Here is an 89477-nt window from a genome sequence, read left to right on the forward strand (position 1 = left end):
TCGCGGGGGCCGAACCCGCTTTAGGCGGGCCTTTACGGTGTTTACTCGGTTTGCTCGACGGTTTTTCCGCCCCCTGGGACTTTCCCCCAGACGCCGCTTTACCACCGCTTTTGGCTTCGTTGAGCAACTGCTGCTTCAACTCGCGGCTCTTGCGCAGCTCGGCGTTTTTCGCCGCGGCATCGCTTGGACGGTAGGCTTCAGGGGCCTTGTCCTTGGCCGAAGAACGACGACCGGTCTTGGCAGGTGCTGGCTCGGCAGCTGTCTTCACGCTGGAAGCCTTGCCTTTGGAAGCCGGCGCTGCGGTTTCGCTGCCACGCTTTTTGCGGCCAGTCGGCTCTGCAGGTTTGTCAGGCATGCCGAAGTCGATCTTGCGCTCGTCCAGATCGACACGCATGACCTGCACTTCCACGGTATCGCCCAAGCGGAAGCTGCGACCGGTGCGCTCGCCCGCCAGGCGGTGGTGCACTGGATCGAAATGGTAGTAGTCACCCGGCAAGGCGGTGACGTGCACCAGACCCTCGACGTAGATGTCGGTCAGCTCGACGAACAGGCCGAAACCGGTCACGGCGGTGATCACACCCGGGAACGACTCGCCCACGCGATCTTTCATGAACTCGCACTTGAGCCAGTTCACCACGTCACGGGTAGCTTCGTCGGCGCGGCGCTCGCTCATGGAGCACTGCTCGCCCAACTGCTCAAGCGCCGCCTCGTCGTACGGATAGATCCGTGCCTTCGGAATGGTCATGGCACCGGCGCGCTTGACGTGCGGGGTGTTCTGCTTGGAATGGATCACGCTGCGGATCGCGCGGTGCGTGAGCAAGTCCGGGTAACGGCGGATCGGCGAGGTGAAGTGGGTGTACGCCTCGTAATTCAGGCCGAAGTGACCCTGGTTATCGGCGCTGTACACCGCCTGGCTCAACGAACGCAGCATCACGGTCTGGATCACGTGGTAATCCGGACGGTCCTTGATGCTGGCCAGCAGGGCCTGGTAATCCTTCGGCGTCGGGCCGTCCTTGCCTTTGTGCAGGGACAGGCCGAGTTCACCAAGGAACGCACGCAGTTTTTCCAGGCGCTCCGGCGGCGGACCGTCGTGGACGCGGTACAACGCAGGAATCTCGTGCTTCTTCAGGAATTCCGCGGTGGCCACGTTGGCCGCCAGCATGCATTCCTCGATCAGCTTGTGCGCGTCGTTACGGGTGGTCGGAGTGATGGCGGCGATCTTGCGCTCGGAACCGAAGACAATCCGGGTTTCCTGGGTTTCAAAATCGATCGCGCCACGGGTGTGACGGGCGCCCAGCAACACCTTGTACAGCGAATACAGCTGCTTGAGGTGCGGCACCACGTCGGCGTATTCGCTGCGCAGGGCCTTGGCTTCGCCGGTCTTCGGCGTTTCCAGGATGGTGCTGACCTTGTTGTAGGTCAGGCGCGCCTGGGAGTGGATCACCGCTTCATAGAACTGGTAGTCGGTCATTTCGCCGGTTTTGGAGATGGTCATCTCGCACACCATGGCCAAACGGTCGACTTTCGGGTTCAGCGAGCACAGGCCGTTGGACAGCTGCTCCGGCAGCATCGGAATCACGCGCTCAGGGAAGTACACGGAGTTGCCGCGCACCTGGGCTTCGTTATCCAGGGCCGAACCGATCTTCACGTAGCTGGACACGTCGGCAATCGCGACATACAACTTCCAGCCGCCGGAAAACAGGCGCAGCTTGCCCGGCTTGGCTTCACAGTAGACCGCGTCATCGAAGTCGCGAGCATCTTCGCCGTCGATGGTGACGAACGGCAGATGGCGCAGGTCGATGCGTTTTTCTTTGTCTTTATCTTCGACTTCCGGCTTGAGCTTGGCGGCTTCCTTGAGCACGGCATCAGGCCAGACGTGAGGAATATCGTAGGTGCGCAGCGCCACGTCGATTTCCATGCCCGGCGCCATGTAGTTGCCGACCACTTCAACGATATCGCCCTGGGGCTGGAAGCGCGCAGTTGGCCAGTGGGTGATTTTCACCTCGACAAACTGGCCGACCTTGGCGGCGCCATTGCGGCCCGGGGTGATCAGCACTTCCTGCTGGACCTTCGGGTTATCCGGCACCACAAAGCCGATGCCGCCTTCTTCGAAGTAACGACCGACGATGGACTCGTGGGCACGGGACACCACTTCGACGATCACGCCTTCACGACGACCACGACGGTCCAGGCCGGAAACACGCGCCAGGGCACGGTCGCCGTCGAACACCAGGCGCATCTGCGCCGGGCTCATGAACAGGTCGTCACTGCCGTCATCCGGAATCAGGAAGCCGAAGCCGTCCCGATGGCCGGCGATGCGGCCCAGGATCAGGTCGAGCTTGTCGACCGGCGCGTAAGTGCCACGGCGGGTGTAGATCAACTGAGCATCGCGCTCCATCGCACGCAAACGGCGGCGCAGGGCTTCGAGCTGGTCTTCGGTGGTCAGACCGAATTCTTCAACCAGCTGCTCGCGGCTAGCAGGCGAACCACGATCGGCGAGGTGCGCCAGGATCAGTTCGCGGCTAGGAATAGGGTTTTCATATTTTTCCGCTTCACGAGCGGCCTCGGGATCGAGGGACTGCCAATCGGCCATTAGAGAGTTTTCACCTTGTCTATATGCGGGTTAGTTTGGCATACGCGTATTGAAACGGGAAATTTCAGACGTCATCAAGCCTTTTAAAAGGCCTTTGCAGCCCCCGGTGCGCACCTTGCACGACCATTGGCGAAATTTTCCAGGCTTTTTTCATGGCAGGGGTTTACAGCGTAAATATCGCTCCGTATAGTGCGCGCCATCGACGACGGCAACGTTGTCAGATAATGCCCAGGTGGTGAAATTGGTAGACACGCCAGCTTCAGGTGCTGGTGATCGCAAGGTCGTGGAAGTTCGAGTCTTCTCCTGGGCACCAAATTCAGATCAAACCCGCGAAAGCGGGTTTTTTCGTTTCAGACCTTTGATTTTTAACGGAAAAATTGATTTATATTTTTCGAATCAGGGGTTTACAGATCAAAAAGCCCGCCGTATAGTTCGCCCCATCAACAGCGGCAACGTTGTCAGATAATGCCCAGGTGGTGAAATTGGTAGACACGCCAGCTTCAGGTGCTGGTGATCGCAAGGTCGTGGAAGTTCGAGTCTTCTCCTGGGCACCAAATTCAGATCAAACCCGCGAAAGCGGGTTTTTTCGTTTCCGGGGTTTGGAAATTTTGGCTGGAAAACTTTACCCACCGTCAGCCTCAAGCCCGCACTTGAGAAGCTTTATCGTTTATCCTTGTAGTGATTTGTTGCACATAAGCGAGGAACACTTCGGATGATGATCCGCGATAACCGACTCAAGACATCCCTTCTGCGTGGCCTGACTCTCACTCTGCTCGGCCTGACTCTGCTCTCACCCAACGCCTATTCCGCTGACAAGATCTCTCTGACCCTTTACAACGGCCAGCACAAGGAAGTCGGCGATGAGCTCGCCAAAGCCTTTGAAGCCAAGACCGGCATTCACGTCAACGTGCGCAAAGGCAGCAGTAACCAACTGGCCAGCCAGGTCGTCGAAGAAGGCGACCGCTCCCCTGCCGACGTGATCTATACCGAAGAATCGCCGCCGCTGAACAAACTCGGCGAGCAAGGCTTGTTGGCGAAAATCGATGCCAGCACCCTCGACGTGCTGCCCAAGGACTACGTCGGCAGCAATGGCGACTGGATGGGCGTGACTGCACGAACCCGCGTTGTCGCCTTCAACCCCAAGCTGATTGCCGAAAAAGACCTGCCCAAATCGGTGCTGGATTTCGCCGGTCCCGAGTGGCAAGGCAAGGTCGGCTTCGTGCCCACCAGTGGTGCCTTCCAGGAACAGGCGGTGGCGATCATCAAGCTGCACGGGCGTGAAGCCGCTGAAGAGTGGCTGACCGGCCTGCGCGCCTTCGGCAAGGTGTACAGCAACAATATGGTGGCCCTCAAGGCCGTTGAAAATGGTGAAGTGGCCACTGTTTTGGTGAACAACTATTACTGGTTCGCCCTGAAGAAAGAAAAAACCAACCTCGACTCCCAACTGCACTATTTCACCGACGGCGATGCCGGCGGCCTGATTACCGTGTCTTCGGCGGCCGCGCTGAAATCCAGCAAACACCCCAAGGAAGCCCAGCAACTGCTGGCCTTCATGGCCAGTGAAGAAGGCCAGCGCGTGATCACCAACACCTCGGCGGAATACCCGTTGCGCAAGGGCATGCAATCCAATCGCGGCCTGAAGCCCTTCAACGAACTGCAACCGCCGAAAGTCACCCCTGCCGACCTGGGCAATGCGGAAGAAGCCCTGGAACTGGAACGTGACGTTGGCTTGAACTGATGACCCCAACGCTTCGCGCTGCAGGCTTTCGCCCCCGGCGCAAACGCCCTTCAATCTGGCTGCTGTTGCCGGTGCTGTTGCTGGTTGGCCTGAGCCTGCTGCCACTGGTGTATGTCGGGCTCAAGGCCTGGCAGGCCGGCTGGGCACAGGCGGTGCATCTGCTGTGGCGGCCTTATGTCTTCGGGCTGCTGCGCAATACCTTGTCGCTGATGGTCGGCGTGACGGTTGTGTGCGGCGTGGTCGGCCTGTCCCTGGCCTGGTTGCTGGAACGCAGCAATCTGCCGGGGCGACGCATTTGGGGCGTGATCCTGTGCCTGCCGTTTGCGGTACCGGCGTTTGTCAGCAGCTTCACCTGGGTGTCGCTGAGCGCCAACTTCGAAGGCCTCGGCGGCGCGATCCTGGTGATGAGCCTGTCCAAGTATCCGCTGGTATTTCTGCCGGTGGCCGCCACGCTGCGCAATCTTGACCCCGCCCTGGAAGAGTCGGCGCGCACCCTGGGGTTGAATCGCTGGGGCGTGTTCCGGCGCATTACCCTGCCGCTGCTGTGGCCCTCGCTGGTCGCGGGAGCGCTGCTGATTGCATTGCACATGCTGGTGGAGTTCGGCGCCCTGTCGATCATCGGCTTGCAGACCTTTACCACCGCGATCTACCAACAGTTCGAACTGGAGTTCAGCAACGCCAACGCCGCAATGCTCTCGGCGGTGCTGCTGGTGATGTGCCTGAGTTTGTTGTGGCTGGAGCTGCGCGTGCGCGGCAAGGGCCGCCATGTGCGGATCGGCCAGGGTGCGGCGCGACATGCCGAGCAGGTGAAACTGGGCAAGTGGGCGTTTTTTGGCCAGCTCTATTGCCTGGCGCTGGCGATCATTGGCAGCGGCATTCCGCTGGGGATGCTTGGCTATTGGCTGGCCGTGGGTTCATCGGCGGCGTTTCCGGTCGCTGCAATCAGTGAGGCGCTGTTATCGTCCCTGGCGCTTTCCCTGGGTGGCGCAGCGTTGTGCCTGGCACTGGCGGTGCCGGTGGGCCTGCTGGTGGTGCGCTACAAAGGCCAACTGGCGATCTGGGCTGAACGCCTGCCGTACCTGCTGCACGCCCTGCCCGGCCTGGTGATTGCATTGACCCTGGTGTATTTCGCACTGCATTACGTGCCGGCGCTGTATCAGACGTCGGCACTGTTGCTGATCGCCTATGCGCTGTTGTTCTTGCCCCTGGCCCAGGCGCCGATTCGCACGGCTCTGAACAAGGCCGCGCCACAGTTGGAGGAGGCAGCGCGCACGCTCGGCGCATCGTCGTTCAGTGCGTTCTGCCGGGTGACGCTGCCGATCATTTTCCCGGCATTGGGTGCCGCGTTTGCGCTGGTGTTTCTGGATGCGATGAAGGAGCTGACGGCCACCTTGTTGTTGAGCCCCACGGGGTTGAATACTTTGGCGACTGCCGTGTGGGCGCATACCTCGAATGTGGAGTTTGCGGCAGCGGCGCCGTATGCGGCGTTGTTGATTCTGGTGTCGGGGTTGCCGGTGTATCTGCTTACGACGCGGATGTATCTGAGTCGCTGAAATGGCTATCGGGGGCAAGCCCCCTCCCACACTTGAGTTGTGAACACATTCAAATGAGGGAGGGGGCTTGCCCCCGATGAGGCCGGCACAGACAACACTAAGCCCGAAACTGCCCCAGACTCGCCTTCAACTGCGCCGCCAACCCATCCAGCACCTTGCCACTGGCAGTAGTCTCCACCACCGCTTGCGCGGCCCGCTCAGCCTGGGCATGAATCACCTCGACCCGGCCACGCACCGCATGCGCACCCTGGGCCTGATGCTCGGCCGCGCGTGTCGCCAGGCCGATTGCCGCATGCACCTGCTCCACCGACGCCTGCACCGTCTGCTGCAAGCGCACGCTGTCGCGCAGCACCAGCAAACCTTCATTGGCCTGGCGCCCCGCCTTGCCGATGGTTTCCACTGCCTCACGCGCGCCCTGCTGCAACGCCACGATATGCGCCTGGATATCGCCGGTGGAGCTTTGGGTCTTGCTGGCCAGCGCACGCACTTCGTCCGCCACCACCGCAAAGCCGCGCCCGGTCTCGCCGGCCCGTGCCGCTTCAATAGCCGCGTTGAGGGCCAACAGGTTGGTTTGCTCGGCGATGCCATGAATCACCGTCAGCACTACCTCGATCTGCTCGCTTTGCTGCGCCAACCGCTCGATCACCTGGGACCCGGCCTGCACCTGCCCGGCCAACGCCTCGATCAAGCTGCCGACTTCAGCCGACGTGCGCGAGTTCTCATCCGTGGCCTGGCGAATCTCCACCACCTGCTGCAAGGCCGCCTGCATGGCATGGCTTTCGGCCTGGGCCTCGTCGGCCATTTGCGACAGTGCGCGCAGGCTTTCTGCAACCTCGTCGCGCTGCAGGCCAGCCGCTGCATCGGCGCCGGCATTGCGCAAGGTCATCGCGCCGATCTCCATGCCGGTGCGCTGGGCCACATCGCCCGCCTCGCGCACGATGGGCTGTAACTTATCCACAAAGCGATTGACCGCCGAAGCCATGTCACCAATTTCATCCTTGCTGCTGATCTGTACACGCTTGGTGAGGTCGCCCTCGCCTGCCGCCAGGTCATCCATGGCGGCGATCAACAGCTTCAGGCGGTTGACGACGCGGCGGCCGAGCACAATGGCGATCAGCAGCAATACGCCAAGACCGACCAGCGCCAGGCCCATGCCGATACGCCAGCGCAAGGTGCCGGCAGCCTCTTGCACCGCACTGGTGGTATTGGCCGCCATCTGGGTGGCCGTGACTTGCGCCGATTGCAGGCGCGCGCCCATGGCGGCAGCGCTATCGGCCGCGGCGCCTTTGAGGCTGTCGCCGACCAGTTGATCACCGCTGGCAATCAGCGCGGCGAAACGGGTGTCCAGTGCTTGCAGATCGGCCTCGACCGATGCGGTCGACACCCCCATGCGGACTTTGCCGATCTCAACGCCGTTGGGGCTGATCGAGGCTTCGACGTAATACACCGAAGGATCAGCCTTGGCCGCGTCCAGTACTTTATCCAGGGCACGGTCCCCCGCGCCTTTGGCCAACAAGGCCTGGTTGATCGGATTTTCACGGTTCAGGTAGCGGGTCAAATGCTCGCCGGCCGCGTCGTCATACACCACGAACAACACGTTGGGATTACGCTGCGCACGCCGGGCAAACTCCGATAATGTCGGCACGTCGCTGTCCCACATGGCACGCGGCGCCACCGAAGCCAGCAACTGCGCCATGTCATTGGCGGAGTCCTGCAGGTCTTTTTCCAGGGTCGCACGCAATTGCTTCTGCTCTTGCTGAAGACGCGTGGAAAGCCCTGCGGTCAGACGCTGGCGGGTGCTGGTGGAAAGGCTATCCAGGCTGGAGGTGACTTCCTTGCCGGCCTGGGCCAATTCGCCGGACAGCTTCTGACTGTCGATGCCCAGGCGGTGACCCAAATCGGCCTCCAGGGCCGTGACCGTGCTCCGCGTCAGCGCGACGGCCACCAGCACTTGCACCAAAAGAGCGATACCTAGGGTAACGAACACCGGCCGCAGCAGACGGCTTTGTAACAACGAGAGAACGGCAGACACTGGAAATCCCTCCACCACGGGTGCCATTAAATTGATAGCACCGCGAAAAAGAGAAACACAGCAAGGGTCGTGCCGCTTGCCAGGCAGAAACGACAAAGGGCTCCCGAGGGAGCCCTTTACTTTTTACATCAACAGCTTATTAAGCGAACGGGTGACGCAGAACGATGGTCTCGTTGCGGTCCGGGCCCGTCGAAATAATGTCGATCGGTGCGCCGATCAGCTCTTCGACGCGCTTGATGTAGGCGCGGGCGTTGGCTGGCAGCTCTTCCAGGGTCTTGGCGCCCACGGTCGATTCGGTCCAGCCCGGCACTTCTTCGTACACAGGCTGCAGGCCCACGTAGCTGTCAGCGTCGGTCGGCGCAACATCGTTGCCTTGCGCGTCTTTGTAGCCGACACAGATGTTGATGGCTTCCAGGCCGTCGAGCACGTCCAGCTTGGTCAGGCAGATGCCCGAGATGCTGTTCACGTCGATAGCGCGACGCAGGATAACGGCGTCGAACCAGCCACAACGACGAGCACGGCCGGTGGTCGCGCCGAATTCGTGACCTTGTTTGGCCAGGTGAGCGCCGACGTCGTCGAACAGCTCAGTCGGGAACGGACCGGAACCTACACGGGTGGTGTACGCCTTGGTGATGCCCAGGATGTAGTCCAGGAACATCGGGCCCACGCCCGAACCGGTGGCCACGCCGCCGGCGGTGGTGTTGGAGCTGGTCACATACGGGTAGGTACCGTGGTCGATGTCCAGCAACGAGCCCTGGGCGCCTTCGAACATGATGTCTTTGCCAGCGCGACGCAGGTCGTGCAGCTCGGCCGTCACGTCGAGCATCAGCGGCTTGAGCAGCTCAGCGTATTCCTTGCACTCGGCCAGGGTCTTTTCGAACTCGATGGCGGGCTCTTTGTAGTAACCCACCAGCATGAAGTTGTGGTAATCCACCAGTTCACGCAGCTTGTCTTCAAAGCGCGGCATGTTGAGCAGGTCGCCCACACGCAGGCCACGACGTGCAACCTTGTCTTCGTAGGCCGGGCCAATGCCGCGACCGGTGGTGCCGATCTTCAGCTCGCCACGGGCCTTTTCACGGGCCTGGTCCAGCGCCACGTGGAAGGACAGGATCAGCGGGCAGGATGGGCTGATACGCAGGCGCTCGCGCACCGGTACGCCTTTCTCTTCCAGCTTGATGATCTCGCGCAGCAGGGCGTCCGGCGCAACCACCACGCCGTTGCCGATCAGGCACTGTACGCCTTCGCGCAGTACACCCGAAGGGATCAGGTGCAAGACGGTTTTTTCGCCATCGATGACCAGGGTGTGGCCCGCGTTGTGGCCACCCTGGTAGCGCACTACGGCGGCAGCATGTTCGGTCAGCAGATCAACGATCTTGCCTTTGCCCTCATCACCCCATTGGGTGCCCAGGACTACGACATTCTTACCCATAACACTTGTCCTCATTCGCGCAAACTTGGTGCCGGCGATGGCCGGCAGGAAAACTCAAGAAGCCAGTGGCGATACTTGCCAAAGCCCGTTCTGCTGAATCAATTGCCGGTCGCAGTCCGCTTCACGGGCGGCGGCCAATGGCTGCCCAGGCAAGGCCTGGACGACACGCTGACCCTCACTGCGCAACTGGCAGACCTGCTGCCAGAGTGCCGCGTCCGTACTGTCGGGCATCCAGATGCCACCAGACGGCAGCTCGACCTCAGCACGCCCCAGGGTCACCAGGGTTTTCAAATCGGTGGAAAAGCCGGTGGCCGGACGGGCGCGACCGAAGTCGGCGCCGATATCGTCATAACGACCACCCTGGGCGATGGCCTGGCCAACACCCGGAACAAACACCGCGAACACCACACCGGTGTGGTAGTGGTAGCCGCGCAACTCGCCCAGATCAAAATACAGCGGCAACTGCGGGAAGCGCGCCGACAATTGCTCGGCAATCGCCAGCACATCGTTCAGGGCGGCCAACACCGGCGCCGGTGCGTTGGCCAGGCGCTCACGTGCAGTGACCAGCACTTCACGGCCGCCGCACAGGTTGACCAGCGCACGCAGCATGTCGGCCAGTTCAGCCGGCACGCCAGCGGTCAGGGCAATGACTTCATCGATGGCCTTGCGTTGCAGCGCATCGAACAACTGTTGCTCAACCTCACCGGACAAGCCGGCCGCACGGGCCAGGCCGCGGTAGATACCCACGTGGCCCAGGTCCATGTGCACGTCCGGCACATCAGCCAGTTGCAGCATGGCCAGCATCAGGCTGATCACTTCAACGTCGCTGCTAGGGCTCGCATCGCCATACAACTCGGCGCCCAGCTGGATCGGGCTGCGCGACGATGACAAGGCACGCGGCTGGGCATGCAGCACGCTGCCGGCGTAGCACAGGCGGCTGGGGCCTTCGCGGCGCAGGGTATGCGCATCGATACGCGCCACCTGCGGCGTGATGTCGGCACGAAACCCCATTTGCCGGCCCGATTGCGGGTCGATGACCTTGAAGGTGCGCAGATCCAGGTCCTGGCCCGCGCCAGTCAGCAGGGATTCCAGGTACTCGATATGAGGGGTCACGACAAACTCGTAGCCCCAGCTCTGGAACAGATCCAACACCTGGCGACGCGCTATTTCAATACGCGCAGCTTCTGGTGGCAGTACTTCTTCGATGCCATCTGGCAGCAGCCAGCGGTCTACCGTTGCCATTACGCCATTCCCCTTTGATCCGGGCGGCCAGCCCTCGGCCGAGCCTTGAGTGAAGCAGAAAATACCCGCTGCCTGCATAAACCACGCGCAAGAGCGACGTGACGAACGACCTGTCACCGGCCTCGTCGGGCACTTTCCTCGAAAAACCTGTCACGCCTGCCGAATCGAACACGCAGACGCAAAAAAGCCGGGAATTTCCCGGCTGCCGCATCATACACCCGTTTTCTGAAAGGATCACCCCGCCAGGCATTTTAGCCGCCCGACGGAGTGGTCCCTACAGAATCACAGGCCTGTTACTTGGACTTTTCCAGGTAGCGGAAGAAATCGCTGCTTGGGTCCAGCACCAGCACATCGGTCTTGTTCGCGAAGCTTTCACGGTAGGCGCGCAGGCTACGGTAGAACGCGTAGAACTCCTGGTCCTGGCCATACGCCTTGGCGTAGATCGCCGCGGCTTGAGCATCACCATCACCACGAGCCTCTTCAGACTCGCGATAGGCCTCCGCCAACAGTACACGGCGCTGACGATCGGCATCCGCACGGATACCCTCGGCCAGCTCGTTACCCTTGGCGCGGTGCTCACGGGCTTCACGCTCACGCTCGGTGCTCATGCGCTCGAACACGCTGCGGTTCACTTCCTTGGGCAGGTCGATAGCCTTGACGCGAACGTCGACCACTTCGATACCCAGTTCTTTCTCCGCCATGGTGTTCAGCGAACGAGTGATGTCAGCCATCAGCGCATCGCGTTCACCGGATACCACCTCGTGCAGGGTGCGCTTACCAAACTGGTCACGCAGGCCCGACTCCAGACGGCGCGACAAACGCTCGTCTGCAATCTGCTTGAGGCCCGAGGTCGCAGTGTAGAAGCGCTCGGCATCCTTGACGCGCCACTTGGCGTAGGCGTCAACCATCACGGCTTTCTTTTCCAGGGTCAGGAAGCGCTGTGTCGGTGCATCCAGAGTCATCAGGCGCGCGTCGAACTTGCGCACCTGGTTGACGTAGGGGACTTTCACATGCAGGCCCGGCTGGACATCCGCCTGGACCACGCGACCGAATTGCAGCAGCACCGCGCGCTCGGTCTGAGCGACGATGTAGAAGCAGTTCCAGGCAGCGATGACCACGACGACGCCCACAATCAGGGCGGTCAGCGATTTATTGCTCATCAACGGCTCTCCCTGGTACGTGTTTGCTGTTGCAGCAAGTCAGCGGCCGCACGGGCGCTCGCTTCGTTGGCAGCGGCATTCGAACCGGTGGACGGCGCGCTGGCGCCGCTACGCCCACCTTCGATCATCTTGTCCAGCGGCAGGTACAGCAGGTTGTTCTGCCCACCCTTGCTGCCGGTCACGAGAACCTTGCTGGTGTTGCTGAAGACTTCCTGCATGGTGTCCAGGTACAGACGCTCACGAGTAACCTCGGGCGCCTTGCGGTACTCGGCAACCAGCTTGGTGAAGCGGTCCGCCTCACCCTTGGCGCGGGAGACTACTTCGTCGCGGTAACCGTTGGCATCCTCGAGGATACGCTGGGCCTGACCACGGGCTTCCGGCACCACGCCGTTGGCGTAGGTTTCAGCCTGGTTGCGCGAACGCTGCTCGTCTTCACGGGCGCGGATCACGTCGTCAAAGGCTTCCTGCACTTCACGCGGTGCGGCTGCGCTCTGTACGTTGACCTGGGTGACGGTGATACCGGTGCGATAGGTATCGAGGAAGCGTTGCAGGCGCTCCTTGATTTCGCTGGCCATCAATTCACGCCCTTCGGTCAGTACCTGGTCCATGGCGGTGGAACCGACCACGTGGCGCAGGGCACTTTCGGTTGCGTGTTGCAGGCTGATTTCCGGCTGATCGACGTTCAGCACGAAGTCCTGCAGGTTGCTGATCTTGTACTGCACGGTCAGCGGCACTTCGACGATGTTCTCGTCTTCAGTCAGCATCTGGCCCTGCTTGGTGTAGGCACGCTCACGCGTGACGTTCTCCATGTACTTCTTGTCGATCGGCGGGAAATAGATGTTCAGGCCTGGCCCGACAGTCTCGTAATACTTGCCGAAGCGCAGCACAACGGCTTGCTCCTGCTCATCCACCACGTAGACCGCGCTGTACAGCCAGACGGCTGCGAGCACGACAAGACCCAGGCCCAGCAGGCCATAGCCGCCGCCCTTGCTTGTGCGACCGCCATCGTCACCACCGCGTTTTTTCCCACCACCGAACAACCCATTCAGGCTTTCCTGCAGCTTTCGGAAGGCCTCGTCGAGATCCGGTGGCCCCTTGCGGTCGCCATTATTGCGGCGCTTACCACCCCAAGGATCCTGATTATTCGAGTTGCCACCCGGCTCATTCCAAGCCATAGCGCTCTCCATCTGATAAAGCAAAGACGCACCCACGGCGCGCCGACCAATGCTACAGAATGCCTGCTACCGCGGCACAACCGCTTTCTCAGGCTTTTATTGCAAAGTGTGTTGTTCGATGAACTCCGCCGGTACAACACCCTCGCGACTGACCAGTCGATTGAGCTCCGCGCGTGGCAATCGAACGGCCAGCAAGCTGACACCTTCTTCGTCGTGTTCTTCTTTCTGTACCGCGCCCAGCTCGAAAAACTGTGCACGCAGTCGAGCAAAACGCTGCGGCAAGCGCAAGGTGCCAACGAACAAATCGCCGCCGAGCAACTCGGCGATGGCTTGCTCAAGCAACTCAAGACCACTGCCATCACGCGCCGACAGCCAGACCCGCTGGGGCCTGCCATTCTCATCGCGCTGGATTTGTGGCTCGACGCCTTCAAGCAAATCGAGTTTGTTATAGACCTCGAGGATCGGCAAGTCCTGGGCACCAATCTCGCCCAGCACCAGCATCACCTGCTCAATCTGCAGCATGCGATCCGGCTCGGCCGCATCGATCACGTGCAACAGCAGGTCGGAATTGCTCGACTCTTCGAGCGTAGACCGAAATGCCTCGACCAGCTTGTGCGGCAAGTGACGAATGAACCCCACCGTATCGGCCAGGACAATCGGCCCAAGGTCGTCCAGATCCAGGCGGCGCAGGGTCGGGTCGAGCGTCGCGAACAGTTGGTCGGCCGCGTACACGTCCGACTTTGTGACGTTATTGAACAGCGTGGACTTGCCCGCGTTGGTATAGCCCACCAGGGACACGGTGGGAATATCCGCACGGGAACGGCCACGGCGCGATTGCTCGCGCTGGCTGCGGACTTTCTCCAGGCGGCCCTTGATCTGGCGCAGGCGAACCCGCAACAGACGCCGGTCGGTTTCCAGCTGGGTTTCACCTGGGCCACGCATGCCGATGCCGCCGCCCTGGCGCTCAAGGTGCGTCCAGCCGCGGACCAGCCGGGTGCTCATGTGGTCAAGCTGGGCCAGTTCGACCTGGAGCTTGCCTTCATGGGTACGCGCGCGCTGGGCGAAAATATCGAGAATCAGGCCGGTGCGGTCAATCACGCGACACTCGAAGACACGTTCGAGGTTACGTTCCTGACTGGGCGTGAGGGTGTGATTGAAGATCACCAGATCGGCTTCTTCGGCATGGACCAGGTCGCGCAATTCTTCGACCTTGCCGCTGCCAATCAGGTATTTGGCGGTTGGCCGATGACGCGGCACGTTAAAAAACGCAACGGTCTCGGCGCCGGCCGAATTTGCCAACTCCTGAAACTCCTGCGGATCTTCGCGCGCCTCAGGGTCCTGTCCATCCAAGTGAACGAGGATTACTCGCTCACCACCACCGTGGCGCTCAAAGAACAAAGGAGACTCCTATCAGGCGTTACCTGGCTCAGCGTCAGCTGCTTCATCACCTGCTGCGCTAGGCAGACGGATTGGACGAACAGGAACGACTGTCGAGATAGCGTGTTTGTAAACCATCTGGCTGACGGTGTTTTTCAGCAGGATCACGAACTGGTCGAACGACTCGATCGTACCTTGCAACTTGATACCGTTGACCAGATAAATGGAAACCCCCACTTTCTCTTTACGTAAGGTATTCAAGTAAGGGTCTTGTAGCGAATGCCCTTTTGACATGTGCCGCACTCCTTTAAGGATCAATAATAAAAAATCGGAAAAATAAATAGCTCATGGCCGCCACACCCCCAAGGATAGACGGCAATTGCAAGGACTCAGCTCAATATGGAGACCGTTCCCAGGTATTTCAAGGCGCGTGACAGATTGTCGCTGTCCAGGCTGTCCAGCCAGTGCAAATCGCTCCAGCTGCGCAGCCAGGTGAACTGGCGCTTCGCCAATTGGCGCGTGGCAATGATGCCGCGCTCCTGCATTTCGGCTGACGTCAGCTTGCCATCCAGATGATCCCAGACTTGGCGGTAGCCTACAGCACGTATCGAAGGCAAACCTGCATGCAGATTACCTCTGGAACGCAGTGCTACGACCTCCTCCACAAACCCCTGTTCCAACATATTTGTGAATCTTTGTGCAATTCGTTCATGCAGCACCTGGCGGTTTGCCGGAGCGATGGCCAGGTTCGCCACAGTATAGGGCAATTGTGACCGGCCAGATGCGCCTGCATCAGCACTTTGCGCAGTTTGTTTCAGCCTGTGTTCAGTCATGGTCTGGCCACTGACGCGCCAGACTTCCAGCGCGCGGGTCAGACGCTGGGGATCATTGGGGTGAATGCGCGCCGCCGACACCGGATCCACCGCCGCCAACTGGTCGTGCAGGGCTTGCCAGCCAAGGCGTGCAGCCTCTTCTTCGAGTTCGGCACGCACCTGGGCATCGGCGGGCGGCATATCCGCCAGGCCTTCCTGCAAAGCCTTGTAGTAGAGCATCGTGCCGCCGACCAGCAACGGGATATTACCCCGCGCGGTGATCTCAGCCATGGCGGCCAGGGCGTCGGTACGGAAATCCGCAGCCGAATAGCTCTCGGCCGGGTCGATAATGTCGATCAAACGATGCGGATGCCGGGCCAACACGTCTTTCGAAGGCTTGGCCGTGCCGATGTCCATGTCCCGGTAAACCAGGGCAGAGTCCACACTGATCAGTTCGCACGGCAAGACCTTGGTCAGCTCGATGGCCAGGTCGGTCTTGCCGGCGGCCGTTGGGCCCATGAGGAAGATCGCGGGGGGCAAGGCACTCATCAGCGACCGCGCAGGAACAGTTTGTCCAGATCATCCAGGCCCATCTGGGTCCAGGTCGGGCGCCCATGGTTGCATTGGCCGCTGCGCTCGGTGTTTTCCATGTCGCGCAGCAGGCCGTTCATTTCCGGCAGGGCCAGGCGACGGTTGGCGCGGATGGCGCCGTGGCAGGCCATGGTGCCGAGCAGCTCGTTGATATGCGCCTGGATACGGTCGCTGGTGCCGTACTCCATCAGGTCGGCCAATACATCGGCTACCAGGCGGTTGGCCTCGGCTTGCTTGAGCAGCGCGGGAATCTGGCGGATCGCCAGGGTTTCCGGGCCCAGGCGTTGCAGTTCGAAGCCCAGCTTCTGGAACACGCCGTGGTGCTCTTCGGCGCAATCGGCTTCACGCTGGCTCACCGCCAGGGATTCCGGTACCAGTAATGGCTGGCCACTGAGCCCTTCACTGGCCATGGCGATCTTCAAGCGCTCGTACATGATGCGCTCGTGAGCCGCATGCATGTCCACCAGCACCAGGCCGTGGGCATTTTCCGCAAGGATGTAGATGCCCTTGAGCTGTGCCAGCGCGTAGCCCAACGGTGGAATATCACCGCCACCCTCGGGCAAGGCAACGGTGCCTGGCTCGGCACCCGGCAGCGGCGCGAAGAACTCACGATAAGCCGCCTGGGCCTCGGCCACCGGCACGGTCGATTGCGGGCGCGGTGTGTATTGATATTGATAACCGGCGCCGGCTCCCGCGTTGGGCGCCGTGTAATTGGGCTGCGGCTGCGGTGACTGCAGCAGATTAGCGGCGAGGCTCATTTCGCCCTGGGGGCCGAACTCACCGGCCTCAGGGCCGCTTGGGCGAACTACCGCCGTCACGATGGGCGCCGACAACTGATCATCCGGGCGCACATCGCCCAAGGCACGGTGCAAGGTGCCATACAGGAAATCATGCACCATGCGCCCATCACGGAAGCGCACTTCGTGCTTGGTCGGGTGCACGTTGACGTCGACCACCGAGGGATCGACCTCAAAAAACAGCACAAACGTCGGATGCCGCCCGTTGAACAACACGTCGCGGTACGCCTGGCGCACCGCATGGGCCACGAGCTTGTCGCGCACCGCCCGGCCATTCACGAAGAAATACTGCAAATCCGCCTGGCTGCGGGAGAAGGTCGGCAAACCGACCCACCCCCACAGGCGCAAGCCATTGCGTTCAATCTCTATCGGCAGCGCCTGCTCCAGGAAGCCACCACCGCACACCGCCGCCACCCGCCGAGCGCGCGCGGCGTCGTCATTGGCTTCGTGCAGGCTGAGGATGGTCTTGCCGTTGTGGCGCAGATGGAACGCCACGTCGAAACGCGCCAGGGCCAGACGCTTGATCACTTCCTGCAGGTGATCGAATTCGGTTTTTTCGGCCTTGAGGAACTTGCGCCGCGCCGGGGTGTTGAAGAACAGGTCGCGCACTTCCACCGAGGTGCCCACCGGATGGGCTGCCGGCTGGACCCGGGGCGCCATGTCGCGGCCCTCGGTTTCCACTTGCCAGGCCTGCTCGGCACCGCGTGTACGCGAGGTCAGGGTCAAGCGGGCCACGGAGCTGATGGAGGCCAGGGCCTCACCGCGAAAGCCCAGGCTCATCACCCGTTCAAGGTCCTCCAGATCGCGGATCTTGCTGGTGGCGTGACGGGCCAGGGCCAGCGGCAGGTCATCCGAAGAAATGCCGCTGCCATCGTCCCGCACCCGCAGCAGCTTGACGCCGCCCTGTTCCACGTCAACGTCGATGCGTTTGGCGCCGGAGTCGATGCTGTTTTCCAGCAGTTCCTTGATCACCGAGGCCGGGCGCTCGACCACCTCGCCCGCAGCGATCTGGTTAGCCAGGCGCGGGCTGAGCAATTCGATACGCGAGCCACTATTCAAAACAGATTCGCTCATTACTGCGCCGCCAATTCGGTGCCCGGGATGGTCAACACCTGGCCGATCTTCAGCTCATCGGTCTTCAGGTTGTTGGCGCTGCGCAAGGCGGCGGGCGTGACCTGGAAACGTACGGCCAACATGGCCACGGTGTCGCCGGGCTGCACGCGGTGGTCACGCGGGCCCTGGGCAATTTTGCCGGAATCACGCAACCAGGCGATGTAAGTGCCCGGTGGCGGGTTCTGTTGGAAGAACTGGCGCACGCCGGCACTGATCGAGCGCGCCAATGCTTGCTGGTGGCCGGCGCTGGCGAGCTTGGATGCCTCGTTGGCGTTGGAAATGAATCCGGTCTCGACCAGGATCGACGGGATATCCGGCGACTTCAGCACCATGAACCCGGCTTGCTCAACGCGCTGTTTGTGCAGCGACGTGACGCGACCGATGTTGCTCAGGACTTTCTGGCCGACGTTCAGGCTGGAGGTCAGCGAGGCGGTCATCGACAGGTCGAGCAGTACGCCGGCGAGCATTTTGTCCTTGTCGTCGAGAGACACGTTACCGGCCCCGCCGATCAGGTCGGAACGGTTTTCACTGTCGGCCAGCCAACGGGCGGTCTCGGACGTCGCACCGCGATCCGACAGGGCAAACACCGACGCACCGAAAGCGGCGGTGGAAGGTGCAGCGTCGGCGTGGATCGAGACGAACAGGTCTGCGCCTTTCTTACGTGCGATTTCAGTACGTCCACGCAACGGAATGAAGTAGTCGCCGGTACGGGTCAGTTCGGCGCGATACCCTTTCATGCCGTTGACCTGGCGTTGCAGTTCGCGGGCGATGGCCAGCACCACGTCTTTTTCATGTTGGCCGCGCGAACCGGAGGCGCCCGGGTCTTCGCCACCGTGGCCGGCGTCGATCACCACAATAATGTCGCGCTTGCCTGCCGGAGCGGGCGGCGGCGGTGGCAACTTGACCTGAGGTTGCGAGGGGTTGACCGGCACCGCAGGCACCGTCGCGACGCTGGGCGTCGGCACAGGCGGCGGCGCGGCATCGGCGGGGTTGTCGAACAGATCGACCACCAGGCGGTTGCCATATTGGGCGTTGGGGGCCAGGGAAAAGCTTTTTGGGGTGACCGCCTTTTTCAGGTCGATGACCACGCGCAGGTCGGTCGGCGTGCGCTGGGCCGAACGCATGGCGGTAATGGGTGTATTGGCGGTGGAGACTTTCAGCGGCGCGGCCAGGCTCGCACCGTTGATGTCGATCACCAGGCGATCGGGCGCCGTGAGGGTAAAGACGCTGTGCTGGACCGGGCCAGACAGGTCGAACACCAGTCGCGTGTTATCCGGCGCTCGCCACAGGCGCACACTTTTCACCTGTGAAGCAGCCAGAGCATTGACAGTCATTGCCGCAAGCAACACCCCCACGACAGCAACCAACGCGCGAAAGCGCATACCTAACCCCACCAATTATTTGAATTCCAGTGCCAAAGCGGCGCACCACGACTGGCCGCGCGCGCTCTGGGGCAACAACTTCAACTGACGTCCGTGCTCATGCGGCGTAATGGTAATGGTCATGTCCGGCTTTGGCAAAAAGCCTGTGCCTTTATTTGGCCACTCGATCAGGCATAACGCGTCTTCGTCGAAATAATCACGGATGCCCATGAATTCCAGCTCTTCAGGGTCCACCAAGCGATAGAGGTCGAAGTGGAAGGCGCGAATGTTACCGATCTCATAGGGTTCGACCAGTGTGAACGTCGGACTTTTTACCGCACCGGCATGCCCCAAACCGCGAATGATGCCTCGGGACAGTGTGGTCTTGCCCGCTCCCAGGTCGCCCTCGAGGAAGATCAGCCCTGCCCCGGCCGTGACCTGGGCAATGCGCTGGCCGAGGCCGACCATGGCCTCTTCATCCGCCAGGAAAAGAATTACTTCAGGCACGGCGACTGCTCCTCCAACAATTGACGAATGGCCGGTATCAGGTCACTGGCGGCGAGGCCGCGACCGAACGTGCCCTGGCGGTCCCCTGCCGTGGCGTGCAACCACACGGCCAGGCAGCTTGCCTCATAGCCGTGCATGCCCTGGGCCAGCAATGCACCGACGAGGCCGGCCAATACGTCACCCAGCCCCGCCGTCGCCATGGCGGGATGGCCCTGGTCACAGCGTGAAACACGACCGTCCGGACTTGCAATCAAGCTGCCGGCGCCCTTGAGGATAGTCACCGCATTGAATGTCTGGCTCAACGCGCGCGCCACCTTGAGGCGATCGGCCTGAACCTCGGCTGTCGAGATGCCCAACAGCCGTGCGGCTTCGCCTGGATGCGGGGTAATCACGCAGTTGGCCGGCAGGCTGACGCTGCCCGTCGCCAGTTGATTCAAGGCGTCGGCGTCCCAGACTTGCGGCTGGGGCGCGTTGGCGGCGACGGACAGCAGGCTTTTACCCCAGGATGCGTCACCCAGACCGGGCCCGATCACAATGACCGAGATCTTTTCCAGCAGGCCCATCAGCTGGTTGGCCGAATTCACACCCTTTGTCATCACTTCGGGCAGACGAGCCAGCGCGGCGGGAACATGCTCAACGCGTGTCGCCAGCGACACCATCCCCGCACCACTGCGCAAGGCACTTTCGGTACTGAGCAACGCTGCCCCGCCAAAGCCTCGGTCGCCGCCGATCACCAGCAGGTGGCCGAACTGGCCCTTATGAGCGTCCAGCGAACGCGCAGCCAGTTGCGGCAAGTGGCCCGGCAACAACAGCTGAACGTCGGTTATTTCGTGTTTTGTCTGAGGCATGCGTCTTCAAGCTCCGATGTCTGGCAGAATTATACGCATCTAACCTGTGGTTTCCCGTGTCTCATGCCCGCTATTACCTCCGATCTGCCTGCCCTTGCCCAATCGATCAAAGACTGGGGCCGCGAGCTGGGCTTCCAGCAAGTCGGCATCAGCGGCCTCGACCTGGCCGAGCATGAACAGCACCTGCAACGCTGGCTCGACGCGGGCTACCACGGCGAGATGGACTACATGGGCGCCCACGGCAGCAAACGCTCCCACCCCGAGGAGCTGGTGCCGGGCACCTTGCGCGTGGTGTCGCTGCGCATGGACTACCTGCCCGGCGACACCCAGATGGCGCAACTGCTGGCCCAGCCGGAAAAAGCCTATATCTCGCGCTACGCCCTGGGCCGCGATTATCACAAGCTGATCCGCAAGCGCGTGCAGCAACTGGCCGACCGTATCCAGGCGCAGATCGGGCCGTTCGGCTTTCGCGCTTTCGTCGACAGCGCACCGGTCCTGGAAAAAGCCATCGCCGAACAGGCCGGCCTCGGCTGGATCGGCAAAAACACCCTGGTACTCAATCGCAAGGCCGGCAGCTATTTCTTCCTGAGCGAACTGTTTGTCGATTTGCCATTGCCGGTGGACCCACCCCACGCCACCGAACATTGCGGCCGCTGTACCGCGTGCCTGGACATCTGCCCTACCAACGCCTTCGTCGGTCCCTACGTGCTGGATGCCCGGCGCTGCATTTCCTACCTGACCATCGAACTCAAGAGCGCAATCCCCGAGGACCTGCGCCCGCTGATCGGCAACCGCGTATTCGGCTGCGATGACTGTCAGATCGTTTGTCCGTGGAATCGTTTCGCCCGGCCCACCGCCGAAAGCGATTTCAAGCCACGGCACAATCTGGATAACGCGGAACTTGCCCAATTGTTTATGTGGGACGAGGATAAATTCCTCAGCAGCACCGAAGGCTCACCCTTGCGCCGCGCCGGTTACGAGCGCTGGCTGCGCAATTTGGCGGTGGGCCTGGGCAACGCGCCGTCGAGCATTGCGGTACTGGAAGCCTTGAAGGCGCGGCGCGATTACCCGTCGGAACTGGTGCGCGAACATGTGGAGTGGGCGCTCAAGCAACACGCCGCACGCTAGTGGACATCGTCGTTGTAGACGAACTTGGGCATTTCCCAGTGAAACCGGATCGCCAGCAGGCGCAGTAGAAAGCCGCTGAACAGGGTCAGCAGAATCGCCTGTTCGCTGGGCAATTGCAGATACAGGCACAGCAAGTAGAACCAGGCGGCCAGGAACGACACGCTGGCGTACAGCTCACGGCGGAAGATCAGCGGGATGTCGTTGCAGAAGATGTCTCGCAGGATGCCGCCAAATACGCCGGTAATCACGCCGCTGACCGACGCCACCAGCATGCCATGCCCCATTTCCAGGGCGGTCATGCAGCCGATCAGGGTGAATGCCACCAGGCCCAAAGCGTCCAGCGCCAGAAACAGCGAGCGCAGGCGGCGCATCAGCGGTGCGATAAAGATGGTCACCAGCGCGGCCACCGAGGTCAGCACCAGGTATTCCGGGTGTTTGACCCAAGTCAGTGGGTAGTGGCCCAACAGCACATCGCGCACCGACCCGCCACCCAGCGCCGTCACGCAGGCAATCAACACCACGCCGAACCAGTCCATGCCGCGTCGACCGGCGGACAAGGCGCCAGTCATGGCTTCGGCGGTGATGGCGATGAGGTAGAGCATCAGCAGCATGATGGCGATCCTTGCAGGGAGGCCGGCAGTCTAATCATTTGCAGATGGCACCAAAAGGGGGCAAGGATAATCGCCGTCCCGCCTCCCCTCCCGCACTTGGGTTTGCAAAACCATTCAAATGTGGGAGAGGGCTTGCCCCCGACAAGGGAGTGTCAGTCCATGCATCCGGGCCTGACACACGGCCATCGGGGGCAAGCCCACTCCCACATGTCCAGCGGTCGCGCCGATTTCAAGCCTTGATGAAGTGCTTGCGGTAATGCTGCAACTCGGCGATCGACTCGCGGATATCGTCCAGCGCCAGGTGGGTGCTGCCTTTGTGGAAGCTGTCTTTGACCTCCGGTGCCCAGCGCGCAGCCAGTTCCTTCAACGTGGACACATCCAGGTTGCGATAGTGGAAGTAGCTTTCCAGCCCTTTCATGTGCGTATAAAGGAAGCGACGGTCCTGGCAGATGCTGTTGCCACAGATCGGCGACTTGCCCCTGGGCACCCATTTCTCCAGGAAGGCGATGGTTTCGGCTTCGGCTTCGGCCATGCTGATGCGGCTGTCGCGTACCCGCTGGGTCAGGCCCGAGTTGCCATGGGTGCGGGTATTCCACTCATCCATGGTGGCGAGCACGGCATCGCTGTGGTGAATGGCGATCACCGGACCTTCGGCCAAGGTGTTGAGGTTGCTGTCGGTGACAATGGTCGCCATCTCGATGATGACGTCGGTGTCGGGGTTCAGACCGGTCATTTCCAGATCGATCCAAATCAGGTTCTGTGGGTTTTGCATGGCTTGATTCTCTTGGCACCTTGGCGTAGCTGCGCAGTTTAGCAGGCGGGGCCGTGCTAGACTCGCGACCGTTTTACCCAACTTTTGCATTATCGACACGGAACACCAATGGCCAAACGCCAGCTCAATCGTCGCCAAAACTGGCGCATCGAAAAGATTCAAGGTGAACGCGCAGCGCGCGCCGCCAAACGTGAATCCTCCGCCGTGGAAGCGCTCGAGGGCGGCGACCTGGGGCCCGAACAAACGGGCCTGGTGATCGCGCACTTCGGCGTGCAGGTCGAAGTCGAGGCGCTGGAAGGCGAACTCGCCGGCTCTGTGTCCCGCTGCCACCTGCGCGCCAACCTGCCTGCGCTGGTGACCGGCGACAAAGTCGTGTGGCGCGCCGGTAACCAGGGCATTGGCGTGATCGTCGCCCAGTTGCCACGCAGCACCGAACTGCGCCGCCCCGACAGCCGTGGCCAGCTCAAACCGGTGGCGGCCAACGTCGACATGATCGTGATTGTGTTCGCGCCGCTGCCCGAGCCCCACGCCAACCTGATCGACCGCTACCTCGTCGCCGCCGAGCATGCCGGTATTCGCCCGCTGCTGCTGCTGAACAAATTCGACTTGATCGACGAGCAGAACGCTCCGGCGCTCAATGCATTGCTGGCGGTCTACCGCACCCTGGGCTACCCGGTGCTGGAAGTGTCGGCCCATCACGGCAACGGCATGGAACAACTGCAACAGCAGTTGGACGGGCGTATCAGCGTGTTTGTCGGCCAGTCGGGTGTGGGCAAGTCGTCGCTGGTCAACAGCCTGCTGCCGGAAGTCGACACCCGCGTCGGTCCGCTGTCGGAGCTGTCCGGCCAGGGCACGCACACCACCACAACCGCACGGCTGTTCCACTTCCCAGGTGGCGGTGAGTTGATCGACTCCCCGGGTATCCGTGAATTCGGCCTCGGCCATGTCAGCCGCAGCGACGTGGAAGCGGGCTTCATCGAATTCAACGACCTGATCGGCACTTGCCGCTTCCGCGACTGCAAACACGACCGCGAGCCAGGCTGTGCATTGCTCAAGGCGCTGGAGGATGGCCGCGTGCAGCAACAGCGGATGAACAGCTATCGGTCGATTATTGCGAGCTTGCCTGAGAGCAGTTACTAAGTTGCCTCCACCTCTGTAGGAGCGGGCTTGCTCGCGAAGGCCCCAAGAGCAACGCGGGCATCCTGGATACCGGCGTTTTCGTTGACGTTTTTCGCGAGCAAGCTCGCTCCTACAACGAGACGGGCAGATACCACAAGGCCGCGATAATCGCGGCCTTGTGGTATTTAGAGCTTACGACCCCGGCACAGGCGCCGTCGGATCCTTCACCCCACCGTCATCAAACAGGTTCAGCTTTTGACGCAGCTCATGGGCCGGCAGCGGCTCCTGACCTGGCGGCAGCGCATTCGGGTCCGCAGGCACTTCACCGGGGGCGCCCTCGCCCTGTGCAGGCGGTGGCGGCGGCTGATCGCCCTCAATCGCTCGCTGGGCTTTTTTGGTCAGCACGACGATATCGATGCGCCGGTTGATCGGGTTGAACGGATCTTTCGGATCAAACAGCTGCGATGACGCAAAGCCCACCACCCGCGCCACTTGCGGGTCCGGATAGCTGCCGGCCACCAGCGCGCGGCGCGCGGCGTTGGCGCGGTTGGCCGAGAGTTCCCAGTTGCCGAAGTCGCCCTGCCCCGCATAGGGCTTGGCATCGGTATGGCCGCTGATGCTGATCTTGTTCGGCACCGCCTTGATGGTGTCGGCCATGGCCAGCAGGATATCTTCGAAGTACGGCTTCAAGCGCGCGCTGCCGGAATCGAACATCGGCCGGTTGGCGGCGTCGGTGATCTGGATACGCAAGCCTTCCGGGGTAATTTCGAAGGAAATCTGATCCTTGAATTTCAGCAGTTGCGGGTTTTCCTCGACCTTGTTCTGCAGCTCTTGCAGCAACAGCTCCAGGCGCTCTTTCTCGACCTGTTCGGCCATGCTTTCGACCCTATCGCGCTCGATCGGGATTTTTTCCTGGGGCGATTCAGTCTGCACTTCCGGATTGATGGTGCGCTCCGGCGCCAGTTGCGGCGAGCCGCCCAGGTCGATCACGAAGGGCGTACCACTTTCCGAAAAACCAATCGGGTCCTTGAAGTAACCCGCAATGGCGATCTTCTGTTCAGGGGTGGCGGTGGACATCAGCCACAGCACCAGGAAGAACGCCATCATTGCCGTGGCGAAGTCGGCAAAGGCGATTTTCCAGGCACCACCATGGTGCCCCGCAGCGAAGCGCTTGACGCGCTTGATGATGATCGGCTGGTTGTTTTCCATGGCTTAGCGACCGCGAACCGCTTGTTCCAGCTCGGAGAAACTTGGGCGATGTTTCGGGTACAGCACCTTGCGCCCGAACTCCACGGCCAACGACGGCGGCATGCCCGACGCGGACGCCACCAGGCACGCCTTGATCGCTTCGTAGAGGTTGATTTCTTCCTTGGCGTCATGCGCCAGGGAGGTGGCGAGCGGGCCGAAGAAACCGTAGGCCGCGAGAATACCGAAGAAGGTACCCACCAGCGCCGCACCGACGTGCATGCCGATGGCCGCCTGATCGCCCTCACCCAGGGAGGCCATGGTCACCACGATACCCAGTACCGCCGCGACGATACCGAAACCAGGCATGCCGTCGGCGATGCCGGTCACGGCGTGGGAAGGATGTTCCAGTTCTTCCTTGAGGCTGAACAGCTCCATGTCGAACAGGCCTTCGAGCTCATGGGGCGCCATGTTGCCGGAGGACATGATGCGCAGGTAATCGCAGATATAGGCAGTCATGCGCTCGTCCTTGAGCACGGCCGGGTACTTGGCGAAGATCGGGCTGGCGGCGGCGTCTTCGATATCCCCTTCAATGGCCATCATGCCTTCGCGGCGGCTCTTGTTGAGGATTTCGTAGACCAGCCCCAGCACTTCCAGATAAAACGTGTGGGAGAAGCGCGAACTGAACATGCCCAGCGACTTCTTGATCACGTGCATGGTCATGTAGCCGGGGTTGGCCTGCAAGAAAGCGCCAAAGGCGGCGCCGCCAATAATCAACACTTCGAAAGGCTGAATCAGCGCGGCAATCTTACCGTGGGACAGGACGTACCCACCGAGCACACTTGCGATGACGACAATGATGCCGATAATTTTAGCCATAGGGGATCTGTACTTGCGCCGTCGGGTTCATGGACATAGTGGGTGCAGCTGAAAAACTCTTGTTCTACTTATCGGCAAAACTGCGCCAGACTATAGCCCGTTAAGGCGAAAAGCCAATTCAGCCCGTTACGGGTGTGTTGAACACATATGATGATCGCGCCCCAATCATGGCTAATGAAACGACAGTCCCAACTGCAAAACCCGCCACCCTCGCCGCCTGGATCAAGTGCCTGGACGACGTGCTGCTGCCCGTTCCCCAGGCCAGCCACGAGCGGGTGTGCAAAGCCATCCGCGACAGTCGCAGCTCATTGAGGGACATCGCCGAGCTGATGCAAGACAGCCCGGCCCTGGTGCTCAGCGTGATGCGCGAGGCCAACAGCCACACCCACGGCAGCCTGGCGGAACCGGCGGAAAACCTCGAAGTGGCGCTCAATCGCCTCGGCCTTAAACGCGCCGAAGAACTGCTGGTGCGCCTGCCGTCGGTGCCGGCCCGTGAGATTCCCGTCGCGCTGCGTCAACTGCTGCTGGTCAGCCAGCACGCTTCCCAGCAAGCCAACGGCCTGTTCGGCAGCCGCCTGGCGCGCCTGTGGCAGGACATCCATTGGGGCAGCCTGCTGTTTCTGTCACCGTTGTGGCCGATGGCCGTGGCCTACCCCAAGCTGCTTGAGGAATGGGAGCTGCGGGTGATCCACAAGGGTGAGTCGGCGCGCCAGGTCGAGCAGCACGTGTTCGGCGTGCGCCTGCTGGACCTGTGCCTTGGCCTGACTGCGGCGTGGCACCTGCCGATCTGGGTATCCCAGGGCTATAACCTGCTGCTGGGCGAGCGGCGTCTGCTGGTCAAGGCATTGCGTATCGCCCGCGAAGACGACCCGCTGCGCCACCAGCAATTACTCGACGCCGAACCCAACCTGCGCCGCTGGCTGAATCAGCCGGCCAACACGGTGCTGTTGGCCAACGGCCTGGCGCTGTCGGCGCAGGAGTCCTGGACCTGCCCGCACACCGAGCGCTGGCAATACCTCACTGCGCTGTACCTGCAGGAGCCACTGGGCGATGTGCAGCAGCAGGTTCACCAGCAAGCGGTCACCAGCGCCCGCAGCACTTTGATGCCTGATCTCTGGCACCCGGCCCTGTCGCTGATCTGGCCGTGGCACGTGCAAAAGGTCCATCGTGGCCTGCTGCCCGCGCCGCCGCCCACGGCCGAAGCACTGGCACTGTGGCGCAACCGTTGCACGGAGCTGCTGGTCGAACCGAGCCGCTTTGCCAATGCGATGCACCTGACCACGTGCGCCAAGGAAGCCCTGGTCGCCAGCGGCATGCAGCGCGTATTGCTGTTCATGGCGGATCGCGCCTTGAGCACCTTGCGCGTGCATCAGGCCGATGGCTTGCCGAAGGACGCTGCCAACCTGAGCCTGGATGTGGTCAACAGTACATTGCTGCAACGCTTGCTGGAAAAGTCCGCCCAGGTGCGTCTCGGTCCTGACAACCATGCGCAGTTCGCCGCCCTGCTGCCACCGATCCTGCGCCGCCTGTTTACCGGCGAGCACCTGCTGTTGCGCTCGCTGAGCTGTAATGGCCGCGTAGTCATGCTGATGGTGGCTGACCAGGGTGGCGGGCCGTTCTCGGAAACCACCGTGCAAGCCTTTGGCAAAACCGCGCAATGCGTCGAGAAAGCCCTGCATAGCTTTACCAACCGCAGCGCCTGATGCTTGCGCTACAATCGCCCTCCTTTATCGCCAACATTTGTGCCCAGGAGACCTCACATGCCTGACTTCTCTGGCTTGCCGCTGGTGATCGAATCCAGCGACCTGCAAGGTCGCCTTGATGCCGAACACCTGATTCTGGTGGACCTCACCAGTGCCGCCCTCTACGCCGAAGGGCATATCCCCGGCGCGCATTTCGTTGACCCCAAGCGCACCCAGTTGGGCCAACCGCCCGCACCGGGCCTGCTGCCGCACAAGGCTGACCTGGAAAAGCTGTTCGGCGAGCTGGGCCACACACCCGATGCCACCTATGTGGTGTATGACGACGAAGGCGGCGGTTGGGCCGGGCGTTTTATCTGGATGCTCGACGTGATCGGCCATCAGAAATACCACTACCTCGACGGCGGCCTGCTGGCGTGGCTGGACGAGAAACACCCGGTGTCCACCGAGGTGCCCACCCCCGCTGGCGGTCCGGTCAGCCTCACCTTGCACGACGGCCCCACCGCCACCCGCGAATACCTGCAAAGCCGGCTCGGCGCGGCCGACCTGGGTATCTGGGACGCACGCGGCCCGCTGGAGTACTCCGGCGAAAAAGTCCTCGCGGCCAAAGCCGGGCACATCCCCGGCGCCGTGAACTTCGAGTGGACCGCCGGGATGGACAAAGCGCGCAGCCTGCGCATCCGCCGCGACATGCCGCAAATCCTCGAAGACCTCGGGCTGACCCGCGATAAAGAAATCATCACCCACTGCCAGACTCACCACCGCTCTGGCTTCACCTACCTGGTGGCCAAGGCGCTCGGTTACCCACGAGTCAAAGGTTATGCCGGTTCCTGGGGCGAATGGGGCAACCACCCCGACACCCCCGTTGAGATTTAAGGTTTAAGGACAGTTATGAAAAAGCAGTTGTTTATCCTCAGCCAGTACTTGCTGCCACACCACTTGCTCTCGCGCCTGGCCGGCTGCATTGCCGAGTGCCGCGTGCGCTGGTTCAAGAATGCCTTCACCCGTTGGTTCGCCAAGCGTTACCAGGTGGACATGTCCCAGGCGCTGGTTGAAGACCTGACCGCCTATGAGCACTTCAATGCCTTCTTCACCCGCGCACTGAAAGACGGCGCGCGCCCACTGGATCAAACGCCGGGCGCCGTACTGAGCCCGGCCGACGGTGCCGTCAGCCAGCTCGGCCCGATCGAGCATGGCCGTGTATTCCAGGCCAAGGGCCACAGCTTCAGCGTGCTGGAATTGCTGGGCGGCGACGCTGCGCTGGCTGCGCCGTTCATGGGCGGCGACTTCGCCACCATCTATCTGTCGCCCAAGGACTACCACCGGGTGCACATGCCACTGGCCGGTACCTTGCGCGAGATGGTCTATGTGCCAGGGCGGATTTTCTCGGTGAACCAGACCACCGCCGAGAACGTACCGGAACTGTTTGCGCGTAACGAGCGGGTTGTCTGCCTGTTCGACACCGAACGCGGCCCGATGGCCGTGGTGTTGGTGGGCGCGATGATCGTGGCATCGATTGAGACAGTGTGGGCCGGGCTGGTAACGCCGCCCAAGCGTGAACTGAAAACCTTCCGTTACGACGAAGCTGCCCGTGCGCCGATCCATCTGGAAAAAGGCGCTGAACTGGGTCGCTTCAAGCTGGGTTCGACCGCTATCGTGCTGTTCGGGCCGGATCAGGTGAAATGGACCGAAGCGTTGCTGGCGGGCTCACCCGTACAGATGGGCCAGGGCATCGCAACACCCAAGGCCTGACGCTGAACCAAATGTGGGAGGGGGCTTGCCCCCGATAGCAGTAGTCCAGTCAGAGCTGTATTGACTGACCCACCGCCATCGGGAGCAAGCCCCCTCCCACATTTTTGCCCGTATTTCTTCAGCTAGAGCTGGCCGTCACGGTCGCGCAAGCCCAGCAGATACAGCACCCCATCCAACCCCAAGGTCGAAATCGCCTGCTTGGCCGATTGCTTGACCAACGGCTTGGCGCGGAATGCCACACCCAGCCCGGCAATCGCCAGCATCGGCAAGTCGTTCGCGCCGTCGCCGACCGCAATGGTCTGTTCCAGGCGCAAGCCTTCTTTATGCGCCAGTTCCTTGAGCAGGTCCGCCTTGCGTTGTGCGTCGACAATTGGCTCCACCGCCACGCCGGTCACTTTGCCATCCACCACTTCCAGCTCGTTGGCAAACACGTAGTCAATGCCCAGCTTGGCCTGCAGTTGCTTGGCAAAATAGGTGAAGCCGCCGGACAAGATGGCCGTTTTGTAGCCCAGGCGCTTGAGTTCGGCGAACAGGGTTTCGGCGCCTTCGGTCAGGCGCAGGGAAGCGCCGATGGAGTCGAGCACGCTCACGTCCAGGCCCTTGAGCAGCGCCAGGCGTTCCTTGAAACTGGCGCGAAAATCCAGTTCGCCGGCCATCGCCCGCTCGGTAATCTCGCTGACCTGCTCGCCCACACCCGCCGCTTTGGCGAGTTCGTCGATGACTTCGGCTTCGATCAGGGTCGAGTCCATGTCGAACACCGCCAAACGACGGTTGCGCCGGAACAGCGAATCCTCCTGGAAGGCGATGTCGACATTCAGCTCCTGGGCCACGCTCAGGAATTCGGCGCGCAGCGCTTGCGCATCGGCCGGCTCCCCGCGCACCGAAAACTCGATGCAGCCCTTGCCCTTGTCCGCCGGCGTGTCCAGCGGCATACGCCCCGACAGGCGGTCGATATGGTCGATGTTCAAACCGTAATGCGCCGTGATCGAGCTGACGCGCTGCAATTGTTCGGCCGTGACCTTGCGGGTGAGCAACGTCACGATATGGCGTTTTTTGCCCTGGCCTTCGACCCAATGCTGGTAATCGGCTTCGGACACCGGCGTGAAGCGCACCTGCTGATCGAGTTTGTAGGCCGTAAACAGGATGTCTTTGAGCACCGAGGATGCCTGTTCGGTGCTGGGAATTTCCACCAGGATGCCGAACGACAGGGTGTCGTGGATCACCGCCTGGCCGATGTCGAGAATGTTCACACCACCCTGGGCCAGAACACCGGTAATGGCAGCGGTGAGACCCGGTCGGTCAAGACCTGTGATGTTGATCAGGACAATTTCGCGCAAAGCGCACCCCCAGGCTGGAAAAAAACCGCATTCTACCCACTTTCAGTGACCATCGGGCACAGCCAGCGCTTTGCCGGTCATGGGCCTGTCGCTATACTGCGCGTCAACTTCACGGACCAAGAGCCGAGCGCAAGTGAACCGGCCCACGCCAGTAAAAACCGATAACTTCTTCCTGCTGATCTTCCGGGCACTGCGCCACCGCCGTGTACCGATCGCATTACGCATCGCCAGCCATAACGTGATCCTGGTCGCTCTGGCCCTGGTGATCTACGCCTGCGTGATGGGTTTGCAATTCAAGCAGGCCATGCATGAGCAAGCCGACGCCCTGGGCGAGAGCCTGACCACCCAGACTGCCACCTCGGCGACTGAGTTGCTGGTGTCCAACGACATTCTCAGCCTCAACGTGCTGCTCAACAACCTGACCAAGAACCCGTTGGTGGCCCACGCCGCTATCTATAGCGTGGACAACCGGATCATGGCCGAAGCCGGGCAGCGCCCGAAAAACGGCCTGCTGGGCGAAGCCGAGGGCCTGTACCAGAGCAATATCACTTTTCAGGATGTGAAAGCCGGCCAGTTGCGCATCAGCCTGGACATGCAACAGTTCCAGCAACCGATGACCATCAGCCTGCAGAGCATGGGCATCCTGAGCGCGATCCTGTTGGCCCTGGCCCTGGCCTTGAGCCTGCGCCTGGGGCGGCATATCTCCACGCCGTTGATGCAACTGCGCATCTGGCTGCGCGATATCGACGAACATACCCCGGCCACCGACCGCCAGGACGAAATCGGCGACCTCGCGCGCCAGCTGCATGCCAGCTTCGCCCCGGAGCCGACTGTACCTGAGGTTGAACCTGAGCCTGAGTACGACGACGCCGACTACAACGATGAGCCTGAGTTTGAAGTGCGTGACCTGCGTGACCCAGGCTTCGACGAAAGCGCTCCGGTGGCGGGTTTGAAGCCTGCGCCGCGACATGTAGTCAAGGCCGAAGAAGACGAGCTGGACGACGAAGACCCGTTCGCCGACCTGCGCGATACCGCCGATACCGCGCCCGCAGTAGCGCCGAAACCGCTTGCGGCCAACAGCACCGAGCCCCAGTACAGCGCCGTACTCGCCGTGCAGCTGGGCGCCCAGGACCAACTGCGCCGCCTGCCCCGCGCCCGCTTGACGGAATTGCTGGAACGCTACCGCGACTGTCTCGACCAAGCCGCCTCGCTCTACCAGAGCGAACTGCACACCCTGAACGATGGCAGCACGTTGATGCTGTTCCACAGCGAAGACAGCGGCGAAGACTACCTGACCAACGCCATCTGCTGCGGCGAGTTGCTGCGCGCCCTGGGCCATGCCTTGCAGATCGAAGTGGCGGACAGCGGCATTACGTTGCAATTGCAGTTGGGCCTGACGGTGGGCGATGGCCTGTTCGGCATCAGCCAGATCGACCTCTTGCTGACCGAGATTGCCCAGGACGCCCTGGCCTTGTCGCAGCACAGCCGCAACCTGCTGCTGGTGGAGCGCAAGATCAGTGAAGACACGCTCATCCGCCAGCGCGCACGCATCCGCCCGATTGCCAGCCCTGAGGGCGCCAGCTGTGTGGAGCGCCTGATGGAGCCGTATCCGTCGATGCTGGAGCGCCAACTTGCGCGCATGCATGAGACCCGCAACAAGAATTGAAGAACACCGCTAAACCCAATGTGGGAGGGGGCTTGCCCCCGATAGCGGTAGTCCAGTCAGAGATGCATTAACTGACCCACCGTCATCGGGGGCAAGCCCCCTCCCACATTTGATGTGGGGTGCAGCTTAAATTGCAGCGCAAACAAAAGGCCCGCTTACTCAGCGGGCCTTTTGTTTGTCTGGCATTCAGATCAAAACCTGAACACTTCCAGATCCGTACGAATCGGGGTTGCCATCGGCATCTTCGGCTTTTCCGGCGTTGCGGGCTTGGCCTGCGCCGGCGCCTGCTTGCGCGGTGCCTCGGCAATCGGCGGCTGGTTGGCCAGCGGCTTGAGCGCCACCGACAACTGCTGCGCCAAGTGCTGCAACAGTACGCCCTGGGCCTGGACCTGGGACGCCGTGGTGCCGGCATGTTCTTCCTGCAGGTGCACGATACGGTTGTCCCGTACTTGCCCGCGACGGTCGATCAAGCGCCACTGTGCATCCAGGATCGCCGGTTGCGACTTCCCGGAGTCAAGCCGCGTGATAGTCAGCAACACCTGCACATCCGGGGAGAACCCGGATGGGCCTGGCGCCAGGACCACGCGCTGGCTGTCCAACTGACCGGCCACCTGACGCAACATCAATTGATTGATATCGGAAGAAAGGCTGCCCGCCCAACGACCATCCGTGGAACCTTGCAGGCTTCCGTCGTTCTGACGTTGGAGCAGGGTTTCGCGTTGCAGGTAATCAGCAACGATAACCGGACCCAGCAGGACCGCCATGCCGGCGGTTTGTGCCGGCTGAGCCGGACTTCCGCTGTCCAGCTGGTACAGCGACACCGGCTGGTGCGTGCTGCAACCCGCCAGCCCCAACAGGCCAGCGAGCATCAAAAATAAAGGAAGGCGTGGAGCAGTCATCATCCCATCCAGGTGGCTGCCACAAGGCGAACCACAATGTAATACTAAAAATAACCTAAACACGCTCGGCCACGCCGGCGCTGGAAAGGCCATATCATCCGTGAATATGCGCCATGACTCCAGCGCCAAAGCGTCGATCTACGCGTTAAATCGTAGATCGAGGCCTCTAGTTCGCCTTAAGCAGGCGTTTCCACCAACAAAGCATCCACTCGCTGGAAGCCCCGAGGCAGTTTGTTGCCGCGTCGACCGCGTTCGCCCTTGTAGTGCTCAAGGTCGTCAGGGCGCAGCGACAGCGTGCGCTTGCCGGCTTGAAGCACCAGCGTAGCGCCTTCGGGGATGACGGCGATGTCGGTCACGTACTCTTCGCGACTGGCCACCCGCTCTCCCGGGATACCAATGATCTTGTTGCCCTTGCCCTTGCCCAGCTGCGGCAGGTCGCTGATCTTGAACACCAGCAAACGCCCTTCGGTGGTCACCGAGGCCAGCCAGTTGTGCTCACGATCCTCCACCGGGCGCGGCAGGATCACCTTGGCATTGTTCGGCAGGCTCAGCAGCGCCTTGCCCGCTTTGTTCTTGGCCTGCAGGTCTTCACCCTTGACCACGAATCCGTAACCGGCGTCGGAAGCGATGACATACAACGAATCATCGTCCGGCAGCAGCACGCACTCGAAATTCGCCCCCGGTGGCGGCGTGAGGCGCCCGGTCAGCGGCTCGCCCTGCCCTCGTGCGGAAGGCAGCGTGTGGGCCGGCACCGAATAACTGCGCCCCGTAGAATCAATAAACACTGCAAATTGGTTGGAGCGCCCAGCCGCCGCAGTCTTGAAGCCATCACCGGCCTTGTACGAAAGACCGGTGGCGTCAATATCATGCCCTTTGGCGGAGCGAACCCAACCCTTTTCCGACAGAACGACGGTAATTTTCTCGTTGGGCAACAGCTCGGTTTCTGTCAGAGCTTTCGCTTCAGCACGCTCGACAATTGGCGACCTGCGGTCATCGCCGTAGGTTTCGGCGTCCTTGATCAGTTCGCTGCGCACCAGCTTCTTGAGCTTGGCTTCACTGCCCAGCAGCGCTTGCAGCTTGGCTTGTTCCTTGAGCAATGCGTCCTGCTCGTCGCGCAGCTTCATTTCTTCCAGTCGCGCCAACTGGCGCAAGCGGGTGTCGAGGATGTAGTCAGCCTGGATTTCGCTCAGTTCGAAACGCGCGATCAACTCGGCCTTCGGGTGCTCGGCGGTGCGGATGATATGGATCACTTCATCCAGGTTGAGGTAAGCGATCAACAAGCCGTCCAACAGGTGCAGGCGGCGCTCGACCTTATCCAGGCGGAATTGCAGGCGGCGGCGCACGGTCTGCACGCGGAACTCCAGCCATTCCACCAGCAGATTGCGCAGGTTCTTGAGCTGCGGCTTGCCGTCCAGGCCGATGATGTTGACGTTGACCCGGTAGCTGGACTCCAGGTCGGTGCTGGCAAACAGATGCTGCATCAGCACTTCATGATCCACCCGGCTGTTGGTCGGGATGATTACGATGCGGCACGGGTTCTCGTGGTCGGACTCATCGCGCAAGTCGGCGACCTGCGGCAGTTTCGACGGCTTGGCCTGCATCAACGCGGCGATCTGCTCCAGCACTTTGGCGCCGGACACCTGATGCGGCAACGCGGTCACGATAATGTCGCCGTCTTCGACGTGATACACCGCGCGCATACGCACCGAGCCCTTGCCGGTTTGGTACATTTTCAGCAGGTCGGCGCGCGGCGTGATGATTTCCGCTTCGGTCGGGTAGTCCGGGCCCTGGATATGCTCACACAGCTGCTCGACCGTGGCTTTGGGCTCATCCAGCAGACGAACGCAGGCGGAGGCGACTTCGCGCAGGTTGTGCGGCGGCACGTCGGTGGCCATGCCGACCGCAATGCCAGTGGTGCCATTGAGCAGGATGTTCGGCAAACGTGCCGGCAATACCAGGGGTTCGTCGAGGGTGCCGTCAAAGTTGGGCCCCCAGTTCGCGGTGCCCTGGCCCAGCTCGCTGAGCAGAACTTCGGAGTAGCGCGACAGACGCGCCTCGGTGTAACGCATGGCGGCGAAGGACTTGGGATCATCCGGCGCACCCCAGTTACCCTGGCCGTCGACCAGGGTGTAACGGTAGCTGAACGGCTGGGCCATCAGCACCATGGCTTCATAGCACGCCGAATCGCCGTGGGGGTGGAACTTGCCGAGCACGTCACCGACGGTACGCGCCGACTTCTTGTGCTTGGAGTCGGCGTCCAGGCCCAACTCACTCATGGCGTAGATAATGCGCCGTTGTACTGGCTTCAGGCCGTCGCCGATATGCGGCAGGGCACGGTCCATGATCACGTACATGGAGTAGTTGAGGTAGGCATTTTCGGTGAAGTCAGCCAGCGATCGGCGTTCTACGCCATCTAAGCTGTCTGCGAGGATGTCACTCATGCGGGCCTCATCATTGGGTAAGGCGCAGCGGAACTGCCGCTGCGCTGATTCAATTCAAAAAAGTCGCGGCTCATGGCTGGGCACTCCAGCCACCGGCCGGCGCGGCGAAACGATAGACCACCGGGCGCTTTTCACCGTCGGCACGTGCGCCAAAATTATTGTCGATGCCAATCCAGGCGCCGTCGGCGTCCACCACCAGGGCTTCGGCCAGGCCATAGGGCTGGGGGTAACGCCGTTCGGGCGTCAGCGTGTCGTCGGCAAACGACCAGCACAGCTCAACCTTGGCCGTCACCGTATCGCGTCGGCAAATCTGGAACGCATTGCGCTCCAGGGTAAACAGCTTGCCGTCGAACAGCGCCAGGTCGGCAAAATCCTTGGACACGGCTTTGGCGTTGGTGAACTGCGCCGGCTGCACTTCCAGCCCGGCCTCGCTCAACAATACGCAAGCGCCCTCGCAATCCCACACGCTCTGCCCGCGCTTGATCGAGATCAGGCCACGGCGCTCACGCTCGGCGGCCAGCCAGATCTGATTGCCTTGCGGGTTCACCGTCAGGCCCTCGAACAACGCATTGAAGTGCAGCAACATGCCGCTGGCCCGCGCCTCGCGCACCATGCCCGGGGCGATTTTCAACCACTCGGGCGCACCGGCTGCCGGTACCTGCAACACCGCCGCATGGGCTTCGCTGACGATGTAACGGTTGCCTGCGGCATCACAGCTGATCCCTTCGAAATCCAGGTCCCCACCGCGAATGAACGAAGCCGCCGTGGTGCGCGAGCGCAGCCCCCACGGCAGGCCGGATTCGGGCACGGGGGGGACATCGATCTTCAATACCTCGGCGTTCCAGGTCGGCTCGCGGGTGTCCAGACGATAAATCTGCTCATCATCACGGTCCGATACCGTCCACAGGTCCTTGCCGCACAGCGCCAGGCCCGACAGGTTGCCGCCGCGCATGCCGTCTACCGGATGTTCCGACACCCGCTTGAGCTCAGCCACGGGCGCGGCAGCCACATCGGTGGTCGCCAACCCGCACACCATCAGGATCGCCAGGGCGACGCCTGTGCGCATCAGCCCAGCACCTCGGCCAGGTTGCCCTTGGATTCGAGCCAGGCTTTGCGATCCGGCGCACGCTTTTTCGCCAGCAGCATGTCCATCATTTCCGAGGTACCGGCGAAGTCTTCCAGGGTCAACTGCACCAGACGCCGGGTGTTCGGGTCCATGGTGGTTTCGCGCAATTGCGGCGGGTTCATTTCACCCAGGCCCTTGAATCGCGTGACCTGCGGCTTGCCGCGCTTCTTCTCGGCCACCAGGCGGTCGAGGATGCCATCGCGTTCGGCTTCGTCCAGGGCGTAGAAAATCTCCTTGCCCAGGTCGATGCGGTACAGCGGCGGCATGGCGACGTAGACGTGACCGGCATCCACCAGCGGGCGGAAGTGCTGCACGAACAACGCGCACAGCAAGGTGGCAATGTGCAGACCATCGGAGTCGGCGTCGGCCAGGATGCAGATCTTGCCGTAGCGCAACTGGCTCATGTCCGCCGCGCCAGGGTCGACCCCAATGGCCACGGCGATGTTATGTACTTCCTGGCTCGCGAGGACTTCGCTGCCATCGACTTCCCAGGTGTTGAGGATCTTGCCGCGCAACGGCAGGATCGCCTGGAACTCCTTGTCCCGCGCTTGCTTGGCGGAGCCGCCAGCGGAATCCCCTTCCACCAGGAACAGCTCGGAGCGCATCGGGTCCTGCCCGGCGCAGTCGGCCAGCTTGCCGGGCAATGCCGGGCCCTGGGTGATGCGTTTGCGCTCGACCTTCTTGCTGGCCTTGAGGCGACGACCGGCGTTGTTGATCGCCAGCTCCGCCAGGGCCAGGCCCAACTCCGGGTGCTCGTTGAGCCACAGGCTGAAAGCGTCCTTGACCACACCGGAAACAAACGCCGCTGCTTCGCGGGAGGACAGGCGCTCCTTGGTCTGACCGGAGAACTGCGGCTCCTGCATTTTCATCGACAGCACGAACGCGATGCGCTCCCACACGTCTTCCGGCGCCAGCTTCACGCCGCGCGGCAGCAGGCTGCGGTATTCGCAGAATTCGCGCATGGCGTCCAGCAAGCCCTGGCGCAAGCCGTTGACGTGGGTGCCGCCCTGGGCGGTGGGAATCAGGTTGACGTAGCTTTCCTGCACGCTGTCGCCGCCCTCGGGCAACCACAACAGCGCCCAGTCGACGGCTTCCTTGTTACCGGCCAGGCTGCCGCAGAACGGCGCGTTGGGCAGGCGCTCGAAGTCGCTGACCGAATCTTCCAGGTAAGAGCGCAGGCCGTCTTCGTAGTGCCACTCGACCTTTTCGCCAGTGCCTTTGTCTTCAAAGCTCACCAACAGGCCCGGGCACAGCACGGCCTTGGCCTTGAGCACATGTTTGAGACGGCTGATGGAGAATTTCGGCGAATCGAAGTATTTCGGGTCCGGCGCGAAGTACACGCTGGTACCGGTATTGCGCTTGCCGACGCTGCCGATTACTTCGAGGTCGGTGGCTTTGTAGCCATCGGCGAAGGTCATCTGATATTCGTTGCCGTCGCGCTTGACCTTGACCCTGACCTGCGTGGACAAGGCATTGACCACGGAAATACCCACGCCGTGCAAACCGCCGGAGAACTGGTAGTTCTTGTTGGAGAACTTGCCGCCGGCGTGCAGTTTGGTGAGGATCAGCTCGACGCCCGACACACCCTCTTCGGGGTGAATGTCCACCGGCATGCCGCGACCGTCGTCGGACACTTCCAGGGAGTGGTCGGCGTGGAGAATGACCTGCACCGACTTGGCGTGCCCGGCCAAGGCTTCGTCGACGCTGTTGTCGATGACTTCCTGGGCAAGGTGGTTCGGCCGACTGGTGTCGGTGTACATGCCGGGGCGTTTGCGCACCGGGTCGAGGCCCGAGAGGACTTCGATGGCGTCGGCGTTATAAGAGCTAGCGCTGGGAGTGGCCATGGGGTCTCGTCGTGAGTCGTTCGATTAAAAAGTGACCTGCGATTTTTACAGTGACGAAAAATCGAAGGATTGATACTGATCAGCGCCAATGCCGGCAAAGCACAGCAGTGCCGGCAATTGCTGGGCGAACCCTTGGTAACCGTGGTCGCCACCGGCCTGGATGCGCAAGGCACAGGCACGGTAATACTGCTGGGCCAGGCGATAATCCAGGGTTTCGTCCCCGGTCTGCAACCACACCTGATAACGCGCGGCGTCCTGAGGGGCCGGTACTTCCAGCTCGGCCAACGCCGTGACGTGGTCGAGGGTCAACTCCCAGCTTTCATCGGTGTAGAGGTTCTTCTGGGTCCCCAGGTAGCCGTCAAACATCCGATGGGGGCTGACCGCCGGGTTGACCAGCAGCGCCTTGAGGCCATGGCGTTCGGCAAGATGGGTTGCATAGTAGCCGCCCAATGAACTGCCGACCAGCAGCGGCCTGCCCAGTTCTGCGATGGCCTCCTCCAATTGAGGAATCGCCTGACGCGGATGGTGATGCAGCGCCGGAACACGTAACTGCTCGGACAGGCCAAGCTTGCCCATCACGGTGATCAACTGGCTGGCCTTGTTGGAGGCCGGCGCACTGTTGAAACCGTGGATATAAAGGATCGAAGCAGACATGCCGGGCTCTCCGTGACTCAGGCCAAAGAGGCGCAGTTTACAGGGATCGGGGGCCTGTGTGAGAACCCATGTGGGAGGGGGCTTGCCGCCGATGGCTGAGTGTCAGTCAGCACATGTGGCAGCTGACACACCGCAATCGGGGGCAAGCCCCCTCCCACATTTTTGCTCAGTGTTTACAGCTATTAATAGCCGTTGCTGCCGTAGTCGACGGTAAAGGCGAAATCCTTGACCCGCTCCACCCCGGTCTCCAACCGCCCGTCGGCATGCAAGCGCAGCCAGCGATAGCCTGGGGCCTGGTCGCTGACCTGGAAGTCCTCACTGCCCGGCGCGAACTGGATGCAGGTGGACGGCGACGCCAGCAGGCGCACGCCGTTGCGCTCGCTGTCGATTTCCTGGTGCACATGCCCCCACAAAACGGCTTTCACTTGGGGGAACCGGTCAAGCACGGCAAACAGCGCGTCCGGATTGCGCAGGCCGATAGGCTCCATCCAGGCGCAGCCGATCGACACCGGGTGATGATGCAGGCACACCAGATGATGCCGGTTCGGTGCTTCACTCAAGGCCTGGACCAGCAGTTGCAGCTGCTGGTCCTGCAAATAGCCGGGCACGGAACCGGGTACGGCGGAGTCCAGCAGGGTGATGCGCCAGTTGCCCACGTCAACCACCGGCTCCAGCAGGTCGCTGTGCACGGCAGCGCTCGCCATGATCTGCGGCTCATCGTGGTTGCCGGGAAGCCAGCGCGCGGGAGCGCCTATAGGCGCAGTCATGTCGCGAAATTGCCGGTATGACGCCAGTGTGCCGTCCTGGGACAGATCCCCCGTGGCCAGCACCAGATCGACAGACGGCTGCTGTTCGCGCACAAGATCAATCACCCGCTGCAGGCTGTCACGGGTATTCATGCCCAGCAACGTGACGTCTGCCTCGGCAAACAAATGGCTGTCGGACAGTTGCACCAACAGCGCAGCGTCGGGGTTCATGGCGGATACGCTCGGCAAGGCGCTCTCCCTAGCGGTCACAGGAATACACAGGTGAGGCGATTATGCTGGGGCAGGACACAAAGAGGAAACCCAGGGAAACAAACGCAGTTCACATCTAGCGCACGACTTCGAACTCATGGCCAAGGGCCAGGCAGTGGCTCAACCATTCGCCGAGGAACACATTGAGCTGTGCTTTCTCATCGGGCTGGTGCATGAACACATTCGGGTAAGGATAGATGCTGCGAAAGCGTCGCGCGTGTTCGGCGCTGATCACTTCGGCCATGCGTGCATCGTGGTACACCTGCACTTCCAGCTGCGGCACCGGCAGCCAGGGCAGGCTGTGCTCCTGGCGCACGCGCAGGGTGGTGGTGTACGGGCAATTGACGATGACTTCCAGGGTCAGCACGCCCAGCATCTGGTCGCCGTGGGTCACGGCAATGCGCCGCGCCTCGGGCGTGTGGCGCATGTCGGGGAGCAGGCGCATCAGCCGCGCATAGTTGGCCTCGCACGCGGCTTGCAGCCCGATCAGGTCAACCCGGTAACGTTCCCGTGCCTTTACTGCCATAGCCCCCTCACTTCCGCGCGATTAAGCGCAAGCCATTGCAGGGCGATGATGCTGGCTGCATTGGAAATCCTGCCGTCGCGCACAGCCTGAAAGGCATCTTCGAATGCCCAGGTGGTCACGCGGATATCTTCGGCCTCTTCTTCCAATCCATGGATACCACCGGCCTGTGAGCTGTCGCAACGGCCCAGGTACAGGTGGACGAATTCGGTACTGCCGCCAGGCGACGGGAAATATTTGGTGATCGGCCACAGTGCGGAGAATGTCAGCCCAGCTTCCTCCTCGGCTTCGCGGTGTGCAACCTCCTCGGGTTGCTCGTCCTTGTCGATCAGGCCGGCGACCATTTCCACCAGCCACGGGTTGTCGGTTCGGCCCATGGCGCCGACGCGGAACTGCTCGATCAGCACCACTTCATCGCGCTGCGGATCGTAGGGCAGTACGCACACCGCATCATGGCGCACAAAGACTTCACGATTGATCACGCGGCTCATGCCGCCGTCGAACTTCTCGTGGCGCAGTTGCACGCGATCAAGCTGATAGAAGCCCTTGTAGGCAGAGTCGCGCTGGACAATTTCGATGTTCTTCGGCGTCGCCTTCGTAACGTCCGTCATATTCTTCCTCGTCATAAGCCGTGCAATGGGCGCCATCCTAACGCGCCCAAGCGACTCGGCGCAGCCCCTTTCCGGTTGCCGGGATAGACGGCGGGCGTCAAACTCACGCTAATCAGTCTAGTGGCGAACTGGCGGCCCTGTTGGCAGTCCAAGCGCTACTCTTTTCGCTTTCCATCGATTTACGAAGGACACACATGTCGCTTTTAAAAATCGCCTCCATGGCTTGTATTGCCTTGACCCTGGGTGCCTGCCAGAGCCTGTTCCAGCCCGGCCAACTCAAACCGCTGGACGTCACCACCGACAAGTCGGAGCAGATCAAGCCCGGCTGCGGCAGCCCTGATTGTCCGCTGGTGAACATCGACACCGTGCATTTCCCCGCCGATCCGCAACTCGACAACCTGGTCGAGCAGCGCCTGCTGCAGATGACCCGCACCACGCCCGGCGCCAGCGTCCCTGCGACCCTGAATGCCTACCGGGACAAGTTCCTGCGCGAATCCCCCGACCGCCACAGCATGTACTTGCAGGCCAAGGTACGTGAGCAGCATGACGGACTGGTGATCGTTGAAGTGTCCAGCTACCTGGACACCGGCGTGGCCCACGGTGAACCTGGCCGCGGTTTCATCAATTATTCACGGGTGCTGCATAAGGAGTTGAGCCTGGCCGACATGCTGTTGCCCGGCCAGGAGCAGGCCTTCTGGAATACGGCAAAAGTTGCCCACAACAGCTGGTTGATCAACACCAAGATGGACCGCGATCCGGAGTTCGTGAAGAACTGGCCGTTCCAGAAGACCCCGAACGTGGCCTTGACCAGCGGCGGCGTGGTGCTCAAGTACAACGTCACCACCATTGCTCCCTACGCCCAGGGGCTGATCGAAATCACCATCCCCTATGCGCGCCTGACCGGGGTGATCAAGCCCGAGTTGATGCCCGCGCGCCACTGACCGCCCGCCCCAGGATGAACTGCAGCAACCCTGCCAGCAGCAATGCCGGCAGGGTTGCACCGAGATCCGGATAGAGGTGCGCCAGCAGGTGGTAGGTGCCGATGCCGCCCAGCCACGCCAGCAGCGCCGGCCAATGCAGCAGGGTCACTGCGCCCTGGCGCCGACGGCGCAGGATGAAGTGATCCACCAGTACCACGCCGAACAGTGGCGCAAACACTGAACCGATCAGCAACAGGAAGTTCTGGTATTGCGCCAGGGGCGCCAGGCAGGCGATCACGGTGCAGATCACACCAATGGCCAACGCCAGGTGCTCGACCTTCAAACGCAGCAGCATCCCGCTCGACACTGCCGCCGAGTGAATATCGGCAAACGCGTTTTCCGACTCGTCCAGCAGGATCAGCAACAGCGGAATACCCAGGCCGGCTCCGGCCAGAGCCAACAGCAGTGCATTCACTTCACCGCTGGGCGCAAATGCCAGGGTGTAGGCCACCCCCAGGCTCATCAGCCAGAAATTACCGATAAAGAACCCCAGCGCGGTGCCGCCGAACACGCTTTTTGCGCGTTTGCCAAAGCGTGAGTAGTCGGCGATCAGCGCCAGCCACGACAGCGGCATGGCGATGGCAATGTCAAAGCCCACCGCAAACGGCATCGAACCGTCACCGGCCTGGGCCCACAGCGCGACGAGGTCGGCCTTGGCGAACAGGTTCCAGGTCAGCCACAGACAGGCCGCGAGCAGCAGCCAAATGCCCCATTTGCGCAGGATTTGCCGCACGAACGTCAACGGGCCACTCACCGCCAGCATGGTGGCAAGGCCACCAAAAAACACGGTCCACAACAAGGGGTTCGCCAACAGGCTGCCTTCACTGAACGCGCGCGCGCCCAACAAACTGGCAGCATCGCGCATCACGATAATCTCGAACGCGCCCCAGCCAACCAATTGCAGCAGGTTCAACAGCGCCGGCAGGCTCGCGCCTCGGGTACCGAGGCTGAGCTTGAGCGCGGCCATGGCGGACAGCCCCGTGTCGCTGCCGATCACGCCGACGGCGCCCAGCAACAGCACGCCGACCAGGGTGCCGAGGAAGATGGCCAACAATGAGCCGGACAGCCCCAGACCCGGCGCCAGTAAAGCGCCGGTTTGCAACACCATCAGGCCGATGCCGAGAGAGAACCACAGGGAAAACAGGTCGCGGGCGCCGAAGACGCGCTTGTCAGAAGGCACCGCGATGTCAGGCGAGTAAGTGCTGGGTTGAATGCTCAAGGATGAAATCTCTGAGGGACATTTGTTGTTTGAAAGAATGCTATCGGGGGCAAGCCCCCCCCCCACACTTGAATTGTGAATACAGTCAAATGTGGCAGGGGGCTTGCCCCCGATGAGGCCGGTACAGGCGCCTGCAATCCCGGATCAGACCTTTTTGTAGAGCTGACTGCCTTCCTGCCTGAAGCGCTCCGCCTGCTCGGCCAAGCCCTTGGCCACGTCCACATCCACCGCGTCAATGCGCTGGTTGGCCGCGTATTCACGCACTTCCTGGGTGATTTTCATCGAGCAGAATTTCGGTCCGCACATCGAGCAGAAGTGCGCAACCTTGGCCGAATCCTTCGGCAGGGTTTCGTCGTGATAGGCACGCGCGGTGTCCGGGTCCAGGCCCAGGTTGAACTGGTCTTCCCAGCGGAATTCGAAGCGCGCCTTGCTCAACGCGTTGTCGCGAATCTGCGCGCCCGGGTGGCCCTTGGCAAGGTCGGCGGCGTGCGCGGCGATCTTGTAGGTGATGATCCCGGTCTTCACGTCATCTTTGTTCGGCAAGCCCAAGTGCTCCTTGGGCGTGACGTAGCAGAGCATGGCGCAGCCGAACCAGCCGATCATCGCCGCGCCGATGCCGGAGGTGATGTGGTCGTAGCCCGGCGCAATGTCGGTGGTCAGCGGGCCGAGGGTGTAGAACGGCGCCTCATCGCAGCATTCGAGCTGCTTGTCCATGTTCTCCTTGATCAATTGCATCGGCACGTGACCAGGACCTTCGATCATGGTTTGCACGTCGTGCTTCCAGGCGATCTTGGTCAGCTCGCCGAGGGTTTCCAGTTCACCGAATTGCGCGGCGTCGTTGGCGTCGGCGATCGACCCCGGACGCAGGCCATCGCCGAGGGAGAAGCTGACGTCGTAGGCCTTCATGATTTCGCAGATTTCATCGAAATGCGTGTAGGTGAAGTTCTCCTTGTGGTGGGCCAGGCACCACTTGGCCATGATCGAACCGCCACGGGAAACGATGCCGGTGACGCGCTTGGCGGTCAGCGGTACGTAGCGCAGCAACACGCCGGCGTGGATGGTGAAGTAGTCGACACCCTGCTCGGCCTGTTCGATCAGGGTGTCGCGAAACAGCTCCCAGGTCAGGTCTTCGGCGGCGCCGCCGACTTTTTCCAGGGCCTGGTAGATCGGCACGGTCCCGATCGGCACGGGTGAGTTGCGGATGATCCACTCGCGCGTTTCGTGGATGTGCTTGCCGGTGGACAGGTCCATCACCGTGTCCGAACCCCAGCGGATGCCCCAGGTGAGTTTCGCCACTTCTTCTTCGATGGAAGAACCCAGGGCGCTGTTGCCGATATTGCCGTTGATCTTCACCAGGAAGTTACGGCCGATGATCATCGGCTCCAGTTCGGTATGGTTGATGTTCGCCGGGATGATCGCGCGACCACGGGCGATTTCTTCACGCACGAACTCTGGGGTAATGATCTTCGGTACGCTGGCGCCAAAGCTGTGGCCGGCGTGTTGCTGGTCGAGCAGGCCGCTGGCGCGGGCCTCTTCGAGCTTCATGTTTTCGCGGATGGCGACGTATTCCATCTCGGCGGTGATGATGCCTTTGCGCGCGTAGTGCATCTGCGTGACGTTGGCCCCGGCCTTGGCGCGGCGCGGGTTCTTCACATGGGCGAAGCGCAGCGCGGTCAACTCGGCATCGCTGAGGCGCTGTTGGCCGAAGTGCGAGCTGAGACCCGACAGACGCTCGGTGTCGCCACGGGACTCGATCCAGGGTGAACGCACATCGCCCAGGCCTTTGCGCACGTCGATGATCACGTTGGGGTCGGTGTACGGGCCGGAAGTGTCATAGACCACCACGGGCGCGTTGATTTCACCGCCGAAATCGGTGGGGGTCACGTCCAGGCTGACCTCGCGCATCGGTACACGGATGTCCGGGCGAGTGCCTTGTACGTAGATTTTCTGCGAGCGGGTAAACGGCTGCACCGAGCCTGCGTCGACCTTTGCCGATTCACTCAGGTGCACGGTATCTTTGAGTTTTGTACTTTTTATTTCTGTGCTCATCACGGGCTCTCCAACTTATCCAGGCGGTGGATTTTTGTCGGAGCGAACCTGTGGCGGACGGACGCACTGGAATCAGTGCTGTGCTTGGCGCACGAGGGCTGTTCGATGGTCGAACAACTTCCCGGACGAAGCACAAGAGGACTCGCCGGGTGACGAGAAATCTTGTTCCCTACGCAGGCGTTAACCTGATCAGGTTCAACGGGATCCGGTATTTACCGATCTCAGCCTTCCAACAAGGCACCCCGACAAGAACCTGCCCAGTCTAGACCAGGGCGTGGGCAAATTGCCAATGACGCTGTAGTCAGGATGATAAATGGCGTGATTACAGGATTGTTGTGCCGAGGCCCGGCCACTACACTCCTGAGCTGCCTCAAGGCTTGACGCTCCTGTTTCGTCACCGTAGCCTTGAGCGATAAATTATCATCGTAATATTTACTCAGGGATCGCCTCATGCTGCGCAAACTTTCACTGGCAGTTGCCGTGTCTTGTGCGACCAATGGAATGGTCTGGGCAGCTGAAGCGCCCTTGTCCGCCAGAACCGACCTGGTCAGCGTCTACCAGGAAGCGGTGGACAACAACGCCGATCTAGCAGCGGCCCGCGCTCAATACGGCGCGCAAAAAGAAGTGGTGCCCCAGGCCCGCGCCGGGCTGCTGCCGAACCTGACCGGTGGTGCCGACATCAATAACGTGCGCACCCAGATCGACACGCCGGCCGCCACCGCCAATCGCGATGCGCACTCCTGGCGTGCAACATTGAGCCAGCCGCTGTTTCGTGCCGACCGCTGGTTCCAGCTGCAAGCCGCCGAAGCCACCAACGAGCAGGCCGCACTGCAGCTCTCGGCGACCGAACAGAACCTGATCCTGCAGAGCGCCGAAAGCTACTTTGCCGTACTGCGCGCGCAAGACAACTTGGCCTCGACCAAGGCCGAAGAAAATGCCTTCAGACGTCAGTTGGACCAATCCAATGAACGCTTCGATGTGGGCCTGTCGGACAAGACCGACGTGCTGCAATCCCAGGCCAGCTACGACACGGCACGGGCCAACCGCATCCTCGCGCAGCGCCAGGTGGAAGACGCGTTCGAGGCACTGATCACCCTGACCAATCGCCAATACAATTCGATCCAGGGCATTGTCCACACACTGCCGGTGTTGCCGCCGCTGCCGAACGACGCCAAGGCCTGGGTCGAAACCGCCGGCCGCCAGAACCTGAACCTGCTGGCCAGCAACTACGCCGTCACCGCTGCCGAAGAAACCCTCAAGCAGCGCAAGGCCGGCCACGCGCCCACCCTCGACGCGGTGGCGCAGTACGAAAAAGGCGATAACGATGCTCTGGGTTTCAGCAACCCGAATGCGTTCGGCACGCCCTATCGCGGCGACGTCGAACAGCGCACCATCGGCCTGCGCCTGAACATCCCGATCTACAGCGGCGGGCTGACCAGCTCCCAGGTACGTGAATCCTACTCGCGCCTGGGCCAGACCGAGCAGCAACGCGAAGGCCTGCGCCGCCAGGTTGTGGAAAATACCCGCAACCTGCACCGCGCCGTAAATACCGACGTGGAACAGGTGCAAGCACGCCGCCAGTCGATCATCTCCAACCAGAGCGCGGTGGAAGCCACGGAAATCGGCTATCAGGTGGGCACGCGCAATATCGTCGACGTGCTGGACGCCCAGCGCCAGCTCTACTCATCGGTGCGCAACTACAACAACAGCCGCTACGACTACATCCTCGACAACCTGCGCTTGAAGCAGGCAGCGGGCACGCTGAATCCGGGGGACCTGCAGGACCTGACGCGCTATTTGAAAGCCGACTACAACCCGGATAAAGACTTCCTGCCACCGGACCTGGCCAAAGCCGCCGCCGAGCAGCTCAAGGCCCGCCCGGGTTCTTGAAAACACCATAAACCAATGTGGGAGGGGGCTTGCCCCCGATGGCAGTGGGTCAGCCAACCTATTGGGTGACTGACACACCGCTATCGGGGGCAAGCCCCCTCCCACATTCGGATGTATGTTGAATCAGTCCGCGATCAGCCTGTCCAGGCCGTCCAGCAAACGCTCAAGCGCTCCCTGATTGGCCTGCATCACTTTCAATCCCGCCTCTGCCATCCTGCGCGCATCCCGCGGCAGTTCGAACAATTGGCGCACCGCTTCGGCCAAACCTTCTGCGTCATCCACCTCGCGCAACGCCCCGGCCTCGCGCATCATCGCGCTGATTTCCAGGAAGTTGAACAGGTGCGGCCCCATGATCACCGGTTTGCCCAGCGCCGCCGGTTCCAGAGGATTATGCCCACCGGTCGGTACCAGACTGCCGCCGACAAAGGCGCTGTCGGCCAAGGCGTAGAGAAACAGCAACTCGCCCATGGTGTCGCCAAGCAGCACGCAGGTGTCGGCATTGACCGCTTCGCCACTGGAGCGCCGCACCGTGGCAAAGCCTTGCTGCACGCACCGCTCGAACGTCGGCCCGAAGCGTTCCTGATGACGCGGCACCAGAATCAGCAGCGCATTGGGATAGCTGGCCAGCAACTGGCGATGGGCGTCGAGCACCACGTCGTCTTCGCCTTCGTGGGTGCTGGCGGCGATCCATACCGGGCGTTCACCGGCGCCCCATTGTTCGCGCAAGGCGGCGGCGCGTGCCGGCAGTTGGGGGTCGATGGTCAGGTCGAACTTGATCGAGCCGGTGACTTCAACGGTGGCAGGACGCGCGCCCAGGCTGCGAAAACGCTCGGCCTCGGTTTCGGTCTGCACGGCGAACCAGCTCATTTCGGCCAGCATCGGCGCGGTCAGTCTGGCGAACCGCGCATAGCCCCGGGCCGAGCGCGCCGACAATCGCGCGTTGGCCAGGGCCACAGGAATACCGCGTTGGGCGCAGGCGTGAATATGGTTAGGCCACAATTCGGTTTCCATGATCACCGCCAGCTTAGGCTGTACGCAATCGAGGAAACGTTTGGCGGCGCTGGGCAAGTCGTACGGCAGATAGCAATGCTGGACGCGCGGTTCATCGGCAAACAGCGCCTGGATTCGCTCGGAACCGGTGGGCGTCATGCAGGTGACGGTCATCGGCAACTGCGGATGACGCTTCAGGAGGGCCCGGATCATCGGCGCGGCGGCAATGCTTTCGCCCACCGACACCGCGTGCACCCAGATCCCGCCGGGCTGCATCACGGGCAAGCCACAGGAAAACCGCTCGCCCACGCGCCTGGCATAGGCCGGCGCCTTGCGCGCGCGCAACCACAGACGTAAAACCACCAACGGCAGCGCCAGGTAAAACAGACAGGTGTAGAGAGTTCTATTCATGGCGGCGGAGTTTATCGGCTTTTTCAGTCGATCGCCTGTAAGCACTCGGCAAAACGTTCAGCCAGAAAGCGTGCGGCAGGCCCAAGGTGCTCATCGCGGCGCCACACCAGCTCCACCACCAGCGCCGGCGGGGTCCATTCGCTGTGCAGTTCAACCATCTGCTGTTGATAGGTGGGGTATTGCACGATGTGCCGTGGCAACCAGGCCCAACCCAGGCCGCTCATCAGCCATTCGGCCAACACATAGAAGCTGTCGGCCCGCCATACCAGCGGGCTAGCGGCTTCACTGCCGGGGTAGACGCTGGTCTGGGTCGACATGAGTAACTGGCGAAACTGCGCCAGGCGTTGGCAGTCCACGTACTGTGCCGTGGCCAAAGGGTGATTCACACCGCACACCGTGACCATCTCCACACTGCCCACCACCCGCCGCTCAAGGGCTTCGGGAATCTGGTCATGGTAGAACAACAGGCCCAGATCGGCCTGGCGTTCCACCAGCTTGCGCGCCACATCGCCTTGCGCTGCACTGGACAACTGCACTTCCAGCAACGGATAGCGCACCGCCAGCGCCTCGAGGCTGTCGAGCACCGGCTGGAACAACATCGCCTCGTCCTGGGCCAGGCGCAGACACGCTTCCTCGCCACGGGTCAGCGCCAGTGCCCGCCCCGTCAGGCGCTCGCATTGGCGCAGCACTTCACGCGCTTCCTCCAGCAACACACTGCCGGCTTCGGTCAAGCGCGGCTGGCGGCCACTGCTACGCTCGAACAGGCTGACGCCGAGGTCCGCCTCCAACAGCGCAATCGCGGTGCTGACGGCCGACTGCGCCTTGCGCTGCCCACGCGCCACGGCGGAAAACGAGCGCTGTTCGGCGACGCTGACAAACAGGCGCATCTGTTCCAGATCCCACTGCACGCTCATGGCTCAACCTATCTTCAATTCGGATAGGTAATGACTTTACCGCATCTGTTGAACCTCTAGAATGCCGACCTTATCAAACCCGCTTCACCTTGAGGATCGCACCATGAACGCCGCTTACTGTTACCTGGCCATCGCCATTTGCTCGGAAGTGATCGCGACCGTTTCCATGAAAGCCATCAAGGGGTGGAGCACACCTATCCCGCTGCTGCTGGTGATCGTCGGTTATGGCATCGCGTTCTGGATGCTGACCCTGGTCGTGCGCACCGTGCCGGTCGGCGTGGCGTATGCCGTATGGGCCGGAATGGGCATTGTGATGGTCAGCATTGCCGCGCTGTTCATCTACGGGCAGAAGCTGGATATCCCGGCCATGCTGGGGATGGGCCTGATTGTGCTGGGCGTGGTGGTGATTCAATTGTTCTCGAAAACCGCGGGTCATTGAAGCGCTAGCCCAGCGACAAGTTTCAAGTTACAAGCGGCAAGAAAAAGCAGTACGGTCGGCTGCTAACTTGCCGCATGCAGCTGATAACTTGCAGTTGCGCGCTATACTAGGCCCCCTTTTCTACCCATGAGGTCCCGCGCGCATGCCTATTTCCACCGACGTTCTGATTGTCGGCGCCGGGGTTGCCGGCCTCTGGCTCAATGCGCGCCTGCGCCGCCAGGGGTTTTCCACGGTACTGGTGGAAAGCGCGACCCTGGGTGGCGGGCAAAGCGTAAAGTCCCAGGGCATCATTCACGGCGGTGCGAAATACGCCCTGCACGGCGCCCTCACCGGCGCCTCCGAAGCGATTGCCGACATGCCGCGCCGCTGGCGTGAAGCCCTGGCCGGCAATGGCGAATTGGACCTGTCCGGCGTGCGCCTGCTTTCTGAAGCCCATTATCTGTGGTCCCCCGGCACCCTCGCCGGCAATCTCACCAGCTTTTTCGCCAGCAAGGCCGTGCGCGGCCGTGTCGATCAGGTCAAGGGCGACGAACTGCCGGTTGCGCTGCAGGATCGTCGCTTCAAGGGCAAGGTCTACCGCCTGGCAGAATTGGTCGTGGATGTGCCCAGCCTGATTGAACGCCTGGCGCAACTGGCGGGTGACGGTCTGCTCGCAGGCGAACACATAGAACCGCTGCGCGAAGGCGACACACTGGTGGGCTTGACGGTCGATGGCCGCCAAATTCGCGCCCAGCGCATCGTATTGAGTGCCGGCGCAGGCACCGCCGATCTGCTTGCGGCCCTGGGCTTGAGCCAGCCGGCGATGCAAACCCGCCCGTTGCACATGATCCTCGCCAAAGGCCCGGGCCTGAAGCCGTTGTATGCCCATTGCCTGGGCGGCGGCACCAAGCCGCGCCTGACCGTGACCACCCACCCGGCCGCGGACGGCAACTGGGTGTGGTACATCGGCGGCGATATCGCCGAGGCCGATGGTGTGGCCCGCACGCCGCAAGAGCAGATCGCCACCGCGCAGAAAGAACTTGCCCAGCTGTTGCCATGGATCGACATGAGCCAGACCCAGTGGGCCACCCTGCGCGTCAACCGCGCCGAGCCACTGCAATCGGGCCTGAGCCGTCCCGACAACGCCTTCCTGGCCGAACAGGGCCGCCTGTTGGTTGGCTGGCCGACCAAGCTGGCCCTGGCGCCGGACTTCGCCGACCGGGTCATCGACAGTCTGGAGCGCGCGGGCATCCGCCCAGGCGCCAGCGAACCGCTGCCCGACCTGCCCAAGCCTGCGATCGGCCAACCCGCCTGGGAGCACCTGTTGCCATGAGCCTGCCAACCCTGCACGAACTGTATCGTCCCCTGGGCAGCACTGGCCTGCTGGTGTCGCCCTTGGGCCTTGGCACCGTCAAGCTGGGTCGCGACCAAGGGGTCAAATACCCCAGTGGCTTCCAGATTCCGAATGACGACGAGGCGCGAATGCTGCTGCGCCAGGCGCGCCAGTTGGGCATCAACCTGATCGATACCGCACCCGCCTACGGCCGCAGCGAAGAGCGTCTGGGGCCACTGCTGCGTGACCAGCGCAAGGATTGGGTGATCGTCAGCAAGGTCGGCGAAGAATTCGAGGACGGCGTGTCCCGTCACGATTTCAGCGCGGCTCATACGCGGATGTCGGTCGAGCGCAGCCTGAAACGACTTGAAACGGATTTTATCGACCTGGTGCTGGTGCACTCCGATGGCAACGACCTGCACATCCTCAACGACTGCGAGGTTTACCAGACCCTGGCGGCGCTGAAAAAAGAAGGCAAGATCCGCGGTTTCGGCTTCTCCGGCAAGACCGTTGAAGGCGGCGTGAAGGCGCTGGAGCAAGGTGATTGCGCCATGGTGACTTACAATCTGAACGAACAGGCCGAAAAAGCCGTCATTGATTACGCGGCGGCCCATGGCAAGGGCATCCTGGTGAAAAAAGCCCTGGCCAGCGGCCACGTGTGCCTGGAACCTGGAATGGATCCAATTCAGGCCAGTTTCACGTTGTTGTTTGCGCAAACGGGCGTCGCCAGTGCTATTGTCGGGACCATCAATCCGCTGCACCTGGCCCATAACGTGGCAACCGCTGCCCGAGTAATCCGTCAACTCTGATGCCGCCCACGCGGCCGACCCCGTCGCAAAAAGGAGCCGACATGCCGCGTACGCTCATAAGAAAGAACCCCAGCAACTTCAAGACACTGCCGCTGCACGTAGAAGCCACTCCCGAAGGCCTGAGCTACCAGAGCGTCGGCATGCCGCTCAACTTCGCCCAGACCCTGCAACGGCGCAAGCCGGTCGAGGTGCCGGACGCCGAACGCTTCGCCCTGGAACTGGCCAATCTCGGTGTCTCGGTGCGCTTGACCCTGCACTGGCAAAACAAGGATTACTGGGTGCTGGTACGCCAGCGTCGCCAGGATCGCGGCGATGTAGTGCTCAAGCTGATCTCCGGCTACGTCCCGGCCCATGAACTGAACCTGCCGCTGCATACGGCCATTCAGGAAATTGCCGAGGAATGCCTGCTGGAAACCCCTGAAGGCTGGCTCGGCGGGCGCTTCAACGATACCTGGCTGCCGGCGCCCTACTCCTCCGCGCTGCATTACCGTGAAGCCCTGCCGTTTCGCCTGAGCCCGCTGTCCGGCGCCGCGCGTCCGGTGCGCTGCGCCACCACCCAGTTGATCGAGCGTCCACGGGCCTACGTGCACCTGCCGACGGCGTCACTGCAGCTGATTTACGACTTGCGCCTGGAGGTGCCAAAGGAAGCCAAGTCCCTGAGCCTGTTCCATGTGGATGAGCGCCTGGAAGGTGATCAACTGGTCGCGCGCCTGGATCGCAAGCGTCCGGACCTGTACCTGATGCCGCTCAAGGACGGCGAGCCACTCGCCGAGCTGTACACCGTCAAGAAGGACCAACTGTATCCGGCGAGCACGCGGGGTTTGTACCTGGCCGAGAGCTTCGCCCGGCAGGACGGTTGGCTGGTGCGTGATGAGCGGATTCGCTGGAAGGACTGGCTCAGGCAGCAAGGCCTGGCAGAACCGGAAAAAGAGTCAAAGCTCAAGCGCTTGACCGGCAAGGCGCAGCAGATGCTGCGCAAGATTGTGCCGAAGAAAAAGGCCAGGGGCTGACGCACCAGCGTGCAACTCAGCCCTTCAGCAAGCGCTCCAGACCGACCTTCAACGGCGTAGGTTCAGGCAGGGTGAAGCTTGCCAGCAGGCGCCGATTGTCGGCCCGCGAGTGGCGGATATCTCCCAGGCGCGCCGGTCCGTAGGTGATGACCGGCAACGTGCCCACCACTTGCTCCAGTGCCTGCAGCACCTGCTTGAGCGTCGTGGCGTGGTTCCAACCGACGTTGATTGCCCCTGGTGCAACGGTCGGCAGTTCGATGGCCTGCACCAGCACATCCACCAGGTCCTCCACATACATGAAGTCACGGGTTTGCTCGCCGTCGCCAAACACGGCAATGGGCAGGCCCTGCTGCACCCGCTCGCTGAAAATGCTGATCACACCGGAATACGGCGATGACGGGTCCTGGCGCGGACCGAAGATATTGAAGAAGCGGAAAATGACCGGTTCCAGACCATGCTGACGACGGTAGAAGTCAAAGTAGTGCTCACTGGCCAATTTGTCCGAGGCATAGGGTGTCAGCGGCGCCTTGGTCGTCTCTTCATCGATGGAAGCACCCTCGCCGTTGTTGCCGTAGACCGCTGCGCTGGACGCGTATACCACACGCTTCACGCCGGCCTTGCGCATGGCTTCGCAGATATTCAAGGTGCCGATGAAATTGCTCTGATGCGTGCTGACCGGATCGTCCACAGACGCCTGGACCGACGCCACGGCTGCCAGGTGAACCACCGCCGACGCACCGATGACGACTTGAGCCAAAAGCTCGGCGTCGGCCACATCGCCTTGCACCAGTTGCACGCGCGGGTTATCCAGAGGCAGGTTGCTGCGCTTGCCGGTAGACAGGTTATCCAGCACCCGCACCGAATAGCCCTTGGCGAGCAGCGCGTCAACCAAATGCGAACCGATGAAGCCCGCGCCTCCGGTGATCAACACCCATTTATCAGCGTTATTCATTGTTACGAATTTTCTCGACGATGGCCGTGGTCGAACTGTTTTCCACCAACCCCAGCACTTTGACGGTGCCGCCGTAGGCGCTGACGATGTCCGCACCGACCACCTGGTCGACGGAATAATCACCGCCCTTGACCAGCACGTCCGGCTTGACCTGGGCCAACAGGTTTTCCGGGGTGCCTTCAGAGAAGCTGATCACCCAATCCACCGCGCCCAACCCGGCCAGCACCGCCATGCGCCGGTCGACGCTGTTGATCGGTCGGCCCGGGCCTTTCAAACGGCTGACGGAGGCATCATCGTTGACCGCCACGATCAGGCGATCACCCTGTGCGCTCGCTTGCTCAAGGTAAGTCACATGGCCGGCGTGCAGGATGTCGAAGCAACCGTTGGTGAACACAATGCTTTCGTTGTGGGCGCGAGCGTCGTCAATCGCCAACAGCAATTGCTCGAGCCCCAGCACGCCGCGCTCCGAACCTTCGGAACGCTGGATGGCGCGACGCAATTCGGGGGCGCTGATAGCCGCGGTGCCCAGTTTGCCGACCACGATGCCCGCCGCCAGGTTGGCCAGGGCCACGGCATGGGGCAGTTCCTCGCCGGCCGCGATGGACGCGGCCAGGGTGGAAATCACCGTATCACCGGCACCGGTGACATCGAACACTTCCCGCGCCCGCGCCGGCAAGTGCATCGGCGGGTGGCCGGGGCGCAGCAGGGTCATGCCGTGCTCGCCACGGGTCACCAGCAGGGCGCCGAGCTCAAGGTCGGCCATCAGCGCCGCACCCTTGCTCACCAGTTCGTGCTCATCGGCGCAACCACCGACGACCGCTTCGAACTCGCTGAGGTTGGGCGTGATCAGGCTGGCGCCCCGATAAATCGAGAAGTCCTTGCCCTTGGGATCGGCCAGCACCGGAATATTGCGGGCCTTGGCGGCCTGGATCAGCACCTGGTGATTCTTCAGGGCGCCTTTGCCGTAGTCGGACAACACCAGCACCTTGATACCTTCGAGCAACGCGTTGACCTGGTCACCCAGGGCCAGGGCGTCGGTGGCGAAGGGTTCTTCGAAATCGATACGCAGCAATTGCTGGTGACGGCTCATGACCCGCAGCTTGACGATGGTCGGCTGATGGGCGATGCGCTGGAACAACGCGCGCACGCCGGCACCGCGCAGGCTGTTGGCCAGGCTGTCGGCCGCTTCGTCGTCACCGGTCACACCCACCAGGGAAGCCGGGGCGCCGAGCGCGGCAATATTGAGGGCAACGTTGGCAGCGCCACCTGGACGGTCTTCGATTTGCTCGACCTTGACCACCGGTACCGGCGCCTCAGGGGAAATCCGTGAGGTACCACCATGCCAGTAACGGTCGAGCATGACATCGCCGACCACCAAGACAGGGGCTTGATTGAATCGCGGCATGGACAACTTCATGGAGCAACCCACATACAAAATGAACAGGGGCGCGATATTAGCACAGGGTTTGCGATGGCTTGCGCCCACCACAGGGCAAATGTGGGAGGGGGCTTGCTCCCGATAGCGCAGTGTCAGCTTGCAGAAATGCTGACTGACCCACCGCTATCGGGGGCAAGCCCCCTCCCACATTCGAGGCGTGGCGCCCGTTGGATCAGGTGATGTCGGCCGCTACCGGCGCATCCAGGCCCATGGCATGCAGTCGCGCGTAGTAGCCGTTCTGCGCCAACAGTTCGCCGTGGGTGCCGCGCTCGACGATGCGCCCGTCGTCCATCACCAGAATCAGGTCGGCCTTCTCGATGGTGGACAGGCGGTGTGCGATCACCAGTGTGGTACGGCCCTGCATGACCTTGTCCAGCGCGGCCTGGATATGCCGCTCGGACTCGGTGTCGAGCGCCGAGGTGGCCTCGTCGAGAATCAACAACGGCGCGTTCTTGAGCAGGGCACGGGCAATCGCCAGGCGCTGACGCTGGCCACCGGACAACAGCACGCCGTTCTCGCCGACCTGGGTATCGAAGCCCTTGGGCAACTGGTCGATGAAGTCCTTGGCGTTGGCATCCGCCGCCGCCGCTTCAACGTCTTCGCGTGGCGCGCCGGCCAGGTCGCCATAGGCGATATTGTTGGTCACGGTGTCGCTGAAAAGGGTCACGTGCTGGGTGACCTGGGCAATGTGCTTGCGCAGGTTGAGCAGCTTGTAGTCCTCGATCTCGATACCATCAAGCAGGATTTCACCGCTTTCATGGTGATAGAACCGCGGGATCAGGCTGGCCAGGGTCGACTTGCCACTGCCCGAACGCCCCACCAGGGCGATCATCTGCCCGGGTTCGGCGGTAAAGCTGATGTCCTTGAGCACATGGCGTTCGGTACCGGGGTAGGTGAAGTTCAGGTTGCGCACTTCCAGGCGACCGCTGACCTTGTCGCGTTCGAGGGTGCCGTGGTCGACCTCCACCTCTTCGTCCAGCTGTTCGAAAATGCTTTCGGCACCGGCCACGCCTTTCTGAATGGTCGAGCTGACTTCCGACAGTTGGCGGATCGGCTTGGGCAACAGCCCGGCCAGGGTAATATAGGCCACCATGTCACCGGCCGACGCATCGCCGCGCAGGTAAAGCACCAGGAACATCAGCACCGCCATCGCGGAGTAGATCACCAGCTGCAGCGCCGGGGTGTAGATCGCCCCGGTGCGGGTCATGCGCAGTTGCTTGTTGGTATTGCTCTGGCTGGCCTTGAGGAAACGCTTCTCTTCATAGACCTCGCCACCGAAGCTACGCACCACGCGGTAACCCTGGATGGTTTCCGAGGCGACGTGGGTCACGTCCCCCATGGCCACCTGGATCTTCTTGCTCTGCTTGCGGAATTTCTTGCTGGCCGTGCTGACCATGACGGCAATCAACGGCAGGATGGCAATCATGACCAGCGTCAGGCGCCAGTTCATGAACAGCAGCGAGGCAAACAGGAAGATCACCGTCATGCCTTCGCGGATCACCACCTTGATGGCATCGGTCGCCGCCCCCGTGACCATGGTCACGTTGAAGGTGATGCGGGAAATCAGGTGCCCGGAATTATGGTTGTCGAAGTAACGGTTAGGCAGCGTCAGCAGGTTGTTGAACAGCTGCACCCGCAAATCGTGGACCAGGCCCAGGGAGACCTTGGCCAACAGGTAGTTGCCCAGGAATGAGCCCAGGCCCTGCCAGGCCGCGATCAGAATGATCAGCAGCGGCACTGCCTGCAGCAATTGCAGGTCGCGCAGGAACGGCACGGTCGGAAACAGCACGGCCTCCGGGTTGGAAAGGCCGTCGACGAAGTACTTGAGGATGTAACCCAGCATCGGTTGGGTCGACGCGAAAATCAGAAATCCAAGGATACTCAGCGCGAACAAGCCCATATAAGGCTTAACGTAACTGAGCAGGCGGAAGTATATTTTCAAGCTCGAAGGGCTTGCGCTCGGACTGGAGTCGGTCATATCACGCGGCGTTTTGAAAAAGGAGGCTGACTTTAGCACAGCTTCTCTGTTGTACTTGCACCCGGCGTACGCCGCGGCCCGGTGGGATCACGCGGACGACATTACATAGCCACTACCTTAAGATGGTCGGCTTTCTCTTTCTGGAATGGCTCTATCGTATGCACTCCAAGCGCCTTATCTATGGCTCGAATCGCGTTTTTGACTTCCTGGTCCTGTGGATTTTGCCTGTTGGCTTGCTGTTGCTCTTGAGTGCACTGTTCTTCGTCGGCAACCGCAATGTACTGCACCGGATTGTCTACCTCCTGTTCAGCGTGCCCACCTTGTTCCTGTTGTGCATGCGCCCCAGGGAACTCAAGGATCTCTTGCGCGAACCGATCGCCCTGGCGTTCCTGGCGTTCTCCGCCTGGGCGCTGACCAGCCTGCTCTGGAGCCCTGAGCCCAGCGCCGACACCGATCTGTTCAAACGTCCGCTGAACACCTTCATGCTGTTTGGCGGCTGTGGGCTGCTGTTGCACTACCGCAATGAGTTGTTCAAGCCGATCTTCTTCGGTGCCGCAGTGATTGCGCTGGTGGTGTGCCTGGGCAACCTGGTGGCCTTCGCGAAGGCGTACGAACCTGGCATGCGCATGATCGGCGGCCTGGGCGCCCTCGATAACCCATTGCTCAGCTCCCACCTGTTCGGCTTTTTCACGGTGTACTGGCTGTTTATCTGCCTGACGACCCAGCGCCTGAACGTGTTGTGGTTCAGCGTCCCGGCACTGGCGATCATGGGCGTCACGGTGTTGGCGACGGGCTCTCGCACGCCGTTGGTGGCACTGATGATGGTGATCGTGTGGATGGCCCTGGTCAGTCGCAACCGCCGCTCGGCGCTGCTGCTCGGTGCAATGGTGCTGGCCAGCGCCGGACTGCTGCTTTTGTATCCGGAACTGATCACGGACCGTGGCAACTCGTTGCGTGTCGAGCTGTGGAAAATGTCGTTGAAGCTCATCGCCGACCACCCGTGGATCGGCCATAGCTACGACTCCGAACTGTACCTGACATTCGACAACGGCTACCAGCTGCGCGAGCCCCATAGCTTTGCCCTTGGCGTGCTGTATTACGTCGGCATCATCGGCTTCATCCCCTGGATCTTCATGCTCGGCTATGCCCTGTACAAGAGCATGCAACGACGCGCACAACCGCTGTTCATCCTGGCATCGTCCCTGCTGGTCTACGGCATCGGTGCGGGCCTGACTGAAGGCGGTGGCATCCTGTCGCGACCCAAGGAGCATTGGTTCCTGCTGTGGATCCCGCTGGCGATCATTACCGGCCTGAGTATCGCCCAGCGCCACCGCAGCCTGCTGCGCATACCGGTGCAATCGATCAAGGGCCCGGCGTTTGACCGGCTGAGCAGCAATGCCCAGGTGATTGAAGCCGATGGCCTGGGGCCAAAAGTCCTGCGCCTGGAAGACGGCAGCTTCCTCAAGCTGTTCCGCCCGCGCCGTTGGTACACCTCCGGCAGCTTCAACCCGTACTCCGAGCGTTTTGCCAGCAACAGCGAACAATTGCGCACGCTGGGCATTCCCACCCCACACATCCTCGGTCTCTACCACTTGCCCGACGCCAGCGGTGCCGTGGCCTATACACCCTTGCCGGGCCTGACCCTGCGCCAGGCCCTGCAAAGCCTGGACAGCAGCCTGCGCGAATCGCTGGTCGAGCGTTTCGGCCGGTTCATGGCGCAATTGCACGAACGCGGTGTGTACTTCCGCTCGCTGCACCTGGGCAACGTGTTGCTGATGGACGACGGCGAGTTCGGCCTGATTGATGTCGCTGACCTGCGCATCTATCCCTCGCCCCTGCGCTACGCCTTGCGCCAGCGTAATTTGCGTCACATGCAGCGCTATCCGCAGGACCGCAACTGGCTGTTCGAAACGCACTTCGAACACCTGGTAAAAGGCTATGCGACGGTTGCCAGCCCAACGGCCACGGCGAAACTCCGCGAACAGGTACACAGCCTGGCCCGCCCGGCCAGCTGATAAAAAAGGCGACTATCACTGCTGTGATGGTCGCCTTTTTTACATCCTTGGCCTTCAGCCTTTCAACGGCGTCAGATACAGCCGCACCAACCCACGCAAGGTCTTGCGCCCCCAGAATTGCAGCGGGATCTGCTTGAGAATCTCCCGCGCCAATGGCCGGTCACGGTCGGCGGTCTTGAGGAACATCGAGTTCAGGAAGTTATAGCGCACCGCATCGTAGGCCGGGTGGTCGCTGAACTTGGCGTAGGTCTTGAGGATGTTCTGGATCATGTAGCGGTGGTTTTTGTAGGTATTGCTGGCGTGCTGCCGGTATTGCGCCATGACTACGTCAAGCGCATCGATGGTGTAGCCCGCCGCGGTTATCTTCAATTGAATCAGCAGGTCTTCCAGAGGAATCAGCGGATCGAAACCACCGACTTCCTCCAGCGCTTGCCGGCGGATCAACATTGTTGGCGCGGGTGGAAACGGCTTGCGGTCCATGAACATGTCGTCGAAGTCGAGACTGCGAAACGGCACATCACGGCGTTGTTTTTTCTCCGGATGCAGGTTGCCATCACCGTCGATCAGCTCGATGTTGCCGGCGCAGATCCCCACCCTCGGCTTGCCTTCCATATAGGCCACCTGGGTCGCGATACGGTCGGGCAGCATAATGTCGTCTGAGCCGAATGGCGCGATCAGGCTGCCTTTGGCGCGGGCAAGCGCGTTGTTCAGTGTGGCGGTCAGCCCCTGGTTCTGTTGCACCTGGAAATCAAACCCGTGCTCAGCCTGCAGCCGCCGGATGCATTCGACGCTGTCATCCTTGGAGCCATCGTCGATCACCAGCAGTTCGATATTCGGGTAAGTCTGGCCGAGCACACTCAGGATGCTCTGCTCGATGTACCGAGCGTGGTTGTAGGACGCGATAATCACCGAGACCAACGGTTGTTGCGCTGTCATGCTCTACCTGCTTCTTTCAAACCGGTTTCGATCAAATCCAGGTACTTGCCCTGGAACTCAGCCAAGGCGTGGTTTGCCTCCAGATAACGGAACACCTGCTCACCCTTGGCGCGTAACTGTTCATCACTCATGGCCAGGTAAGTGTCGAGCGCCGCGGCCAATTGATCCACGTTGCCGGGCTCATGGGACAAGCCGCCCGCCCCTTCCACCAGCGGCAACATGGCCGGCCCGTTGGAGGCGATCACCGGCAGGCGCCCGCTCATGCCTTCCAGCAGCGCCAGGCCCAGGCCTTCAAGCAGGGACGGCATGGTCCAGATGTCGAAAGCGCGTACGTACTGCAGACCGTCCTCACGAAAGCCCAGCAAATGCGCACGGCCCACGAGCCCAAGACGCTCGATGTCCGCTCGCAGGTCAGCTTCGGCACGACCGGAACCGATGATACCCACCTGAGCCTGAGGATATTTGTCCTTGAGCCGGGCAAACGCCTGCAACAGGTGCGTGTGCCCCTTGATCGGGACCAGGCGCCCCAGGGCACCAATCATCCGGGCGTTCAGAGGCAGGCCAAGGGCCTGCCGCGCTTGCTCGCGCGGCAACTGCAAGGCCTCGGCCTGGGGGATGTCGATAGCGTTGGTGACGAAGGTGGTGTTCTCGTGGGTAAAGCCACAGTTCAGGCCCACCAGATAATCCCTCACCGCCGCCGAAACCCCGACAAACCGCCAGGCCGGACTGACCATGCGGCGCATCTGGCGCCGACGATAGGCCCGCTCATACTCGCCGAAACCGTGGGAGATGCCGATGCACAGAGGAATCTTCAACCAGCGGTTGAGCGCCAGCATCATGTTCACCGACTTGAAGCGGTTACAGATGACCACGTCGAACTTCTGCTCGCGGCAATACTTGTAGATTTCCCACATTGCCCCAAGACGAATGCCCTTCAGGGCTTTCTCGGGGAATTCGAAATATTTGGAATGGTCGGCCACGCTCAGCGGCTGGCCGGGCTGAGGGCGCCCACTGAGGAAGGCCGATGTGACCTCGAACCGTTCAACCGGCAACGACTTGACGATCTGCTCACCGAGGTCAGCAAAATCATGGAGTTTGACGTTGTAGTCCGGCTGTAACTGCAAAACCTTGAAACGAGGCTTCATATTGCTCCATGAGGCAACCAGGCTACTGCGCGCAGCCCGACGTAAAAATCAACTTCAGTCCTGCTTGAGCACCCAAAGCAGTTCGTGACGGCGCACGGCCTTGCGAAAAAACTCATTCTCGCCGTAAGGCGATGGACAACGACCCGCCAGCAATTGTTGCAGCAGACGGCGCATGCGACGCTTGAAAGGCGGCCGGGGTTGCAGGTCATGCATCATCCCCAGCGCCATGGCCTTGTCCTGCTGCTGGCTGACGCTCAACACACGGCAATACGGTTCAAACACCTGGCCGGCATCGAACTGCGGCGGCAACGCCACGCCGGCGCCCGAATCGCCCATGGGCCAGCGGTCGTTATCATGCAGGTGGTTGGCATAGCCGAGCAATGTGTTGGGTTGCCACTCGAGCCCTTGCAACGCTTCGATAACGGCGTTGTAGGCGCAGATATGATCCGGGTGAGGGTCAAGGAGCGGTGTCGGCAACACGATCACCTCGGGCCGCGCCTTGAGCAGCACTGCACGTAGATCGGCAACCAGGTTGACCCACGTCGGAGCACCGTCCCGATCGCCGGGCAGCGCCAGGCTGTTGAACCGGCGAAACAGCCGCGTATCGTCCAATTGCGCTTCGCGGGACGCCTGGGGCTGATCCGGCGCGGCGTGCATGGCCGGCAGCTGCAGGCAGAAGTAACCCAGTTGCACGCACTGTGCCTCGGGAACACCGGCCCAGCGCGGCACGCAAATGCTGTCCCAGGCCCGCAGGCGCCCTTTGAGTCGAGCGGCATCGACCTGCGTCAGGCCCATCTGCTGATAATGCTCGGCTTCGATTTCACCTGCGGTGAGGGTCACGATCCAGGCCTCATCCGCCTGGGCGTACAGGCCAAAGGCAGCCAGTTCGGCGTCGTCGGCGTGAGGGGCGATCACCATCACCCGCTGACGGGCGTGATCCGGCTGACGGAAAATCCACAGCTTCGGCTGGCCGACCACGCGGCAGAATCGGCCGCGCAACGTCAACTCGCCAGCCGCCAGCGTTGCAGCAGAACCGGTCAGATTGAGGTACCGCTTGCCCGCCACACCGCGCTCAAACGCCTGACGATCCCCCGGCAGCTCGACCGCCGGGTCAAGGAAACGCCCGAGCCAACCGCTCTTGAGCTGCACTTGAAGGATCAGCGTCTCGTCACCTGCCAGTTCCAACGGCGTATCCGGCACCCACCGCCCGTTATCCAGGCGCAGGCCAACCTGCTGGCCGCCCGGGGCGAAGCGGTACTGATAGTCGTCCCTGGGCGAATAAAACAGATGATCGGCAAACCAGGCTTCGTGAGCCACCCACAGCAGCAGCGCAAGGATCAGCGGCAGCCACCAGGCCACCAGCACGCCCGTCACGATCAGTACCAGCAAGCCGATCAGCAGCGCGATGCGCTTGTTGCGCCGATGGCGCTTGAGCAATTGCTGTTTGCGGCTCATACGCTGAACACCGGCACCGGGTTGCACCAGCGCTCTTTATATTCACGGTCGGCACGCCCGAAAGAGAAGCGCAGCGGCAAATCCTGCGCGCGCGCATGCTCCCAGGCACTTTGTGTATTGAGGAAACTCAGCACACTCCCCGGGCTGAACGCACGGGTCTCAGGGTCGACGCCACCGTTGACGTACTCAACGCTTATCCATTCGGGCGCTTGAACGCGATACACCACTTGCACGGCGATCGGCGCGTCATTGAGAAACAGCACCGAACCGATCAGGAACGCCTTGAGCAATTCCAGCACCTCGGCCAGACGCTCGGCACCGGTGGCAGGAAAGCCCCAGCGACGCTGGAACAGATCGCAATAAATCGCCGCCAGCTGCGCGCCGGAAAACTCGCTGACCGGGCGCGCCACGCCGCCTGCTTCTTCCAGCAAACGCAATTCACGGCGCTGGTTGTAGCGAAACTTTTTCGACAGGTCTTCGGGAGTACGCGCCATGGCCAATTGCTCGGCCTGGGGCTTGAGGGTACTCACGCGCCCTTGGTTCAGCGCCGACAAATAACGGCCACGGTGACGCAGCGGCACCTGCGCATCGGCGGCTATCGGCAGGATGATCTCGGCATTGCCCAGGTCAAACAGGCCCTTCTTGCCGGTGCGCTTGAGTACGTCCTTGGACAGGGCCAGGTCGCGTCCCCAGGTGGCTATCGCGCCCTTGAGTTCACCGCCCTGCTCCCAGCCCAGGTAACGCACCGAAATCTGCGCCAACCCCGCCAGGCGTTCGATCACCTGGGGATGGGTCGCCACGCTGCCGCCGTAACGCTGCCAGGCCTGGGCATAAACTTCGGCGTCGACAGGCGTCCAGCCACGTTCACGCCAACCCTGGAAGCGGTTCAGCATTTAAACCACAGCGTCATAAGGGTCCACACCATCCTTGACCACCAGGATGTCTTCCATGATCAGGTACTGCAGGTCGGAGCCGAAGAACATGTTCAGCGCGTCAGTCGGCGAGCAGATCATCGCTTCGCCACGACGGTTGAGCGAGGTGTTCAGGGACACGCCGTTGCCGGTCAGTACTTCCAGCTCTTTCATCATGTCGTAGTAGCGCGGGTTGTACTCGCGCTTGAGTACCTGGGCACGGGAGGTGCCGTCTTCGTGCACCACTTCCGGGACGCGGGTCTTCCACTCTTCCGACACTTCAAAGGTGAAGGTCATGAACGGCGCCGGATGGTCGACCTTGATCATTTGCGGGGCCACGGTGTCGAGCATCGACGGGCAGAAAGGCCTCCAGCGCTCGCGGAACTTGATCTGGTGGTTGATACGGTCGGCCACGCCGGTGGCGCTCGGGCAACCGATGATCGAACGACCGCCCAGGGCACGCGGGCCAAACTCCATGCGGCCCTGGAACCAGGCCACCGGGTTGCCGTCGACCATGATCTTGGCGATGCGCTTGGGCATGTTTTCGATCTTGCGCCAGTTCGGCTTGCTTTCATGTTTGGCGCAGGCGGCGATCACGTCTTCGTTGCTGTAGGACGGGCCGAGGTAGACGTGTTCCATCTTCTCCACCGGCACACCACGAGCGTGGGAGACATAGGCGGCCGCACCCACGGCAGTGCCGGCATCGCCGGACGCCGGTTGCACGAACAGCTCCTTGACGTCGTCACGGGCAATGATCTTCTGGTTCAGCTTGACGTTCAGCGCGCAGCCGCCGGCAAAGGCCAGCTTGCCGGTGTCCTTGAGGATGTCGCCCAGGTAGTGGTCGATCATCTGCAAGGCCAGTTTCTCGAACAGTGCCTGCATGCTGGCCGCGTAGTGGATGTACGGCTCGTCGGCAATGTCGCCTTCGCGCTTGGGCCCCAGCCACTCGATCAGTTTTGGCGAGAAGTAGAAGCCCTTGCCCTTCTCCTTATAACGGCGCAGGCCGATGACGTTGGCGTAGTCGGTGTTGATCACCAGCTCGCCATTCTCGAAGGAGGCAAGGCGCGAGAAATCGTACTTGCTGGCATCGCCATACGGCGCCATGCCCATGACCTTGAACTCACCGTCGAGCATCTCGAAACCGAGGAACTCGGTAATTGCGCCATACAGGCCGCCCAGGGAGTCCGGATCGTAGAATTCCTTGATCTTGTGGATCTTGCCGTTTTCGCCATAGCCGAAGAACGTGGTGGCGTACTCACCCTTGCCGTCGATGCCCAGGATCGCGGTTTTCTCCTGGAAGCCCGAGCAGTGATAGGCACTGGAAGCGTGGGCCAGGTGGTGTTCGACCGGTTCGATCTTGATCTTCTTCGGATCGAAGCCCAGTTGCTCCAGGCACCAGACGATCTTGTTGCGGTAGCGCTTGTAGCGACGGTTGCCCATCAGGATCGCGTCGAGTGCGCGGTCCGGGGCGTACCAGTAGCGTTTGGCATAGTGCCAGCGTGCCTCGCCGAACAGGCTGATCGGGGCGAACGGGATCGCCACCACATCAACGTCGCAAGGCTTGATACCGGCCTGTTCCAGGCAGAACTTCGCCGATTCGTAGGGCATGCGGTTCTTTGCATGTTTGTCGCGTACAAAGCGCTCTTCTTCGGCGGCCGCAATCAGCTTGCCGTCGATATACAGGGCCGCGGAAGGATCATGGCTAAGGGCGCCGGACAGGCCAAGAATCGTCAATGCCACTGGGGTCTAGCCTCTTTTAGTCTGCATGCAGGCGCATTGCGCCTGAAAAAAGTGTGCCTCCCGCCCGGGCGAGAAACAGCTAAAGGGCGGGATTATAACTTAAAAGCAGCAGGAAGCTGTTAGCGGCAAGGGCTAGCGAATCTCGATGCTGCCATCGACGCTTTGCCGGTAGAGCGTATAGGGCAGGAAAAGCGTGTCCATGACACCGGAGAGCGGCACATCAATGAATGTCCAGGGGACGCTATTGACCGCCAGGCTGCTCCCCGCATTCGGCGGCCCATGCAGGACACACAGGTTATACGTCACCCCACTGTAGATACGCGGCACGGACTGGCAATAGGTTTTATCCGCCTTGAGCGCGCGAACGGTGACGGCATCTTCACGCATCACAGTGGTGACGGTCCCGCAGCCAACCATCATTGACGCAATCCACGCCAGCACCAGCAACTTCATAGGTGTTGTGCACATACCCAGCTCTTTTTTCAGGAATGAGGTCGAAAATCTAGCATCGCCCCTCTAACGGTCCAGCCGCCTGGCGCCGTCGCTTTGCGTGGGAAACTTCCTGTTCAGCCCAACGGCAATCGGGTTCGGCAAAATCGAGGGGAATCGTTAAACTTGCGACATTTGCGCCTACGCCACTCAACATGCGTTGCGCCACGGACTCGGCCTCTTCATGACCCTACCCGCTCCCTCCCGCCTCGCCCTGCTCCTGCTGGGCCTGTGCTCCACCGTCCAGGCCGAAGAAACGCCGTTGATGCTTGACCCCAGCGTGGTCACCGGCTCGCGCAGCGCCAGCCCGACCTTCGACCTGCCGTACTCGGTGGACGCTATCAACCGCGAACAGATCAGCGACGGCCAACTGGGCATCAACGCCTCCGAAGCCCTGTCCCGCGTCCCTGGCCTGGTGGTGCAGAACCGCCAGAACTATGCGCAGGACCTGCAGATTTCTTCCCGTGGCTTCGGCGCCCGCTCGGCGTTCGGGGTGCGCGGCATCAAGCTGGTTGCCGACGGCATCCCCGCCAGCACCCCGGATGGCCAGGGCCAGGCGGCAACGTTCAATCTCGACACCGCTGAACGCCTCGAAGTCCTGCGCGGCCCGGCAGCGACGCTGTATGGCAGCAACGCCGGCGGGGTGATCCAGATGTTCTCCCGCGACGGCGAAGGCCCGCCACGCATCGGCGCCGAAACCCTGGTGGGCAGCGATGGACTGAACAAAAACCACCTCACCGCCGAAGGCGCAGCCGAGGGTGCAGGCTTCGTGCTCGACGCCTCGCGCATGGACACCAATGGCTACCGCGACCACAGCAGCGCGCGCCGTGACCAGACGTTCGCCAAGTTCAACTTCCAGCCGGATGACGACAGCAAGCTGGCGTTGATCTATAGCAGCCTGGAACAGAACGGTACGCAGGACCCGCTGGGGCAGACCTGGGCAGCGTACAAAGCTGACCCGCGTTCGGTGAGCGCCAATGCATTGACCTATAACACGCGTAAAAGTATCGATCATCAGCAACTGGGCATGAACTACGAGCGCTACATCGGTGCTGCGACGCTGCAGGTGAATGCGTATACGGGGCGACGGAGTGTGATTCAGTACCTGTCGATCCCCAGGGGCACACCCGCCAACGAGCGCGGCGGTGGCGTGGTGCAATTTGACCGCACGTTCTACGGTGGCAGCGCGCGCTGGATGCAACCCATCGAGAGCGCACCGGGGGAGTTGACGATCATCGCGGGCCTGGACTTCGACCAGAGCGAAGACAGCCGCCACGGCTACCAGAACTACAGCGGCGCCACCCTGGGCGTGAAAGGCCAGCTCCGCCGCGATGAAATCGACACCGCGCGCAGCCTCGATCCTTACCTCCAGGCCAACTGGGCCCTGGACCGCTGGACCCTGCAAGCCGGCATTCGCCACAGCACCATGGAGCTGGAGGTGGACGATCAATTCCTCGGCAACGGCGACGCCAGCGGCAACAAGACCTACCAGAAGAACACGCCGTCGATGAGCGTGATGTACGCCTTCACGCCCGACCTGCACGGTTACGTCAGTGCCGGCAAAGGCTTCGAAACGCCCACCCAGGCCGAGCTGGCCTATGCGCCGGGTAACGTGGAGGGTTTCAACTTTGGCTTGAAGCCGTCTGAAAGCACGCAATATGAAATCGGTGTGAAGGCACAACTGAACAACACCCGCGTCAACGCTGCGCTTTTTCAGATCACCACTGAAGACGAACTGGTCGTGCAGCAATCCATCGGCGGGCGCACCAGCTACCAGAATGCCGGGCGCACGCTGCGCCGTGGCTTCGAACTTGGGGTCGAGAGCCAACTCAGCGAGCATTGGAGCGCCAACCTCGCCTACACCCGCCTGCAAGCGACCTACGACAGCGACTTCGCCAGCGGCGCTAATACCATCGACAAAGGCAACTACCTGCCCGGCGTTCCGCAAACCACACTGTTCACCGAACTGAACTGGAAACCGCGGGACTGGGTCAGTACCGCCATCGAAGGCATGTACCGCAGCAAAGTCTACGTTGAAGACACCAACCGCCAACACGCCGCACCGGGCTACAGCGTATTCAACTGGCGTGCGCGGTTTGAGCAGAAAGTGGAGCACTGGACGTTTCACCAGACCTTGCGCCTGGATAACCTGCTGGATCGTCAGTACGTGGGGTCGGTGATTGTGGGGGACGGTAATGGTCGCTATTACGAAGCGGCGCCGGGGCGCTCCTGGTATGCGGGGGCTGGGGCTGAATACCAATTCTAATGTGGGAGGGAGCTTGCTCCCGATAGCGGCGGGTCAGTTACACATGCATCCACTGACACACCGCATCGGGGGCAAGCCCCCTCCCACATTTGACGGTATTTACATATCTGAAGCTGTGAACGCAGCCAGTGTGGGAGGGGGCTTGCTCCCGATAGCAGTGGGTCAGTTACACATGCATACACTGACACACCGCATCGGGGGCAAGCCCCCTTCCAGATTTGACTGTATTTACACATCTGAAGCTGTGAACACAGCCAGTGTGGGAGGGGGCTTGCCCCCGATAGCGGCGGGTCAGTTACACATGCATACACTGACACACCGCATCGGGGGCAAGCCCCCTCCCACATTTGACGGTATTTACATATCTGAAGCTGTGAACACAGCCAGTGTGGGAGGGGGCTTGCCCCCGATAGGGCCGCAGGCCCGCTTCACCCGGCGACGCTGACCTCGTTGGGCAACCGCTGATCGATCACCTGATACAACGCACTGTCCTGCGGCCAGTTACGCATGAACCGCGCACGATCCTTGGCATACGCCGCAGCGAAGCTGGCGACCGAGGGGTGCTGGCACATCGCATCCAGATCGATCATCGCCCAGCGTCCTTCGCTCCAGAACAGGTTATGCCCCTTGAAATCCCCATGGCTGATGCGCGCTTCGATCAACTCGGCGAACAACTGGTCCAGCGCCAGCAGTTCATCTTCCGGCGCGTCGCCGCGTTCGACATAGGGCGCAAAGCGCTCGATGATGTCCGGCCCCGGCAGGTATTCGGTGACCAGATAGGCACGGCTGCGCAACCAGAAAAAGCGCTTCTCCAGGACCGCCAGCGGCTTGGGCGTAGCAAAGCCGAGGAACGCAAGGCGATTGCCTTCGCGCCAGGAATGCCAGGCACGGCTCGGACGCCAGAAGCGTTTGAGCCAGTGGGTGAAACCCTTGATGTTGTAGCGCTTGATCACCAGAGGTCGGCCGGCCACCTCGACCCTGGCCACGCTCGCGGCGCCGCCGGTCTTGTACAGATGGCCCTGGTCAAGCAGCGCATCGGCCTTTTCAAGCACTGGCAGCATGGCCGCCTCTTCCTCACGGCGAATCGCGCGCAGGCCAAAGGCGCCACGCACCACGCTGAACAGCGTGCACTCGCGGCCGACCTTGTTCAGGTAGTCGCGCAAGCGCCAGGCGCTGACTTTGCGCACCTGCTTTTCGAGAGCCTCCAGCGGCAAGGCATGTTCGCCGTTGGCCAGCAGGTAATACACCAGCAATTCTTCGGTAAAAGGCGCGAGGTTTTTCGGCAACTGGGCAAAGAACACCCCGAGGTTTTCCAGCACGCGATTGCGCGACAGCGGCTTGCCCGCCTCTTCGACACGAATCCCCGCGCCATCGATCAGATACAGCCTGCCGCCCTGGCGCAGCAGGTTGTCCAGGTGCAGGTCTTCCTGCCACAAGCCCTTGGCATGCATTTGCGCAATCGCGCCCAGCGCTTCGGCGAGCACGGCGGTTTGTTCGTCGGCCAATGGCGGCAGGCCTTCGACAGCGTGCCAGGCGTCGGCCAGGCTGTGGGCGCCTTCAAGAAACTCGAACAGCAGCCAGCCACCCTCGCCTTCCTGCAAGCCGTCGGCCAGCAACAGCGGCGTGGTCAGGCCTTGTTCGGCCAGCACACGCACCCCGCTGCGCTCACGCTGGAAATGCCGCGCCGCCGAGCTGCCAACCAGCAGCTTGGCCAGCACCGGGCGACCGCGCCACACCGCGGCGCCGACGTAGCGCTGCCCCGGCAATACCCGCAGCAGGCTGAGCAGTTGCAATTGCCCAGGGCCTGCCGCATCGACCAGGTCGAGGGTCAGCGGCAGGCTGGGAGTACGGCCGGCGTGTTTCAGCTCGGATAAACGCATCAGCGGTTCTCCTTGTGGCTGCGGCGCGCGGTAAGACGCTGATACCAGGTGGCGACCAGTGCACTGTCTTCAGGTTGCTCAAGATACGCCGCCAGGAGTTGTCGCACCTGCGCATCCGACCACTGCGGCGCGCGCCGCAGCAGCGGCTCCAGGTCCTTGACCCGGTCACGCCAGCCGAACAACAGCGGGCGGGTTTTCTCGAGGTCGATCAACTGCGCGGCGTAACCGTCAGCGGTGGCCTGCAGGAAAATATGCTTGGGATAAAAACAGCCGTGCACCTGCCCTACGCTGTGCAAATGACGCGCAAGCCTGCCGCACGCCAGCAGGATGGCGCGTTGCTGGACGTCGCTCGACTGCGACCAGTGCTCCAGCAACGAGTCCAGGTCATTCCAACCGTCCAGGGCGCGGGTAAGCAACATCGCGCGGCGCTCGCCCTTGACCTTGCGCTCGCCGAAGAACGCCGCCTGCAAGGCAGGAATGCCCAGCTTGCGGTACAGGCTGATATTGCGAAACTCACGGGCAAAACTTGGCTCGCCGAACGGCCGGTGCAAGGTACGCGTCAGGTAGTTGCTCTGGCGCTTGAGGTAGTAACCCTGACCTTCAAGTTCCAGGCGATACACGCTGCTCCATCCGTCGCCGCTGGTGTTGGGCTCATCCACCGCATCCAGTTGCTTGGCCCACAACGTGTCGAAGGTAGCCAGGCCGTTGCGCTCAAGCAACGCGCGGTCTTCGGCCGCCAGGAAATCACTCATTCACGCCCCTCGAAAAACTTCACCACATGGCGAATCCGTTGTTTGTCTGACGTCGTCAGGTGCGTGCGTTGGCGGTATTGCATGTAGAAACGCAGGCGCTGGGTGGCCGACAGATGATACTTGGCGACCTTGTCCAGGCAGGCCAGGTCCTTGGTAATGCGGTATTTGAGCCAGAAGCCGCGCCAGAAATCGCCGTTGGGACAGTCGATCATGTACAGGGTGCGCTGATCGTCCACCAGCAGGTTGCGCCACTTCAAGTCGTTATGGGTGAAGCGATGATCGTGCATGGTCCGCGTGTACTCGGCGAGCTGACGGCTGATACCGTCAACCCAGCGAGGGTCTTTCAGGCGCGGGTCATTACGCTCGGCCAACAGCGACATATCCTCGGTCCTGGGCAATTCCCGGGTGATCATTGCACCGCGGTCATAGGCCAGGCCCTTGCGATCCAGGCCCCAAGCCACCACATCGGCCGTGGGAATGCCCCATTTGGCGAAGCGCTTGAGGTTCTGCCATTCGGACTTCACCCGCGGCTTGCCCAGGTAGCGGCGCAGGCCTTTGCCGGCACCGACATAGCGCTTGACGTAATAATTGATCCCGCCCCGCTCCACCCGGATCACTTCCGACAGCGGATCGCGGGTCAGGCGCTCACCCTGCAGGGCGAACACCGCTTCCAGGCTGCCAAAGTCGTCCGAGAGCGCAGCGTAGGCCGGTTCCAGCGTCCAACCCGCCATCAGAGCGCATCCCCGTAACGCTGCTTGCGCGCGTAGAGCTTGTCGGCCTTGCCTTGCAGCCACAGCAACAGGGCGCCTTCTTCGGCGAGGATCTGGCGCAGCGGCTGCTGGAAATAGCCCTTGAGAAAGCGCAGTTTGTCGCGGCGGGTCAGACCGATGTCCAGCGCCGAGAAGTACAGCGCCGCCAGGTCCTTGTCGCGCCAGCGCCGGCTGATCCGGTCGCGGGTCTGGGCGCGGTGCAGGTCGATGATCGAGAGTTTGAAATTGTCGGCCGTCACCGCTGTATCGGTGTGCAGCAGGAAGTGGCAGATGTAACAGTCACGGTGGTTGACGCCGCCGCGATGCATCATGCCGGTCATGCGCGCCACTTCGGCGATCAGCGCGCGCTTGAGACGCGGCTGCGGCGGCTGCTTGAGCCAGTCGATACTGAAATCTTCCAGGCTGACAGTCGGCGCCAATTCTTCGGTAATGATGAACGAGTGCTGATCGGCCGGGTTACTGCCCCGCTCGCCATAGGCCACGGCGGTCATGGTCGGCACGCCCAGTGCCTGCAAGCGCTGGATCGCCAGCCATTCCTGACCGGCGCCCAGCACTGGCAGCTTGGCGGTGACCAGGTTCTTGACGATCTCGCCCCAGCCGATCCCACGGTGGATCTTCACAAAATAGCCGCGGCCATCCACCTCGGTACGCAGTGTGCGACGCGCCTCCAGTTCACGGTACACCTCGCCTTCCAGGCGCTCGACAGCGGCGAACGCATCGTGCCCGGCCCAGAGGGTTTTGAACGGTTCGGCAAGCATCAATTTCATGGTTTTGGCTCCGCCAGAATCACATCCGCAGCGTGCTGCGGCATGCTGTAGAGGTCGGCCGTCTCGGCGAAGGCCAACCCATTGCGGCCCCAGGCCGCGCGCTGTGCAGAATCAGACAACATCCGCGCCAGGTACCCGTTGAGCTGCGCCTGTTCGAACGGCTCATCCAGCACCAGGCCACTGTCGGCTTCGCCGATGTAATGGGCATAACCACAGACCGCCGAGACCAGCACCGGCAGCCCGGCCACCAGGGCTTCGAGCAGAACAGTGCCGGTGTTTTCGTTATACGCCGGGTGGATCAACAGGTCGGCGCCCAGCAGGAAACGCGGGATGTCGCTGCGCCCCTTGAGGAACTGCACGTTATCGCCCAAACCCAATGTGGCGCTCTGCAATTGGAATACTTTGGGGTCGTCCTGGCCGATTACAAACAGACGGGTGCGTTTCTTCAATTCGGACGGTAACGCCGCCAGCGCCTTGAGGCTGCGGTCGACGCCCTTGGTCTTGAAGCCGGAACCGATCTGCACCAGCAGCAAGTCATCCTCGCCCAGGCCGAATTCCTTGCGAAACCCTTCGCGAATCCGGGCCGCATCCGGCGGCGCACGGCGATCCTGGGCAATGCCCGGCGGCAGCAGATGGAAGCGTTCCAGCGGTGTGGCGTAATGCTTGATGAACAGCGGTTGCTGCACCTCGGAAATCATCAGGATTTCGGTCTTGGCGTCCTTGGCAAACACCGCGCGCTCGTAGTCGGCAAAGTGCTTGTAACGAGCAAAATAGCGGTACAGCGAATGACGCAGGTTTTGCGCCTTGTCTTCAAAGCAGCCATCAGCGGCGTAGTACACGTCCAGGTCGGGCATCTTGTTGAAGCCGATCAGGCGATCCACCGGGCGCCTGGCAAGGTCGGCTTTCATCCAGGCGCTGAGCTTTTCGTTGCGCCGATGGTTGAAGAAGGCCTTGACCGGTGCCACCAGCACTTCGAAGCCCGGCGGGATATCACCCTCCCAAATCAAGGTGTACACGCGGATTTTATGTCCGCGTTGCTGGCACTCCAGGGCGATGCGCATGAAGTCGCGCTGCAGGCCACCGAAGGGAAAGTATTTGTACAGTACGAAAGCCAGTTGCATCAGTGCAGCTCCTCAGCCAGTAACAACGTGCTCAGCCGGCTCGCTACACGCTCAGGATTCAGGCGCGTGAAGCACAGCGGCGACTCGCGCTTGATGTCGAACCGCCGCAGGTCATCGGCGGTGGGTTGATAAGTGCATTGCTTTTGCAGGCACGGCGCACACGGCCAGTCGCTGGCCAGGTGGATCTGGGCTTTGCCGTAGGCGCCGGTGAGCCCAGGATTGGTCGGCCCGAACAGCGAAATGGTCGGCACATCCAGCGCAGCCGCCAGATGGCCCAGGCCGGTATCCACCGCCACACAGGCACGGGCACCGGCCAACACACGGGCCACGCCCGCCAGGTTCAGTTTTGGCAGCACTTCGGCATTGGCCAGGCCTTGAGCCAGGCGCTCGGCGCGGGCTTTTTCGACGGCGTTGCCCCACGGCAATTTCACGTCCACGCCCAGGCGGCCCATGCGTTCGGCCAGTTCGCGCCAGTAGGCCTCGGGCCAGTGCTTGGTGTCCCAGGTCGTGCCGTGCAGCAGCAGCACGAAGGGTTTCTTCGGCGGCAGGCCCAGCAGTTTCTCGCCGCTCAGGCCATAGTCGCCCAGGCCCTTGGGCAGGTCGTAACCCAACGCCACGGCAAACAGTTGGCGCAAACGCTCCACCGCATGTTGCCCACGGGCCACGGCCAGGCAGCGGGAATAAAAGTGCGCCGCCAGGGGTTCGCGTGCCGAGCTTTTATCGAACCCGGCTACCGGCGCCCGCACGTAGCGCGTCAGCCAGGCACTTTTCAACAGGCCCTGGGCGTCGATCACCAGGTCATATCGGGTCGACTGCACTGCCTGTTTGAACCGCCGCCATTCGCCGCTCTTGAGGGTTTGCCAGAGGTTCTTGCGCCAGCGACGAATCGCCACCGGGATCACCTTGTCCACCGCCGGGTGCCAGGTCGGGATTTCGGCGAAGCCTTCTTCCACCACCCAATCGAAACGGATGCCGGGGATCGCCCGCGCCGCGTCGGTCAGTGCCGGCAAGGCGTGGATCACGTCGCCCAGGGATGAGGTCTTGATTACCAGTACCCGCAACTCAATGAACCTCGACCACGTCGCCCTGCAATCGCTGCAAGGCATCGTTCACCGGCTGCGGCAGCAATTGGCGCAGGCAATTGTAGTGGCCGAAACGGCAGGTGCGCTCAAAACAGGGGCTGCAATCCAGGCCCAGGCGCACCACTTCGACCTTGTCCGCCAGGGGCGGGGTGAAGCCGGGTGACGTCGAGCCGTACACCGCCACCAAGGGACGATTCAGCGCGGCGGCGACGTGCATCAGGCCCGAATCATTGGACACCACCGCGTCGGCGCAGGACAGCAAGTCGATGGCCTCGGCCAGGGACGTTTCGCCACTGAGGTTGACCGCCTCTTCGCGCAGGCCCGGAATCAGGCGCTGGCGAATATCCTCACCCACCGAATGATCGTTTTTGGAGCCAAACAGCCACACCTGCCAGCCTTCGCGAATCCTGGTCTCGGCAACGTTGGCGTAGTGCTCCGACGGCCAGCGCTTGGACTCGCCGAACTCGGCGCCCGGGCACAGCGCCAATACCGGGCGATCCAGCGTCAGGCCGAACTTGGCCAACGCCGCAGCACGGGTCACCGGGTCAATCTGCAAGCTGGGGCGCGGGTACGGCTCGGGCAATTGCGCGCCCGGCTCGTAGGCCAGGGCCATGAAACGTTCGATCATCAGCGGGTAGCGGGCTTTATCCAGGGTGCGTACGTCATTGAGCAGCACGTAGCGAAACTCGCCGCGCCAGCCGGTACGCTTGGGGATGCCGGCAAAAAACGGCACCAGCGCCGACTTCAGCGAGTTGGGCAACAGGATGGCCTGGTCGTACTGGCCGGCCATGGCTTTGCCGATGCGACGGCGGGTCGCCAATTCCAGCGCGCCATGGCCGAGCGGAAAGCTCAAGGCCTTGCGCACTTGCGGCATACGCTCAAGGATCGGCCGGCTCCATTCAGGAGCGAGCACGTCGATCTGGCAGTCCGGATAGCGCAGCCGCAGGCACTGGAACAGTGTCTGCGCCATCACCATGTCTCCGACCCAGCTGGGCCCAACGATCAGAATATTCATGTCATTTCCACAAACGATGCGGGGAGGCTTATGCCTCCCCGCCCTAATAGTGTTTCAGCTCAAGCCCAGCGTTTGCCAGATTCGCATCACCTGTCGCCGTTCGTCGGCGAACTGGTCACCGGGCACCGTACCGGCCTCGTTCTGCAAGGCTTGGCGGTGCGCGGCTGAGCGGTAGGCCTTATACACTTCACGCAACAAGTGAGCATCGGCGGCGGGCATCAGCCCGACCTGCTCCAGGCCCTCGAGGATGCGGATATTGTCGGTGTAGCGCAGCAACGATGGATGTTGCGCAGACCACGCCAAAGCCGCGTATTGCACCATAAATTCAATATCGACGATACCTCCGGCGTCCTGCTTGAGGTCGAACAGCGCCGTGGCTTCAAAGGCATTGGCGCCCCTGCCGGCCGCTGTGGCCCTGGTACCCAGGTTATCGCGCATCTTGGCGCGCATCTCACTGACCTCCAGGCGCAGCTTGGCCAGATCCCGCTCACGCCCCAACACGTTAGCGCGTACCTGCTCGAATGCATGGCCCACATCCTGGCTGCCGACCAGGACACGTGCGCGAATCAGCGCCTGATGCTCCCAGGTCCAGGCTTCATTTTGTTGATAGCGGTCAAACGCGCCCAGCGAACTGACCAACAAGCCGGACGCGCCTGAAGGTCGCAGACGCATATCCACTTCGTACAACTGGCCGGAGTTGGTCTGGGTGGTCAGCAGATGAATGATGCGCTGGCCCAGGCGCGTGAAGAACTGCGCGCCGTCGATCGGCTTGGCGCCGTCGGTCTCGGCCTGCGGGTCGCCGTCATGGATAAACACCAGGTCCAGGTCCGAACCATGCCCCAGTTCGATACCGCCGACCTTTCCGTAACCGACAATGATGAACCCGGGATCGCACAGGCTGCCGTCCAGCCGTTGCGGCGAGCCATGCCGGGCCACGGTCTGGCGCCAGGCCAGGGCCAGCACTTGCTCGAGAATGGCTTCGGCGAGCCAGGTGAGGTAGTCGCTGACTTTCATCAACGGCAGGCTACCGGCGATTTCCGACGCGGCCACGCGCAGACGGTGCGCCAGTTTGAAATGGCGCAGCGCTTCCATCTGCTGCTCGAGGTCGTCTTCGGGGATACGCGTGAGGCGCTCGCGCAACTCGGCGGCCAGTTCCGGCGCCAGCGGTGGCTTGAACAGGCGCCCTTCGTTGAGCAATTCATCCAGCAACAGCGGAAAGCGCGTGATCTGCTCGGCGATCCACGGGCTCGCGGCGCACAGGGTCAGCAGACGGCGCAGGGCGTCGGGGTTTTCGGTGAGCAGCACCAGGTACGCGGAACGCCGGGCGACGGCTTCCACCAGCGGCAATACGCGCTCAAGTACCAGGTCCGGATTGGCGTGCTCGACCGCCTGCGCCAGCAAGCGCGGGATAAACGCATCCAGCCGCTCGCGACCGAGGCGCTGCATGGCGCGCAGTTGCGGGCTACCGCGCAGGCCGGCCAGGGCTTTGAGCGCCTTGGGCGCGTCAGTAAAGCCGCCTTCGCCCAATTGGCGGCAGGCCGCGTCGTCGTCCTGGGACTCTTCCCACAGCGGCAGCCATTCTCCGCCGACGACCAACTCGCTTTCTTCACCCTCTTCTTCATCAGGGTCGGCAATCACTTGGCGGAAATGCCAATCCACCCGCCCACGCCAATACATCAGGCGCTCGTGGAACGCGGCCCAATCGGCAAAGCCCAGCATGAAGGCAATGCGCGCCTGGTCTTCGGGGCTGTCCGGGAGCATCTGGGTCTGGCGGTCGGCAATCGCCTGGATCGCGTGTTCGGTGTAACGCAGGAATTCGTAGCCATTGCGCAGCTCGGCAATCACCGCCGGCGGCAGGTAACCCTGGCCTTCCAGGGTGCCGAGCACGTTCAACAGCGGGCGTTGCTGCAGGCTGAGGTCGCGACCACCGTGGATCAGTTGAAACGCCTGGGCGATAAATTCGACCTCGCGAATACCGCCCGAACCCAGCTTGATATTGTCGGCCATGCCTTTGCGCCGAACTTCCTGCTGGATCAACTGCTTCATGGTGCGCAGCGCTTCGATGGCCGAGAAGTCCAGGTAACGGCGATAGACGAACGGGCGCAGCATGTCGAGCAGTTGCGCGCCGGCCACCTGGTCTCCGGCGACGACGCGGGCCTTGATCATGGCGTAGCGTTCCCAGTCGCGGCCCTGGTCCTGGTAGTACTGCTCCAGCGCATTGAAGCTGAGCACCAGCGCGCCCGCCGAACCGTAGGGGCGCAGGCGCATGTCAACGCGGAACACGAAACCGTCGACCGTCATCGGGTCGAGCGCCTTGATCAATTTTTGACCAAGACGGATGAAAAACTCCTGGTTATCCAGGGAGCGCTTGACCCCCACTGTCTCGCCGCCTTCGGGGTAAGCGAAGATCAGGTCGATATCCGACGACAGGTTCAGCTCCACCGCCCCAAGCTTACCCATGCCGAGGATGACCATGTGCTGCGCCTCACCGCTGCGCCGCCCGGTGGGCGTGCCGAACTGCACGCAATGGCGCTGGTACAGCCACTGATAGGCCTGGTCAATGCAGGCGTCGGCCATGTCGGAGAGATCGCGACAGGTTTGCACCAGGTCAGCCTGGCGGGTCAGGTCGCGCCAGATGATGCGCACCTGCTGGCGCGTGCGCTGGCGGCGCAGTACACGGCCCATCTGGTCTTCTGTTTCAGCCTGTTGCACGGCACCGGCAATCTGCCCGCACAGTTCACCCGGCGCAAAACTGCGGTCCAGCTCACCCCAGGCCACCAGTTCGAGCAACATCAAAGGGTCACGAACACTCTGTTCAATCACAAAATCACTGGCGGCGCACACCCGCGCGAAGTCGGCCCAGCGTTGCGGCGTCCAGCCAGAAAGGCCATGATCGTCATCCAGCGCGGCCACAGCGTCACGAAATGACTGCTCGGCCCGGCTGGCATAAGGCAACAGAATGGCCGGCAGTTCGGCCAGCGTTGGAAGGCTCATGGTCTATCCTTGATCGGCGGGTAAATGGCGGGTAGTTGTGAACGCAGGAGCCCTGCTCGATGAAGGACTGTCGAACAAAAGTTAGAAATAGCTGAAATTAAATTAATCTTGGCAGGCAACATCAAACTTTCACCTTTTCTTGTTCGCAATAGACCAACAATAACGATTATGCTCACCAGCCAGACCGAGCCATACGCTCAGTCTTGTGTAGTTTTACTACTCGTATATACATTCGAAAGGCTGAAATGGCCGACGATTTGTAGTAAAACTACAGGACGCCGAAGCAACCTTCGGCCATCCAAGAATTTATGTCGTCTGCCCACAAGGCCAGTCGCAAACTTCAGGCAACCGATTCTGGTAGCCTTTCCGCCCTGGAGCAAGCCATGCAAGACCTCGATCCCGTCGAAACCCAGGAATGGCTGGACGCCCTGGAATCGGTTCTCGACAAAGAAGGCGAAGACCGTGCTCATTACCTGATGACCCGTATGGGCGAACTCGCGACCCGCAGCGGCTCGCAGTTGCCTTACGCCATCACTACGCCATACCGCAACACCATCCCCGTTACCCACGAAGCACGCATGCCTGGCGACCTGTTCATGGAACGCCGCATTCGCTCGCTGGTACGCTGGAACGCCATGGCGATGGTAATGCGCACGAACTTGAAAGATTCGGACCTGGGCGGTCACATCTCCAGCTTCGCTTCCAGCGCAACCCTGTATGACATCGGCTTCAACTACTTCTTCCAGGCCCCGACCGACGAACACGGTGGCGACCTGATCTACTTCCAGGGCCACACTTCGCCCGGCGTCTACGCCCGTGCGTTCATGGAAGGCCGCATCAGCGAAGAACAAATGAACAACTTCCGCCAGGAAGTCGACGGTCAGGGCCTGTCGTCCTACCCACACCCTTGGCTGATGCCTGATTTCTGGCAGTTCCCGACGGTATCCATGGGCCTGGGCCCGATCCAGGCGATCTACCAGGCACGCTTCATGAAGTACCTGGAAGCCCGTGGCTTCATCCCCGAAGGCAAGCAGAAAGTCTGGTGCTTCCTGGGCGACGGCGAGTGCGACGAGCCGGAATCCCTGGGCGCCATCTCCCTGGCCGGCCGCGAGAAGCTGGACAACCTGATCTTCGTCATCAACTGCAACCTGCAGCGCCTCGACGGCCCGGTTCGCGGCAACGGCAAGATCATCCAGGAACTCGAAGGCGTATTCCGCGGCGCTCACTGGAACGTGACCAAAGTCATCTGGGGCCGTTTCTGGGACCCACTGCTGGCCAAGGACGTCGACGGTATCCTGCAGCGTCGCATGGACGAAGTCATCGACGGCGAGTACCAGAACTACAAAGCCAAAGACGGCGCGTTTGTTCGCGAGCACTTCTTCAACACGCCTGAACTCAAGGCGATGGTTGCCGACCTGTCCGACGACGAGATCTGGAAACTCAACCGTGGCGGCCACGACCCGTACAAGGTCTACGCGGCGTACCACGAAGCGGTCAACCACAAGGAACAACCCACCGTCATCCTGGCCAAGACCATCAAGGGTTATGGCACCGGTGCCGGCGAAGCGAAGAACACCGCGCACAACACCAAGAAAGTCGACGTCGACAGCCTGAAGCTGTTCCGCGACCGCTTCGACATCCCGGTCAAGGACGAAGAGCTGGAGAACCTGCCGTTCTTCAAGCCTGAGCCGAACAGCGCCGAAGCCCGCTACCTCAGCGAGCGTCGTAGCGCACTGGGCGGTTTCGTGCCGCAACGCCGCGCCAAGAGCATGAGCATCCCGACGCCGCCACTCGATACCCTCAAGGCGATCCTGGACGGCTCGGGCGACCGTGAAATCTCCACCACCATGGCCTTCGTGCGCATCCTCGCGCAACTGGTCAAGGACAAGGAAATCGGTTCGCGCATCGTCCCGATCATCCCGGACGAAGCCCGTACCTTCGGTATGGAAGGTATGTTCCGTCAGTTGGGCATCTACTCCTCCGTCGGCCAGCTCTACGAGCCAGTCGATAAAGACCAGGTGATGTTCTACAAGGAAGACAAGAAAGGCCAGATCCTCGAAGAAGGCATCAACGAAGCGGGCGCCATGAGCTCCTTCATCGCTGCGGGTACTTCGTACTCCAGCCACAACCAGCCGATGCTGCCGTTCTACATCTTCTACTCGATGTTCGGCTTCCAGCGCATTGGCGACCTGGCCTGGGCAGCCGGCGACAGCCGTACCCGTGGCTTCCTGATCGGCGGCACCGCCGGCCGCACCACGCTGAACGGCGAAGGCCTGCAACACGAAGACGGTCACAGCCACATCCTGGCTGCCACCATCCCGAACTGCCGCACCTTTGATCCAACCTACGGCTACGAGCTGGCGGTGATCATCCAGGACGGCATGAAGAAGATGACCGAAGAGCAGCAGGATGTTTTCTACTACATCACCGTGATGAACGAGTCCTACCAGCAGCCAGCCATGCCGGCCGGCGTGGAAGAAGGCATCATCAAGGGCATGTACCTGCTCGAAGAAGACACCAGGGAAGCGGCGCACCACGTGCAGCTGATGGGCTCCGGCACCATCCTGCGCGAAGTGCGTGAAGCGGCGAAGATCCTGCGTGACGAATTCAACGTCGGCGCCGACGTGTGGAGCGTGACCAGCTTCAACGAACTGCGTCGCGACGGCCTGGCCGTGGAGCGCAGCAACCGCCTGCACCCTGGCCAGAAGCCAGCCAAGAGCTATGTCGAAGAATGCCTGGCCGGCCGTAAAGGTCCAGTCATCGCCTCTACCGACTACATGAAACTGTTTGCTGAACAAATTCGCCAGTGGGTCCCGTCCAAGGAATTCAAAGTCCTGGGCACCGACGGTTTCGGCCGCAGTGACAGCCGCAAGAAGCTGCGTCACTTCTTCGAAGTCGACCGTCACTTCGTGGTGTTGGCAGCCCTGGAAGCCTTGGCTGACCGTGGTGAGATCGAACCCAAGGTGGTGGCTGACGCTATCGTCAAGTTCGGGATCAACCCGGAAAAACGCAACCCACTGGACTGCTGAGGAGATTTTTTGTGAGCGAACTCATTCGCGTACCTGACATCGGCAGCGGTGAAGGTGAAGTAATCGAGCTGTTTGTGAAGGTCGGCGACACCGTCGAAGCTGACCAGAGCATCCTGACCCTGGAGTCGGACAAGGCGAGCATGGAAATCCCTGCTCCCAAGGCCGGTGTGGTCAAGAGCCTGAAAGTGAAGCTGGGCGACCGCCTGAAAGAAGGCGACGAACTGCTGGAGCTGGAAATCGAAGGCGCTGCCGATGCAGCCCCTGCGGCTGCCGCTCCGGCCGCCGCTGCACCTGCACCTGCTGCTGAACAGCCTGCCGCTGCCGCCGAGGCCCCAGCGGCCCCGGCTGCCGCACCTGCCGCCGCCAGCGTCCAGGACATTCACGTCCCGGACATCGGCTCGTCGGGCAAGGCCAAGATCATCGAGCTGCTGGTCAAGGTCGGCGACACCGTCGAAGCCGACCAGTCGCTGATCACCCTGGAGTCCGACAAGGCCTCCATGGAAATCCCATCGCCGGCTGCCGGCGTGGTGGAAAGCATTGCGGTCAAGCTGGAAGACGAAGTCGGCACCGGTGACTTCATCCTCAAGCTGAAAGTACAAGGCGCCGCGCCTGCCGCCGCGCCAGCGCCAGCGACGGCGGCTGCTCCGGCTGCCAAGGCTGAAGCGGCTCCGGCCGCTGCCGCTGCAACACCTGCTGCGGCACCGGCTGCAAAAGCCGAGGCCGCTCCGGCCCCTGCTGCTGCCGCACCTGCGCCAAGCGGTGCCAAGGTTCACGCCGGCCCGGCTGTACGCCAACTGGCCCGTGAATTCGGCGTCGAGCTGAGCGCCGTCTCGGCCAGCGGTCCTCACGGTCGCGTGCTGAAGGAAGACGTGCAGGCTTACGTCAAGACCATGATGCAGAAGGCCAAGGAAGCGCCAGCTGCCGGCGGCGCTACCGGCGGCTCGGGCATTCCGCCGATCCGTACCGTCGATTTCAGCCGTTTCGGCGAAATCGAAGAAGTGCCGATGACCCGCCTGATGCAGATCGGCGCGGCCGGTCTGCACGCGAGCTGGCTGAACATCCCGCACGTGACTCAGTTCGACCAGGCCGATATCACCGACCTGGAAGCCTTCCGCGTTGCGCAGAAAGCCGTGGCCGAGAAGGCCGGTGTGAAACTGACCGTGCTGCCCCTGCTGCTCAAGGCCTGTGCGCACCTGCTCAAGGAACTGCCGGACTTCAACAGCTCGCTGGCGCCAAGCGGTAAAGCGATCATCCGCAAGAAGTACGTGCACATCGGCTTTGCGGTCGACACGCCTGACGGCCTGCTGGTACCGGTCATCAAGAACGTCGACCAGAAGAGCCTGCTGCAACTGGCTGGCGAAGCTGCTGCGCTGGCCGCCAAGGCCCGCGACAAGAAGCTCACCCCGGACGACATGCAGGGCGCATGCTTCACCATCTCCAGCCTCGGGCACATTGGCGGTACGGGCTTCACGCCAATCGTCAATGCGCCGGAAGTGGCGATCCTGGGTGTGTCCAAGGCAACCATCCAGCCTGTCTGGGACGGTAAAGCGTTCCAGCCCAAGCTGATGCTGCCACTGTCGTTGTCCTACGATCACCGCGTGATCAACGGCGCCGCGGCGGCACGCTTCACCCAGCGCCTGAGCCAGTTGCTGAACGACATCCGCACCATCCTGCTGTAAGCCGCAGCGGCCTCCCCCTGACGGGAGGCCATTGCCGCCTCGATTTCCGAGCGCCACGCTCGTACCTCAACCCCGCCACTTGGCGGGGCTTTTTTTTGGGCTTTTTGTACACACAGGACAGGCTTGTACACCTTCCGTCACTTTGATTGCAGAAATCCCCCGCGTGGCCGATAACAGCCTTATAGCACTTAGCCTTCATCCTCTCTTGTCAGTGCGTGCCGCATGATGCAACCTTGCCGCAAGCAACAGTAAAGAGGGGCGTGAGCCCGGCGTCGTGCGCATTTTCCCAAGCGAGTTTCCCCCATGAAAAGCCAACCCGATGTTGCCCGAATGGCGACCGAGGTAGTGACGCAATTACCGGTGCCTTCGCGCCTCGGTATGCTGCGTTTCGAGCGGCTGAATGAGGCAAGCTGGGCGCTGCTCTACCTCGACCCCAATTGCGAGCGCCAATTCGGCTTGTCGGCGGTCGAACTGTGCGCCCTGCTGGGCACGCCGTACGCCAGCCTGATGGAACCCCAGGCGCGCTATCAACTGCACGACGCGATCCAGCAGCAACTGACCCACAGCGCCCACTACCTGGTGCGCTACACCCTGCACACCAACGATGGCCCGCTGAGCCTGCTCGAAATGGGCGAGGCCTATAAACAACACAACCGTCACCTGCTGCGCGGCTACCTGATGGTGGTGGATGGCCTGTTCAGCGAACTTCCCGTCACGGTGCCGACCGCCGACCTGGAAAACCAGAACAGCCGCCTGCAAATCGCCCTGGAACTCAACCAGCGCGCGCAGCAGGAGCAACTGCAGCACCTGGAGCGGGTGCGCGCCCAGCAGGAGTTGATCCTGCTGCTGGCGCGCCAGCGCTACACCACACCCAATTCGCTGCAAGAAGCCGCCGAATTGATCACCCGCAGCGCCTGCGACATCTATCAGATCGATTGCGCCAGCATCTGGAATCTGGAAGGCCAGCGCCTGGTGCCGATTTCGGCCTATCACCGCGCCGATCAACGCCACCATTTGCCCGAAGCGATCGACGCCAGTTGCTTCCCCGATTACCTCGAAGCCCTGCACAGCAGTCGCGCCATCGATGCCACCAATGCCATGCGCGACCCACGCACCCGGGAAATGGCCGAAAGCCTGATCGCCAAGGATGTCCACGCCATGCTCGACGCGAGCATCCGGGTGGATGGCCAGGTCGTCGGCGTGCTGTGCCTGGAGCAAAGCGGCAGTTCGCGGGCATGGCAGTCCGATGAGATCGCCTTTGCCGGCGAGCTGGCGGACCAGTTCGCCCAAGTCATCAACAACCACAACCGGCGCACCGCCACCAGCGCCCTGCACCTGTTCCAGCGCGCGGTGGAACAGAGCGCCAACGCTTTTCTGCTGGTCAATTGCGATGGCGTGGTGGAGTACGTCAACCCAAGCTTTACCGCCATTACCCAATACAGCGCCGAAGAAGTGCACGGCCACCGCCTGGCGCAGTTGCCGGCCCTGGAGAACCTCAGCGAATTGCTGTTCGACGCGCCGTCGGTCCTGGCCAAAAGCAACAGCTGGCAAGGCGAATTCAAAAGCCGGCGCAAAAACCTGGAACCCTACTGGGGCCAGTTGTCGATTTCCAAGGTGTATGGCGACAACCGTGAGTTGACCCATTACATCGGCATCTACGAAGACATTACCCAGACCAAGCTGGCGCAACAGCGCATCGAACGCCTGGCCTACACCGACAACCTGACCAACCTGGGCAACCGCCCGGCGTTCATCCGCAACCTCGACGAGCGCTTTACCCGCGACAGCGACAGCCCGATCAGCCTGCTGCTGGTGGACATCGACAACTTCAAGCGGATCAACGACAGTCTCGGCCATCAGACCGGTGACAAGTTGCTGATCAGCCTGGCCCGCCGTCTGCGCAACAGTTTGAGCAGCGGCGGCAGCCTGGCGCGCTTTGCCAGTAACGAGTTTGCGGTGCTGCTCGACGACGCCGACATGGAGACCGGCCAGCAGGTGGCCAGCCAGTTGCTGGCCACCCTCGACAAGCCGATGTTTGTCGACAACCAGTTGATCAGCGTGACCGGCTCCGTGGGCCTGGCCTGCGCGCCGCTGCACGGGCGCGACCCGCAGACCCTGATGCGCAACGCCGGCCTGGCCCTGCACAAGGCCAAGGCCAACGGCAAACACCAGGTGCAGGTGTTTACCGAAGCGCTGAATGCCGAGGCGAGCTACAAGCTGTTTGTGGAAAACAACCTGCGCCGCGCCCTGACCCAGAATGAGCTGGACGTGTTCTACCAGCCCAAGCTGTGCCTGCGCAGTGGTCGCCTGCTGGGCATGGAAGCGCTGTTGCGCTGGAACCACCCGGACAAGGGCATGATCCGCCCCGACCAGTTCATCAGCGTGGCCGAAGAGACCGGCTTGATCATCCCCATCGGCAAATGGGTCGCCCGTCAGGCGTGCCGCATGAGCCGTCAATTGACGGCGGCGGGCCTGGGTAATTTGCAGGTTGCAATCAACCTGTCGCCCAAGCAGTTTTCCGACCCGGACCTGGTGGCCTCGATTGCCACGATCCTCAAGGAAGAACAGTTGCCGGCCAATCTGCTGGAGCTGGAGCTGACCGAAGGCCTGCTGCTGGAAGCCACCGAAGACACGCGCCTGCAACTGGACCAGTTGAAAAGCTTTGGCCTGACCCTGGCCATGGACGACTTCGGCACCGGTTACTCGTCGCTGAGCTACTTGAAAAAATTCCCCATCGACATCATTAAGATCGACCGGAGCTTTATCCACGAAATCCCGGATAACCAGGACGACATGGAGATCACCTCGGCGGTTATCGCCATGGCCCACAACCTCAAGCTCAAGGTGGTAGCCGAAGGCATCGAGACCGCCGAGCAACTGGCGTTCCTGCGCCGGCACCGTTGCGACGTGGGCCAGGGCTATCTGTTCGATCGGCCAATCCCCGGTGCAGAGCTGCTGGAAAAGCTTAAACGCTATCCACGCGGGCCAATTGCCTGACAGCGCGGTAACACTCGGGCACACTGGCTGTCTGAAAATTTACTGTAACTCAACCTGACGAGAGGACTGATCATGGTCTTGCGCTCGGAAATTCTGGTGAACAAAAACGTGCTGCCTACTCAAGAACAAGCGTTGCCTGGCCGCGAAACCCCGATGGCATTGCCGGAAACTCACTTCGTCAACGGCAACCCGTTGCTGGGCCCCTTTACCGACGACGTGGGTTTCGCGATCTTCGGCCTCGGTTGTTTCTGGGGCGCTGAGCGTAAATTCTGGGAGCGCGATGGGGTGGTCAGCACCGTGGTCGGCTACGCCGGCGGCTTCACGCCGAACCCGACCTACGAAGAAGTCTGCTCAGGCCTGACCGGCCACAGCGAAGTGGTGCTGGTGGTGTACGACCAGGCCAAATTGAAATACGAAGACCTGCTGAAGATGTTCTGGGAACTGCACAACCCGACCCAGGGCATGCGCCAGGGCAACGACATCGGCAGCCAGTACCGTTCGGTGATTTATGCCACCACGCCGGAGCAACTGGCGGCCGCCAAGGCCAGTGCCCAGGCGTATCAGCAAGAGCTGACCAACGCCGGCCTGGGTGAGATCACCACCGAAATCGACGAAGCGCCGACGGTGTACTTCGCCGAGGCGTATCACCAGCAGTACCTGGCGAAGAACCCGCAAGGCTATTGCGGGATCGGCGGCACAGGCGTGACCTGCCCGATCTAAAAAACAACGCCGATCAAAATGTGGGAGGGGGCTTGCCCCCGATAGCGGAGTGTCAGTTACAGATGTAATGACTGACACCCAGCAATCGGGGGCAAGCCCCCTCCCACATTGGGTTTTGTGTTTGCTTGAAAACCGGTTACTCCGCGATAAGCCAATCCATGGATCGGCGGCACCGGCATGACCTGCCCGATCTAGAGCACAACACAGATCAAAAATGTGGGAGGGGGCTTGCCCCCGATAGCGGAGTGTCAGTTACAGATGTAATGACTGACACCCAGCCATCGGGGGCAAGCCCCCTCCCACATTGGATCCGTGCTTGGCTTCAGAGCCGGTTACTCCGCGATAAGCCAATCCATGGATCGGCCGCACTGGCCTGACCTCTCCGATCTAAAGCACAACACAGATCAAAAATGTGGGAGGGGGCTTGCCCCCGATAGCGGAGTGTCAGTTCCAGATGTAATGACTGACACCCAGCCATCGGGGGCAAGCTGAACTGGTCAAGTAATCTTGGACACTGATTAAGGTTCACGCCGCCAACCTTTCCTTCACGACCGGCGACCGGTAGTCGTTGTAGCTATGAGGCCTGCTGATGTTGTAGCGCGAGACATAGCGCTGCACGTCTGCTCGGGCCTCATGTTCCAGTTTGTAGCCCGTTTCAGGCACCCACTCTGATTTCAAGCTGCCAAAGAAACGCTCCATCGGGGCGTTGTCCCAGCATTCGCCTTTACGGCTCATACTCTGCCTAAACCCCTGTTTCAGCAGCTCGTTTCGGAATTTATGACTGGTGTACTGACAACCTTGGTCAGAATGAAACAACACATCCTGGGGATGGCCGCGTAGCTCAACCGCCATGCGTAGCGCTTCGCAGGTCAGGTTGGCATCAGAAATCATCGAGAACGACCAGCCCACGATCCTGCGAGCGTACAAATCCAGAACGGCGGCGAAGTACATCCACCGCTTGCCGACCTTGATATATGTCACGTCGCCACACCACACCTGATTAACCGCCGTCACATCAAATTTTCGCTTGAGCACGTGCGGCGCCACCAAGGCCTCCACGCCCGGCGACCTGTACTTATGGCGCCTGCGCTGACGGCTGGCGATGCCAGCTTCGCGCATCAAACTGCGAGCCATATAACGCCCGATACGATGCCCTTTGGCTTGTAGCTCCTTGGACAACGTACGTGCACCGGCCGACTCTCTGGACGCCTTGTGGTGCCTGACCAGCGCGGCTTTGAGCTTATCCCTCTCAGGATTTGCTCTGCCTTGGCGCTGGCGCCAGGCGTAGAAGCTACTGCGGTTGACCCCAAACGCCTGGCAACACCTTTTAACGCCGTACTGCTCGTCCAGCTCATCGATCAACGTGAATGATCTTTGGCGTCCAAAAGCAGGAGAGCACTGGCCTTTTTTAGAATTTCGATATCCAGGTCTTTCTCTCTGAGCAGAGCTTTGAGCCTCTGGATTTCTCGTTGATCAGCAGTAATCGCCTTGGCCCCTACCGGGGTCGAGCCCAAGCGTTCTTTTTGCACTTGATCGACCCAGCGGCGCAGGGCTGTGGGGCCGATATCCAGGGTGGCACACACCTCGGTAACCGGCTGACCTTCATCCAACACCATGCTGGCAGCCTTGAGCTTGAACTCACTCGAATAAGATTTACGCATAACCAAACACCTCAGATTTGGGCGCTATCATAGCGCCCGATTGAAGTGTCCAAAATCATTAGGCCAGTTCA

General features: G+C 61.7%; 68 protein-coding genes, 2 tRNA genes, 2 pseudogenes and 1 riboswitch (1 of these 73 running past the window's edge). Of the genes and pseudogenes, 22 read left to right on the plus strand and 50 right to left on the minus strand.

Features of this window, described 5'->3' with window-relative positions; genetic code table 11:
- On the minus strand, positions 1 to 2593 hold the 5' portion of the coding sequence (gene rnr / locus BFQ04_RS15055; RefSeq protein ID WP_065951509.1) for a ribonuclease R. 38 nt of this gene lie to the left of the window's left edge; the window shows 2593 of its 2631 coding nt (coding positions 1-2593); the start codon lies at positions 2591 to 2593; its stop codon lies beyond the left edge, outside the window.
- Positions 2594 to 2819: 226 nt separating this feature from the next.
- Here rnr and BFQ04_RS15060 point away from each other — a divergent pair.
- The 4 genes from BFQ04_RS15060 (at position 2820) to BFQ04_RS15075 (ending at position 5884) form a co-directional block, all read left to right on the plus strand.
- A tRNA-Leu gene (locus tag BFQ04_RS15060) sits at positions 2820 to 2906 on the plus strand.
- Between the two features lie 154 nt (positions 2907 to 3060).
- A tRNA-Leu gene (locus BFQ04_RS15065) sits at positions 3061 to 3147 on the plus strand.
- 158 nt (positions 3148 to 3305) lie between these two features.
- A complete protein-coding gene (locus BFQ04_RS15070; RefSeq protein WP_065951510.1) occupies positions 3306 to 4331 on the plus strand; it encodes an iron ABC transporter substrate-binding protein in 1026 nt (341 codons plus the stop codon).
- A complete protein-coding gene (locus BFQ04_RS15075; protein WP_065951511.1) occupies positions 4331 to 5884 on the plus strand; it encodes an ABC transporter permease in 1554 nt (517 codons plus the stop codon). The genes BFQ04_RS15070 and BFQ04_RS15075 overlap by 1 nt, the downstream gene beginning before the upstream one ends.
- A 97-nt stretch (positions 5885 to 5981) precedes the next feature.
- Here BFQ04_RS15075 and BFQ04_RS30460 read toward each other — a convergent pair.
- From BFQ04_RS30460 to BFQ04_RS15135, 13 genes and pseudogenes are all read right to left on the minus strand, one after another.
- Positions 5982 to 6497: pseudogene (locus BFQ04_RS30460) on the minus strand (methyl-accepting chemotaxis protein); the annotation flags it as partial.
- Positions 6498 to 6887: 390 nt separating this feature from the next.
- Positions 6888 to 7943, minus strand: a pseudogene (locus tag BFQ04_RS30465) (methyl-accepting chemotaxis protein); the annotation flags it as partial.
- 112 nt (positions 7944 to 8055) lie between these two features.
- Positions 8056 to 9345, minus strand: a complete 1290-nt coding sequence (locus BFQ04_RS15085; RefSeq protein WP_065886517.1) for an adenylosuccinate synthase — start codon at positions 9343 to 9345, stop codon at positions 8056 to 8058.
- Positions 9346 to 9399: 54 nt separating this feature from the next.
- The gene (locus BFQ04_RS15090) at positions 9400 to 10587 is read right to left on the minus strand and encodes an ATP phosphoribosyltransferase regulatory subunit (RefSeq protein WP_065951513.1); all 1188 of its coding nucleotides are present in this window, start codon (positions 10585 to 10587) and stop codon (positions 9400 to 9402) included.
- Positions 10588 to 10880: 293 nt separating this feature from the next.
- Positions 10881 to 11747 (minus strand): protease modulator HflC, encoded by an 867-nt coding sequence (gene hflC / locus BFQ04_RS15095; RefSeq protein ID WP_003188064.1) that lies wholly within the window; start codon positions 11745 to 11747, stop codon positions 10881 to 10883.
- Complete coding sequence (gene hflK / locus BFQ04_RS15100; RefSeq protein ID WP_003188062.1) at positions 11747 to 12922, minus strand: FtsH protease activity modulator HflK; 1176 nt, start codon at positions 12920 to 12922, stop codon at positions 11747 to 11749. The genes hflC and hflK overlap by 1 nt, the downstream gene beginning before the upstream one ends.
- Positions 12923 to 13018: 96 nt before the next feature.
- On the minus strand, positions 13019 to 14320 hold the full coding sequence (gene hflX / locus BFQ04_RS15105; protein WP_065951514.1) for a ribosome rescue GTPase HflX: 1302 nt from the start codon (positions 14318 to 14320) through the stop codon (positions 13019 to 13021).
- A 12-nt stretch (positions 14321 to 14332) separates the two neighbouring features.
- Complete coding sequence (gene hfq / locus BFQ04_RS15110; RefSeq protein WP_016976904.1) at positions 14333 to 14593, minus strand: RNA chaperone Hfq; 261 nt, start codon at positions 14591 to 14593, stop codon at positions 14333 to 14335.
- Positions 14594 to 14688: 95 nt separating this feature from the next.
- Entirely contained in the window at positions 14689 to 15660 is a 972-nt protein-coding gene (gene miaA, locus BFQ04_RS15115; protein ID WP_065951515.1) for a tRNA (adenosine(37)-N6)-dimethylallyltransferase MiaA, read from the minus strand.
- A complete protein-coding gene (gene mutL, locus BFQ04_RS15120) occupies positions 15660 to 17573 on the minus strand; it encodes a DNA mismatch repair endonuclease MutL (protein WP_065951516.1) in 1914 nt (637 codons plus the stop codon). The genes miaA and mutL overlap by 1 nt, the downstream gene beginning before the upstream one ends.
- On the minus strand, positions 17573 to 18994 hold the full coding sequence (locus tag BFQ04_RS15125; protein ID WP_065951517.1) for an N-acetylmuramoyl-L-alanine amidase: 1422 nt from the start codon (positions 18992 to 18994) through the stop codon (positions 17573 to 17575). Before BFQ04_RS15125 ends, mutL begins: the two co-directional genes overlap by 1 nt.
- 15 nt (positions 18995 to 19009) lie before the next feature.
- On the minus strand, positions 19010 to 19480 hold the full coding sequence (tsaE, locus tag BFQ04_RS15130) for a tRNA (adenosine(37)-N6)-threonylcarbamoyltransferase complex ATPase subunit type 1 TsaE (RefSeq protein WP_065951518.1): 471 nt from the start codon (positions 19478 to 19480) through the stop codon (positions 19010 to 19012).
- On the minus strand, positions 19468 to 20328 hold the full coding sequence (locus BFQ04_RS15135; protein WP_065951519.1) for an NAD(P)H-hydrate dehydratase: 861 nt from the start codon (positions 20326 to 20328) through the stop codon (positions 19468 to 19470). The genes tsaE and BFQ04_RS15135 overlap by 13 nt, the downstream gene beginning before the upstream one ends.
- 63 nt (positions 20329 to 20391) lie before the next feature.
- On the opposite strand from BFQ04_RS15135, the gene queG reads away from it, so the two are divergent.
- Positions 20392 to 21456, plus strand: coding sequence for a tRNA epoxyqueuosine(34) reductase QueG (gene queG, locus BFQ04_RS15140; RefSeq protein WP_065951520.1), 1065 nt, complete (start codon positions 20392 to 20394; stop codon positions 21454 to 21456).
- Here queG and BFQ04_RS15145 read toward each other — a convergent pair.
- On the minus strand, positions 21453 to 22070 hold the full coding sequence (locus BFQ04_RS15145; protein ID WP_170827587.1) for a trimeric intracellular cation channel family protein: 618 nt from the start codon (positions 22068 to 22070) through the stop codon (positions 21453 to 21455). The two genes, queG and BFQ04_RS15145, sit on opposite strands and share 4 nt — an antisense overlap.
- A 226-nt stretch (positions 22071 to 22296) precedes the next feature.
- Complete coding sequence (gene orn, locus BFQ04_RS15150) at positions 22297 to 22839, minus strand: oligoribonuclease (protein WP_065886529.1); 543 nt, start codon at positions 22837 to 22839, stop codon at positions 22297 to 22299.
- A 108-nt stretch (positions 22840 to 22947) separates the two neighbouring features.
- Here orn and rsgA point away from each other — a divergent pair, with 108 nt between their 5' ends.
- On the plus strand, positions 22948 to 23979 hold the full coding sequence (rsgA, locus tag BFQ04_RS15155; RefSeq protein ID WP_005784215.1) for a small ribosomal subunit biogenesis GTPase RsgA: 1032 nt from the start codon (positions 22948 to 22950) through the stop codon (positions 23977 to 23979).
- Between the two features lie 171 nt (positions 23980 to 24150).
- On the opposite strand, the gene motB is transcribed toward rsgA, so the two are convergent.
- Complete coding sequence (gene motB, locus BFQ04_RS15160) at positions 24151 to 25167, minus strand: flagellar motor protein MotB (protein ID WP_065951521.1); 1017 nt, start codon at positions 25165 to 25167, stop codon at positions 24151 to 24153.
- Positions 25168 to 25170: 3 nt separating this feature from the next.
- A complete protein-coding gene (motA, locus tag BFQ04_RS15165) occupies positions 25171 to 26022 on the minus strand; it encodes a flagellar motor stator protein MotA (RefSeq protein ID WP_065951522.1) in 852 nt (283 codons plus the stop codon).
- Between the two features lie 167 nt (positions 26023 to 26189).
- Between motA and BFQ04_RS15170 the strand changes: the two genes are divergently transcribed.
- The 3 genes from BFQ04_RS15170 to asd are packed head-to-tail and all read left to right on the plus strand — an operon-like array spanning position 26190 to position 29474.
- Entirely contained in the window at positions 26190 to 27725 is a 1536-nt protein-coding gene (locus BFQ04_RS15170) for an HDOD domain-containing protein (protein ID WP_065951523.1), read from the plus strand.
- 57 nt (positions 27726 to 27782) lie between these two features.
- Positions 27783 to 28598: a rhodanese-like domain-containing protein gene (locus tag BFQ04_RS15175; RefSeq protein ID WP_065951524.1), complete on the plus strand. Its 816-nt coding sequence runs from the start codon at positions 27783 to 27785 to the stop codon at positions 28596 to 28598.
- Positions 28599 to 28613: 15 nt separating this feature from the next.
- A complete protein-coding gene (gene asd / locus BFQ04_RS15180) occupies positions 28614 to 29474 on the plus strand; it encodes an archaetidylserine decarboxylase (RefSeq protein WP_065934815.1) in 861 nt (286 codons plus the stop codon).
- 122 nt (positions 29475 to 29596) lie between these two features.
- On the opposite strand, the gene serB is transcribed toward asd, so the two are convergent.
- Positions 29597 to 30811, minus strand: a complete 1215-nt coding sequence (gene serB / locus BFQ04_RS15185; protein ID WP_065951525.1) for a phosphoserine phosphatase SerB — start codon at positions 30809 to 30811, stop codon at positions 29597 to 29599.
- Positions 30812 to 30944: 133 nt separating this feature from the next.
- On the opposite strand from serB, the gene BFQ04_RS15190 reads away from it, so the two are divergent.
- Entirely contained in the window at positions 30945 to 32477 is a 1533-nt protein-coding gene (locus BFQ04_RS15190) for an AhpA/YtjB family protein (RefSeq protein WP_065951526.1), read from the plus strand.
- Between the two features lie 191 nt (positions 32478 to 32668).
- Here BFQ04_RS15190 and BFQ04_RS15195 read toward each other — a convergent pair whose 3' ends face one another.
- From BFQ04_RS15195 to BFQ04_RS15230, 8 genes are all read right to left on the minus strand, one after another.
- Positions 32669 to 33379, minus strand: coding sequence for a PqiC family protein (locus BFQ04_RS15195; RefSeq protein WP_065894482.1), 711 nt, complete (start codon positions 33377 to 33379; stop codon positions 32669 to 32671).
- 173 nt (positions 33380 to 33552) lie between these two features.
- Positions 33553 to 35817, minus strand: coding sequence for a DNA topoisomerase IV subunit A (gene parC / locus BFQ04_RS15200; RefSeq protein ID WP_065951527.1), 2265 nt, complete (start codon positions 35815 to 35817; stop codon positions 33553 to 33555).
- Positions 35818 to 35887: 70 nt separating this feature from the next.
- Positions 35888 to 36883, minus strand: a complete 996-nt coding sequence (locus BFQ04_RS15205; RefSeq protein ID WP_065951528.1) for an esterase-like activity of phytase family protein — start codon at positions 36881 to 36883, stop codon at positions 35888 to 35890.
- Positions 36883 to 38787, minus strand: coding sequence for a DNA topoisomerase IV subunit B (gene parE / locus BFQ04_RS15210; protein ID WP_065951529.1), 1905 nt, complete (start codon positions 38785 to 38787; stop codon positions 36883 to 36885). Before parE ends, BFQ04_RS15205 begins: the two co-directional genes overlap by 1 nt.
- Before the next feature lie 45 nt (positions 38788 to 38832).
- Positions 38833 to 39441, minus strand: a complete 609-nt coding sequence (locus tag BFQ04_RS15215) for a YqiA/YcfP family alpha/beta fold hydrolase (RefSeq protein ID WP_065951530.1) — start codon at positions 39439 to 39441, stop codon at positions 38833 to 38835.
- Positions 39442 to 39623: 182 nt separating this feature from the next.
- Positions 39624 to 40436, minus strand: coding sequence for a 3',5'-cyclic-AMP phosphodiesterase (gene cpdA, locus BFQ04_RS15220; protein ID WP_065951531.1), 813 nt, complete (start codon positions 40434 to 40436; stop codon positions 39624 to 39626).
- Between the two features lie 97 nt (positions 40437 to 40533).
- Positions 40534 to 40983, minus strand: a complete 450-nt coding sequence (locus BFQ04_RS15225) for a DUF1249 domain-containing protein (RefSeq protein WP_003209507.1) — start codon at positions 40981 to 40983, stop codon at positions 40534 to 40536.
- Complete coding sequence (locus tag BFQ04_RS15230; RefSeq protein WP_065951532.1) at positions 40974 to 41591, minus strand: NUDIX domain-containing protein; 618 nt, start codon at positions 41589 to 41591, stop codon at positions 40974 to 40976. Before BFQ04_RS15230 ends, BFQ04_RS15225 begins: the two co-directional genes overlap by 10 nt.
- Positions 41592 to 41785: 194 nt before the next feature.
- Between BFQ04_RS15230 and BFQ04_RS15235 the strand changes: the two genes are divergently transcribed.
- On the plus strand, positions 41786 to 42532 hold the full coding sequence (locus tag BFQ04_RS15235; RefSeq protein ID WP_065951533.1) for an RsiV family protein: 747 nt from the start codon (positions 41786 to 41788) through the stop codon (positions 42530 to 42532).
- On the opposite strand, the gene cytX is transcribed toward BFQ04_RS15235, so the two are convergent.
- The gene (gene cytX, locus BFQ04_RS15240) at positions 42501 to 43790 is read right to left on the minus strand and encodes a putative hydroxymethylpyrimidine transporter CytX (RefSeq protein WP_065951534.1); all 1290 of its coding nucleotides are present in this window, start codon (positions 43788 to 43790) and stop codon (positions 42501 to 42503) included. The genes BFQ04_RS15235 and cytX overlap by 32 nt on opposite strands.
- A 144-nt stretch (positions 43791 to 43934) precedes the next feature.
- Entirely contained in the window at positions 43935 to 45839 is a 1905-nt protein-coding gene (thiC, locus tag BFQ04_RS15245; protein WP_065951535.1) for a phosphomethylpyrimidine synthase ThiC, read from the minus strand.
- A 149-nt stretch (positions 45840 to 45988) separates the two neighbouring features.
- Positions 45989 to 46094, minus strand: a riboswitch (TPP riboswitch).
- Positions 46095 to 46289: 195 nt separating this feature from the next.
- Between thiC and BFQ04_RS15250 the strand changes: the two genes are divergently transcribed.
- The gene (locus tag BFQ04_RS15250; RefSeq protein WP_065951536.1) at positions 46290 to 47729 is read left to right on the plus strand and encodes a TolC family outer membrane protein; all 1440 of its coding nucleotides are present in this window, start codon (positions 46290 to 46292) and stop codon (positions 47727 to 47729) included.
- A gap of 123 nt (positions 47730 to 47852) precedes the next feature.
- On the opposite strand, the gene waaA is transcribed toward BFQ04_RS15250, so the two are convergent.
- Positions 47853 to 49130, minus strand: coding sequence for a lipid IV(A) 3-deoxy-D-manno-octulosonic acid transferase (gene waaA / locus BFQ04_RS15255; RefSeq protein ID WP_065951537.1), 1278 nt, complete (start codon positions 49128 to 49130; stop codon positions 47853 to 47855).
- Positions 49131 to 49153: 23 nt separating this feature from the next.
- Entirely contained in the window at positions 49154 to 50044 is an 891-nt protein-coding gene (locus BFQ04_RS15260) for a LysR family transcriptional regulator (protein ID WP_065951538.1), read from the minus strand.
- Between the two features lie 103 nt (positions 50045 to 50147).
- Here BFQ04_RS15260 and BFQ04_RS15265 point away from each other — a divergent pair, with 103 nt between their 5' ends.
- The 4 genes from BFQ04_RS15265 to BFQ04_RS15280 all read left to right on the plus strand — a co-directional run bounded on the left by BFQ04_RS15265 (position 50148) and on the right by BFQ04_RS15280 (position 53614).
- Positions 50148 to 50483: a DMT family transporter gene (locus tag BFQ04_RS15265; protein ID WP_057724331.1), complete on the plus strand. Its 336-nt coding sequence runs from the start codon at positions 50148 to 50150 to the stop codon at positions 50481 to 50483.
- 142 nt (positions 50484 to 50625) lie between these two features.
- On the plus strand, positions 50626 to 51795 hold the full coding sequence (locus tag BFQ04_RS15270; protein ID WP_065951539.1) for an NAD(P)/FAD-dependent oxidoreductase: 1170 nt from the start codon (positions 50626 to 50628) through the stop codon (positions 51793 to 51795).
- A complete protein-coding gene (locus BFQ04_RS15275; RefSeq protein ID WP_065951540.1) occupies positions 51792 to 52604 on the plus strand; it encodes an aldo/keto reductase in 813 nt (270 codons plus the stop codon). Before BFQ04_RS15270 ends, BFQ04_RS15275 begins: the two co-directional genes overlap by 4 nt.
- A gap of 41 nt (positions 52605 to 52645) precedes the next feature.
- Positions 52646 to 53614, plus strand: coding sequence for a metal ABC transporter ATPase (locus tag BFQ04_RS15280; protein WP_065951541.1), 969 nt, complete (start codon positions 52646 to 52648; stop codon positions 53612 to 53614).
- Positions 53615 to 53630: 16 nt separating this feature from the next.
- Here the strand turns inward: BFQ04_RS15280 and BFQ04_RS15285 are convergent, their stop codons facing one another.
- The 3 genes from BFQ04_RS15285 to msbA all read right to left on the minus strand — a co-directional run bounded on the left by BFQ04_RS15285 (position 53631) and on the right by msbA (position 57982).
- Entirely contained in the window at positions 53631 to 54566 is a 936-nt protein-coding gene (locus tag BFQ04_RS15285) for an NAD-dependent epimerase/dehydratase family protein (RefSeq protein WP_065951542.1), read from the minus strand.
- Positions 54559 to 55983, minus strand: a complete 1425-nt coding sequence (gene hldE, locus BFQ04_RS15290; RefSeq protein WP_065951543.1) for a bifunctional D-glycero-beta-D-manno-heptose-7-phosphate kinase/D-glycero-beta-D-manno-heptose 1-phosphate adenylyltransferase HldE — start codon at positions 55981 to 55983, stop codon at positions 54559 to 54561. Before hldE ends, BFQ04_RS15285 begins: the two co-directional genes overlap by 8 nt.
- 193 nt (positions 55984 to 56176) lie before the next feature.
- Positions 56177 to 57982: a lipid A export permease/ATP-binding protein MsbA gene (gene msbA, locus BFQ04_RS15295; protein WP_065951544.1), complete on the minus strand. Its 1806-nt coding sequence runs from the start codon at positions 57980 to 57982 to the stop codon at positions 56177 to 56179.
- A gap of 158 nt (positions 57983 to 58140) precedes the next feature.
- Between msbA and BFQ04_RS15300 the strand changes: the two genes are divergently transcribed.
- Positions 58141 to 59997 (plus strand): bifunctional O-antigen ligase/aminoglycoside phosphotransferase family protein, encoded by a 1857-nt coding sequence (locus BFQ04_RS15300; protein ID WP_065951545.1) that lies wholly within the window; start codon positions 58141 to 58143, stop codon positions 59995 to 59997.
- A gap of 54 nt (positions 59998 to 60051) precedes the next feature.
- On the opposite strand, the gene BFQ04_RS15305 is transcribed toward BFQ04_RS15300, so the two are convergent.
- The 6 genes from BFQ04_RS15305 to BFQ04_RS15330 form a co-directional block, all read right to left on the minus strand.
- Positions 60052 to 60933, minus strand: coding sequence for a glycosyltransferase (locus BFQ04_RS15305; RefSeq protein WP_065951546.1), 882 nt, complete (start codon positions 60931 to 60933; stop codon positions 60052 to 60054).
- Complete coding sequence (locus tag BFQ04_RS15310) at positions 60930 to 62078, minus strand: glycosyltransferase family 4 protein (protein ID WP_065951547.1); 1149 nt, start codon at positions 62076 to 62078, stop codon at positions 60930 to 60932. The genes BFQ04_RS15305 and BFQ04_RS15310 overlap by 4 nt, the downstream gene beginning before the upstream one ends.
- A 54-nt stretch (positions 62079 to 62132) precedes the next feature.
- Positions 62133 to 63533: a PIG-L deacetylase family protein gene (locus tag BFQ04_RS15315; RefSeq protein WP_065951548.1), complete on the minus strand. Its 1401-nt coding sequence runs from the start codon at positions 63531 to 63533 to the stop codon at positions 62133 to 62135.
- Positions 63530 to 64426, minus strand: a complete 897-nt coding sequence (locus tag BFQ04_RS15320; protein WP_065951549.1) for an antimicrobial resistance protein Mig-14 — start codon at positions 64424 to 64426, stop codon at positions 63530 to 63532. The genes BFQ04_RS15315 and BFQ04_RS15320 overlap by 4 nt, the downstream gene beginning before the upstream one ends.
- Positions 64427 to 66184 carry a carbamoyltransferase family protein gene (locus BFQ04_RS15325; RefSeq protein ID WP_065951550.1) on the minus strand — a complete coding sequence of 586 codons (1758 nt, stop codon included), beginning with the start codon at positions 66182 to 66184 and terminating at the stop codon, positions 64427 to 64429. It abuts the gene before it with no gap.
- A 132-nt stretch (positions 66185 to 66316) separates the two neighbouring features.
- Positions 66317 to 66652: a YceK/YidQ family lipoprotein gene (locus BFQ04_RS15330; RefSeq protein ID WP_083217993.1), complete on the minus strand. Its 336-nt coding sequence runs from the start codon at positions 66650 to 66652 to the stop codon at positions 66317 to 66319.
- Between the two features lie 205 nt (positions 66653 to 66857).
- On the opposite strand from BFQ04_RS15330, the gene BFQ04_RS15335 reads away from it, so the two are divergent.
- Positions 66858 to 68939, plus strand: a complete 2082-nt coding sequence (locus BFQ04_RS15335) for a TonB-dependent receptor family protein (protein WP_065951552.1) — start codon at positions 66858 to 66860, stop codon at positions 68937 to 68939.
- Between the two features lie 428 nt (positions 68940 to 69367).
- Here the strand turns inward: BFQ04_RS15335 and BFQ04_RS15340 are convergent, their stop codons facing one another.
- Genes BFQ04_RS15340 through glnE form a run of 8 tightly spaced genes read right to left on the minus strand, consistent with a single transcriptional unit; the run spans position 69368 to position 79320 of the window.
- Positions 69368 to 70819 (minus strand): lipopolysaccharide kinase InaA family protein, encoded by a 1452-nt coding sequence (locus tag BFQ04_RS15340; protein WP_065951553.1) that lies wholly within the window; start codon positions 70817 to 70819, stop codon positions 69368 to 69370.
- The gene (locus tag BFQ04_RS15345) at positions 70819 to 71571 is read right to left on the minus strand and encodes a lipopolysaccharide kinase InaA family protein (RefSeq protein ID WP_065951554.1); all 753 of its coding nucleotides are present in this window, start codon (positions 71569 to 71571) and stop codon (positions 70819 to 70821) included. Before BFQ04_RS15345 ends, BFQ04_RS15340 begins: the two co-directional genes overlap by 1 nt.
- Positions 71568 to 72302 carry a lipopolysaccharide kinase InaA family protein gene (locus BFQ04_RS15350; RefSeq protein ID WP_065951555.1) on the minus strand — a complete coding sequence of 245 codons (735 nt, stop codon included), beginning with the start codon at positions 72300 to 72302 and terminating at the stop codon, positions 71568 to 71570. The genes BFQ04_RS15345 and BFQ04_RS15350 overlap by 4 nt, the downstream gene beginning before the upstream one ends.
- The gene (rfaP, locus tag BFQ04_RS15355; RefSeq protein WP_065951556.1) at positions 72302 to 73108 is read right to left on the minus strand and encodes a lipopolysaccharide core heptose(I) kinase RfaP; all 807 of its coding nucleotides are present in this window, start codon (positions 73106 to 73108) and stop codon (positions 72302 to 72304) included. The genes BFQ04_RS15350 and rfaP overlap by 1 nt, the downstream gene beginning before the upstream one ends.
- Positions 73105 to 74229 carry a glycosyltransferase family 4 protein gene (locus BFQ04_RS15360; RefSeq protein WP_065951557.1) on the minus strand — a complete coding sequence of 375 codons (1125 nt, stop codon included), beginning with the start codon at positions 74227 to 74229 and terminating at the stop codon, positions 73105 to 73107. The genes rfaP and BFQ04_RS15360 overlap by 4 nt, the downstream gene beginning before the upstream one ends.
- Positions 74229 to 75290 carry a lipopolysaccharide heptosyltransferase I gene (gene waaC, locus BFQ04_RS15365; protein WP_065951558.1) on the minus strand — a complete coding sequence of 354 codons (1062 nt, stop codon included), beginning with the start codon at positions 75288 to 75290 and terminating at the stop codon, positions 74229 to 74231. The genes BFQ04_RS15360 and waaC overlap by 1 nt, the downstream gene beginning before the upstream one ends.
- Position 75291: 1 nt before the next feature.
- Positions 75292 to 76326, minus strand: a complete 1035-nt coding sequence (waaF, locus tag BFQ04_RS15370) for a lipopolysaccharide heptosyltransferase II (RefSeq protein ID WP_065951559.1) — start codon at positions 76324 to 76326, stop codon at positions 75292 to 75294.
- Positions 76327 to 76380: 54 nt separating this feature from the next.
- Positions 76381 to 79320, minus strand: a complete 2940-nt coding sequence (gene glnE / locus BFQ04_RS15375; protein WP_065951560.1) for a bifunctional [glutamate--ammonia ligase]-adenylyl-L-tyrosine phosphorylase/[glutamate--ammonia-ligase] adenylyltransferase — start codon at positions 79318 to 79320, stop codon at positions 76381 to 76383.
- 383 nt (positions 79321 to 79703) lie between these two features.
- Between glnE and aceE the strand changes: the two genes are divergently transcribed.
- The 4 genes from aceE to msrA all read left to right on the plus strand — a co-directional run bounded on the left by aceE (position 79704) and on the right by msrA (position 87745).
- Positions 79704 to 82349, plus strand: a complete 2646-nt coding sequence (gene aceE / locus BFQ04_RS15380; protein WP_065886576.1) for a pyruvate dehydrogenase (acetyl-transferring), homodimeric type — start codon at positions 79704 to 79706, stop codon at positions 82347 to 82349.
- An 11-nt stretch (positions 82350 to 82360) separates the two neighbouring features.
- Positions 82361 to 84028: a dihydrolipoyllysine-residue acetyltransferase gene (aceF, locus tag BFQ04_RS15385; RefSeq protein ID WP_065951561.1), complete on the plus strand. Its 1668-nt coding sequence runs from the start codon at positions 82361 to 82363 to the stop codon at positions 84026 to 84028.
- A 303-nt stretch (positions 84029 to 84331) separates the two neighbouring features.
- On the plus strand, positions 84332 to 87025 hold the full coding sequence (locus tag BFQ04_RS15390; RefSeq protein ID WP_065951562.1) for a putative bifunctional diguanylate cyclase/phosphodiesterase: 2694 nt from the start codon (positions 84332 to 84334) through the stop codon (positions 87023 to 87025).
- Between the two features lie 72 nt (positions 87026 to 87097).
- Positions 87098 to 87745, plus strand: a complete 648-nt coding sequence (msrA, locus tag BFQ04_RS15395) for a peptide-methionine (S)-S-oxide reductase MsrA (protein ID WP_065951563.1) — start codon at positions 87098 to 87100, stop codon at positions 87743 to 87745.
- A gap of 525 nt (positions 87746 to 88270) precedes the next feature.
- Here msrA and BFQ04_RS15400 read toward each other — a convergent pair.
- Both BFQ04_RS15400 and BFQ04_RS30470 read right to left on the minus strand, forming a co-directional pair.
- Positions 88271 to 89107 carry an IS3 family transposase gene (locus tag BFQ04_RS15400; RefSeq protein WP_065949523.1) on the minus strand — a complete coding sequence of 279 codons (837 nt, stop codon included), beginning with the start codon at positions 89105 to 89107 and terminating at the stop codon, positions 88271 to 88273.
- Positions 89104 to 89406, minus strand: coding sequence for a transposase (locus tag BFQ04_RS30470; protein ID WP_065949522.1), 303 nt, complete (start codon positions 89404 to 89406; stop codon positions 89104 to 89106). Before BFQ04_RS30470 ends, BFQ04_RS15400 begins: the two co-directional genes overlap by 4 nt.
- Between the last annotated feature and the right edge of the window lie 71 nt (positions 89407 to 89477).

The sequence above is a fragment of the Pseudomonas sp. 37 R 15 genome (assembly GCF_900004865.1).
GTDB lineage: Bacteria > Pseudomonadota > Gammaproteobacteria > Pseudomonadales > Pseudomonadaceae > Aquipseudomonas > Aquipseudomonas fluorescens_AM.

Coding starts and splice junctions, on each gene's coding strand:
- BFQ04_RS15070 (WP_065951510.1), top strand. CDS start 3,306: ATGATGATCCGCGATAACCGACTCAAGACATCCCTTCTGCGTGGCCTG.
- BFQ04_RS15075 (WP_065951511.1), top strand. CDS start 4,331: ATGACCCCAACGCTTCGCGCTGCAGGCTTTCGCCCCCGGCGCAAACGC.
- BFQ04_RS15085 (WP_065886517.1), bottom strand. CDS start 9,345: ATGGGTAAGAATGTCGTAGTCCTGGGCACCCAATGGGGTGATGAGGGC.
- BFQ04_RS15090 (WP_065951513.1), bottom strand. CDS start 10,587: ATGGCAACGGTAGACCGCTGGCTGCTGCCAGATGGCATCGAAGAAGTA.
- hflC (WP_003188064.1), bottom strand. CDS start 11,747: ATGAGCAATAAATCGCTGACCGCCCTGATTGTGGGCGTCGTCGTGGTC.
- hflK (WP_003188062.1), bottom strand. CDS start 12,922: ATGGCTTGGAATGAGCCGGGTGGCAACTCGAATAATCAGGATCCTTGG.
- hfq (WP_016976904.1), bottom strand. CDS start 14,593: ATGTCAAAAGGGCATTCGCTACAAGACCCTTACTTGAATACCTTACGT.
- miaA (WP_065951515.1), bottom strand. CDS start 15,660: ATGAGTGCCTTGCCCCCCGCGATCTTCCTCATGGGCCCAACGGCCGCC.
- mutL (WP_065951516.1), bottom strand. CDS start 17,573: ATGAGCGAATCTGTTTTGAATAGTGGCTCGCGTATCGAATTGCTCAGC.
- BFQ04_RS15125 (WP_065951517.1), bottom strand. CDS start 18,994: ATGCGCTTTCGCGCGTTGGTTGCTGTCGTGGGGGTGTTGCTTGCGGCA.
- BFQ04_RS15135 (WP_065951519.1), bottom strand. CDS start 20,328: ATGCCTCAGACAAAACACGAAATAACCGACGTTCAGCTGTTGTTGCCG.
- queG (WP_065951520.1), top strand. CDS start 20,392: ATGCCCGCTATTACCTCCGATCTGCCTGCCCTTGCCCAATCGATCAAA.
- orn (WP_065886529.1), bottom strand. CDS start 22,839: ATGCAAAACCCACAGAACCTGATTTGGATCGATCTGGAAATGACCGGT.
- rsgA (WP_005784215.1), top strand. CDS start 22,948: ATGGCCAAACGCCAGCTCAATCGTCGCCAAAACTGGCGCATCGAAAAG.
- motB (WP_065951521.1), bottom strand. CDS start 25,167: ATGGAAAACAACCAGCCGATCATCATCAAGCGCGTCAAGCGCTTCGCT.
- motA (WP_065951522.1), bottom strand. CDS start 26,022: ATGGCTAAAATTATCGGCATCATTGTCGTCATCGCAAGTGTGCTCGGT.
- BFQ04_RS15170 (WP_065951523.1), top strand. CDS start 26,190: ATGGCTAATGAAACGACAGTCCCAACTGCAAAACCCGCCACCCTCGCC.
- BFQ04_RS15175 (WP_065951524.1), top strand. CDS start 27,783: ATGCCTGACTTCTCTGGCTTGCCGCTGGTGATCGAATCCAGCGACCTG.
- asd (WP_065934815.1), top strand. CDS start 28,614: ATGAAAAAGCAGTTGTTTATCCTCAGCCAGTACTTGCTGCCACACCAC.
- BFQ04_RS15195 (WP_065894482.1), bottom strand. CDS start 33,379: ATGATGACTGCTCCACGCCTTCCTTTATTTTTGATGCTCGCTGGCCTG.
- parC (WP_065951527.1), bottom strand. CDS start 35,817: ATGAGTGACATCCTCGCAGACAGCTTAGATGGCGTAGAACGCCGATCG.
- BFQ04_RS15205 (WP_065951528.1), bottom strand. CDS start 36,883: ATGCGCACAGGCGTCGCCCTGGCGATCCTGATGGTGTGCGGGTTGGCG.
- parE (WP_065951529.1), bottom strand. CDS start 38,787: ATGGCCACTCCCAGCGCTAGCTCTTATAACGCCGACGCCATCGAAGTC.
- BFQ04_RS15215 (WP_065951530.1), bottom strand. CDS start 39,441: ATGTCTGCTTCGATCCTTTATATCCACGGTTTCAACAGTGCGCCGGCC.
- BFQ04_RS15225 (WP_003209507.1), bottom strand. CDS start 40,983: ATGGCAGTAAAGGCACGGGAACGTTACCGGGTTGACCTGATCGGGCTG.
- BFQ04_RS15230 (WP_065951532.1), bottom strand. CDS start 41,591: ATGACGGACGTTACGAAGGCGACGCCGAAGAACATCGAAATTGTCCAG.
- BFQ04_RS15235 (WP_065951533.1), top strand. CDS start 41,786: ATGTCGCTTTTAAAAATCGCCTCCATGGCTTGTATTGCCTTGACCCTG.
- thiC (WP_065951535.1), bottom strand. CDS start 45,839: ATGAGCACAGAAATAAAAAGTACAAAACTCAAAGATACCGTGCACCTG.
- BFQ04_RS15250 (WP_065951536.1), top strand. CDS start 46,290: ATGCTGCGCAAACTTTCACTGGCAGTTGCCGTGTCTTGTGCGACCAAT.
- waaA (WP_065951537.1), bottom strand. CDS start 49,130: ATGAATAGAACTCTCTACACCTGTCTGTTTTACCTGGCGCTGCCGTTG.
- BFQ04_RS15260 (WP_065951538.1), bottom strand. CDS start 50,044: ATGAGCGTGCAGTGGGATCTGGAACAGATGCGCCTGTTTGTCAGCGTC.
- BFQ04_RS15265 (WP_057724331.1), top strand. CDS start 50,148: ATGAACGCCGCTTACTGTTACCTGGCCATCGCCATTTGCTCGGAAGTG.
- BFQ04_RS15270 (WP_065951539.1), top strand. CDS start 50,626: ATGCCTATTTCCACCGACGTTCTGATTGTCGGCGCCGGGGTTGCCGGC.
- BFQ04_RS15275 (WP_065951540.1), top strand. CDS start 51,792: ATGAGCCTGCCAACCCTGCACGAACTGTATCGTCCCCTGGGCAGCACT.
- BFQ04_RS15280 (WP_065951541.1), top strand. CDS start 52,646: ATGCCGCGTACGCTCATAAGAAAGAACCCCAGCAACTTCAAGACACTG.
- BFQ04_RS15285 (WP_065951542.1), bottom strand. CDS start 54,566: ATGAATAACGCTGATAAATGGGTGTTGATCACCGGAGGCGCGGGCTTC.
- hldE (WP_065951543.1), bottom strand. CDS start 55,983: ATGAAGTTGTCCATGCCGCGATTCAATCAAGCCCCTGTCTTGGTGGTC.
- msbA (WP_065951544.1), bottom strand. CDS start 57,982: ATGACCGACTCCAGTCCGAGCGCAAGCCCTTCGAGCTTGAAAATATAC.
- BFQ04_RS15300 (WP_065951545.1), top strand. CDS start 58,141: ATGCACTCCAAGCGCCTTATCTATGGCTCGAATCGCGTTTTTGACTTC.
- BFQ04_RS15305 (WP_065951546.1), bottom strand. CDS start 60,933: ATGACAGCGCAACAACCGTTGGTCTCGGTGATTATCGCGTCCTACAAC.
- BFQ04_RS15310 (WP_065951547.1), bottom strand. CDS start 62,078: ATGAAGCCTCGTTTCAAGGTTTTGCAGTTACAGCCGGACTACAACGTC.
- BFQ04_RS15315 (WP_065951548.1), bottom strand. CDS start 63,533: ATGAGCCGCAAACAGCAATTGCTCAAGCGCCATCGGCGCAACAAGCGC.
- BFQ04_RS15320 (WP_065951549.1), bottom strand. CDS start 64,426: ATGCTGAACCGCTTCCAGGGTTGGCGTGAACGTGGCTGGACGCCTGTC.
- BFQ04_RS15330 (WP_083217993.1), bottom strand. CDS start 66,652: ATGTGCACAACACCTATGAAGTTGCTGGTGCTGGCGTGGATTGCGTCA.
- BFQ04_RS15335 (WP_065951552.1), top strand. CDS start 66,858: ATGACCCTACCCGCTCCCTCCCGCCTCGCCCTGCTCCTGCTGGGCCTG.
- BFQ04_RS15340 (WP_065951553.1), bottom strand. CDS start 70,819: ATGCGTTTATCCGAGCTGAAACACGCCGGCCGTACTCCCAGCCTGCCG.
- BFQ04_RS15345 (WP_065951554.1), bottom strand. CDS start 71,571: ATGAGTGATTTCCTGGCGGCCGAAGACCGCGCGTTGCTTGAGCGCAAC.
- BFQ04_RS15350 (WP_065951555.1), bottom strand. CDS start 72,302: ATGGCGGGTTGGACGCTGGAACCGGCCTACGCTGCGCTCTCGGACGAC.
- rfaP (WP_065951556.1), bottom strand. CDS start 73,108: ATGAAATTGATGCTTGCCGAACCGTTCAAAACCCTCTGGGCCGGGCAC.
- BFQ04_RS15360 (WP_065951557.1), bottom strand. CDS start 74,229: ATGCAACTGGCTTTCGTACTGTACAAATACTTTCCCTTCGGTGGCCTG.
- waaF (WP_065951559.1), bottom strand. CDS start 76,326: ATGAATATTCTGATCGTTGGGCCCAGCTGGGTCGGAGACATGGTGATG.
- glnE (WP_065951560.1), bottom strand. CDS start 79,320: ATGAGCCTTCCAACGCTGGCCGAACTGCCGGCCATTCTGTTGCCTTAT.
- aceE (WP_065886576.1), top strand. CDS start 79,704: ATGCAAGACCTCGATCCCGTCGAAACCCAGGAATGGCTGGACGCCCTG.
- BFQ04_RS15390 (WP_065951562.1), top strand. CDS start 84,332: ATGAAAAGCCAACCCGATGTTGCCCGAATGGCGACCGAGGTAGTGACG.
- msrA (WP_065951563.1), top strand. CDS start 87,098: ATGGTCTTGCGCTCGGAAATTCTGGTGAACAAAAACGTGCTGCCTACT.
- BFQ04_RS30470 (WP_065949522.1), bottom strand. CDS start 89,406: ATGCGTAAATCTTATTCGAGTGAGTTCAAGCTCAAGGCTGCCAGCATG.